The organism is Streptomyces sp. NPDC001732 (assembly GCF_053596315.1).
Map to the genome: position 1 here is coordinate 1 of NZ_JBSFFY010000018.1, position 114,791 is coordinate 114,791.

The 114,791-nt window shown below is 71.2% G+C and carries 96 protein-coding genes and 7 pseudogenes (1 of these 103 running past the window's edge); 45 read left to right on the plus strand and 58 right to left on the minus strand.

Features of this window, described 5'->3' with window-relative positions; all coding sequences use genetic code 11:
- Positions 1-141, plus strand: a pseudogene (locus ACWCXX_RS19175) (transglycosylase SLT domain-containing protein); the annotation flags it as partial.
- A 73-nt stretch (positions 142-214) separates the two neighbouring features.
- On the opposite strand, the gene ACWCXX_RS19180 reads toward ACWCXX_RS19175, so the two are convergent.
- Positions 215-1,117, minus strand: coding sequence for a serine hydrolase (locus ACWCXX_RS19180; protein WP_451128678.1), 903 nt, complete (start codon positions 1,115-1,117; stop codon positions 215-217).
- A complete protein-coding gene (locus tag ACWCXX_RS19185) occupies positions 1,114-2,016 on the minus strand; it encodes a LysR family transcriptional regulator (protein WP_451128680.1) in 903 nt (300 codons plus the stop codon). Before ACWCXX_RS19185 ends, ACWCXX_RS19180 begins: the two co-directional genes overlap by 4 nt.
- A gap of 172 nt (positions 2,017-2,188) precedes the next feature.
- Here ACWCXX_RS19185 and bla point away from each other — a divergent pair, with 172 nt between their 5' ends.
- Positions 2,189-3,139, plus strand: coding sequence for a class A beta-lactamase (gene bla, locus ACWCXX_RS19190; RefSeq protein WP_451128682.1), 951 nt, complete (start codon positions 2,189-2,191; stop codon positions 3,137-3,139).
- A gap of 11 nt (positions 3,140-3,150) precedes the next feature.
- On the opposite strand, the gene ACWCXX_RS19195 is transcribed toward bla, so the two are convergent.
- The 11 genes from ACWCXX_RS19195 to ACWCXX_RS19245 all read right to left on the minus strand — a co-directional run bounded on the left by ACWCXX_RS19195 (position 3,151) and on the right by ACWCXX_RS19245 (position 13,791).
- Entirely contained in the window at positions 3,151-3,918 is a 768-nt protein-coding gene (locus ACWCXX_RS19195) for an N-acetyltransferase (RefSeq protein ID WP_451128684.1), read from the minus strand.
- 102 nt (positions 3,919-4,020) lie between these two features.
- Positions 4,021-5,613: a hypothetical protein gene (locus tag ACWCXX_RS19200; RefSeq protein WP_451128686.1), complete on the minus strand. Its 1,593-nt coding sequence runs from the start codon at positions 5,611-5,613 to the stop codon at positions 4,021-4,023.
- A gap of 340 nt (positions 5,614-5,953) precedes the next feature.
- Positions 5,954-7,132, minus strand: a complete 1,179-nt coding sequence (locus ACWCXX_RS19205; RefSeq protein WP_451128688.1) for an NADase-type glycan-binding domain-containing protein — start codon at positions 7,130-7,132, stop codon at positions 5,954-5,956.
- Positions 7,133-7,136: 4 nt separating this feature from the next.
- Positions 7,137-7,700: a phage tail protein gene (locus ACWCXX_RS19210; protein ID WP_451128690.1), complete on the minus strand. Its 564-nt coding sequence runs from the start codon at positions 7,698-7,700 to the stop codon at positions 7,137-7,139.
- Positions 7,697-9,658: a putative baseplate assembly protein gene (locus tag ACWCXX_RS19215; protein WP_451128692.1), complete on the minus strand. Its 1,962-nt coding sequence runs from the start codon at positions 9,656-9,658 to the stop codon at positions 7,697-7,699. Before ACWCXX_RS19215 ends, ACWCXX_RS19210 begins: the two co-directional genes overlap by 4 nt.
- A complete protein-coding gene (locus ACWCXX_RS19220; protein WP_389003299.1) occupies positions 9,658-10,077 on the minus strand; it encodes a GPW/gp25 family protein in 420 nt (139 codons plus the stop codon). Before ACWCXX_RS19220 ends, ACWCXX_RS19215 begins: the two co-directional genes overlap by 1 nt.
- Positions 10,074-10,391, minus strand: a complete 318-nt coding sequence (locus ACWCXX_RS19225) for a PAAR domain-containing protein (protein ID WP_451128694.1) — start codon at positions 10,389-10,391, stop codon at positions 10,074-10,076. The genes ACWCXX_RS19220 and ACWCXX_RS19225 overlap by 4 nt, the downstream gene beginning before the upstream one ends.
- Before the next feature lie 60 nt (positions 10,392-10,451).
- Entirely contained in the window at positions 10,452-12,218 is a 1,767-nt protein-coding gene (locus ACWCXX_RS19230; protein ID WP_451128696.1) for a VgrG-related protein, read from the minus strand.
- Positions 12,215-12,937, minus strand: coding sequence for a CIS tube protein (locus tag ACWCXX_RS19235; RefSeq protein WP_451128698.1), 723 nt, complete (start codon positions 12,935-12,937; stop codon positions 12,215-12,217). The genes ACWCXX_RS19230 and ACWCXX_RS19235 overlap by 4 nt, the downstream gene beginning before the upstream one ends.
- A 67-nt stretch (positions 12,938-13,004) precedes the next feature.
- Positions 13,005-13,430: a phage tail protein gene (locus tag ACWCXX_RS19240; protein WP_451128700.1), complete on the minus strand. Its 426-nt coding sequence runs from the start codon at positions 13,428-13,430 to the stop codon at positions 13,005-13,007.
- A gap of 49 nt (positions 13,431-13,479) precedes the next feature.
- Positions 13,480-13,791 carry a hypothetical protein gene (locus ACWCXX_RS19245; protein ID WP_451128702.1) on the minus strand — a complete coding sequence of 104 codons (312 nt, stop codon included), beginning with the start codon at positions 13,789-13,791 and terminating at the stop codon, positions 13,480-13,482.
- Positions 13,792-13,909: 118 nt separating this feature from the next.
- Here ACWCXX_RS19245 and ACWCXX_RS19250 point away from each other — a divergent pair, with 118 nt between their 5' ends.
- Together ACWCXX_RS19250 and ACWCXX_RS19255 are read left to right on the plus strand one after the other, a co-directional pair.
- On the plus strand, positions 13,910-14,371 hold the full coding sequence (locus tag ACWCXX_RS19250) for a hypothetical protein (protein ID WP_451128704.1): 462 nt from the start codon (positions 13,910-13,912) through the stop codon (positions 14,369-14,371).
- A 201-nt stretch (positions 14,372-14,572) separates the two neighbouring features.
- Positions 14,573-15,055 carry a hypothetical protein gene (locus ACWCXX_RS19255; RefSeq protein WP_451128706.1) on the plus strand — a complete coding sequence of 161 codons (483 nt, stop codon included), beginning with the start codon at positions 14,573-14,575 and terminating at the stop codon, positions 15,053-15,055.
- 1,365 nt (positions 15,056-16,420) lie between these two features.
- Here ACWCXX_RS19255 and ACWCXX_RS19260 read toward each other — a convergent pair.
- The 5 genes from ACWCXX_RS19260 to ACWCXX_RS19280 all read right to left on the minus strand — a co-directional run bounded on the left by ACWCXX_RS19260 (position 16,421) and on the right by ACWCXX_RS19280 (position 21,215).
- Positions 16,421-16,579 (minus strand): DUF6760 family protein, encoded by a 159-nt coding sequence (locus ACWCXX_RS19260; protein ID WP_003966147.1) that lies wholly within the window; start codon positions 16,577-16,579, stop codon positions 16,421-16,423.
- The gene (locus ACWCXX_RS19265) at positions 16,576-17,082 is read right to left on the minus strand and encodes a hypothetical protein (protein WP_451128708.1); all 507 of its coding nucleotides are present in this window, start codon (positions 17,080-17,082) and stop codon (positions 16,576-16,578) included. Before ACWCXX_RS19265 ends, ACWCXX_RS19260 begins: the two co-directional genes overlap by 4 nt.
- A complete protein-coding gene (locus tag ACWCXX_RS19270; RefSeq protein WP_451128710.1) occupies positions 17,079-17,519 on the minus strand; it encodes a phage tail protein in 441 nt (146 codons plus the stop codon). Before ACWCXX_RS19270 ends, ACWCXX_RS19265 begins: the two co-directional genes overlap by 4 nt.
- 39 nt (positions 17,520-17,558) lie before the next feature.
- Entirely contained in the window at positions 17,559-19,085 is a 1,527-nt protein-coding gene (locus ACWCXX_RS19275) for a phage tail sheath family protein (protein ID WP_451128712.1), read from the minus strand.
- Between the two features lie 837 nt (positions 19,086-19,922).
- Positions 19,923-21,215, minus strand: coding sequence for a COG1470 family protein (locus ACWCXX_RS19280; protein ID WP_451128885.1), 1,293 nt, complete (start codon positions 21,213-21,215; stop codon positions 19,923-19,925).
- 225 nt (positions 21,216-21,440) lie between these two features.
- Here ACWCXX_RS19280 and ACWCXX_RS19285 point away from each other — a divergent pair, with 225 nt between their 5' ends.
- The 4 genes from ACWCXX_RS19285 to ACWCXX_RS19300 all read left to right on the plus strand — a co-directional run bounded on the left by ACWCXX_RS19285 (position 21,441) and on the right by ACWCXX_RS19300 (position 28,357).
- The gene (locus tag ACWCXX_RS19285; RefSeq protein WP_451128714.1) at positions 21,441-22,166 is read left to right on the plus strand and encodes a response regulator transcription factor; all 726 of its coding nucleotides are present in this window, start codon (positions 21,441-21,443) and stop codon (positions 22,164-22,166) included.
- 214 nt (positions 22,167-22,380) lie between these two features.
- On the plus strand, positions 22,381-25,524 hold the full coding sequence (locus ACWCXX_RS19290; RefSeq protein WP_451128716.1) for a hypothetical protein: 3,144 nt from the start codon (positions 22,381-22,383) through the stop codon (positions 25,522-25,524).
- Positions 25,521-26,225, plus strand: a complete 705-nt coding sequence (locus ACWCXX_RS19295) for a DUF4255 domain-containing protein (RefSeq protein WP_451128718.1) — start codon at positions 25,521-25,523, stop codon at positions 26,223-26,225. The genes ACWCXX_RS19290 and ACWCXX_RS19295 overlap by 4 nt, the downstream gene beginning before the upstream one ends.
- The gene (locus ACWCXX_RS19300; RefSeq protein ID WP_451128720.1) at positions 26,222-28,357 is read left to right on the plus strand and encodes an AAA family ATPase; all 2,136 of its coding nucleotides are present in this window, start codon (positions 26,222-26,224) and stop codon (positions 28,355-28,357) included. The genes ACWCXX_RS19295 and ACWCXX_RS19300 overlap by 4 nt, the downstream gene beginning before the upstream one ends.
- A 128-nt stretch (positions 28,358-28,485) precedes the next feature.
- Here ACWCXX_RS19300 and ACWCXX_RS19305 read toward each other — a convergent pair whose 3' ends face one another.
- Positions 28,486-28,809, minus strand: coding sequence for a hypothetical protein (locus ACWCXX_RS19305; protein ID WP_451128722.1), 324 nt, complete (start codon positions 28,807-28,809; stop codon positions 28,486-28,488).
- On the opposite strand from ACWCXX_RS19305, the gene ACWCXX_RS19310 reads away from it, so the two are divergent.
- From ACWCXX_RS19310 to ACWCXX_RS19325, 4 genes are all read left to right on the plus strand, one after another.
- Positions 28,802-28,972, plus strand: coding sequence for a hypothetical protein (locus tag ACWCXX_RS19310; protein WP_451128724.1), 171 nt, complete (start codon positions 28,802-28,804; stop codon positions 28,970-28,972). The two genes, ACWCXX_RS19305 and ACWCXX_RS19310, sit on opposite strands and share 8 nt — an antisense overlap.
- 11 nt (positions 28,973-28,983) lie before the next feature.
- The gene (locus ACWCXX_RS19315) at positions 28,984-29,598 is read left to right on the plus strand and encodes a cell wall protein (RefSeq protein ID WP_451128726.1); all 615 of its coding nucleotides are present in this window, start codon (positions 28,984-28,986) and stop codon (positions 29,596-29,598) included.
- 31 nt (positions 29,599-29,629) lie between these two features.
- Entirely contained in the window at positions 29,630-30,532 is a 903-nt protein-coding gene (locus ACWCXX_RS19320; RefSeq protein WP_451128728.1) for a MauE/DoxX family redox-associated membrane protein, read from the plus strand.
- Between the two features lie 558 nt (positions 30,533-31,090).
- Positions 31,091-31,882, plus strand: coding sequence for a GH25 family lysozyme (locus tag ACWCXX_RS19325; protein WP_451128887.1), 792 nt, complete (start codon positions 31,091-31,093; stop codon positions 31,880-31,882).
- Positions 31,883-32,055: 173 nt separating this feature from the next.
- Here the strand turns inward: ACWCXX_RS19325 and ACWCXX_RS19330 are convergent, their stop codons facing one another.
- From ACWCXX_RS19330 to ACWCXX_RS19340, 3 genes are all read right to left on the minus strand, one after another.
- On the minus strand, positions 32,056-33,426 hold the full coding sequence (locus ACWCXX_RS19330; protein WP_451128889.1) for an MFS transporter: 1,371 nt from the start codon (positions 33,424-33,426) through the stop codon (positions 32,056-32,058).
- A gap of 263 nt (positions 33,427-33,689) precedes the next feature.
- Entirely contained in the window at positions 33,690-34,568 is an 879-nt protein-coding gene (locus tag ACWCXX_RS19335) for an SCO0930 family lipoprotein (protein ID WP_451128730.1), read from the minus strand.
- A gap of 339 nt (positions 34,569-34,907) precedes the next feature.
- A complete protein-coding gene (locus tag ACWCXX_RS19340) occupies positions 34,908-36,512 on the minus strand; it encodes a hypothetical protein (RefSeq protein ID WP_451128732.1) in 1,605 nt (534 codons plus the stop codon).
- A gap of 158 nt (positions 36,513-36,670) precedes the next feature.
- Here ACWCXX_RS19340 and ACWCXX_RS19345 point away from each other — a divergent pair, with 158 nt between their 5' ends.
- From ACWCXX_RS19345 to ACWCXX_RS19355, 3 genes are all read left to right on the plus strand, one after another.
- Positions 36,671-42,757 (plus strand): beta strand repeat-containing protein, encoded by a 6,087-nt coding sequence (locus ACWCXX_RS19345; RefSeq protein ID WP_451128734.1) that lies wholly within the window; start codon positions 36,671-36,673, stop codon positions 42,755-42,757.
- A 112-nt stretch (positions 42,758-42,869) separates the two neighbouring features.
- On the plus strand, positions 42,870-43,166 hold the full coding sequence (locus tag ACWCXX_RS19350; protein WP_451128736.1) for a hypothetical protein: 297 nt from the start codon (positions 42,870-42,872) through the stop codon (positions 43,164-43,166).
- A 127-nt stretch (positions 43,167-43,293) separates the two neighbouring features.
- Complete coding sequence (locus ACWCXX_RS19355) at positions 43,294-47,679, plus strand: FtsK/SpoIIIE domain-containing protein (protein WP_451128738.1); 4,386 nt, start codon at positions 43,294-43,296, stop codon at positions 47,677-47,679.
- A 208-nt stretch (positions 47,680-47,887) separates the two neighbouring features.
- Here the strand turns inward: ACWCXX_RS19355 and ACWCXX_RS19360 are convergent, their stop codons facing one another.
- The 3 genes from ACWCXX_RS19360 to ACWCXX_RS19370 form a co-directional block, all read right to left on the minus strand.
- Positions 47,888-48,511, minus strand: a complete 624-nt coding sequence (locus ACWCXX_RS19360; protein ID WP_451128740.1) for a hypothetical protein — start codon at positions 48,509-48,511, stop codon at positions 47,888-47,890.
- Positions 48,512-48,534: 23 nt separating this feature from the next.
- Complete coding sequence (locus ACWCXX_RS19365) at positions 48,535-48,900, minus strand: hypothetical protein (protein ID WP_451128742.1); 366 nt, start codon at positions 48,898-48,900, stop codon at positions 48,535-48,537.
- Positions 48,901-49,011: 111 nt separating this feature from the next.
- Complete coding sequence (locus tag ACWCXX_RS19370; protein ID WP_451128744.1) at positions 49,012-49,485, minus strand: COG4315 family predicted lipoprotein; 474 nt, start codon at positions 49,483-49,485, stop codon at positions 49,012-49,014.
- A 180-nt stretch (positions 49,486-49,665) separates the two neighbouring features.
- Here ACWCXX_RS19370 and ACWCXX_RS19375 point away from each other — a divergent pair, with 180 nt between their 5' ends.
- From ACWCXX_RS19375 to ACWCXX_RS19405, 7 genes and pseudogenes are all read left to right on the plus strand, one after another.
- Entirely contained in the window at positions 49,666-50,610 is a 945-nt protein-coding gene (locus ACWCXX_RS19375; RefSeq protein ID WP_451128746.1) for a CHRD domain-containing protein, read from the plus strand.
- Between the two features lie 88 nt (positions 50,611-50,698).
- On the plus strand, positions 50,699-51,700 hold the full coding sequence (locus ACWCXX_RS19380) for a DUF1996 domain-containing protein (protein WP_451128748.1): 1,002 nt from the start codon (positions 50,699-50,701) through the stop codon (positions 51,698-51,700).
- Between the two features lie 113 nt (positions 51,701-51,813).
- On the plus strand, positions 51,814-52,386 hold the full coding sequence (locus ACWCXX_RS19385) for a sigma-70 family RNA polymerase sigma factor (protein ID WP_451128750.1): 573 nt from the start codon (positions 51,814-51,816) through the stop codon (positions 52,384-52,386).
- Positions 52,383-53,102, plus strand: a complete 720-nt coding sequence (locus tag ACWCXX_RS19390) for an anti-sigma factor family protein (RefSeq protein ID WP_451128752.1) — start codon at positions 52,383-52,385, stop codon at positions 53,100-53,102. The genes ACWCXX_RS19385 and ACWCXX_RS19390 overlap by 4 nt, the downstream gene beginning before the upstream one ends.
- Positions 53,103-53,716: 614 nt before the next feature.
- Positions 53,717-54,100, plus strand: a pseudogene (locus ACWCXX_RS19395) (transposase); the annotation flags it as partial.
- Positions 54,101-54,392: 292 nt separating this feature from the next.
- Positions 54,393-55,384 (plus strand): annotated as a pseudogene (locus tag ACWCXX_RS19400) (IS3 family transposase); the annotation flags it as partial.
- A gap of 268 nt (positions 55,385-55,652) precedes the next feature.
- Positions 55,653-56,422 (plus strand): annotated as a pseudogene (locus tag ACWCXX_RS19405) (integrase core domain-containing protein); the annotation flags it as partial.
- Positions 56,423-56,596: 174 nt separating this feature from the next.
- Here ACWCXX_RS19405 and ACWCXX_RS19410 read toward each other — a convergent pair.
- Together ACWCXX_RS19410 and ACWCXX_RS19415 are read right to left on the minus strand one after the other, a co-directional pair.
- Complete coding sequence (locus ACWCXX_RS19410; RefSeq protein WP_451128754.1) at positions 56,597-56,857, minus strand: hypothetical protein; 261 nt, start codon at positions 56,855-56,857, stop codon at positions 56,597-56,599.
- Between the two features lie 315 nt (positions 56,858-57,172).
- Complete coding sequence (locus ACWCXX_RS19415) at positions 57,173-57,571, minus strand: helix-turn-helix domain-containing protein (RefSeq protein WP_451128756.1); 399 nt, start codon at positions 57,569-57,571, stop codon at positions 57,173-57,175.
- 265 nt (positions 57,572-57,836) lie between these two features.
- Here ACWCXX_RS19415 and ACWCXX_RS19420 point away from each other — a divergent pair, with 265 nt between their 5' ends.
- Positions 57,837-58,073: a 2-hydroxymuconate tautomerase gene (locus ACWCXX_RS19420; RefSeq protein WP_397803655.1), complete on the plus strand. Its 237-nt coding sequence runs from the start codon at positions 57,837-57,839 to the stop codon at positions 58,071-58,073.
- Positions 58,000-58,545, plus strand: coding sequence for a carboxymuconolactone decarboxylase family protein (locus tag ACWCXX_RS19425; protein ID WP_451128758.1), 546 nt, complete (start codon positions 58,000-58,002; stop codon positions 58,543-58,545). The genes ACWCXX_RS19420 and ACWCXX_RS19425 overlap by 74 nt, the downstream gene beginning before the upstream one ends.
- A gap of 72 nt (positions 58,546-58,617) precedes the next feature.
- Here the strand turns inward: ACWCXX_RS19425 and ACWCXX_RS19430 are convergent, their stop codons facing one another.
- The 6 genes from ACWCXX_RS19430 to ACWCXX_RS19455 all read right to left on the minus strand — a co-directional run bounded on the left by ACWCXX_RS19430 (position 58,618) and on the right by ACWCXX_RS19455 (position 65,363).
- On the minus strand, positions 58,618-60,588 hold the full coding sequence (locus ACWCXX_RS19430) for an FAD/NAD(P)-binding protein (RefSeq protein WP_451128760.1): 1,971 nt from the start codon (positions 60,586-60,588) through the stop codon (positions 58,618-58,620).
- 67 nt (positions 60,589-60,655) lie between these two features.
- Positions 60,656-62,083: a methylaspartate mutase gene (locus tag ACWCXX_RS19435; protein WP_451128762.1), complete on the minus strand. Its 1,428-nt coding sequence runs from the start codon at positions 62,081-62,083 to the stop codon at positions 60,656-60,658.
- The gene (locus ACWCXX_RS19440) at positions 62,080-62,526 is read right to left on the minus strand and encodes a cobalamin-dependent protein (protein WP_397803647.1); all 447 of its coding nucleotides are present in this window, start codon (positions 62,524-62,526) and stop codon (positions 62,080-62,082) included. The genes ACWCXX_RS19435 and ACWCXX_RS19440 overlap by 4 nt, the downstream gene beginning before the upstream one ends.
- A 114-nt stretch (positions 62,527-62,640) precedes the next feature.
- On the minus strand, positions 62,641-63,786 hold the full coding sequence (locus tag ACWCXX_RS19445) for a stearoyl-CoA 9-desaturase (protein WP_451128764.1): 1,146 nt from the start codon (positions 63,784-63,786) through the stop codon (positions 62,641-62,643).
- Between the two features lie 251 nt (positions 63,787-64,037).
- Positions 64,038-64,331, minus strand: coding sequence for a response regulator transcription factor (locus ACWCXX_RS19450; protein ID WP_451128766.1), 294 nt, complete (start codon positions 64,329-64,331; stop codon positions 64,038-64,040).
- Positions 64,332-64,955: 624 nt separating this feature from the next.
- Positions 64,956-65,363, minus strand: coding sequence for an ArsR/SmtB family transcription factor (locus ACWCXX_RS19455; protein ID WP_451128768.1), 408 nt, complete (start codon positions 65,361-65,363; stop codon positions 64,956-64,958).
- A 100-nt stretch (positions 65,364-65,463) separates the two neighbouring features.
- On the opposite strand from ACWCXX_RS19455, the gene ACWCXX_RS19460 reads away from it, so the two are divergent.
- The 5 genes and pseudogenes from ACWCXX_RS19460 (at position 65,464) to ACWCXX_RS19480 (ending at position 70,263) form a co-directional block, all read left to right on the plus strand.
- Complete coding sequence (locus tag ACWCXX_RS19460) at positions 65,464-66,852, plus strand: MFS transporter (RefSeq protein WP_451128770.1); 1,389 nt, start codon at positions 65,464-65,466, stop codon at positions 66,850-66,852.
- A gap of 57 nt (positions 66,853-66,909) precedes the next feature.
- On the plus strand, positions 66,910-67,890 hold the full coding sequence (locus ACWCXX_RS19465; RefSeq protein WP_397803637.1) for a quinone oxidoreductase family protein: 981 nt from the start codon (positions 66,910-66,912) through the stop codon (positions 67,888-67,890).
- A 125-nt stretch (positions 67,891-68,015) separates the two neighbouring features.
- Positions 68,016-68,282 carry a JmjC domain-containing protein gene (locus ACWCXX_RS19470; protein ID WP_372458604.1) on the plus strand — a complete coding sequence of 89 codons (267 nt, stop codon included), beginning with the start codon at positions 68,016-68,018 and terminating at the stop codon, positions 68,280-68,282.
- A gap of 471 nt (positions 68,283-68,753) precedes the next feature.
- Positions 68,754-69,611, plus strand: a pseudogene (locus ACWCXX_RS19475) (IS4 family transposase); the annotation flags it as partial.
- A gap of 178 nt (positions 69,612-69,789) precedes the next feature.
- Positions 69,790-70,263, plus strand: coding sequence for a hypothetical protein (locus ACWCXX_RS19480; protein ID WP_451128773.1), 474 nt, complete (start codon positions 69,790-69,792; stop codon positions 70,261-70,263).
- Positions 70,264-70,302: 39 nt separating this feature from the next.
- On the opposite strand, the gene exaC is transcribed toward ACWCXX_RS19480, so the two are convergent.
- The 9 genes and pseudogenes from exaC to ACWCXX_RS19525 all read right to left on the minus strand — a co-directional run bounded on the left by exaC (position 70,303) and on the right by ACWCXX_RS19525 (position 82,496).
- Positions 70,303-71,826, minus strand: coding sequence for an acetaldehyde dehydrogenase ExaC (exaC, locus tag ACWCXX_RS19485; RefSeq protein ID WP_451128775.1), 1,524 nt, complete (start codon positions 71,824-71,826; stop codon positions 70,303-70,305).
- Positions 71,827-71,892: 66 nt separating this feature from the next.
- Positions 71,893-73,182, minus strand: coding sequence for a GAF domain-containing protein (locus ACWCXX_RS19490; protein ID WP_451128777.1), 1,290 nt, complete (start codon positions 73,180-73,182; stop codon positions 71,893-71,895).
- A 106-nt stretch (positions 73,183-73,288) separates the two neighbouring features.
- Positions 73,289-73,882 (minus strand): N-acetylmuramoyl-L-alanine amidase, encoded by a 594-nt coding sequence (locus ACWCXX_RS19495; RefSeq protein WP_451128779.1) that lies wholly within the window; start codon positions 73,880-73,882, stop codon positions 73,289-73,291.
- A 37-nt stretch (positions 73,883-73,919) separates the two neighbouring features.
- Complete coding sequence (locus ACWCXX_RS19500; RefSeq protein ID WP_451128781.1) at positions 73,920-74,936, minus strand: acetamidase/formamidase family protein; 1,017 nt, start codon at positions 74,934-74,936, stop codon at positions 73,920-73,922.
- A complete protein-coding gene (locus tag ACWCXX_RS19505) occupies positions 74,929-75,708 on the minus strand; it encodes an APC family permease (RefSeq protein WP_451128783.1) in 780 nt (259 codons plus the stop codon). The genes ACWCXX_RS19500 and ACWCXX_RS19505 overlap by 8 nt, the downstream gene beginning before the upstream one ends.
- Positions 75,709-75,803: 95 nt before the next feature.
- Positions 75,804-76,340: pseudogene (locus ACWCXX_RS19510) on the minus strand (amino acid permease); the annotation flags it as partial.
- 407 nt (positions 76,341-76,747) lie between these two features.
- Entirely contained in the window at positions 76,748-78,097 is a 1,350-nt protein-coding gene (locus ACWCXX_RS19515) for an esterase-like activity of phytase family protein (RefSeq protein WP_451128785.1), read from the minus strand.
- A 167-nt stretch (positions 78,098-78,264) separates the two neighbouring features.
- Positions 78,265-79,608, minus strand: a complete 1,344-nt coding sequence (locus ACWCXX_RS19520; protein WP_451128787.1) for an SWIM zinc finger family protein — start codon at positions 79,606-79,608, stop codon at positions 78,265-78,267.
- On the minus strand, positions 79,605-82,496 hold the full coding sequence (locus ACWCXX_RS19525) for a DEAD/DEAH box helicase (protein ID WP_451128789.1): 2,892 nt from the start codon (positions 82,494-82,496) through the stop codon (positions 79,605-79,607). Before ACWCXX_RS19525 ends, ACWCXX_RS19520 begins: the two co-directional genes overlap by 4 nt.
- Positions 82,497-82,809: 313 nt before the next feature.
- Here ACWCXX_RS19525 and ACWCXX_RS19530 point away from each other — a divergent pair, with 313 nt between their 5' ends.
- The 3 genes from ACWCXX_RS19530 (at position 82,810) to ACWCXX_RS19540 (ending at position 84,782) form a co-directional block, all read left to right on the plus strand.
- A complete protein-coding gene (locus ACWCXX_RS19530) occupies positions 82,810-83,892 on the plus strand; it encodes a fatty acid desaturase family protein (protein ID WP_451128791.1) in 1,083 nt (360 codons plus the stop codon).
- Positions 83,893-84,040: 148 nt separating this feature from the next.
- The gene (locus ACWCXX_RS19535; protein WP_451128793.1) at positions 84,041-84,223 is read left to right on the plus strand and encodes a hypothetical protein; all 183 of its coding nucleotides are present in this window, start codon (positions 84,041-84,043) and stop codon (positions 84,221-84,223) included.
- A 16-nt stretch (positions 84,224-84,239) separates the two neighbouring features.
- Complete coding sequence (locus ACWCXX_RS19540) at positions 84,240-84,782, plus strand: MOSC domain-containing protein (RefSeq protein WP_451128795.1); 543 nt, start codon at positions 84,240-84,242, stop codon at positions 84,780-84,782.
- A gap of 83 nt (positions 84,783-84,865) precedes the next feature.
- Here ACWCXX_RS19540 and ACWCXX_RS19545 read toward each other — a convergent pair whose 3' ends face one another.
- Positions 84,866-85,924 (minus strand): hypothetical protein, encoded by a 1,059-nt coding sequence (locus ACWCXX_RS19545; RefSeq protein ID WP_451128797.1) that lies wholly within the window; start codon positions 85,922-85,924, stop codon positions 84,866-84,868.
- Positions 85,925-86,029: 105 nt separating this feature from the next.
- On the minus strand, positions 86,030-86,338 hold the full coding sequence (locus ACWCXX_RS19550) for a hypothetical protein (RefSeq protein WP_451128799.1): 309 nt from the start codon (positions 86,336-86,338) through the stop codon (positions 86,030-86,032).
- Between the two features lie 111 nt (positions 86,339-86,449).
- Between ACWCXX_RS19550 and ACWCXX_RS19555 the strand changes: the two genes are divergently transcribed.
- A complete protein-coding gene (locus tag ACWCXX_RS19555; RefSeq protein ID WP_451128801.1) occupies positions 86,450-87,352 on the plus strand; it encodes an oxygenase MpaB family protein in 903 nt (300 codons plus the stop codon).
- A gap of 30 nt (positions 87,353-87,382) precedes the next feature.
- Here ACWCXX_RS19555 and ACWCXX_RS19560 read toward each other — a convergent pair whose 3' ends face one another.
- The 3 genes from ACWCXX_RS19560 to tatA all read right to left on the minus strand — a co-directional run bounded on the left by ACWCXX_RS19560 (position 87,383) and on the right by tatA (position 89,046).
- Complete coding sequence (locus ACWCXX_RS19560; RefSeq protein ID WP_451128803.1) at positions 87,383-87,982, minus strand: class I SAM-dependent methyltransferase; 600 nt, start codon at positions 87,980-87,982, stop codon at positions 87,383-87,385.
- Positions 87,983-88,115: 133 nt separating this feature from the next.
- Entirely contained in the window at positions 88,116-88,691 is a 576-nt protein-coding gene (locus ACWCXX_RS19565) for a TerD family protein (RefSeq protein ID WP_451128805.1), read from the minus strand.
- A gap of 154 nt (positions 88,692-88,845) precedes the next feature.
- Positions 88,846-89,046 carry a Sec-independent protein translocase subunit TatA gene (tatA, locus tag ACWCXX_RS19570; protein ID WP_451128807.1) on the minus strand — a complete coding sequence of 67 codons (201 nt, stop codon included), beginning with the start codon at positions 89,044-89,046 and terminating at the stop codon, positions 88,846-88,848.
- A 180-nt stretch (positions 89,047-89,226) separates the two neighbouring features.
- Here tatA and ACWCXX_RS19575 point away from each other — a divergent pair, with 180 nt between their 5' ends.
- Positions 89,227-90,723 carry an LCP family protein gene (locus tag ACWCXX_RS19575; protein WP_451128891.1) on the plus strand — a complete coding sequence of 499 codons (1,497 nt, stop codon included), beginning with the start codon at positions 89,227-89,229 and terminating at the stop codon, positions 90,721-90,723.
- Positions 90,724-90,830: 107 nt separating this feature from the next.
- Here ACWCXX_RS19575 and ACWCXX_RS19580 read toward each other — a convergent pair whose 3' ends face one another.
- On the minus strand, positions 90,831-91,196 hold the full coding sequence (locus ACWCXX_RS19580) for an ArsR/SmtB family transcription factor (RefSeq protein ID WP_451128809.1): 366 nt from the start codon (positions 91,194-91,196) through the stop codon (positions 90,831-90,833).
- Between the two features lie 540 nt (positions 91,197-91,736).
- Here ACWCXX_RS19580 and ACWCXX_RS19585 point away from each other — a divergent pair.
- The 4 genes from ACWCXX_RS19585 (at position 91,737) to ACWCXX_RS19600 (ending at position 95,096) form a co-directional block, all read left to right on the plus strand.
- Complete coding sequence (locus ACWCXX_RS19585; protein ID WP_451128811.1) at positions 91,737-92,150, plus strand: roadblock/LC7 domain-containing protein; 414 nt, start codon at positions 91,737-91,739, stop codon at positions 92,148-92,150.
- Between the two features lie 95 nt (positions 92,151-92,245).
- Positions 92,246-93,661: a DUF6397 family protein gene (locus ACWCXX_RS19590; RefSeq protein WP_451128813.1), complete on the plus strand. Its 1,416-nt coding sequence runs from the start codon at positions 92,246-92,248 to the stop codon at positions 93,659-93,661.
- A 102-nt stretch (positions 93,662-93,763) separates the two neighbouring features.
- A complete protein-coding gene (locus ACWCXX_RS19595; protein WP_451128815.1) occupies positions 93,764-94,249 on the plus strand; it encodes an N-acetyltransferase family protein in 486 nt (161 codons plus the stop codon).
- A gap of 232 nt (positions 94,250-94,481) precedes the next feature.
- Positions 94,482-95,096, plus strand: a complete 615-nt coding sequence (locus tag ACWCXX_RS19600) for an LAETG motif-containing sortase-dependent surface protein (RefSeq protein ID WP_451128817.1) — start codon at positions 94,482-94,484, stop codon at positions 95,094-95,096.
- 153 nt (positions 95,097-95,249) lie between these two features.
- Here the strand turns inward: ACWCXX_RS19600 and ACWCXX_RS19605 are convergent, their stop codons facing one another.
- Complete coding sequence (locus ACWCXX_RS19605) at positions 95,250-97,382, minus strand: SpoIIE family protein phosphatase (protein ID WP_451128819.1); 2,133 nt, start codon at positions 97,380-97,382, stop codon at positions 95,250-95,252.
- Between the two features lie 243 nt (positions 97,383-97,625).
- Between ACWCXX_RS19605 and ACWCXX_RS19610 the strand changes: the two genes are divergently transcribed.
- Complete coding sequence (locus ACWCXX_RS19610) at positions 97,626-98,687, plus strand: enoyl-CoA hydratase/isomerase family protein (protein WP_451128821.1); 1,062 nt, start codon at positions 97,626-97,628, stop codon at positions 98,685-98,687.
- 128 nt (positions 98,688-98,815) lie between these two features.
- Here the strand turns inward: ACWCXX_RS19610 and ACWCXX_RS19615 are convergent, their stop codons facing one another.
- The 6 genes from ACWCXX_RS19615 to ACWCXX_RS19640 form a co-directional block, all read right to left on the minus strand.
- The gene (locus tag ACWCXX_RS19615) at positions 98,816-100,279 is read right to left on the minus strand and encodes an arabinose isomerase (RefSeq protein ID WP_451128823.1); all 1,464 of its coding nucleotides are present in this window, start codon (positions 100,277-100,279) and stop codon (positions 98,816-98,818) included.
- A gap of 85 nt (positions 100,280-100,364) precedes the next feature.
- Entirely contained in the window at positions 100,365-101,909 is a 1,545-nt protein-coding gene (locus ACWCXX_RS19620; RefSeq protein ID WP_451128825.1) for a rhamnulokinase, read from the minus strand.
- On the minus strand, positions 101,878-103,923 hold the full coding sequence (locus ACWCXX_RS19625; RefSeq protein ID WP_451128827.1) for a bifunctional aldolase/short-chain dehydrogenase: 2,046 nt from the start codon (positions 103,921-103,923) through the stop codon (positions 101,878-101,880). Before ACWCXX_RS19625 ends, ACWCXX_RS19620 begins: the two co-directional genes overlap by 32 nt.
- Positions 103,924-104,052: 129 nt before the next feature.
- Entirely contained in the window at positions 104,053-105,219 is a 1,167-nt protein-coding gene (gene rhaI / locus ACWCXX_RS19630; RefSeq protein ID WP_451128829.1) for an L-rhamnose isomerase, read from the minus strand.
- A 504-nt stretch (positions 105,220-105,723) separates the two neighbouring features.
- Positions 105,724-105,948: a hypothetical protein gene (locus ACWCXX_RS19635; protein ID WP_451128831.1), complete on the minus strand. Its 225-nt coding sequence runs from the start codon at positions 105,946-105,948 to the stop codon at positions 105,724-105,726.
- Positions 105,949-106,095: 147 nt separating this feature from the next.
- Positions 106,096-106,587 carry a hypothetical protein gene (locus ACWCXX_RS19640; RefSeq protein ID WP_451128833.1) on the minus strand — a complete coding sequence of 164 codons (492 nt, stop codon included), beginning with the start codon at positions 106,585-106,587 and terminating at the stop codon, positions 106,096-106,098.
- A gap of 255 nt (positions 106,588-106,842) precedes the next feature.
- On the opposite strand from ACWCXX_RS19640, the gene ACWCXX_RS19645 reads away from it, so the two are divergent.
- The 3 genes from ACWCXX_RS19645 (at position 106,843) to ACWCXX_RS19655 (ending at position 109,947) form a co-directional block, all read left to right on the plus strand.
- The gene (locus tag ACWCXX_RS19645) at positions 106,843-107,688 is read left to right on the plus strand and encodes a pentapeptide repeat-containing protein (RefSeq protein WP_451128835.1); all 846 of its coding nucleotides are present in this window, start codon (positions 106,843-106,845) and stop codon (positions 107,686-107,688) included.
- A gap of 180 nt (positions 107,689-107,868) precedes the next feature.
- Positions 107,869-109,230: a radical SAM protein gene (locus tag ACWCXX_RS19650; protein WP_451128837.1), complete on the plus strand. Its 1,362-nt coding sequence runs from the start codon at positions 107,869-107,871 to the stop codon at positions 109,228-109,230.
- Between the two features lie 165 nt (positions 109,231-109,395).
- Positions 109,396-109,947 (plus strand): glycoside hydrolase family 25 protein, encoded by a 552-nt coding sequence (locus ACWCXX_RS19655; protein WP_451128839.1) that lies wholly within the window; start codon positions 109,396-109,398, stop codon positions 109,945-109,947.
- 39 nt (positions 109,948-109,986) lie between these two features.
- Here the strand turns inward: ACWCXX_RS19655 and ACWCXX_RS19660 are convergent, their stop codons facing one another.
- Entirely contained in the window at positions 109,987-110,217 is a 231-nt protein-coding gene (locus ACWCXX_RS19660) for a hypothetical protein (RefSeq protein ID WP_451128841.1), read from the minus strand.
- Positions 110,218-110,467: 250 nt separating this feature from the next.
- On the opposite strand from ACWCXX_RS19660, the gene ACWCXX_RS19665 reads away from it, so the two are divergent.
- Positions 110,468-110,905, plus strand: coding sequence for a MarR family winged helix-turn-helix transcriptional regulator (locus ACWCXX_RS19665; protein WP_451128843.1), 438 nt, complete (start codon positions 110,468-110,470; stop codon positions 110,903-110,905).
- 213 nt (positions 110,906-111,118) lie between these two features.
- Positions 111,119-112,297, plus strand: a complete 1,179-nt coding sequence (locus ACWCXX_RS19670) for a S1 family peptidase (RefSeq protein WP_451128845.1) — start codon at positions 111,119-111,121, stop codon at positions 112,295-112,297.
- Between the two features lie 252 nt (positions 112,298-112,549).
- Here ACWCXX_RS19670 and ACWCXX_RS19675 read toward each other — a convergent pair whose 3' ends face one another.
- Positions 112,550-113,038 (minus strand): hypothetical protein, encoded by a 489-nt coding sequence (locus ACWCXX_RS19675; protein ID WP_451128847.1) that lies wholly within the window; start codon positions 113,036-113,038, stop codon positions 112,550-112,552.
- 589 nt (positions 113,039-113,627) lie between these two features.
- On the opposite strand from ACWCXX_RS19675, the gene ACWCXX_RS19680 reads away from it, so the two are divergent.
- Positions 113,628-114,344 (plus strand): hypothetical protein, encoded by a 717-nt coding sequence (locus ACWCXX_RS19680; RefSeq protein ID WP_451128849.1) that lies wholly within the window; start codon positions 113,628-113,630, stop codon positions 114,342-114,344.
- Positions 114,345-114,553: 209 nt separating this feature from the next.
- Here ACWCXX_RS19680 and ACWCXX_RS19685 read toward each other — a convergent pair.
- Positions 114,554-114,791: pseudogene (locus ACWCXX_RS19685) on the minus strand (NUDIX hydrolase) (its annotated part continues 254 nt past the right edge of the window); the annotation flags it as partial.

Consider the following 114,791-nt stretch of genomic DNA (forward strand, 5'->3'; position numbering starts at 1 on the left):
GTGATCCAGCCGACCTTCGACGCCTACCACGTCGCCGGCACCGCCAACAGCCTCACCGACCCCGTCGCCAACATCACCGCGGCCGCCAACTACGCGGCCGACCGCTACGGCTCCATCGACAACGTCAACTCCGCCTACTGATCCGGGCGTTACGGTTCCCCCCGGACGGGGCGGACGGAGACGCGGCCCCGCGCGAAGCCGCGCGGGACAGCCCTCAGAGCTGCCGCAGGTGGTCACGCAACGTACGGGCCACCTGCGCCATGAGGGCGTCGGCGCCGGGCTGGACACTGGCCGGGACGAGCGACTCGGTCAGGACTGCGATGGCGAAGGCCTGGCCGTCGGAGTGCTCGACGACACCGATCTCGTGCCGGAGATTGAGAAGCGTGCCGGTCTTGGAGGACCAGGTGGTGGCATCGGAGCTGAAGTCGGGCGCGAGCCGGTGCCGGAGGAGGTTGTGGGCCATCAGGCCACGCACGTGCGCGGCCGCCTCGGGATGGATCTTCGACGGCGTCCACAGGGCCTGCAGCAGTTCGACGTAGGCGCGTGCACTGCCGGTACTGGCGCGAGTGGTGTCGAGCTGGGACACCCGATGCCCGCGGCCACTGGTACCGGCGTCGATGGCGAGCGAGAGCGCGAGATGGGCCTGAGAGGCGTCGAAACGCTCCAGAGGAGTGTCGATGAGCTCGTCGAGGCCGTGCCGGATCGTGATGCCGTGCAGACCGAACTCGCGCAGCATGCCGGTGACCTGGGCGGGCGGGGTGAGGTCGAACAGTACGTCGGCGGCCGTGCCGTCGCTCACACAGGTGCTCATGTAGAGCAGGTCGTCGATCGCGATCCGGGCGGGGTGGCGGAACTGGCTCAGCCCGGTGGGACCGGGCACGGCCGTACGCCCCGGGAGCACGTCGACCATCGTCGCTCCGTCGAGTTCGCCCCGCCGGATGCGCTCCACCGTCGCCAGCGCGAGCGGGACCTTGGCCAGGGACGCGGCGGGCAACTGGGTGTCCGGAGCGATCCCCACTTCCTCGCCCGTGTGGAGATCCCGCACGAGCAGACAGCCGCGCAGCCCGCCGTCGTGCAATTGCCGGCGCATGTCGCCCAGAAGCGCTTCGGTGCTCACGCCACCGGCCCTTCCGTGCCGCCCGCCGCGGCGTCCGCGCCCAGGCAGCGGCCGATGGCATCGCCCAGCCGTGCCTCGACGTGTTGTGGATTGCCGCCCGCCGCGGCGGCGAGGGCGAACCCCCGGACGAGCGCGATCTCACCGATGGGCCGCCAGGCCAGGGAGAGGTCCTCGGCCTGCGCGGGGGAGCACAACAACAGGTCGCGCGTGCAGAGCACTTCCGCCGCGGCGCTCGTCAGATCGGGTGCCGTGACGAGCTGGGCGGGGCGCAGGCCGACCGCGTCCCGCAGCCGGGTCAGCGGGTCACGGATGTGCGGCACGTCGTCCTCCGGCTGGATCCAGATGCGGCGGGCCGGGCCCGGCGACACCCGCCCGATCCGCAACGTCTCGATGTAGATGCGCCGCACGCCGGTATCCCGGACCCCGGCGAGCCCGAGCGGCACGGACCACGTCGCCTCGTCGGCGGGCACCGCGAGCAGGGCGGCACGCACCAGTTGCGAGTGGATGAGCTCGCTGCGCTGCGCGGGCCCGGCGATGCGGAGGTCGAGCACGATGCCGTGCTCCCGGGCCTCGGCGACCAGCCGGGCGAGACCGACCGTCGAGCAGAGGCCGGGCATCGCGAGCCGCCAGGGCTTGCACTTCGCGGCATCGGCCTCGTGCAGCAGCACATCGGCCGCCTGCACGAGCTGTCTGGCCGCCGGCAGCATGTCCCGGCCGAAGGGCGTGAGCACGGCCCGTCGCGACATGCGCTCGAACAGCTGCTCGCCGAAGAGTTCCTCCAGGGCGGCGACCCGACGACTGGCCACCGGCTGGGACATCCGGGTCGCGGCTGCTCCGACGGTGAAGCTGCTGTGCTCGCTGACGCCGACGAATGCTCGACACGCTCCGACCAGATCCACGCCCCGCACCCTATGCCAGATCCGCATGGAACGGCACGCGAGCGTATTGGACCGCATGACCGCCGAACGGTGAGGGTGGTACCGGCACTCATGACCACGTTCCGGGACGGGGCCGTGCCGCCCCGTCCCCCATGCGCCCTGCCCGAAGGGCGCCCTGTGGAGGTTCGGACCCATGCAGCAGCACAGCCGTGTCCGGCGCACCCTTCTCGCCGCGCTGACCGCCCTCGCCCTCGTACCGCTCGCGGCCTGCGGGAGCGAGGAGTCCCGCTCCTCGTCCGCCGTCTCCCCGGCGGCGTACTCCTCATCCGTCGGGGCCGTGCGGCCGGGCGGGGAACCCAAGCCGTTCACCCGTCAATTCAAGCAGCTGGAGCGCGAGTTCGACGCACGATTGGGCGTGTACGCCATCGACACCGGCACCGGCCGCGAAGTCACCCACAACGCCGACGAGCGCTTCGCCCACGCCTCCACGTTCAAGGCGCTGGCCGCCGCTGCCGTGCTGCGCAAGTACTTCCTGGACGGGCTGGACGAGGTGGTCGAGTACTCCCGGGACGACCTGGTCAGCGACTCCCCGGTGACCGAGAAGCACGTCGACACCGGGATGACCCTGAAGGCCCTGTGCGACGCCACCGTCCGCTTCAGCGACAACACCGCGGGCAACCTGCTCCTCGACCGGCTGGGCGGCCCCCGGGGACTGCAGGCCGTGCTCGCCGGGCTCGGTGACGACGTGACCCGGATGGAACGCTACGAACCGCAGCTCAACGAGTGGTCCCCGGGCGCCACGGCCGACACCAGCACGCCCCGGGCGCTCGCGAAGGACCTGCGCGCGTTCGTCCTCGGAGACGTCCTCGGCAAGGACGAACGCGCGCAGCTGGCGCAGTGGCTGCGGACCAACACCACCGGGGACGAGCTCATCAGGGCCGGGGTGCCCGGGAACTGGGTGGTCGGCGACAAGACCGGAGCCGGTGGTTTCTACGGCACCCGCAACGACATCGCCGTGGTGTGGCGTCCCGGCGCCGCCCCGATCGTCATGGCGATCCTGTCGAACCGGGGCGAGCCGGACGCCGAGTACGACAACGAGCTCGTCGCGCGGGCGGCCTCCGTGGTCGCCGGCACGCTGTCGTAACGGCCCCGCCCTCAGGCGGTACGGGGCCGGATGCCGTGCCGGATCCAGACGTTGGGCTCGACGTAGACGGCGTGGTCGCGCGCGGTGTCGCAGTGCACCGGTGCCAGGGCGCCGGGTACCTCGACGTCGCCGTCCCGGTCGAAGGGCAGCCCGGTCCACTCCCGCCACTGGGCCGACGAGGCACTGACCGTCATCGAGGCGGGGGCGACCTTCTCGATGGTTCCGCCGGCCCTGACGTGCACCCGCACCCACGGGTCGGCGGGCAGCCCGTCGTCCCGCAGCCGACGGAGGTATTCGGCCATGGGGACGCGGGGTTCCAGGTGCTTGGCCGTCGGGCGGACCGGTGCCAGCAGGGCGTCGTGCCCCTGCCGGCCGGCCGCCTGCCGCATCGCCGTCAGCATGCGCGGGGACAGACCGCGGCCCAGGTAATCGACGTCCACCGAGATCTCGAGCGCGCTGACCGCCGTCGGGGCGTTCCCGTACTGCCGGTCCTGGAACGCCCACACCAGCACCCGGTCCCAGCCCTGGTCGGGCATCTCCTCGCGCCCGTCGAGCTCGGCGTCGAACGGCACGGCGAACCCCCGCGCGACGACCCGGTCGCCGTCCGTCGCCACCACGCAGTACTGCGGGAACTCCTCGGGAACCCGGCTCAACAAGGCGTTGGCGACCGGCTCGTGGGAGATGAAGGCGGGCCATGCGTCGTCGATCTCGTAGACACGGGCGATCAACGACGGATTCTCGTGGAGCGGGACGATCCGGATGCTGTCTTTCTCTGTCACGACGGAGCACCCTGCCACAGGCCCATGCCGGAACCAAGGCAATTGTCCCGCGGGCGTCCCCGCCCCTTCGAAGCCGTCGGGGACACCCGGTCCGGGACGTCCTCACCGCTTGGCGAAGGTCACTTCCTTTTCGCCCTCCTCGTAGTCGTAGTTGCCGGTGAAGCCCCAGTTCTTCCATCCGCCGTCGCCCTTGTTGGTGATGGTTCCCTCGTCGACGGCGAACACGTCGACACCGTTCACCACCGCGAGGTGCTCAAGACCGGACACCTTGGTGAAGGAGAGGTCGTTGAACGACTTCGCCGTGATGATGTTCTTGCCGGGGAAGGCGCGGCCGTACTCGTCGATCAGTGAACGGGTCAGCTCGGAGGCGTCGCCCGGAATCTTGCCGGAGTAGTCGGTGCCGGGGTAGGGGCCGCCGTCCGTGTACTTCGGCGTCTCGTCATTGAAGTTCACCGTGCCCGAGCCGACGGGGTAGGGGTCGGCGTCCAGGTCGGCGGGGTCCGGGGTGTCGAAGCGGACCTTCGAGCCGTCGCGGTCGAAGTCGCCGTACCACGCCCAGTTGGTGTAGCCGCCGTCGCCGTCGTTGCTGAACTCGCCCTTGTCGAAGACGTAGATGTCGAAGACGGCCCGGCCGGAGGCGATGTCGTCCCCCTGCTCCTGGTCGTGGTACTCGTTGGAGTTCAGCCGGTACCTGCCCTCGTGGACGAACGCGTCCGGTTTCTCGGTCCAGTGCGACTTCTGTTCCGAGTGCATCGCGACCACGTTGTAGTCGGGGTAGCAGCGGCGCATGTCGTTCACCAGCATCCGTACCGCCTGGGTGGATGCCTCGGGGTGCAGCGGGGAGTACGTGTTGTAGTACCGGTTCCGGTCGGGCGGTTCCTGCCCCTCGACCTGGCAGCCCTCGTCGCCGGGCTTCCAGCCCTCCTTGCGCCCGGGCTTCGGCGGCTCCTCGAACGTGACGGTGCGGCGGTCCTCGCTGACGTCGTACACGCCGCGGAATCCCCGGTTCTTCCAGCCGAGTTCTGCGTCGTCCGCCCAGGTGAACCTGCCGGTCTTGAACGCGTAGACGCGGTAGGTCGTACCGCTGATCGAGACGGTCTCGACCATCGCCGTGCCGTCCATCTCCTGCAGATTGCCCTCATGGGGCTGCGCGATGACGATGTTGTAGCCGGGGAGGCACCAGGCGAGGTCGTCGAGCGCCTGCTTGACCCGCTTTTCCTTGTTCTTCTCGTTGTTGACCTTGTCGATGACGAAGTTGGCCAGCCAGGAGTATCCCCAGGCGGCCGTCTTGCCGAGCACGCCGTTGCCCGGGACGGACACCGCGGACTGCGATTCCCGTGCCTCGAAGCACATGTCGGGGAGGGCGTTCACGGTCTTGTCGGGGGACGTGTCGGCGGACTTGCTGACGGGCTCGCCGGCTTTGCTTCGCAGAAGGGTGCCGGATTTGACTGGGTCGTGGGGATCTGTCCGGTGCTCGCTCTCCATGACATCGTTGTCTTCCGGGCAGGAGATGCCCAGGGACACACCGATGCGGCACACCTGGCGGTGCGCGGAACGGGAGATGTCGTCCCCGACGCTGGTGGCGGCGATCGCGCCGACCACGACGGCCACGACCCCCAGCAGGGCCAGGTACTCGATCGTCGTCTGTCCCGCACCCGAGTGCATGCCGGCGCGTATCCGGTCGCTTCGTCTCATGTGGCACCTCGTCATGGGTTCCTCGCGTCACCGGGGCGTCCGCCTGCCGGGCTCGGACTGTACCGACGGCCCCCGGGCCCACGGACAGGGTCCGGGGGCCCGTCATCAGGCCCCAAGGAGTCCCACGACGGGGCGACGACGGGCGGGCGCGGGCCCGCGCCCGGCGGGTCCCGCGGGGAGGGTCCGGCGGACCGTTGCCGGGCCGGACTCCACCCGGTCCCGCCCGTCCTCCGGTTTCGCGCGCCCGGAGCGGCTGCCGCGCACGATCTCCTCCCGGGCCGACGACGGGGCACGCCCGTAGGAGGGCAGGACCTCGGGCGGTCGGGGCCGTCGATGCCGCTCAGGTGCGCTTGTAGAACTCGACCTCCCCGACCGCGACGGGACGCCCCTCGCCCTGGCCCGACGCGTCCCGCAGCACGATCCGGACGGAGACGACGTCGCTGATGCCGGTCCGTACCGTCTGCGGGCCCGGCTTGTCGGCGAGCGGCATCGCCTTCCTGCGGACCTCGCCGTCCGCCGTGGTGATGAACAGATCGGCCCGCGTGGGCCTGGCCCCCCGCCGGAACTCCCGGGGATCCTTCGACACCCCGGTGTGCACCGTGACGCCGACCAGCCGGAACGGCTTGTCGAAGGCACAGGTCAAGGACGAGTCGAGCGCGGGCGCCCCCCAGTAGGTGTTGGTCACCCCGTCGACGGCGTCGGCCGCCGGATGGCCGGGGACCCGGGCGCTCGCGGTGGCCCTCGACGGCTCGATCTCCGCCGTTCCGCCGAGCTTGTCCCGCACGTCCTCGAAGAGGTAGCGCCCGACGGGCAGGAAGAGGAAGCCCGTGAACAGCAGCCCGACGACCACCAGTACCAACACGATCCGCCGCAGCATCCGGCCCGACCCGCCCCGCGTACGACGGCGCAGCGGCCACACCGTGCGCCACCACGGCAGCGGCTTGGACTGCTCCCGGGTCCGCAGCGGTGCGGCGCAGCGTCGGCAGAACCGGCGTTCCGGAAGGTTCGGGGTGCCGCACGCCGGGCACGGCGGCCCGTCCGGGGTCTCCTCCGCAGCCACCGGCCGGACGACGGGGCGCCGGGCGATCGGCTCGGCCGGCTGCACCGCGACCACGGGCGTCCCCTCCTCCGCCGGTGGTTCCGGCCGGGCGGGGGCGGGCCGCACCGGCTGCGGGGGCGGTTCCGGGGCCGCGGCGGGCGGCGTCGCCGGGGGCGGCCCGGCGGACTCCTGCTCGCGCGACCGCGCGGGTGCCACCGGCGGCTCGGGGCGCGGGGCGGGCGGGGGCCCGGCCGCGGGCCCTGCGGCCTGCGGGGCGGCACCGGCCGCGGGAGCGTCCGGAGCCCGGCCCGTCGGCCCGGCGGCCGGTTCCGACGGCCCGGCGGGCTCCTCGGGGCCGACCGGTTCCGCGCCGGGAGGGGACTGCGGCGGCCGGGAGGACCAGCCCAGATAGGAACCGCAGTTCCCGCAGAACTCGTCGTCATCGCGGTTGCCCGCACCGCACGCCGGACATGGGCGCATCGCGTCAGCCTCCTGTCTCCGCCGGCGGACCCGGCAGGATCTCCACCCGGCACGTGAGGTGCACGGGGCACGACGCCGCGACGACCTCCAGGACGCGGTCCGCGTCCACCGGACCCCCGTGCGGCGCCCAGACCCGCACCAGCAGTTCGCCGGTCGGAGCCGGGGGCAGCGCGGTTCCCGGCTCCGGCGACCACACGACGCCCCCGCCGTCACGGATGTCGGCGTGGACACCGAAGCAGAGCCGCAGCTGCTCGACCAGCCCCCGGCGGGTGCCCCGCCACCGGTGCAGCTCGACGGCGTGGGCGACGACGGCCCGGCACAGCTCCGGCGGCAGCCCCGGATCGAGGTCGGCACCCACCCAGGACGCCAGCCAGGGCAGGAAGTCGGCCGGGGCGAGCGCCGGATCGAAGTAGGCCGGAAGGTTGTCCAGGGTGGACAGGACGGGGGCCAGCACGGTGTCCAGCCCCGCGGTGAACCGCTGGGCCAGGTCGTCGTCGGCGTACAGCGCGGGCAGCAGCCCGCCGATCGGGTAGCGGCTGGGGAGCCCCGGCACCGCGGCTCTGGTCATGAACCCTCACCCCGCCCGCCCGCGGTGACCACGACCTGGTGCTGGTGCGAGAAGACCAGGGCGCCCGCGGCGACGTCGATCCGCTCCTGCGCCGCCCCGCGCCGGCCGGTGATCGGGTCCGCCGGGAACAGCCGCACCTCCTCCACCAGCCCCACCCCCGGCACGTTCTGGAGCACCGCGAAGACCTCGCCGTACTGCACCGGTCGGCCGAACGGCCAGCCCGTCCCCTCCGCCCCGCCCCGCAGGGGGTCGATGTGCCGGAACAGCGCCGCGAGCGCCTCCGTACGGACCCGGTCCACGTCCCCGCCGGACGCCACCAGCCTGGCGACCACGGTGACGCCCTGGTACGCGGGCGGTTCCACCACCAGCCGGGTTCCGACCAGCCGCCGCTCGTCGAGCCGGGCCGCGACCGCCGAGAGCACCGAATCCGACGGGATCAGCTGCTCGAACCGCAGGTTCCCGCCCTCGTCCGGGACCGCGTCGGGAACCACCAGGACCCGCACCGCCCCGCCCTCGCCCGCGACGGCGGGCAGGCACCGGACCCTGCGCAGGGAGGGCGCCGCCTCGCGGGCGATGACCTCGTGGTCCGCGGCCGTGACGGCCCGCTCCTGGACCCGGAGGATGTTGGGCGCCCGGACCTTCGCGTTCTCCACCGTCTCGCCGTCGACCCCGCCCCGGGCCGCCTCACGGTTGTGCACGCTCGCCACGTACGGCACCGAGCTGCGCAGCACGTTGATGGCGCCCCGGGCGACGTTCCCGGCCGCGCCGCCGCCCGTCCGGCAGCGGGGGATCCGCAGCTGTGCGCCCTTCTCGGGCACGGCGCCGCAGGAACGCATCGTCCCGTCGGGCTCGCGCACCTCGGGCGGAAACGCGAACTCGCCGGTGACGGCGTCGATCCGCACATGGCGGTCGTCCGGCAGGGAGGCACCGAAGTGCTCCACGGCGGTCCACACCTGCCAGCCCTCCGCGGACGACACCTGCACCACCGGCGGCTCCCCGTCCAGCAGCAGCGGCGCCCGGTCCACGAGGAACCGCTGACCTGCGACCCCCTCCGAGACGCCCAGCGGAACGTCCAGGACGGTCTCCGCGTGCTCCACGTCCGCGGTGCCGCCGACGGTGAACACCTCGGCCTCCCGGATCGTCGGCGACTCGGAGTAGAACGGCTGGCCCGGCTCCGGCGCGGTGACCCGGCAGCGCAGCCACCCCGCCCGGGTCCCCGCCGCCACCGACGTGGTGTGCCCGGCGGGGACGAACACGGTGATCTCGCCCGGCCGGTTCAGCCCGCCGGTGCTGTCGGTGCCGGTCCGGCACATCACCCAGCGGGCACCGTCCCACGCCTCCCACACCAGCGGCGGCTGCCGCGGGTCCACGCCCACGCCCTCCACCCGGCTGTCCAGGCGCACGGCGACGATGCACCGGGGAACGGCGGTCGGCAGCCCGAACAGCACCGCGTCGCCCGGCTCCGGCCTGGCCTGGAAGCACGGAACGTCCTGGCCCGCACCGAGCGGCGCGGTCCGGTCGGTCTGCTCGCCCGACACCGGCGCGGTGACCAGCCGGGCCAGCGAACTCGGCACGATCGAGAGGTCGTCGGAGGTGGAGAACACCACCTCCTCCTCGGCCTCGCCGCGCGAGGTGGCGACCTCCGTCCCCGCCGGGAGCAGCACGGTCTCCGGCTGCGGGGCCGACAGCCAGAAGTCGACCTCCGCCCGCGCCGCCGTCGGCGGGAACAACGTGACGCCCAGCAGGTCGAGGAAGGCCGAGTAGTTCTTGTCCGGCACCCGGTTCAACCGGTACAGCAACTGGTCGACCATGTACGCGAACGTCTCGATGAGCGTGACGCCGGGGTCCGACACGTTGTGGTCGGTCCACTCCGGGGTGCGCTGCTGGACGTACCGCTTGGCCTCGTCGACGAGTTGCTGGAAGCGCCGGTCGTCCAGGTTGGGGGAGGGCAGGGCCATCAGCGCACCCCCGCTTCCGCGGAGCCCTCGGAGGAGGGGATGGTGTAGAAGGGGAAGACGAGGTTGCGCAGGTCGTTCGTGGCGCGCACGGCATAGTGCACGTCGATGTACAAGGTGCCCTCCTCGACGGCGTCGAACGCGATCACCACGTCGGTGACCTCGATGCGCGGCTCCCAGCGCTCCAGCGACGTGCGGACCTCGTGCGCGATGCGGCCCGCGGTGGCGCCGTCGCCGGGGGCGAAGACGTGGTCGTGGATGCCGCAGCCGAACTCAGGCCGCATCGGCCGCTCGCCCGGCGCCGTGCCGAGGATCAGCCCGATCGCCTCCTCGATCTCCTGGTCCCGCTCGACCATGCCGATGCCGCCCGTGGGACCGACCCGCAACGGGAAGCCCCAGCCGCGCCCGATGAAGCCGCTCACACCGGACCCCCGATCAGGACGTTCATCGCGCCGGTGACGATCTGCGCGCCGCAGCTGGTGGTGTCCCGCATCCGGGCGGCGGGCAGCCCGCCGATCAGCACCTGACCGCCGACCGCGGCGGCGGGGTTGGGCAGGACGACGTTCCCGGGCCCGAGCGCGGCGTGCGGGGGGACCACGCACACGTGCAGGCTGCCGGTGACGGCCGCGGGCCTGCCGCCGATCAGCACGGTGGCCACGGCCACGGCACCCGGTGGCGGGGTCCCGATGAGACCGCCGTGAACGGTGGAGTCGCCCGTCCGGGCTGCAGGGGGCATGGTCGTTGTTCTCCTTGCTGCGAAAAGGAATTCGGCCGTCGTACGGGCCGTGTCGGGGCGTCAGTTGATCCGGATGAGCTTGGCCTTGAGGACGGCGAGCAGTCCGCCGTCGACGGTGACCCCCGTTCTGCCGTTGACGTTCACCGAACGCCCCTTCACGTTCACCTCACCCGTACCGGCGTCGATCGTGATGCCGGACTTGGAGAGGGTCACGGAGCTCAGCACCCGGCTGCCGCCGGGCGCGAACACCTTCAGCGCGATCTCGTTCCGCCGCTCGTCCAGCGTGACGTCGAGCCGCTTGTCACCACTGGCCAGCCGGACGCCGGACGGCCCGCGCGGACTGTCCAGCAGTTCCAGCCGGTGCCCCGAACGGGAAACCAGCGAGCGGCGGTTGACCTTTCCGCTGGTCGGGTCGACCAGCGGCACGTCGTGCGGCGACGGCTTGTCGACCCCGTTGTAGAGGCCGCCCAGCACATAGGGGCTGTCCAGCAGGCCCTGCTCGAACCCGACCAGCACCTCGTCGTTGACCTCGGGACTGAACACACCGCCGCCGCCCCGGCCGCCCCACTGCACCGTACGGACCCAGTCGGACACATAGGTGTCGTCGAGCCAGGGGAACTTCAGCCGCACCCAGCCCCGTTCGTCCCTGCCCTCGCGGATGTCGGTGACCACACCGATCGCGAGACCCGGCATGCGCGGACCGCGCGCGGGCGCGTTCGCACCACCGGCCAGCCCCGCCAGGGAACGGTCGGGCGCGGCGCTCACCAGCACCGTCGTGCGGTAGCCGCCGTTCGGCTCCAGGACGTGGTGCGCGGCGGTCGCCGTGTAGCGGCCGGAGAACGCGGGCCCGACGTTGCCGAGCGCCACCGGCTCACCGGCCCGCAACTGGGGATTGCCCTCGGCGACCGCCTCGATCTCCCCGAAACCGGAGCTCACCGAGGCGGCCAGGGAACCGGCGACAGCCGTGGCCTCGGCCTGGGTCCGGTACGGGGTGTCGGCGACCGTCAGCCGGGTGCCCGCCCCGAACGCCCCGGCCGCCCGCGACGGACTCATCCCGGGCGACACCGTGTCGCTGCGCACGGACTGCTCACGGGCCACCAGCCGCCGCTTGGTCTCGACGTCCCAGCCGCGCACCTCCACGTCGTCCGCCCCGTCCGCCCCGGTCAGCACGGCCCGCAGGGCCAGCAGGTTGCGCCCGTACTCGAGCACCATCGGGTTCCGGGCGGCGGAGGTGTCGGGCGAGGGCGCCGACGCGGCGGGCTTCGGCTTCACGAACTGCAACAGGCCCTTGTCGTCCACCCGTACCTGAGCGCCGCTCTCGCCCGCGAGGTACTGGAGGAACTCCCAGTCGGAGACGTTGGGCTGGGTCAGCTGCTTGTACATGACGGGGGCGGCCTCGACCCTTCCGCAGGCGAGCCCGGCACCCGCGGCGACCTTGCGGACGATGTCCGCGGCCCGCATGTTGCGGTAGGCCACCACCTTCCGGCCGCGCTGCAGCCGGTGGGCCCTGGAGAAGGCCCGGACGACGGTGAACGAACCGGTGGTGTCGCTGTCCAGTTCGAGCGCCGTGACCTCGCCGGTGAACAGCCGCTCGCGCGCCCGTTCCTGCACGGTGACCACGGAGATCTTCAGCGGGGTGCCGATGGTGAGCCCGGTGGCGGTGAGCAGCTTGTGGTCGGGGTCCCGGTACGTCAGCACGGCGGTGTCCGGCAGGCCGACGTTCTCGTCGACCACACAGCTCACCAGCTGGGCCGCCCAGACGGGGGGCAGCTCGCTGGGGGCCTCGACGATCGGATCGGCGGCGAAGGAACGGCCCGGGGCGGTCATCGGCCGCCCTCCACCGCGGGGGCCTCCAGGCCGGGCACGACCAGCTCCCTGCCCGGGACCAACTGCATCGGGTCGTCGATGTCGTTGGCGTGGGCGATGGTGCGCCACGCGGTGGCGTCGCCGTACTCCCGCCACGCGAGCAGCGGCAGACTGTCGCCGACGACGACCCGATGGGTGCGCCGCGCCTCCCGCGAACCCGACGTCGGGTTCTGCCCCAGCCGCTCGCCGCTCGCCTCCTCGATCGAGAGGGAGCAGGTGGCGCGCAGCGGCTTCCCGTCGACGTCGAAGAGGGTGTACGAGACGGACAGGCTGGACATCACACCGTCGAACGAGGTCGTCCGGGACGTGCCCCAGTCGAAGCGCACCCAGGGACTGGCCGGTGTCTTGCGGGCCAGGCTGTTCGGGGTGGGCGCGCACGCCAGCATCAGCTGTTCCACCGCCTTCTCCACCGAGTTGTCATGGGTGGCCGTGGCGTCGAGGAAGACCTCCATGGACAGGGTCCGGGGCCCACTGCCCACGAACTCGGGCAGCGCGGACTGCTCCGCCATCCGGGACGGGGTGCGCCGCCACTCGGTGCTCTTGTTCAACGACAGCTGCGACGGGTTGAACTGCAACGTGAGCTGGGCGATCCTCCCGCCCGGCTTGGCGCCGACCTCCGCGGGCGGCTCCATGATGGTCAGCTGGGCGCGAGCACGGCTCGTGCGGGCAACGGGTGACATCGCGTTCCTCCTTCCGGTACTTCACGTGCGACGAACTGCTGGGGTGCGCAATGAATTCGATGCCTGATCAGGAGGGCTCCAGGCCCTCGTGCGCGATCTCCAGCGTCTCGATCGCCGGCTGGGAACTGGCGGGATCGAAGGAGGGGCCCTGCCAGCGCACCGGCACGATGCCCTGCACCTGCCAGCCGATGATGCGGCTGAGGTCGGGGCGGAGCGCGACGATCTCGCCGTCCTTGCGCTCGACCCGCTGGATCGTGTCGTTCAGCCACCGCGTGATCCTGAGCGTGTCGGCGGTCACCGGGCGGGTCAGGGTGATGTTGGTCCAGGTGATCCGCCCCGGCAACTGCCAGGTGAAGCCGTTGTTCCCGCCCTCGGCGTACTGCTCCAGCTCCACCTCGGCACCCAGACCCGAACAGGTGTGGAAGGCGCCCAGGTCGTTGCCCCCGATCACCAGCTTGAAGAACACGCTCGTCGCGAAGATGTTGTCCGTCATTGCTCTTCTTCTCTGCCGTTTCCCAGTGCCCCGCCGGGCGGAGCCGTCGTCAGCGACGGTTGTCGTACAGCCGGCCGGTGCGTTCCCGGCCCCGGCGCAGATCCGCGCGGATCAGCCGGCTCACCGGATCGATCAGGCGGCGTGCCAGTTCCTCGATCTCCGCGCCGGTCACCCGGTGCGCGGCCGGAGCCGTCGCATCGGGCGGGGCGGCCGGTCCGTTCCTCGCCGGTGGACCGGCGGGCTTCACCGGGGCAGCTCTGACCGGGACGCCGGTGATCCCGGCCGCGGCCGCCGCGCGCTGCACGGCCGGGGCCACGGCTCCCGGACCGCTCGCCCCGACGGCCGGACCGGAGGAGGGCACGGCCCCCGGACCGGCTCCCGGCCCGGGGGAGGGACGCGGCGGCACCCGCACCGAGAGGGGCGGTGCTCCACCCGGCACGACGCCGTCCCCTGGCGCCGTGCCGGTGTACAGGGGCCCGATGGACTCGGGCACCACCGGCAGCGCCGTCCGCTGCACGGCCGGGGCGGCCGGGCCGGTGCCGGTCGTTCCGGGCGGATGCGGGCGCACCACCGGGACCGGCCGGGCGGCGGCCGGCGCGGACCCCCCGGAGGGGGACGCCGACGCGTACGGGAGCGTCGGTGCCGGGTGCGGCGCCGGGGACGGCGGAGCGGGGACGCGGCCCGGACGGGGCTCCCCGTGGTCCCGCGCCGACGGGGTGACGTCGGGCCCGGACGGTACGACCGGCCCACCACGCGCCGAACGCTGCACGAGCCGCAGGAGGGAGCCGCCGATCGACGCCCCGCGCCCCACCCGGCCGGTACCGGTCGCGGCCCGCCCCCTGCCGCCGTCCGGCGCGGGACGGGCGGAGCCGGTGGAACCACCGGACGGTGCCCGGCCCGACGGCGCCCCGCCCGGAGTACTCCCGGGCGCCGAGCGCTGAACGGTCCCGCCGGGGCCCGGCCCTTCGGCGTCCCGCCCCGTGCGCACCGGCCGCTCCGAGGGGGCGGGCCCGGCGGGCGGGGGAGGAGCGGTTGTCGGCCGGGGAGACGCACCGGAGGGCGGCCGGTGCGGTCCGGGGGACGTGCTCCCGTGCCCCGACGCCGGTACGACGGCCTCCGGTTGAGGTACGTCACGACGCCAGGTGGCCGTCACGACCGGCCGGGCCGAACCGCCGCCCGCCGCCGCGACCGGGGCCGAGAACCCCTCGGCCGCGCCGGTGCTGGTCTCCAGTGCCCTGCTCGGGAGCAGGGCCCGCGAACGCCGGACGACGGGGGCGGGCCCGTGCATGGCTGCCGGAGCCCGTTCCGGGGCGATCCGCCGGACCCGTACCGGAGCGGCGGGAGAAGGGGAGCCGGTGGCGGGCGTGCTCGTGGACGGAGGGGCGCCCGCCGCGCGCTGGACGGCTGCGGGCCCCGGTACGGCCGGGGCGGGGGAACCGGACGCGGGGGACGAGAGCACGGGCATCGCGGAGGGCCCGTCCGGGCGCGCCGGGGTCCCCACGGGCCCGGACGGTACGGACGACGGGGAGGACGAGGGCGCACGTCCCGACGCCGCATCCTGCCCGGAGCCCATGGCTCCCGGACGCGGCCGACGACGGTCACCGAGCAGGGGAGCGCCGTCCTGACGCCTGGCGGTCGGGGGGAGCGAGGACAGCGGGGCACCGATCCCGCCACGGGCGGGCTTCGCCCGGTCGGCCGGTGGCGGCGCCGACGGGGGGCTCGACGGCCCGTGCCCGGGGGTCCCTTGAGCCCGGTGCCGCTCCGGAGCCGACGGGGACGAGAGCGGGGACGGAGCCGGCCCGGAGGGCTCCGTGGCACCGGTACGCGCGGACGGCTGCGCGCGAGTGGGTGACTGCGGCTGCGGATGCGCGGGTGACTGCGGGCGCGCGGGCGGTGCCGTCGCCTCCGGCGGTCGCGCGGTCGCCGGGGCCGGTGTCTCCGCTTCCTGCCGCTGGAGTACGGGCATGCCGGGGCCGGGCTGCCCCGTGGGGCCGGACGGTACGACCGCCCCGCGCCGGCCCGCCGGGTCGGCGGGCACGGCCCCGGAGGGCAGTTCCCGCAGCGGCCTGCCCAGAGCGGGCCGTACGGCCGTGACCTCGGGAGGCCCGGCGGAGCCGGTCGGCTCGGGCGCGGCTTCGGGAGCCGGGGCGGATGCGGACGCGGGGGCGGCCGGCCGCTCGGACGCGATCCGCCGTGCGGCGCCTCCGTCGGTGACGGGCGCGGGTACGGCCGGTGCGGCTGTCGCGGCCGGTACGACGCCGGTGATGTGCCGCAGCGGCATCGCCGGGCGCCGGGCGACGATCAGCGGCGGCGCGGTCCGCCGGGGACGCACCGGGGTGGGACGGGCGGTCGGTACCGGCATGTCGTCCCGGGGAGACGGTGCCGCCGCTGCCGTGCTTCCGGCCGGAGACGTCCCCGACGGGGCCGGTGCGGTTCCCGGCACGGTCGTACCGCTGTCGCGAGCGGCCCGCCGCGGTGTCTCCCGGAGCGAAGCCCAGGGCCGCCCCGGAGCGCTCGACCGCTGGACGACCGCGGGACCCCGCCCCGCGCCCCCCGCCGCGGGCGACGGGTCGGCGACGGGTTCGGTGCCCCCGTCCGCGTCGGATCGGGCGGCCCGCAGCAGCAGCGGCCCGCCGGCGGACACCTCACGCGCCCCCGCGGGACGGGTGACCCCGCGGATGAGGCCCACCGGCGCGGACGGCATCACGGCATGGCCGAGTTCGCCGCCGAACGCGACGTTCTGCCACGAGGCGAGGCCGGACCGGAACCGCAGCCCGTCGCTCACCCCGATCGAGGACCGGGCGACGGTCACCGCGGGCGGCGCGACCTGCCGCCAACCGCCGTCCCAGTCACCGTCTGACCGGTCGGTCCGGCCGGTGTCCGGGGCGGCAGCGGCCGTCGGCCCGGCACCGGACCCGTCCCCGCCCCCGGAGGAGGCGTCGGACGGCGTCCGGTCCGTCCGGCGGAACCAGTCGCCGAACCCCATACGATCACCCGCCTTCGTTGACGCGGGTGTTGATCCGCGCTATCTCCCGGACCCACTGCTGACGCTCGCCGTGGGTGAGGTCGAGAATGTCCTCACGCTGCCAATGGAAGTGGTAGGCGACGTACGCGATCTCCTCCCGCAGGCGGGGAAGCGCGTACGTCACGATTCCCCCAGGCGCCCACCCGAGAGGTCCACCTCGAACGAGCCGTGGCACAACGGACACGTCACCGCGGCGTGCGTGTGGCCCTCGCTGTTGATCCGCCGGTAGAAGTCCTGCAGAAACGCCACGTCGGTGGCGTACATCCGCTCGACCACCCCGGCGTGCACATCGGTGACGGTGCCGAGCCGGGTGATCACCTGGCTCAGCAGCACCACGCTCAGGTACGCCGGGTTCTCCTTCACCCGCAGGTCGATCTGCGGGCGCAGCTCGTCCCGCGCCGTCGCGAGCCGCATCGAGCCCTGCCGGTGCACCTGGCCCTCGTCGTCGACGTAACCGCGTGGCAGCTCGAACTCGAACTCCGTGCGCAGATCCTGGCGTTCCCGTTCCCGTTCCCGTTCCCGCGCCGCGGGCGGTGCGGGGGTTTCCTCGCGGGCGGCGGACCGGGCGGACGCCAGGGTGTCGAGAACTTCGTCGAGCCCGCCCGACGTAACGGTCCTGCGCCTCATTCGACCACGATCTCCTCGAAGGTGATGGTGACCGTCTCGGTGGCCGGGCTGGACTCGCCGGCCTTCAGCGACGGCCCCTCCCACTTGCTGGCCCAGCCCTGCATCAACTGGATGCGCCGGACCGTCTCGCCCTTCGAGTCCTTGATCTCGATGGTCAGGTTCTGGCGCGCGGTGTCGACGGCCCCGTTGTTGAGCGTCTCCTTGATCCACTTGGTGAACTCGCTGCTCTTGTCGAGTCCACGGGTGATCGTCACCTCGCCCGCTTGGCGCGCGCCGGGCTGCTTGCGGATGATCTGCTTGCCCTCGGCGGTCACCTGACGGACCTCGACGACTTCTTCCTCGACGGTCAGACCGCTGACCTCCTGGATCGACTCGACGAGATAGCCGCCGAGCTGCACGCCGAAGACGTGGGTGGAAAGAGCGTCGCCCTCTGCCATGGCTCTGTGTCACCTGTTCCGTTTGCGGACCCTGCCGGGTCACTCGTTGACGAGGCTGGTGCTGTCGGAGAACTGCGAGAGGCGGAAGACCACGAACTCCGCGGGCTTCACCGGCGCCACGCCGATCTCGCACACGACCTGGCCGAGGTCGATCGACTCCTGCGGATTGTTGTCGCGGTCGCACTTGACGTAGAACGCCTCCTCGGCCGTGCGGCCGAAGAGAGCGCCCCGGCGCCACTCCTCGGTGAGGAAGGCGGTCACGTTGCGCCGGATGCTCGACCACAGGCGGTCGTCGTTCGGCTCGAACACCACCCACTGGGTGCCCAGGAGGATCGACTCCTCCAGGTAGTTGAAGAGACGGCGCACATTGAGGTAGCGCCAGGCGGGGTCCGACGAGAGCGTGCGGGCGCCCCAGATCCGGATGCCGCGGCCGGGGAAGGCGCGCACGCAGTTGACACCGATCGGGTTCAGCAGGTCCTGCTCGCCCTTGCTGAGCCGGATCTCCAGGTCCAGCGCACCGCGGACGACCTCGTTGGCGGGGGCCTTGTGCACGCCGCGCTCGCCGTCGCTGCGCGCCCACACACCGGCGACGTGACCGCTCGGCGGCATCAGGGAGTTGCGTCCGGCCGTCGGGTCGAAGACGTTGATCCACGGGTAGTACACGGTCGCGTAGCGCGAATCGAATCCGGCGTCGTCGTTGCGCCAGGTACGGACCCGCTGCGCGTTCATGCCCGGCGGGGTGTCCAGCACGGCGACCCGGTCGCCCATCTGCTCGCAGTGCGAGATCAGCGCGAGCTGGACGGTCTTGACGCCCTCGGCGTCGATGTCCCCGCGCTGGTGGGCGCTCATCAGGTCCGGAACGGCGACCATGGTGATCTCGTCGATCGCTTCGAGCCCCGCGAGTCCCGTGCGCTCCGAGGAGTCCCCGACGAACTCGGCCGGGCCGACGCGCGCGGCGTCGGCTCCAGGGCCGGCAGCGGCGGGCGAGAGGGGGAGGACCTGGTTCCCGGGGCGGCTCTGGGCCGTGCCGGGCTGCTCGACGACCTGGATCAGCTTGGACTGGCGGGTCTGGGTGACCAGATAGCCCTTGACGCTCTTGCGGGTGGAGACGTCGAAGGTCTCCACCACCTTGCCGGCCTGCCGCACCAGCAGCCGGAACCGGTCCTCCGGAGGGTTCTCCCCCTCCGCGTCGGCGACCTCCACCGAGAGGTCGCCACTCGTACCGGGCCGTGCGGACACCAGGAAGCCCCCGAGCGCGACGGACGGGGCCGCCGCGGCGGATCCGCCCGCCGAGTCCTGCGCGGGGCCGCCCACACGCACGACGTAGGCCGAGCCGCCGCCATTGGCGAAGTATCCGTGGACCGCGCGCGTCAGGTACGTGCCGGGCGCATGGGTGCCGAAGGTCTGGACGTACTGGTCCCAGCTGGTCACCAGCGTCGGCCGGTGGAAGGGGCCGGTCTCCGCGAAACCGACGAAGGCTGCGATCGCCGTGCCGACTCCTTCGATGGGCCGTGCTCCGGACTGCACCTCCTCCACGTATACACCGGGGGTGAGGTACGACGGCATGCTCGCTCCTTCGGGTGGTCGTCCGGTCGCCGCCCAGTCTTGCCGGGCCGTCCCGGCAGGCAGTAGGCCCCGGAGTCCCGGGCACGGGGCAGGGACACTGCCTTTCCAGGCACCCGGAAGACGGGGAATTCTTCCCCGCGCGGACATTCTCGGAAGGCTTGCCGGGCCCGGCCCGGAGCAATTCTTTCGGCTCATTCGATGAACGCGGGATGAACTCGGGCACGGTGGAAGGCCGTACGACGGTTCGCCGGCGCGCCGAGCGCCGGAAATACGGGTACCGGGACCAGGGGAATGACGGGGAACGAAGGCATGCGGAACCACCCCGCCGGGGCTCCCGGAGCCGCTCGCGAATGCCCGTGCCGAAGGCGGTCCTTCACCTTTGGCGGGCCCACGGGCCGCAGTACGACGCGGGGGTCGTCGACGGCCCCGTACCGCCGCTGCGGACGCCCCGCCGACGTGCCGCGCACCGTCCGGCGACGTCCGTGCCCTCCACGACCAGTAGGACAAGCCGTGGTCAAGGACCGTTCCAGAAGTGATCACTATCAGCCAGAATGAGCCGCGAAACCGGCCGATCGGCCAGTTTCGCGGCCGAAGTGGCCCGGCGGGCTGCGCCGGCGCCCGTACGACGCCCCGCCCGGAAGGCGGCGGCAGGGACAGCGGGCGGAGAACACCCGGTGCCCGTTCGTCCGCCGCCGGTTTCGCGGGCCGCCGCGGGTGCGTTTCACCGGGGCGCACGGGGAAAGAGTTTCGCCAATGACCGGCAAGCCGGGTTTCCCCGGGTCGGGATTTCTGCTGTTCTCTTCCCGCCCGGGGAAATTCGGGGCCCGACGCTTTGTTCTACGGTGCGAGGTCGCTCAGTATGCCGCTGACATTGAGTACCTGGTGGCATCCGGACGCCTGGGTGCCGGTGGCCGGAGTGCCCGGTTTGTTGCACGTCACGGAAGCGGTGACCGTGGCGTTCTCCGGAATCTCGATGGGGGTGACCCAGTGATAGTCCTGGTTGCGGAAGGTCTCCAGGGCGATGGTGGTGATCTTCCGGTTCCCGAACGTGATGGTCAGCACCCCCTCGTCGCCCTGGAAGTTCGCCACCACGAGGTCCGTGACGCCGAACACCTTCCCCTCGGGCACCTGATACGTCTTCTTCTTCCTGCCCCCGGCCCCGGTCTGCACGTCGATCGTCTCCGACATCTGCTGGTGGCCGTCGCCGCCCGTGCCCGTCGTCGAGCCGGAACCGCCCGAGCCGCCGGGAGACCGGCCGGGGCGGGGCTTTTGGTCTCCGTCCTGCCCCTGACCGCCGGAGGCATCGTCCGAGCCGCCGGACGAGGCCCCGCCCTGCTGACCGTTGTTCGGCCGTTCCTTCTCCGCGGCTTTGGTCGCCGCCTGCTCCGCGGTGCTCCGCACCGCGGGCCTGACCAGTGCGAACCACGCGAGCAGCAGGGCGAGCAGCGCGGCCAGCACGATCAGCAACCACCGGGGGAGTATCGGCAGTTGGGCGAACTCGCCGGACAGCGTCTCCGGTTGACGGGGCTGCTCGTCCTCGGTCTCCCGGTCGGTCTTCTCTGCCGCTTCGACCTCGAACGGCCAGGTGGCCGGCCTGCCGAACCAGATCGGCTTGCGGGCCCGCACCCGCAGACCCACCTCGGCGGACTCGCCCGGTTCCAGGCGCCGGTGACCGGGGGAGAAGGCCAGACGGAGTTCCTCCCCGTCCTGCGTTCCGGTGAGCGCGACCCCGACCGGGGTGTTCCCCCGGTTCTGCACCGAGGTCTGGAACCGGGCGCCCAGCCAGCCGCGGCGCCGACGGGGATCGAGCCGGCCCCGGATCTCGTGGAAGGGCTCGACGACCACCGTCGCCTCGGGGACCGCCACCGACTCGGGGCGCTCCGCGGGCAGGACACGTACCCCCAGGGGCGTCTCACCGGCCCGGACCTCGGAGGAACGGGGCGGCGCGAGCCGCACGGTCACCACCTCGGAAGTGCCCGGATACAGCGAGACCCGCGCCGGCTCCACGGTGCTCCACGCGGCGCAGTCGCCGACCACTTCGAGCGTGTAGGCCTCGACGATGTCGCCGTCGTTGCGCACGGTCAGGGCCGTCGTCGCCTCGGCGCCGGGCGACACCGTCACCGTGGACATTTCGAATTCGGCAGTTGTGGTCACGATGCGACGTTAAGCCGCGGACCCGGCGGCACAGCAGAGACGGGAGGGCAACACACGGGCAGGGCCGGTGCCCCCGGAGCACAACGGCACGGCCTCCCCGAGCCCCTCTCCCGGGCCAGGTCCCCCTGACGGAACCCGGCGCGAACGGGCAAGGCAACCGGCATATCGAGCGACAGCACCGAGAAAGACGAGCACGGAACGATGACGACGACAGACGTGAAGAACGAAACGGCGGCGCGCGGACAGTTCCGCAGGCCCACCGCCTCGGAACGCTCCGCCCGGCGCAGCCCCGGGAGGGCCCCGTCGGGCCGGGTCTCCGTGGCGGTGTACGCGGAGGACCTGATCCTCCAGACCGGCGTGATCCAGCAGCTGCGACCGCGTCCCGAGGTAGAACTGACGACGGATGCCGAGGCCGACCGGGCCCAGGTCTCCTTAGTGGTGGTGGACATGGTGGACGAACCCGCCGTCCGGCTCCTGTCCCGCCTCCAGCGCAACACCGCGACCCGCACCGGCCTCGTTGTCGGTTTCTTCGAATCGGGCGCGCTCCAGACCCTGATCGAGTGCGGCGTGGCCGCCGTGCTCAGGCGCGGAGAGGCCGACCAGGACCGTCTCGTCCATCTGGTGACGGCGATAGCCAACGGGGAGGGCGTACTCCCGGGCGACCTGCTCGGAAAGCTCCTCGACCACGTCAGCAGCCTCCAGCGCACGGTCCTCGACCCCCGGGGACTCTCGCTCTCCACCCTCACGGCACGGGAGGCGGAGATGATCCGGCTGGTTTCGGAGGGCTTCGGCACGGCGGAGATCGCGCAGAAGACCTCGTACTCCGAACGCACCGTCAAGAACGTGCTGCACGAGATGGCGACACGGCTCGAACTGCGCAACCGGGCACACGCCGTCGGCTACGCCATGCGGCACGGACTCATCTGAGTCCCGCCCCGTGCTCCCGCGCTCCCGTGCGGCGGCGTGCCGACGCCGCCGCACGGGAGCGCTCCGGCGTGCCCGGGGAGGAGAGTCCCGGGGAGAGGGGACGCAAAGGGCAGCGGCTCCTTCCCCCGGTCCGGGTACTCGGGGCCTGTTCCCGGCCCGGGGCGGGCGGGATGCTGGCGAGGGGAGCGTCATCAACCAGACTGTGAGGTGGGCCGTGACCGGCACTGCTGGCCCGGCGAGGCGAAACCGGCTGCACCGACTGGCGGGTGTGGTGGTGCTGTTGGCACCGCTCCTGGTGGCGGGCTCCGCATCCGCACCGCAGGGAGCGCCACGGACGGCCGCGGCGGACGAGACCCCGGTCGACGCCGGACGCATCACCTACGCCGGGACCGAGCACCGCAGCCTCGGCCGGGCCGTCAGTACGACCGGCTCCGACCCGCTGTTCGGGCCCGGACCGGCCCACTACGACCAGGACCCGTTCGTACGCGGCGACGTGATGGTCTTCACCAGCCTGCGCGACAGTGTGCGGCCGCAGGTGTACGTGCGCGGGGCGAACGGAGCGGTACGCAGGCTCACCGGCGACCGGGACGCCGCGCACCCCGAACTCTCCCCGGACGGACGGACCGTGGTGTTCGACTCCGCGGAGCGGGGTGCGGACGGCCTGGTCCAGCGCGACCTGTGGATCGTCGGCGTCGACGGCACCGGTCTGCGGCGGCTGACGGACACCCGCAACAACGAGACCTCCCCGACCTTCTCCCCGGACGGCACCCGCGTCGCGTTCTCCTGCGACTCCGGCGACGGGGGCGCCGGGATCATCTACGAGCAGGCCGTGTCCGGCGGAGCGGCGAGGGTCGTCAGCCATGCGACCGGCAGCGCGACCGAACCGGCGTGGAACCCCGTGGACGACGACGCCCACCGCGACCAGATCGCGTACACCCTCACCCCCACCGTGGAGGAGGACGATCCGAGGCTGTGGGTGACCGAGGGGCGCCCCGGCACCGACCGCAAACTGCTCGACGGCGGACAGGCGAGCTGGCGGACCCGCTCGGCCGCCTGGCTGGCGGACGGAACGGGCCTGGTCTTCCTCGGCCGCGACTGCACGTGCGAGTACGAACGTGTCTACCGGGCAACCGCCTTCGACACGGCCGCGCCGACGACCGTACTGGACGAGAGCCGCAAGCTCGATTCGCCCACCTGGACCGGCCCGCTGGACACCGGGACCGTCGTCGTCTCCCGCCAGACGTCGCGCAGGCCGGACAACGACAACGAAGACACAACGGTGGTCGCGACGCTCCAGGACGTCCGGCAGGACGGCTCGGACCCGCGCGACCTCGGGGTCCCCGTCCTGTGGGAGGACCCGGGCGCCGTCGACGACGCGGACCTGCTGTTCAACCCGGGGAAGGACTACGACCCGTGGACCGAGCGGCAGAGCTACACCCCGGACGGCCGGCGCATCGTCGTGACCCGCTTCGAGGGCGCCAGGGGCTCGCGCACCCAACGGATCTGGCTGGCCGACGCCGACGGCGGCAACGCCGCGGTGCTGCCGCTCGCCGGACGCAACCCCGGTGACCGGGACACCGACCCCGCGTTCTCCCCGGACGGCACCAAGCTGGCGTTCACCAGGACCTCGCCCGGCGGGGCCGGCGAGAACGCGGGGCCCAGCAGCGTCCTCGTCGCGGACGTCGCGACGGGCGCGATCATCGGCAAGGTCGTGCCGCCGGCCGGGCAGTCGACGGGGCAGGACGCGCAGCCCGCCTGGTCGCCCGACGGCACCACCCTCGCCTTCACCCGCAACCACGTGATCCGGGGCCTGGGCGGAATCAAGCACATCTGGACCGCGCCGGTGAACGCGCTCGACCGGCAGCGCGACCTCAGCGCCACGATCTGCCCCGGCGAGTGCAAGAAGATCGACGACAGCCCCGCCTTCTCCCCCGACGGCACCCGCATCGCCTTCAACCGCAAGGACGGCGGCAACGACCAGAACAGCGGGCGCGGCGGCATCGTGATCACCTCGCCGAACGGTGACGTGTGCCGGGTGGTGCTCCCGTCCGTCCGGCGGGACGACCCCGAGGCCTGCCGCCAGGACCTCCCGGACACCCCGCCGGACGGCCCCTTCCAGCCCCGTGACGTGGCCTGGTCGCCGGACGGCGGACGGCTCGTGATGAGTTCGCGCCGGGCGGCCGGCCCCGCCTCCCAGGAGCAGCTGTCCGTGCTGGACCTCTCCTCCGGCACCCTGACGTCGTTCGGCGAGCGGCTGGCCGGGCGGCAGAAGGAGCCCGCCTTCCAGCAGTCGGTCGACCTGGCGCTGACCGCGCCGCCCACCGGCCCCGAGGTGGAGACCGGCTCCTCCGGCTCGGTGACGGTCACCGTCACCAACCGGGGCCCCGCGCACTCGCCCGGCACCACGTTCACCGCCGACCCGCCGCCCGGCGTGCGGCTGGAGGACATCACCACTCCGGCCGGGTCCTGCTCCACCGGGGTGCCGCAGTGCGACCTGGGCGTGCTCCGGCCCGGGGAGAGCGTGGCCGTCACCGTCCGGCTGACCGGGGTGAGCACGGGGGACCAGCGGATCGGCTGGTCGGTGGCCGGGGCGGTGGTGGACCCGAACCCCACGGACAACGCCACCGGAACCGTCGTCCCGGTCCGGGACGCGCCGGCACCCAGCCCGACCCCGACCCCCACCCCGACCCCCACCCCCACGCCGCCCGAGCCCGAGGCGGGCCCCGGCGTGGCCGTGCGGGCCCAGCCCGCCCCCGGCTTCGTCGGCGGCCGGGTGGTGGTGACGTACACCGTGCGCAACGGACGCAACGCCCTCGCCACCGGCCTGCGGCTGAGGCTCGGCCTGCCCGCGCGCATCCCGGCGGGCCCGCTTCCGGCGGGCTGCGCGGCCGGGGTGTGCACCCTGCCCGACCTGGCTCCGGGAGCCTCCACGGTGGTCCGGATCGTGCTCGCGCCCGACCGGGCCCTGAGGACGACCGTCACCGGCACACTGACCACGACCGGCACCGACGCCGACCCGCGCGACAACGTCGCCAGGACCCCGCTGCGCATCCTGCAGCCCCGCATCGTCGCGGTGCCCGCCGTCGGCAAACCGGGGTTCGTCACCTCCGTACGGGGCAAGGACTTCCCGCCGGGGGCCCCGGTGCGGCTCACCTGGAAACCGGGGATCACGGCGGCCGCACCGCCCACCGTCCCGCGCGCGGACCGCACGTTCATCGCGCAGTTGCTGATCCTGGTGAAGGACCGGACGGGGCGGCGCACCATCACCGCCACGGGACCCGGGTTCGGTCCGGTCACCACCCCCTTCCTGGTGGTCGACGGCACCATGGTCCCGCCGAACGAGGTGGGGCGCCGGTGATCCACGAAGTCGACGAGGGGCTGCGGCTGTTGCTGGTCGAGGCGGGCCTCCAGGAGAGCGGCGTCGACCTGGTCTTCGACGCGCCGACGAAGGAATGGTCGGCCCGGCGCAACGCACCCACGGTCAGCGTCTTCCTGCACGGCATCCGCGAGGACGCGACCCGGCGCCGCACCGGCACCGCCGAGGAGCACGACGACCGGGGCATGGTGGTCGGCCGGCGCACCCCGCCGCGCTGGTTCGAGCTGACCTATCTGGTGACCGCCTGGACCAACCGTCCGCAGGACGAACACCGGCTGCTCTCCGAGGTGTTGCGCTGCCTCGTGCGGGCGGACGCGCTGCCCGGCCGGATGCTCACCGGCAGTCTCGCCGAACTGGGACTGACCGTGGACGTCGAGGCGGCGGGCCCGAACATCGACCGGCAGTCCACCGCCGAGGTGTGGTCCGCGCTCGGTGGCGAGCTCAAGGCCGCGATCGACCTGCGGGTGTGGGCACCGCTGGCCGGCGAACCGGAGCCCGCCGGACCGCCGGTCACCGAAGGGCTGGTGGTGCGGGCCGCGCCCGCACGGGACGGCGAGGGGGTGGGTCCCGGGCGCCGGCTGCGCTACGACGGGGCATCCGACCCCGGCGAGCGGGGCTTCGCCGCGGAACGCGCCCGGCAACTGCCGCCCGGCCGCCGCAGGCGCGGAGGCGCGGCCCGGTGACCACCGCACAGGACACCCCCCGGACCGCCGATGAACCGCCCGGTGCGCCGACGGCCGTCGAGGAACTCTGGGAGCGGCTGAGCCACGTCGAGCGGCGGGTCAGGAACGCGGTCGCGGCCCGGCGGGCCGTCGACCCGCAACCGGACGACCCCTACCGGGGGCAATACCTCACCCCCGAGGGGGCCGAACGGATCCTGGCGGCCCGCGACGCGTTCGGACCCGTGCCGGAGTACGCGTCCGGCCCCCCGCCGCGTCCGCGGTCCGGGAGCAGGCTCGGCCGGCTCGCCGAGGACTTCGCTCTGACACCGCTCGACGTCGACCTGCTGATGGTCGCGATGGCGCCGGACGTCGACGCCCGGTTCGAGCGGCTCTACGGCTACCTCAACGACGACCTCAACCGGCGCAGGCCGACCATCGGCCTGGCCCTCGAACTCTGCGGGCTGCCCGCCGCGAGCTCCGGCCGCTTCCGGTTCTCGCCGTCCGCACCCCTGGTCGCGGGCGGACTGCTGACGGTCCTGGAGGCCGACCGCCCACTGCTCTCCCGGGTGCTGCGGGCACCGGACCGGATCACCGCCCACCTGCTCGGCGACGACGAACCCGACGGGAGGCTGCGCGGACTGGTCCGGGTGGCCGGAGCCGAGGACGGGCCGGACCCGGAGCCCGGGACACTGCGGGTGGCGGCGGCCCTGGGCACGGGCAGCGGCCTGGTGCATCTGCTCGACCGGGGCGGCGATCCCGGCAGACTGGCGGTCGAGGCGCTCCTCGCCGCGGGGCGTCGGCCGCTGGTGGTCGACATCGCGGCGTTCGCCGCCGCTCCCGAACCGGCGGACCTCGTACGGACCCTGGCGGCCGAGGCCCGGCTGAGCCGCGGCGGTGTCGTCCTCGGGCCGCTCGAAGCCCTGGCCCCCGAGCGGCCGGAGGGGGCCCGGCTGCTCGGTGACCTGTGCGCGGCGGTCGGCGGCGTTCCCCTGATCGCGTACGGGAGGAAGAACTGGGACCCCCTGTGGGCCGGGGACAGCCCGGTTCCGGTCCACGTCCCGCCCCCCGGCCCCGCGGGCGTGGCACGGCAGTGGCGGCGGGCGTTCGACCGGGTCGGCGCGTCCGTCGGGACGCCCGCGGGGAACGTGCGGGTCGACGCGGGAGTCGTGGAGGCCACCACCGCCTACCGGCTCGACTCCGAGCAGGTGCGCAAGGCCGCTGCCGTCGCCTCCCGGCTGGCCGTGCTGGAGGAACGTCCGGTGGGCGTGCGGGACCTGCGCGCGGCGGTCCGGGCACAGAACGGCGCGGGGCTCGAACGCCTCGCCCGGCGCATCGAGCCCGCGGTCGGCTGGGACGACCTCGTGCTGCCTTCCGGAACCCGCCGCCAGCTGTCCGAACTCGCCCTGCGCGCACGCCACCGGGGGCAGGTGCTCGGCGAGTGGCGGATGCGGCCGGGCGGCGGCCGGGGCCGGGGGGTCGTGGCGTTGTTCGCCGGTGAGTCCGGCACCGGAAAGACCATGTCCGCCGAGGTGGTGGCGTCGGAACTCGGCATGGAACTCTACGTCGTGGACCTGTCCATCGTGGTGGACAAGTACATCGGCGAGACCGAGAAGAACCTCGAAAGGATCTTCGTCGAGGCGTCCGACGTCAACGGCATCCTGCTGTTCGACGAGGCGGACGCCATCTTCGGGAAGCGTTCCCAGGTAAAGGACGCCCACGACCGTCACGCCAATGTGGAGTCGGCCTATCTGCTGCAACGCATCGAGTCCTTCGACGGGATCGCGGTGCTCACCACCAACCTGCGGGCGAATCTCGACGAGGCGTTCACCCGCCGCCTCGACGTGATCGCGGAGTTCCCCATGCCGGACGCCCGGCAGCGACTGGCCCTGTGGGACCGCTGCCTGGGGACGGAGATCCCGCGCGCCGTGGACCTCGACCTGGAATTCTGCGCGCAGCGCTTCGAGCTGGCGGGAGGATCGATCCGGTCCTGTGCGGTGACCGCCGCCTACCGGGCGGCGGAAGCGGGAGGACCGCTCGGCATGGAGCAGATCGTCTCGGCCGTGCTCCAGGAGTACCGCAAACTCGGCCGGCTGGTCATGGAGAGCGAGTTCGGTCCGTGGCTGGGCCGTGCGCAGGGGCGCGGCAGGGGATAGGGCCTTTCGTTCGGATCGTGCCGGGCGGAACGCAGCCGTCTATACAACGGGCTTGTCTACGCGCATCATTGAGGTGCTTCGCACGAACGAACCATCCTCGGCCGGAACGCGGGCGCCACCTCCTTGGCTCAGGGGGTGACGCCCGGTTTCGGAATTGTCATGTACGTGTCAATCTCCGAGAAAGGGAACACCATGGCTTGCGGATCGACCAGCCTGTGGGCGGGCGAGACCAGCTGGTTCTGTTGCGGCAACTCCTGGGGCCCGTGCTCCAGTGCCGGCGGCGGCGCCTGCGGCAACTGCCAGTCCGGCGCGCGCCACGGCGCGTGGCCCAATGCCTCCCAGGCCTGCTGGGACATCACCCGGCCCGACCTCTGCGGCGAGAACATACCCAGACGCGGCTGCGGCGCGGTGATGAACGTCAGGCACCAGTGCTCGGGCGCGACGGTGTGCATCACGATCACCGACTGCGGCCCGCGCACCAAGGAGTGGTGCGGCGAGGCGACCTGCTGCAACGGCACCTGCCGCACCAACCGCGTCCTCGACCTGACCCCGGCCGCCTTCTCGGCGATCGGGAACCTGAGCTCGGGCAAGCTGCCGGTCTACATCTACGAGTGAGGAGCATCGGCATGACCGTACGACACGACCGGGCCGACGGGATGCGCCGTCGGCGCTTCCTCACCAACGCCGCCCTCGGCGGCGCGACCATCATCGGCGCGTCCGCGCTCGGCGGCTTCGACGCCGATGCCGCGTTCGCCGCGGAACCCTCGCTCGACCCCGCGATAGCCGAGTCCGCCTTCGTGGAGGGCCGCATCACGGGCATCACCGGCAGCATCCTGGAGGTGGCCGGATCCAACGGGGGCCACTCCCGGGTGCAGATGACCAATGTGACCAGCGTGTGGAAGGTGCGCGCCACCACGGCCGAGGTGATCGAGGTCGGCGACGGGCTCTACGCGCGCGGCGTCGAGATGCCCGACGGCACCGTGGCCGCCGACGCGGTCTGGGTGAACATCGTGAACCTGGACACGCAGATCCGGGGCATCGCGAAGAACCGGCTGCACCTCGCCCACGGACAGCACGAACTGGTCGGCCATGTCGCCCCGGACACCAGCGCCTCCTACGCGGGCCGCGCACTGACGTCCGACCTGTCCCGGCTGCGCATCGGGCAGAGCGCCCAAGTGCTCGGCGCCTGGCGGCCGTCCGACAACTCCGTGGACGTCGTCCGCATCTCCGTCGGCCACTGACACGGCCCCAAGGGCACAGAGAGAGGAAGAGATGCTGTCACTGACAACGAGCCTCGCCCCGCTGGTCCTCGCGGGCCTGCTCGGGTGGACCGGGGCGGTCAAGGCGTTCAGCCGGGGCACCGCACGACAGGCGCCGAAGACGGCGCTGGCCCGCATGCTGCGCAGCAGCGAACGGGCCACGACGGTGCTGCGCGTGACCGGTGCGGTCGAACTCCTGATCGCCGCGGGCCTGCTGGCGGTTCCCGCGAACCCGGCACCGGGGATCGCCACCGCGCTCCTCGGAGCGGGCTTCCTCGGATACCTCGGCTACGGCCGGACCGTGGCACCGGAATCCTCCTGCGGCTGCTCGGCCAGTGACGACACCCCCATCACCTGGCGGGCGTTCGCACGGGCGGCCGTGGTGCTGATCGGCGGTGCGACCGTCGCGGCGGCACGGGACACCTGGTGGCCGACGCTCCTCGACCGGCCCGCCGGCGCCCTCGTCTTCCTGGCCGGGGCGGCGGCGGTCCTGGTCGCGCTCTCGGCCGACCTGGACCGGTGGTGGCTGCTGCCGCTGCGCCGGACGAGGCTGCGCGTCTTCGGCCACCCGCTCCTCGGCACCGCCGGGAGGGACCGGGTGCCGGTCGCGGCGAGCGTCGAACTCCTGGAGAACTCCCTCGCCTGGCAGGCCGCCGCGCCAGTGGTCCGGTCCGCCCTGCTGGACCACTGGGAGGACGGCGGCTGGCGCATTCTCCAGTACTCGGGGGTGTACGGGGACCGCGCGGACGCGCGCCCGGTGGCGGTGCTGTTCGCGCTCGACGCCACGGCCGGGCGCGACACCGGTGACGACCCGGTCGTCCGTGTCAGCTATGTCGACGCGGAGAGCGGGGAGGCGGTGGCGGTGGACGAACTCAACGCGGTGCCGTCGCGCAGGAGTCTGCCGATGGCGGGCTGACACCGCCGCCCGGCCGCCTTCCGGGCGGCCGGGCGCCTCTTTCCGCCCTCTGGAAGAAGCCGAGCTTCTCCGGCGAGTACGACACGGGGGGACTTCCCCGCGTCGTCGAGACGGTCGTCCCGGCAGCGCTCTTCGCGGCGCGTGCGGCCGGTACGGAGGGGCGCGCCGTCCGGCAGGCGCGTCCGAGGTCATTTGTGGAGCAACTCCCGGCAGATGAAAGCCACTTGTAAAAGTTCTGTCGGCGCCGATCCGTTTCCGCAGTTCACCGGGGCGTGGATGGGTCTAGACCGTTAACGGGCCGGAAAGTCATTTACCGCATGCGTGCTTCTGTGGCTCACTATGTCATGTCCGCGCCAAGTAGACGCGCGTAGAACGCTCCGCGGGAAGCGGCGAGCCGAGATCCACCGCACCGAAACGCCATTCGGTACCACCGCATCCCATCCCTCGATCGAGCAGGAGGAAACCTTGTTCTCCCGGATCCTTTCCGCGAAGTCCGTACAGGGAAGACTCACCGTGGCCGGGGCCGTCGGCGCGAGCGTCGCACTGACCCTGGGCCTGATGTCGGGCACCGCCTCCTCGGCACCGCTGCCGTCCGGCGGCGCCGTGCCGCCGGGCAAGGGCTACATGGGCGTGGGCTACGTCCAGGACAGCAAGGACTTCAAGCCGGACACCAGGAAGCTGCACCTCGGGGCCAAGGCGGACATCGGCCCCATGGCGAACCCCGTGGGCGTGGACGTCTCCAGCTGGCAGGGGGGCATCAACTGGGCCTCGGTCCGCAGTGCGGGCATCGAGTTCGCCTGGATGAAGGCGACCGAGGGCCTGTCGTACAAGGACCCGACGTTCAGCGCCAACTACCTGGGCGCCTACAACGCCCGTGTGATCCGGGGCGCGTACCACTTCGCGCGGCCCGACGTGTCCGGCGGGGCGGCGCAGGCGGACTTCTTCGCCAGCAACGGTGGCGCCTGGTCCCGCGACAACCTGACGCTGCCGGGCGTGTTGGACATCGAGGGCAGTTGCTACGGCAAGTCGGCCGCGGCGATGCAGTCGTGGATCCTCGACTTCTACAACAGGTACAAGGCCCGCACCGGCCGCGATGTCGTGATCTACACCAGCGCGAGCTGGTGGAACTCCTGCACCGGCGGCTGGACCGGCATGTCCGCCAGGAGCCCCCTGTGGGCGGCCCACTGGACCACCGCGGGCAGCCCGACCATCCCGAAGGGCTTCCCGTACTGGACCGTCTGGCAGTACACCTCCACCGGCTCGGTGAGCGGCATCTCCGGAAACGTCGACCGCGACCGCTTCAGCGGCGACCGCTCCCGCCTGCTGGCCCTGGCCAACAACACTCCGTGACCAGGGGGCCGAGCCCACGGTGACCGTTTCCGGGAGTCCCGCAAGGGGGGAAGGCCCGCCGGCCTGCCCCCGCTGCTCTCCCGCGTGGACGGCCCGACGGGGCCGCTCGTGGCCGCCCGTCCAGGAGGCGGGCGGCCCCGACCCGTGGCCGGAAGCCGCCGGGGCCGGTGGGCTCAGGTGAGGTCCTTGCCCCTGGTCCCGGGCAGGTACCGCACGACGAGCGCGGTGACCGGCAGGAGCACCACCGCGTAGAGATTGAACAACCGGGGCTGCTTCACGACCTCCGTGAACAGCGTCTGCAAATACTCGGCGCTGCCGCCGAAGAGTGCGACGCAGACCGCATACGGCACGGCGACGCCGACGGTGCGGATCCGGGCGGGGAACAGCTCGGCGTGCGTGGCCGGGGCGACCGCCGCCAGTGCGCCGATGCAGGAGAGCATGACGGCCATCGAAACGGCGAGCTGCCAGGCCGAGTCGCGCAGGAGCCAGGTCATGGGGAAGTGGAGGGCGGCCGCGCCCAGGGAGCCGATGACCATGACGGGCTTGCGGCCGATGCGGTCGCTGAGCTTTCCCCCCAGCGGGAGGGACACGACGAACACGACGTGCGCGAGCGTCCCCGCCCACAGGGCCCGGCCGGTTCCGATCTTGAGGCTCGTCGCCGCGTAGGCCGGAGCGGCCACGGCCCACACGTAGTAGATGACGGTGAAGCCGACCGTCATGCCCACGACTTGGAACGCCTGCTTGCGGTGTTCGGCGATGGACTTCACGAGCGAACGGGCGGCTGCCGTCCGCGCTTCCTCGCGGATGCCTTCGAACGCCTCGGTTTCGGGCATGCGGGCCCGCATGACGAGTCCGTACACACCGAGCAGCCCGCCGATGAGGAACGGGATGCGCCGTCCGAAGGCGTTCATCTGCTCCTCGGTGAGTGCCGCGGCGAGGACCGCGCCCAGGAGCGTGCCGGAAATGACCCCCGTGGTGGCGGAGACGTAGATCATCGAGGACCAGAAACCGCGCCTTTCGCGCGGGGCGATCTCGGAGAGGTAGGTCTGGGCCGAGGGAAGTTCCCCGCCGTGGGCGAGGCCCTGGACGAGCCGGGCGACGAGCAGGAACAGCGAGGCGAACGCGCCGACCGAGGCGAAGGCCGGGGCGAGGCTGATCATGAGACTGCCGACCGCCGCGAGCCCGATGGAGAGGGTCATCGACGTCTTCCGGCCGATCCTGTCACCGATCCAGCCGAAGACGAACCCGCCGAGGGGGCGGGTGACGAAACCGACGGCGAAGATCGCGAGTGTCTGGAGGACGGCCGAGGTCTGGTCGGCGGGGTTGAACAGTTGCTTCGCGAAGAACGGTGCGAAGGTCGCGTAGATGGCCCAGTCGTACGACTCGACGGCGTTGCCGGCACCGGTGCTGATGACGGCACGGCGTGGGGACTGGTGCGAGGGCCGTACGGCCTCGGCGGGGACGGCCAGGGACGGCGTTGCTCCGCCACTCCGTGAGGGCCTCGGCGTCGCGGGAGTACCCGGCGGTGATGCCCAGCCCGCCAGGAGTCTGCGCGTGGTCCGTCCCCGGGAACCCGGGGACGTCCTTCACCAGGTCTTCCACGCGTGCGTCGGTCTCGCTGCAGCCGCTCTGGTACCGGGTTCGCACCGTAGTGAAGACAGCCACGCAGCAAGGGGGTTCATAGGCCTCGACGGGGACGACAAACGCTTCCGAGTGATCGCTCATGGCCGCCACCCCAAGGCGGGATGCGCCCCGTGGTCCGGCCCTGCACGGTGAGGTAGACGGTCGGCGTCTGCTGAAGGTCAGCTCACTCGGCGAGCTTGCCGTCCGCCCGCACGGTGAACCAAGTACCGTTCACACCCTGGCCGTTGGTGTCACCGGGCTGCTCGTCGCCGGTGTACCAGTAGAGCGGCCAGCAGTCGATGGTGAGCTGCTTGGTGCCGTCGGGGCGGGTGTACTTGATGAGGAGCTCGGGGTCGATGCCCTTGATGTTCTTCTTGTCGACGAGCTTGGCCGGCTTCCACTGCTTGAGGCAGTCGCCCTGGCAGTTGGACTTCATCGGCCAGGCGGTGTCCTTGGTGAAGCGGTAGAGCGTGCGGCCCTTGCCGTCACGGACGATCTCGCCGAGTTCCTCGTCCTCGACCGTCGACAGCGCGGGCAGGTCCTTCGGGGCGCTCACGGTCCGCTTCGCCTTCGACCCGTCGGGTGCGGCCGCGAACCACGTGCCGCCGATGCCCTGGCCGCGGGTCTGCCGGGGCTCCGTGTCCTGCACGTAGCGGTAGAGCGGCCGGCCGGCGAGCGTGAGCTGCTCGGTGCCGTCGGCGCGCTCGACCGAGCCCAGCAGCGCCGGGTCGAGGCCGCGGCCCGCCTTCGCGCCGTCGGCGAGCACCGGAGGCCAGGTGGCGGCGCAGTCGCCCGCGCAGTTGGACACGGGGGGCTCGGTCGTGTCCTTGTCGAAGCGGTACAGGGTGAAGCCCGCGCCGTCCGTCACGACCGGGCCCAGACTCTCGCTCTTCCACACGCTCAGGCGGCCCGCCTCCTTGGGCTGCGTCCCGCCGGCTCCCGAGGCGGAACGCTCGGGGGAGTCGGCGGTGGCTGCCGCCGTGCTCCGAGAGCTGCCGCAGGCCGCTGTGGTCAGGACCGCGGCGAGGGTGAACACGACCGGGACGTAGGCGAATTTGCGCATGGGGATCCCTCTTTCGGAATTATCGATGAATGCGTGAAGTGAATTGCTGAGCTCATTGCCCAGGTGGTTGTGCGGCCTTCTCGGCATCTTGGATTTGTTCGATGTGTGCCTGAAAGGCCCGCCCCGGCAGCCGGGGAGGAGGTCGGCCGACTGCCGGAGCGGAGTTTCTGGACCCGGAATCCGTCCTGGCCGGTCACTGTGAGCACGGCTTCGGCGGCAGGAGGGTTCAATGCCGGGGAATTTCTTTCCTCAAGTCGCCCTTATCGGCGTGGGCCCGCGGGCCGCCACCACGTGCCCGACCGTATGCGCGCTGCCGCACGCCCCGTCGTACGGGATACGTCACACACGACCCGTGCCCGCCCCCGCCAACGTCTGTGTCGGGACGACCGCCTGGATGCCGAGCACGCCCAGGTCCACGCTGCCGTCGCTCTCCGCGTACCACCGCCAGTGCGCGCCGGGGATGTCGCCGACGGTGAGGACGGTCCAGCCGCCGCCCACCGGTGTGGAGAGGTCCGCGAGGGCCCGTGCCTCCTCGGCGGTCGGCGCCTCCTGGAGGACGACGAAGCCTGTGACCTCGCCGGTACGGGCCGCGCCACGCACCAGGCCGATGCCCAGTTCCTCCGCCGAGTTGAGGATCTCGTCCGGTGCCTTGCCCTGCACGTCGGTGACCGAGCGGACCCGGACCAGACCGTTGAGGCCGGGCAGGGCGCCGGCGCTCGGGTCCACCGATACCACCACCGTGCTCTGCCGGGGAAGTTCGAGAAGGCCGCGGACCAGGGCCGCCACGGTGTCCTGGGCCACGGCGAGGTCACCGGTGATGCTGAGCGCGCCGTTGATCTGTCCGAGGTCCACCATGACCTGCGCGCCCCGCTCGCCCACTCCGATCCGGGCCAGGTGCGGCAGCGCCAGGGCCGGATCGGCACTCGGGTCGCCCTCGATGACCGAGGGCAGCCCGGTGCGCTCCCAGCAGTTGGGTTCGAGGGCGGTCCACGGTGCGGGGGCGGTGTGCGCGCCCGACACCGAGGCGAGCAGTTTGGTGGGTTCGGCAAGGACGCTGTAGACGCGCACCGGACGCTCCGCCTTCGCCGGGTCGGCGGGGACGAGCTCGCGCAGCGCCTGCCGGACCACCACGGGCGTACGGGTGTCCGCCGCGAGACGCTTCGCCAGGGCGCCGCGCCGACGCCGCCGCAACGCGAGTGCCAGGCGGTGCGGCAGCCTCGGCCGCAGCACGCGGGCGGCCCGCGCGACACCGGAGCCGGTGGCGCGCGCGGCCCGGCCGAGCGGGCGCCGCGCGACGATCAGTACGGTCAGCGCGGCGACACCGGCGATCCCGCCGAGCAGCCAGGGCTGCTTCAGCCGGTCCCCGACCCCGGCGAACGGGCCCGACGCCCGGCTGGGCGCGGTGCGGGGCGCGGGGGACGCGCTCTGCCGCGAGCTCTCCTTCGTCACGTCCGCGCCGGTCTCGGGCAGTACCCCGAACTGCACTCCGGGGCCGTCGGCGTCCTCCGGCAGGATCAGCGCCAAGTCGGGCACCAGCTGGTCGGGGCTGACGAACGCCGAGCCGTCCGGGAGCGGGCGCCCGCTGTTGAGGACCAGGATCTCCTCGAACCGGTCGCCGTCGCCGAGGGTGCGCCGCGCGATCTCGAAGAGGGTCTCCTGCCTGCCGCCGTTGTCCTGTGCGGACTTGACCACGTAGTACTTCGTCAGCTCCTCGTCCGCCCGCAGCGCCTGGGGGGCCCGTGCCTGGACCGATCCCCGTACCTGGACGGAGAGCCCTTCCCGTACGGAGGCGGTGCGGACCGTTGTCCCTTCGTATGCCTGTGCCGGGCCGAGCAGCGCCAGCCACGCGACGGCCGTCAGGCCGCACACCGTGGTCAACCGGGCCGTGGTGTGCCACGGGGCTGTCCGCCGTACGTCGTTCGTCTTCCTCGGGGCGTCGCGCATCTTTCTCGTCCTCCTCCGTACGGGGCCTGGTGACGCGAACTGCTGGGGCGTCGGCGGTCACACGCGCCCGATCGCGGATCGGTTCAACGCGCTGAACCGAATCGGGGACCGGCCCGTTATGGGGTGCTGAACGAGCCCAGAACCAGGAGGAGTTGGAAATGGCGCGTCGGCACAGCACGGGTTGGGAGGTGCTCGGGTTCGGCGAGGACCCCACACCGGGAGACCCCGAGGCGATCAGAACGTTGGCCAGGACCTACCAGGAACTCGGGGACGGGGCGGGAGAGGCTGTCGATCTGCTCCGCGACGACGGGGCGATCCGGCGCGGCAAGGGGCAGGCGATGGACGCCCTGAAGACGCGCATCAACAAGGACCTGCCGGGCCTGCTCTCGAAGACCAGGGACTCGTTCCGTACCGCTGCGGGCGCGTACGACCAGTACGCGAACACCCTGACCGACGCCCAGGACATGCTGGACCGGGCGATCGACCAGGGGCAGGAGGTGGCCGGCACGGCGAACACCGAGGTCCCTGCGCTCGCGCCGGACGCGTCGCCGGAGCAGGCGGCGGACCACCAGTCCCGGCAGGGCGAGGTGAACGCGGCGAAGGAGCAGCTGTCGGCGGCCGTGCTGTTGGGCCAAGAGGCGCAGAAGCTGCGGGAGGAGGGCTCCACCAGGGCTTCGATCGTGCTCGATGACGCAGCCGAACAGGCCATCCCCGCACGGGACTTCGTGAAGGCATTCGGTGACTTTCTCGCGGACAACCCGTTCGTGGAGATCATCACGGGCATCCTCGTCGCGATCGTCGCGGTGTTCCTGCCGGTCGTGGGCCTCATCCTGGGCGCGATCCTGTTCGCCGTGTCGGTGATCCGCATGGTGTCGCAGGGGAAGATCGACGCAGGTGAGATCATCGTCGGCCTCCTCACCCTGGTGCCCGGCGGTGTGTTGCTCGGCGGCCTCGGCAAGGTGGTCGCGGCGGCGGGCAAACTGGCCAAGTTCGCTCCGTTCCTCGCCAAGGTCGGCAAGGGGATCGGGACGACCTCGGCGGCCGTCGGGGCCGCCCTGAAGAGCTCGACGTTCGTCCGAAAGGTCATCGATCCGCTGGCCAAGGGCCTCGTGGGACTGAAGACCTCACCGGCCCTGGCGCTCGCCGGCAAGTTCGGGATCGACGTGAGCACCGAATTCTCCCTGGGCTTCCTGGCCAGCGGTCTCACGGCGTTGTTCGACGGCAAGAAGTTCGACGCCGCCTCGGCGGCCAAGGGTGCGGCGATCGGCGCCGCCACGGCCGGCGCCCTCACCGTGTTCGGCGGGACGAAGTTCGCCAACAACATCAAGGACGCCTTCGTCACCAAGGGCAAGTTCAAGAGCAACATCGGCAAGGCGTTCTCCCTGGAGAGCGTCGGCGTCGTCAACGGCCAGTTCAAACCGGGCGGCGTCCTGTTCGTCGACACCAAGGGCATGGGTCAGAAGACCGGGTTCCACGGCATCAACGGCACCACCAAGACGGACGCCTCCACGGGCGAGGTGAAGACGAAGGTCACGACTCCGGACGGCACGAAGACCGAGGCGAAGACCACTCCGCCGGGACCGAAGGCCGATCAGCTCCAGCCCGTGGACGACCTGCCGTTCGCGCCGCTGCCCGCTGCGGAGACGTCGACCAAGACGACGACGCCGGACGGCTTCGCCTCGAAGACCGAAGGCGGCGTGAACACCATCACCAGCCCGGCCGGGGACACCATCACCTCGAACGGGACCACGACGACGATCAACACCCCGATCGAGGGCCCGACCACGAAGGAGACGGTCTTCGGCGCGCTCGGCGGCGAGTTCGCCCCGGCGCAGTCGGAGAAGCCCGTGCTCTCCACGGAGCTGGGGCCGAACGGATTCACGACGTCCGGACCGTTCGGCGGTGTCAGCAAGGACGGGACGGGCACGACCACGTTCAGCTCGCCCGGCGACGGCGCCGGCCTCACGCCGGAGTTCACCGTGAACAACAACACGATCTCCACGCCCGGCGGCCTCACCGTGACCGACGGCGGGGGCTTCACGACGGTGGCGGGCGGCGGCCTCACCGTCGACAACCAGAACGGCATCACCTCGGTCTTCAACGGTCCCGGAGACGGCGGCCAGCCGGTGGCGTCCCACAACCCGGCGGACGGCTCCGTCGACGTCAACTTCGGCAACACCACGATCAACGGCAACGCGGGCAACTTCGGCGGCGGTGTGACGCTGCCGGACGGCACACAGGTCTCCGTCGGCAACGCCGGTGGCGTCAACGTCACCAACGGCGACGGCGGTGGCCAGACCGTCAGCCTGCCCCCGGCGAACGCTGGCGGCCCGATCACCGTCGCCGACGGCAACGTCACCACCAGCATTCCGCAGGGCGGCGGCGCCACCATCACCACACCGGGCGGCCCCACCACCACGCTCGACAACACCGGGTTCACGGTGAACACCGGCGGCCCCAACCCGGAAACGGTGCAGTTCAATGGCGCCAAAAACACCCTCGACGTGACTCCGCCGGGTGGCCAGCCGCAGGTCTCGGTCGGCGCGGACGGTGGCATCTCGACCGGCGGCATCAAGACCGACGGGGGCGGCGGCGGTGCCGTCACCGGGGGCGGTGGGGCGGTGGAGTTCTCGCCCTTCGACGTCAAGTTCAGCACCCCGGACGGCACGTCGCTGACCGTCGGCCCACAGGGCCGGATCGACCTCGCCCCGGCAGGCACCCAGCCGCCCCTCACGGTAGGCCCGAACGGTGACATCGCCGTCGGCGCACCCGGCGCGGCCGGGGTCACGTTCACCACCCCCGACGGGGGCTCGGTCGCCACCAAGCCCGGAGGCGGCCTCGATGTGACGCCCGCGGGCGGTCAGCCGCAGGTCTCGGTCGGCGCGGACGGTGGCATCTCGACGGGCGGCATCAAGACCGACGGCACCGGCGGCGGTACGGTCACGGGCGACGCAGGCAAGATCGAATTCTCCCCGTTCGACATCAAGATCAGTGCTCCGGACGGCAGTACGTTCTCTCTCAACCCCAACGGCAAATTCAACGTCGACGGGATCAGCCATGGCGCGGACGGCGTCACCATCGCGGGCTCGACCTCGGTCGACAGCGACGGCTCGGCGAGCATCGCGCACGGCGGCCAGGAGATCCATGTCGACGCCGCCGGCACCATCACGGCCACCGACGCGCAGGGCAACCAGGCCGTGCCGGGCGTTCCGCAGCCGACCCCCGGCAATCCGGTGAACGTGGGCAACACCACCATCTCCGTGAACAGCGGCGGCGGCCACTCCGTCACCGTCCATGGCACCAATGGCACCACGGTCACGGTCAGCAACGGCTCCACGACCGTCAACTCCGGCCCCATCCAGGCGAGTCACGGCCCCAACGGCGTCACCGGCACCCTGGGGGGCCCGAACCCCATCCAGGTCGGCCAAGGCCCGAACGGTGTCACGACGGTCAGCCAGAACGGTACGTCGGTCAGTACGGGCCCGGACGCGCCCACCACGGTCGGGCCGCAGGGGCAGGCCCCCGCAGTCACCGTCAACCCGCCCACCGGTGAAAACCCCGCGCAGGTCACCACCGCCGACGGCAGCACCGCCGGCGTCCACGCCGACGGCACCGTCACCAAGTCGGCCCCCGACGGGCCCGGCAGCCAGACCGTCACGGTCGGCGGCGGGGGCGCCACCACCGTCACCACCGGCAACGGCTCAACGACCGTCAACTCAGGGCCCTTCCAGGCGAGTCACGGCCCGAACGGCGTGAGCGGCACCCTCGGCGGACTGAACCCGGTCCAGGTCGACCTGGGCCCCAACGGCGTGACGACGGTCAGCCAGGGCGGTACGTCGGTCAGTACGGGCCCGGACGCGCCCACCACGGTCGGGCCGCAGGGGCAGGCCCCCGCGGTCACCGTCAACCCGGCCACCGACGGCGCCCCGACCCAGGTCACCACGGTCGGCGGCAGCAACTCCACCCTGACGGGCAACGGCGCCCAGACGAACGCGAACGGCGCCACCAGCACGATCAACAACGACGGCACCGTCACCACCCAGGCCCAGGCAGGTCCCAACACCACCGTCACCAACGGCCCGAACGGCACGACGGCTTTCGACAACGGCGGCGGCTTCGGCGTGGACAACACCGGTACCGTCACCAACGGCCCGGTCACCGTCACCGCCCAGACGGATGCCGGCAACAACCCCGTGGCCACCTTCACCGACACCGGAGGGGCCGGGGCCCAGGCCACCGTCGGCCCGAACGGGATCGACGCCCAGGGCGTCACCACCACGGTGAACGCGAACGGCGATGTCGCCTTCACCCACCAGCCGGCGCCCGGCGCCACCACCACCGTCACTTCCGGCCAGGACGGGACGATCACCACGCAGACCCCCGACGGTTCCGGCGCGCAGGTGCCGCCACGCGCCGGCCCCGCGGCCGGCGGCGGTGGTCAGGCGGCCGCACCGGCCCCCACCACCGTCACCAACGGCAACGGCGGTGTCCTGTCCTCGGACGGTCAGACCATCACGTACGACACGGATGGTTTCACGACCACCATCGGCAACGACGGGACCGGCCCGGCGACCACCACGGTCCACCATGACTCCGGTGTCGTCCACACCGTCGACAACAACGGGCAGGCAACCGTCACCAACTCGCCGAGCGGCGCCACCGTCACCGGCACCAACACGCAGGTCACGGTGAACACGCCGCAGCAGGAAGGCTGGGGCCTGTTCGGCTCACCGGACATGACAGGCGGGCAGAACACCCTGTCCAACGGCCCGAACGGCCCCACGATCACCACTCACGGCGTCGACCCGGTCTCCGAGCCGGGCAGCACCGTCGTGCACGGCCCGAACGCGGGCGGTCCGGAAGGGGAGTTCTCGGTCACCTACGGCCCGGCCTCCGGCACCTTCGCGCCCGGCGGTGTCACGGCCCTCGGCCCTTCCGGCACCCACGTCGACCCCACCACGGGCACCCCCATCGACACGGCGGGCAACCCCATCGGCAACGGGCCCGGACAGACCTCCATCAGCACCGTCAACGGCGACGGCCACAGCGGCATCACCGTGCCCACGCCGGGCGGCGGACCCACCGTGCACCACGACGGGTTCTTCGGCGGCGCCACCACCGTGGACACCGCCAACAGCACCCTGGGCAAGAGTCCCGGCGACGTGGAGAACGCCGGAACCGCGGGCCAGAAGGCGGGCGTCGTCGACGGCCCGCACAACCCGCTCGACCCGGCCCCCGCGCCGGGACCCGAGACGTTCACCGCGGGCGGCAACGGTGGGCCCACCCTGGACGCCCCGGTCGGCGGCAAGGGCGGCAGCACCGCCCACGGCGGCACCTTCGACGTGAAGGCGAACGGCGACGGCTCCTTCGAGGTGTCCGTGCCCGGCGGCGGAAACGGCCCCGGCGACACGGTCACCATCGGACCGGACGGCACCCTCAACGGGCCCGGCGTGACCGTGCCGGGGGCCCTCGCCCCCGGACAGGAAGGACCCGCCGGGCCTCCGCAGGTGACGTTCAGCAACAACACCACCGTCACGGGCGCGCCGGGCACCCCGCCCGTCGTCACGGCGGGTGACGGCGGCGGAACCACCACCACCATCAACAACGGCACCGCCACCACCACCGACGCGGCCGGCAACGTCACCATCACGCAGAACCCGGACGGCACCGCCACCTTCAGCAACAACGCGGGGAACGAGAACACCACGTTCACCTTCACCAAGGACGGCGTGGAAGGCACCGTCACCACCACCGACGCGGGCGGCAACCAGACCACGTTCCACGTCGACCTCAACAACAACGGGTCCGTTCAGGTGAAGGACGGCAACGGCAACACGCTCACCGAACTGGACGCGGCGGGCTCGTACAACGAACAGCACACGCCGATCCACGACTACCACGCCCACACGGGCGGCCCCACCTCGGTCACCGAACTCCACGAGTACGGGTACGAGGCCCTCACCAGCATCCTCAAGGGCGCCGTGTCCCAGGCCGTCGGCTTCGGCTACGAGGTGGGCGCCAACGGCGCCGACCCGCAGACCACTCTGGAGAACGCGGGTATCAAACTCGGTTACGGCGTGGGCAATTCCCTGGCCGGCAAGAAGGTCGAGAACGACCACGGCTTCAAGACCAAGGGCCCTGAAGTCCCGCTCACCTCCATTCCCACGAAGACCATCGGCGGCCTCAACGCCAACCAGGACACCCAACTCGCGAATCCACCCGAAGAAGCCCCCATCAAGGTGTGAACCGACTCCGCACCCCCCGCGTGTGTAGGGCGCGGTTCCGTACAGGGGCCCGGGAAAGGGCCCCACGAAATACCCACCCGCACAACCGACTCGGAAAACGGAGACATTCCACATGGCCGACTACATCGTCAACGACGAGAAGACCAGCGCCAGCGCCGCGCAGACCATGAACGAGTACGACATCGCGGTCGCCCAGCTCAACAAGATCAAGACGGACCTGGACGCCCTCACCGCGGACGGCTACAACACCCCTTCCGCGCAGCGGGACTTCAAGCCGTTCGTGCAGGAGTACACGGACAACTACGCCAAGGTCACCGAGGGCCTGACGGGCATCTCCGAGTACGTCAAGAAGTACGGCGAGGGCATCACCCAGTTCGACTCCGACATGGGGTCCAGCCTCAGGGGCTGACCTCACCCCGGCGCCGGTCGGGCCGGGCCGGGACCCCTCCGCGGTCCGGCCCGACCGGCATTCCCGCACCTGACGGCACGCACGCGTGCGTACCGTCTTCCCCCGCGTGCCACGAGGAGCACCGACGATGCGTCTGACCGTCACCGCCGTCGACCCGGAGCAGGGCCGGACCGCGGACATCATGATCGAGGCCGACCCCGAAGTCCCGGCGGGCGAACTCGCCGAACAACTGCACCGGCGGCTGCGCGGCAGCGAGCCGAAGGACCGACCGGTCCTCTACCACGGCGCCACCCCGCTCCTCGCCGACCAGCCGATGGCTGCCGCCGCCCTGCGCTCCGGCAGCCTGCTGTCCCTGGACGCACCCGCCCCCGAGGCCGGACCCGAACCGGACGGAGTCGTGGAGCTGCGGGGCGTCGGCGGTGCCGACGCCGGAGTGGTGTTCCGGCTCCCGCCCGGCGACTACGAGATCGGCTCCGCCGCGTCCTGCCGCATCCAGCTCCGCGCCGACGGGCTCGCGAAGACCGCTGCACGCCTGAAGGTCCTCGCCGACGGCACCGCGACCGTGCGGCCCGTCGATCAGGACGGCATCAAGCGGGACGACACCGAGGTGCGGGACTGGACGCCGTGGCAGGTCGGCGGCGTCCTCGCGCTCGGCCCCGCCCTGCTCGAACTGGCCGCACCCTCCGTTCCCGACGCCGCGCTGCAGCCCTCCGACGACGGCGTCGGAGTCGACTACAACCGGCCGCCCCGACTGCTCCCGCCGCCCGTCAACAACCGCTTCCAGCTCCCGGTTCCGCCGGGTAAACCTGCCCGGGGAAAGCTTCAACTCGCCCTGATTTTCTCGCCGTTGCTGTTGGCCGGCGTCTCTTTCCTGATCTTCAACAACCCCCGGTTCCTGGTCTTCGGCCTGCTGTCCCCGGTCGTCGCCCTCGTGTCGCAGCTCTCCAACAAGCGCCGGGGCAAGGAGAGTTACGAGGATCAGCTCAAGGAGTACGAGGAGAAGAAGGCCACGCTGGAGGACGACGTGGCAGAGGCCGTCCTGGCCGAACAGCGTGTCCGCCGCCTCGCCTGTCCCGATCCGGCGTCCGCCCTCCTGATCGCCACCGGCCCGCGGCAGCGGCTGTGGGAGCGCCGCTGGCGCGACGGCGACTTCCTCCTGATGCGGCTCGGCATCGCCGACCGCCCCGCCCTGGTGGAACTGGAGGACCCCTCCGAGCCGGAACACCGTCGCAGGATCAACCGCACCACGCACGCCGTTCCGGTGGCCGTGCCACTGCGCGAGGCCGGCGTCATGGGTATCGCGGGCGGCGCGGACAGCGAGCCGCTGGTGCGCTGGCTGATCGCCCAGTCCGCCGTCCTGCACAGCCCCTCCGACCTGCGGATCTGCGTACTGTCCGGCACGGGCGGCGCGGAGCGCTGGTCCTGGGTCCACTGGCTGCCGCACTGCGCGCCCCTCGGCGAGGACACCGTCACCCTGGTCGGCGCGAACGCCGAGTCCGTGGGCCGTCGCATCGCCGAACTGACCGCGGTGATCGCCGCCCGGCAGGCGGCCGGGGACCGGGCGCCGCGCGGCGGCGCCGTGGGCGAGCCCGACATCCTGGTCGTTCTCGACGGCGCCCGCAGACTGCGTTCCCTGCCCGGCGTCATCCAGATCCTCCGCGAAGGGCCCGCCGTCGGCGTGTACGCGCTGTGCGTGGACGACGAGGCACGGCTGCTGCCCGAGGAGTGCCGCGCCGTGGCCGTGGCCGGCCCGCGGTGGCTGCGCGTCGAGCAGGACGGCACCGACCCGGTCGACGAGGTCCGCATGGACGCGCCGGGGCGCTCCTGGTGCGTGGGCGTGGCCCGCGCGCTCGCACCGATCCGCGACGTGGGCGACGACGCCGACGAGAACCTGCTGCCCGCCTCCGCCCGCCTCCTCGACGTACTCGGCCTGGAGCCGCCCGCCCCGGACGCCGTCGCCGCGCGCTGGGTGATCTCCGGACGCAGCACGCGCGCCGTGATCGGCGAGGGCGTGGACGGCCCGTTCGCCGTCGACCTCGCCGCCGACGGCCCGCACGCCCTGATCGCCGGCACCACCGGCTCCGGCAAGTCCGAACTGCTCCAGTCCCTGGTGGCGAGCCTCGCGGTCGCCAACCGGCCGGACGAGCTGAACTTCGTCCTCATCGACTACAAGGGCGGCAGCGCCTTCGCCGAGTGCGAGGACCTGCCGCACACCGTCGGCATGGTCACCGACCTGGACACCCACCTCGTGGAGCGCGCCCTGGTGTCCTTGGGCGCCGAACTGAAGCGGCGCGAGCACGTCCTCGCCGAGGCGGGCGCCAAGGACATCGACGACTACACCGACAAGCGCACCCGACGCCCCGAACTCGCCCCGCTGGCCCGACTCGTCCTGGTCATCGACGAGTTCGCCTCGATGGTGAGGGAGCTGCCGGACTTCGTCTCCGGCCTCGTCAACATCGCCCAGCGGGGCCGCTCCCTGGGCATCCACCTGATCCTCGCCACCCAGCGGCCCTCCGGCGCCGTCACCGCCGACATCCGCGCCAACACGAACCTGCGGATCGCGCTGCGCACCACCGACACCGGTGAGAGCCGCGACATCATCGACGCCCCCGACTCCGGGCAGCTCTCGCCCCGTACCCCCGGCCGTGCCCATGCCCGGCTGGGGCATGCGGCGCTGCTGCCGTTCCAGACCGGCCGGATCGGCGGACGGCGACTCGACCCGGAGACCGAGAACATGAACCACCCGGCGCCGGTGCTCGCCGAGCTCCACTGGGAGGACCTCGGCGACCCGATGCCCCGGCCCCCGGCCCAGGAGGACGCCTTCCAGCCGGTCACGGACCTGTCGGTCCTGGTCGAGGCCCTGCGCGGCGCGGCCGCACAGCTCTCCGTGCCGCCCGCCCGCCGCCCCTGGCTGCCGCCGCTTCCCGGCACCCTCACCCTCGCCGACCTGCCCCCGGCCTCGGACAACGAGGCGGCCGGGACCGGGCGGCTCGCACCCGTGGCATACGGCCTCGTGGACGTGCCCACCGAGCAGGCACAGCGCCACCTCACCTTCGACCTCGACGAGACGGGCCATCTGTACGTCATCGGCTCGCCGCGCAGCGGCCGCTCCCAGACCCTGCGCACCCTCGCCGCGGCGCTGGCCGGCGCGCACAGCTGCGCCGACCTCCACCTCTACGGCCTGGACTGCGGCAACGGCGCCCTCCAGGCACTCACGGCCCTGCCGCACTGCGGCGCCGTCGTGGACCGCGGCCAGGTCGAGCGCGTGGCACGGCTGCTGAGCCGTCTGGTCGCGGAGGTCGGACGGCGCCGCGAACTCCTCGGCCGGCAGGGCGTCGCCGACCTCACCGAGCTGCGCCGCACCCTGCCCGAGGAGGACCGCCCCGCGCACATCGTGGTCCTCGTCGACCGGTTCGAGGCGTTCGAGCGTGACTTCTCCGGTTACGACCAGGGTTCGGTGATGGACGCGATGACGCTCCTGATGCGCGAGGGAGCCGGCGTCGGCGTGCACCTGGTGCCGAGCGGTGACCGCATCCTCGGCCAGGGCCGGTTCGCCTCCGCCACGGAGGACAAGCTGGTGCTGCGCCTCAACGACCGTACCGACTACTCGATGGTCGGCCTCAGCACCCGCAGCGTCCCCGAGGACCTGCCGGCGGGACGCGGCATCCTGGTCAAGAGCACCGACAGCGCCCAGATCGCGCTCGTCTCCGGCACCGACACCAGCGGCGCGGGACAGGCACGGGCGCTCGGCGTGCTCGCCCAGCGGGTTTGCGAGCGGGACGCCGACGTGCCCGCCGTGCGCAGACCGTTCCGCGTGGACGTGCTGCCCGACCGACTCGACTTCGCGGACGCGATGGAGCGCAGGCCGAAGGGCGGCTCCCCGCTGTGGGCGATGGTCGGCGTCGGCGGCGACGAGCTGGCCGCGATCGGCACGGACCTGTCGCAGGTTCCGTCGTTCGTGGTGGCCGGTCCGCCGCGGTCCGGCCGGAGCACGGTCCTGCTCACCATGGCCAGGTCGCTGACCGCGCTCGGCACGAAGATCGTGGTGATCGCGCCGCGCAACTCGCCGCTGCGCCGCCTGGCCGGACAACCGGGTGTCGTCGAGGTGTTCACCGACGCGGACGTGGCGGTCGCCGACTTCCGGGCCGCGCTGGGCAAGGTGGACACCCCCGCCGGAGCCATCCTCGTCGATGACGCCGAGATGATGATCAACTCCGAGCTGGACACCGACTTCGTCGCACTCGCCCGCGGCAGCGCCGGGGACGGCTGGGGCCTCGTCGTGGCCGGCAACAACGAGGCCCTCCTCGGCGGCATCGGCGGCTGGCAGGCCGTCGTACGCCGCAATCGCTGCGGCGCCCTGCTCGCGCCCCGTCTGATGAGCGACGGCGAACTGGTGGGCGCCCGCCTGCCGCGCGGCCTGATGGGCCGCGACAGCGAGCCGGGCCGGGCCCATCTCCAGCTCGGCGACGGCCGGTTCACCACGGTCCGCGTACCGGAGACGAGGGTGGACTGAGGCTCACCACTCCGCCCGGCGCCGTCCTCCGCCCCGCTCCCCGCCACGGGGCCGGGGCGGAGGCGGCGTCGGGCTGTCCGGCGTATGCCAAGGGGGAGCCCGGTGCCGACGCACACGACAGGCACCGGGGCCGCCACCGAAGTCCCCGCACGCCCAAGGGCCCGGCCGCTCCGACGGAACGGCCGGGCCCCGCTGCGGGCGGCGCCCGTCAGGTCGCCGCACCCACCGCCACCGGCGCCTCCTCGCCGAAGGCGAATGTCGACGTGATGGCGTCGAAAAGGTCGTACAGCTGATCGGCCAGCGGGATGTTCGGGCTGAAGCAGGTGATGATCAGGACCCGCTCGCCGCCGGGCACCGGCACGAACGTGTGCGTCACGACCAGCTTGTACGAGACGCCGTCGGCGATCTCGGCCTCCTCGATCCCCACGATCCGGACGGCCGGGCCGACACCGGGCAGCGTCTCCGTCGTGAGGGTCCGGGTGGTGCCCTCGCCGCGGCGGCCCCCGGCGGCGGAGAACTGCTTGGCCAGGCTCTGCGCGGAGAAGTCCGCACCCGGCGGAGGCTTCACGCTGAAGACCATGAGCCCGGCCATCAGCAGACCGTCCTCGTACATGGTCGTGGTGCCCGCGGCATAGACGGCACCGCGCCTGCGGGCGCCGTCCATGATGCGCCGCGCGCTGCGGAAAGCCTGGTTGATGGCGTCGCGGGTCTCCTTCTCCGGGGCCTGCCGCAGCATCTCGGCCCGGCGTTCGGCGAGCGTGTCGCCGCTGAGGTCGTACTCCGTCCAGGACTCCGGGATGCCGATCCCGAAGCTGTGCGAACCGTTGGTCATGGGACTGTGCTCCTCGATCTCGTTCAGGCCAGGCCGGTGGGGGGAAGCAGTACGTCGTCGTTCTTGGACTCGGGGGCGCCACCGGCCGGCTGCTGGGCGCCACCGCCCTCACCGCCGCCGTCCTTCAGCGACGCGCCCATCTGGCGGTCGAAGTCGTCGAACGCCTTCACGATGGCCTCGCAGGCGTCCTTGAGGTCCTTGCTGTTCCGCTTGACCTGCACCCGCCCGTCCTTCCACTCGTCGTCGAAGTCGGTGCCGGAGCGCACCAGCGGCGGGCCGACGTCCTGGGCGTTGAAACCCGTCGGCCCGGTGTCGATGAGGTCCATCACCCGTCGCAGGAGCTCGCCGAGGCGTTCCACCTCGTCTCCCGGCATCTCGATCTCGGCCAAGACCCCTCCTTCGTACGCGTCGTCCGGCGGGGTGCGCCCCGTCCCGCTCCAGGAACGACCGCAGGCACCGGACAGTTCAACGACCTTGTTCTCGTACGGACTTGTGGGCCGTCACGGGCTCTTGCGGACGAGCTTTCCGTCGGGCGCGACGGCGAACCACTCGCCGTCCAGGCCCTGCCCGTTGACGTCACCGGGCGCTGTGTCGCCGACGTAGTAGTACAGCGGCCAGTCCCCGTACGTGACGTGCACGGCGCCGCCGTTCCGCTCGGTCTCGTGCAGCAGCGACGACTTCACGTTCCGGCCGGCGGAGGCGGGGGAGGGGCTGGTCAGCGCGGGCCACACGGCGATGCACTCCGCGTCGCAGTCGCCGGCCGCGTCCTTGTCCCTGGTGAAGGCGTACAGGGTGCGGCCCTTGCCGTCGACCAGGATGGATCCGAGTTCGGACCGGGCCACGGTGACGGTGGTGCCGCGGATCGTCCTGCCCGCGGTCCCGCTGTCCTCCCTGCCGCCGCCGTCGCTCCCGGCGCCGCAGGCGACCAGCCCCACGGCCAGCGGAACCGCGAACAGAGTCCTGTGCACGCGCATGGTGATGACCTCTCTCGCTCTCGTACGTGGTGGATACGGCGGGGTGAACCCGCACCGTGGCCCACACGTGCCGTCCGGCGTCCGGGTTCAGCGGCCTCGATCGCGGATTGCATTGAACCGGTGCCGCCCGCGATCCGTTTCCCGACCCGAAGGACCCGACTCCCGGAAGGACGAAAAGACATGCGCAGGCTCACTGTCGTGGTGGCCGCCACCGTGCTCGCCACCGGTCTCGCCACAACGACCCCGGTGCTGGCCGACGACGGCCCCGAAGGCGTCCGCACCACGGGCAACGGGGTCTCGTCGGCCGCCGCCGAGGCGGCGCAGGCCCCGACCGTCTCCCTGGTCGCGCGGCTCTCCGGCGACCAGGAGGTGCCCGAGAAGGGCGGGGCCGCCACGGGTGACGACGACGGCAAGGCCGTCGCCCTCATCAAGGTCAAGGGCAACCGGGTCACCTTCGCCCTCACGTGGAACGGCATCGGCCGGCCGACGCGCGGCCACCTCCACCAGGGCTCGGCAGGCTCCAACGGCGACGTGCGGGCCCACCTCTTCGGCGCGCCGATGCCCGCCACCGTGCAGTCCGCAGCAGGGCAGACCACGGTGTCCTCGGCCGAGCTCGCCGAGCGGCTCCGTTCCGACCCCGACAGCTTCTACGTCGACCTGCACACCGACGCCCTCCCCGGCGGCGCCGTGCGCGGCCAACTCCGCGTCCTGGGAAGGCCGGTGAACCCGTTGAGCATCATCCGGGGCGGCAAGCTGCGCGCGCTCGCGGACGGCGGCCAGGAGATACCGGCGAGCGACCCGGACAAGGCCGGCGACCCGGACGGGCACAGCACCACGTTCCTGCACCCGAGAGCGGAACGCGTGGACTACTCCCTGGCGTGGGTGAACATCGGGCCGCCGCTGGCCGGACACATCCACGAGGGAGCGCTGGGGGAGAACGGCGACGTACGGCTGCCGCTGTTCGTCTCGCCCGTACCGAAGAACATCTTCGCCGTCTCCGGCAGCGTCAGCGCCCCGGACGCCTCGGTGATCGCACAGCTCGGGAAGAACCCGACGGGCTTCTACTCGAACCTGCACACCGAGAAGTTCCCCGACGGCGCGGTGCGAGGGCAGCTGTTCCGCTGATGTCCACCGGCACGCGTATGGACGGCCGGTCCGGCAGTGGTCTGCGGGCAGTCTTGATTGTCCTGGTCACTGGTGGAATTCTGCCTCCGTGCGGATCAAACCCCTCGGCCCCAAGTCCCTTCTGCTGTTGGCCATTTTGCCTGCGGCTCTCGGGCTGACGCTGCTCCTGGGCGTCGTAACCTCCGGAGCCGACGGGGTCACTCCGGCACAAGGCGTGCCTGCCGATGAGCAGTACGTGGACATCGCCGGTGTCCCGCGAGCCCCGGTTCCCGTCGCCGGACCGGACGCGGCCACAGGGACCGTCACCGTCGACTGCGGCCGCAACGAGTCGGGGCATTACAACGCGGACAACGTCGTCATCTCACCGGGCGTCGTCAACGGCGCCCATCACACGCACGACTACGTCGGCAACCTCTCCACCAATGCCTTTTCGACCAACGGGAGTCTGGCCGTCGCCGACACCACCTGTGCGGGCGGCGACCGGTCCACGTACTACTGGCCGGTCCTGCGCCGTCTCGACCGCACCGGAACGGACGTCGATCGTGCGGGAGGCGGTCTCCACGGCAACACCGGGGAGATCGTGAAGCCGTCGTCGGTGCGGGTGGAGTTCCGCGGCAACCCGGTGAGTTCGGTCGTCGCCATGCCGCGGTTCCTCAGAAGCGTCATGGGCGACCCGGTGGCGGCCACCACGAGCAGCGTCAACGTCCGTGCCCAGTGGGGCTGTTCCGGATATCCGGAGCGGTTCACCACCAAGTACGTGCTCTGTCCGGAGGGCAGCGGACCGACCCGGACCCTGGACTTCCCGAGCTGCTGGAACGGCCTGGCCACCGACAGCCCCGACCACCGCGCACACATACAGTTCCCCGCCCCCGACGGCACCTGCCCGCGGGCCACCTTCCCCGTTCCGCAACTGCGCGTCACCCTCGCCTACGACCTCCCGGACGGCACGCCGTTCGCCGTCGACTCCTTCCCGGAGCAGCTGCGCGACCCGAGCACGGACCACGCCATGTTCGTGAACGTGATGACCGAGGACCGCATGGCGGAGCTGGTGCGCTGCATCAACGAGGACCGGCAGTGCAACTCCGTGTGACCCCGCCCCGAACCTCGATCGACTATGACGCAGCTCACATGCGGCAGGGTTGAACCGGTGACGCCCGCCCTCCGTGTTGAGCGCATCGGCCCAGGAGAGGACGGAGAAAGTGGATGGTGGCATTGTGGTCCCGCAGTCGGCAGAGGCAGGACGTCGGTGACGAGGCACTGATCCGGTCCCTCTACGAGGAACACGGCAGAGCCCTCCTCGGCTACGCGCAACGCCTGACCGGCGACCGCAGCGCGGCGGAGGACGTGGTCCAGGAGACCTTGATCCGGGCCTGGAAACACCCCGACGCCCTGGTCAACGGCAAGGGCTCGGTGCGCGGTTGGCTGCTCACCGTGGCCCGCAACATCATCACGGACCGGTACCGGGCCAAGGCGGCACGCCCCACGGAGGTCGCCGAGTCGACGACCACCCAGCCCATCGAACAGGACCACGCGGACGCCGTGGTGAACTCGATGGTGGTCATGGAGGCGCTCGACCGGCTCTCACCGGACCACCGGGACGTCCTGCTGGAGATCTATTTCCGGGGCAGGAGCGTCGCCGAGGCGGCGACCAGCCTCGGGATACCACCGGGAACGGTCAAGTCCCGGTCACACTATGCGTTGAAGGCGCTGCGGGACATGTACGAAGACAAGCCGAAGGCAGTGAGCCTCGTGGCGTTGAAGGGGGTGGCGGTGTGAGCATCAGGGAACATGACAGCGAACTGCTCGGTGCCTATGTCCTCGGCGCGCTCGATGAGCAGGAGGTGAGGGCCGTCGACGAACACCTGGCGTCCTGCCAGATGTGCAGCGACGAGATGGGCGGGTTGCGGGACATGGAGTCCGCGCTCGGTGAAGTCCCCCCGGAAGCCTTTCTCGACGGCCCTCCGGACGGCGGTGACCTGCTGCTTCAGCGCACGCTGAGGCAGGTGCGCACGGAACGCGCCGGTCAGAGGGCGCGCAGAGGCCTGGCCCTGGCCGCCGTCGCGGTGGTCGCGGCGGGCGCCGTGCTCGGTGGCGGCGTACTGATCGGGCAGAACACCGGCGACGGCCGCTCCCCGGAGGCCAACCCGCCGGCCCCCTCGGTCACGGCCACCGCGCCGGCCACTCCTCCGGGGAGCGTGAAGGTCGTCGAGGCCCGCAGCACCAGGACCGGCAGCGAGATGCGCCTGAAGGTGACCCCGGCAGTCGACTGGGTCCGCCTCAACGCCTCGGTCACCGGTATCCCGGCGGGGGAGCGCTGCCGCATCGTGGTCGTGGCGAAGGACGGCAAGCGCGAGATCGCCGGCAGTTGGCTGGTCGCCGACAAGGACAAGGGAGCGAACCTCGACGGCTCGGCGGCCGTCCCCATGGCCGACGTCGAGAAGGTCTTGGTCGAGAACGACAAGGGCAAGGAGTACGTGCAGGTCAAGGTCTGAGCGCGCGCCACTCGCTCGCAGCACACGCCTCTGCCGCACCGCGGACGTACCGGAAGAGTGAGGCCGCTCCATCACCGCGTACGTCCGCGGTCCGTGGCCACCGCGACCGATCGGCACGCCCCGCGAGCGACAGGTGGTGAGCATGGGCGCGGCCCCGTCAAGGTCGGACTCGACGTCGGAGCCGGGCAGCTTTTGGCCGGCGGTTTGAGCCCGGCCCCGGATCCGGGCGAGTTCGCTGTGAGCGCGCATTGCTGCACCCGGGCTGTTTTGCAGCAGTGAGTGGAGTGAAACCGGAATGCTGCGTCCTCCCCGAGCATCCCACCGGATCTGCTCGGCGCAGGGGATCCGACCACTCGGATCACCAGTGGTGACCAGAAGACATCCCCGAGACCGAGGATCATGGCTGTCGGCGGTAAAGCAGATGGTGCGTCACGACCGAAGCCATGGCCGCCCTCGACCGCCGACAGCCCTGGATACCGGGACCGCAGCAGACACCTGGTCATTGTTGTAGCGCCGCCCGTCGCACCAGCCGCGTCCCACCCGAGCAGGCGCAGCCCTTGCCGCCGCCAACCTCCGGGCTCGTCGGAAGGCGGCAACAGGGCTCTTCGCACACCGGGCTGCCCCTGTCTCTGGGCATCTCCGGCACCAACATGCACGGCAGCCAGGGACTGGAACCGCTCGTGCGTGGCATCCCGCCCATCCGGTCCTGGCGAGGACCGCGCCGCCGACGCCCGGCCAGGCTTCACACCGACAAGGGATACGAATGCGACCACCCGTGTCGATGGCTGAGCAAGAGGGGCATCCGCCACCGCATCACCCGTAAGGGCATCGAGTCCTCGCAACGGCTGGGTCGCCACCGCTGGGTCGTGGAGAGGACGGTCTCCTGGCCGGCCGGCTGCCGCCGTCTGCGTCGCCGCCACGAGCGTAAGGCGGAGCACTTCCTCGCCTTCGTCGGCATAGTCGCCGCCCTCATCGGCTACTGCCGGCTCAGCAACTGAGCCGGCCCAAGCCTGCTGGGTCGGTGGCAACCCATAAGGTGCGCGCAACGTATCCAAGAAGGAGGTCCCGGGGGATTTTCGGGTCACCTGGTCTTTGCTCGTAGCCGGCGTCCGCTGCTGGAAGCCCCCGTTTTCAACAGCATCAATCAGGAGCTGAAGGACACCATGCATGCGTGGTGGCCGCGACCGGGCGGTTGGCAGACCGGGACTGCTGCACGGATAGGTGACACCTGGCCCGGCTTGCTGTGAGGTGGCCTGGAAGGATGTTGCAGGGCCCAAGCCGTATCCGAAGGAGTTCCGCGAGGCCCGCAAGCGCATCCGGCTGCCGGAGCAGGAGAACGAGGTTCTGCGCGGGGCTGCGGCATATCTGTCGCAGGCGAACCTGCCGTCAAGATGATGTACCCGCTCGTCCGCGAGCCGGCCGCCGCCGCTGCCCCTCACCGGGTGCCGGTGGCAGTGACGTGCCGGGTGCTCGGGCCGGCCCGCCGGCCCTGCTACCGGTGGCTGGTCTCACCGGTCACCATTTCCGAGCTCGCCGGGGCATACCGGGCCAACGCCCTGCTCGACGCGCATCGCGACGATCCCGAGTTCGGTCACCGCTTCCTTGTCGACGAGGCCCGGCCCGCCGGTGAGCCGATGGCCGAGCGGACCGCCTGGCGGATCTGCAGGGGCAACGGCTGGTGGAGTGCCTTCGGCCAGCGCAGGGGCCGTGGGAAGAACGCCAAGGCCGGACCGCCTGTCCATGATGATCTGGTGCGGCGGGACTTCACCGCGGCCGGACCGAACCGGTTGTGGCTGACGGACCTCACCGAGCACGCAACCGGCGAGGGCAAGGTGTATCTGTGTGCCGTCAAGGACGTGTACTCCAGCCGCATCGTGGGCTGTTCCATCGACGCCCGGATGCGGTCCAGCCTCGCGGTGAGAGCCCTTGAATCCGCGGTGGCCCGTCGCGGCCGGGTCGCGGGATGCACTGTTCGTTCCGATCGCGGGTCGCAGTTCCGCTCACGGAAGTTCGTGTCCGTTCTCGCACGTCACCACCTGGTCGGCTCCATGGGCCGGGTCGGTGCGGCCGGCGACAACGCGGCAATGGAGAGCTTCTTCGCGCTGCTGCAGAAGAACGTCCTCGACCGCCGTACCTGGGCCACCCGCCAGGAGCTGCGGATCGCGATCGTCACCTGGATCGAGCGCACCTGCCATCGACGCCGGCGTCAGAGACGCCTGGCCCGATTGACCCCCGTCGAGTACGAGACCATCATGACCCCAGCCGCAGCCCTGGCTGCATGAACCCCGCTGTCACCCAACCCTGCAACAGTCCCTAACGCCATCGCGTGTACCTGGTGACAGCAGTCTTACCAACACCCCCAGTGACACGGGAGGTCATCAGGCTATTGGAGGAGGGAGCCGAGCTGCTCGAGGACGACCGGCAGTGTCTGGGGTAGATGGTTCAGCGGGTCGGCGAAGCGATGGGAACGGCGAGCAGTGGGCGCCGGACTTCGGCGCCTTACTGATGCGTCAGATGGTCGCCCGGTGTATTGAGCGGGAGGACGACCCGGCGGGATCGGTCGCACGCAGGATGCGCTTGCGGCTGGCGCGGGAGAACCCGCGCTGGGGGTGCCGCAGGATCCAGGGGGAGCTCGCCCGGCTGGGGCACAGGATCGGTGCCTCCACGGTCTGGAAGATCTTGACCGCCGCCGGTGTCGACCCGGCTCCCCGCCGCGGCGGGCCGACATGGCGCGAGTTCCTGAGATCCCAAGCCGAAGCCATCATCGCCTGCCACTTCCTGCACCTCGACCTGGTGGATCTTCGCCGGGTCTACGCGCTGGTCTTCCTCGAGCACGGCACACGCACCCTCCACATCGCCGGCGTAACCGCGCATCCGACCGCACCGTGGACGGTCCAGCAGGCCCGCAACCTCCCTTTTGAGGCGGGCGTGCGCTTCAAGTCGTTGCGTTTCTTGATCCGCGACCGGGATGGCAAATAGCCCGAGTCCTTCGACGCCGTCTTCGAAGCTGAGGGAATCGAAACCGTCAAGATCGCCCCGCAGCCCCCGCGGATGAACGCACACTGCGCGAGGGTCATCGGGACACTACGGCGCGAGGCCCTCGACCACCTGTTGCTTTGGAGCGAGCGCCACGCTCTCCGTGTTCTCAGCACCTACGCCGGACACCACAACGGACATCGACCGCATCAGGCCCGAGAGCAACTACCTCCCCTCGCCGACCACCACACTGCGCCGCTGACCGACCTGAATACCCCACGACGGCTGCTCCGGACCCGTGTCCTTGGCGGCGCCTGATCAATGAGTACAGGCACGCAGCATGACCAGCAGTGACACGTTTCTGAACGGCACATGCTCGACAGTGGCATCGGGAGATCATCCCAGACGCCGTACAGGCCGCCGCTCAGAGCGGAGAAGCTGCAGGCCAGAGACAGAATCGTAGTTCCGAGGGGGACAGGCCGATTGATCTTCCTGCCTCGAGCGCAACGCGGGCGACGTCAGCCGTACCAGGTGATACTGCAGACGTAGACGCAGTGGTGGCGCGCCACTGCGAGGAAGCTGATAAAGCCGCGTCCGCCGAGAATGTCGGATTCCCCGATTCCGCCTTCCCGGTCCAAGGGTCGGCCCACCTTTGCCGCGTCAACTCCGAGGGCCGCGAGCTCGGTTGCCAGCCGCTCAACCTCTGCCACTACGCCCGGCGCACGTCCGCCAGCGACGTGCTCCTCGCTGGGGTTGTACTCCCAGATCCAGTCGGTCACAGCCCGGCCTCGGCCTCCGCTGTCTTGCGGATCTGCTGAATTTCATCGATGACCGTTCCAGGGTCCGGTCGGGTCTCGGGTGATGCCTGCGATGTGCACCCGCCGGGTGCCGTGGTCGATGAAGAACAGCACGAACCACCGCCGCAGGAAGACCGTATCGATGTCGAACAGGTCGGTGGCTACGATCGCGGAGGCCTGGGCTTTGCGGAAGTTGGCCCAGGAGCGGTCTGTACGCTTCGGCGACGGGTCGATCCCGGCCTCCTTCAGGATCGACCAGACGGTCGAGGCGGCGACGTTGTGCCCCAGGCCGCGGAGCTACCCGTGGACGCGGCGGTATCCCCATCCAGGGTTCTCCCGCGCCAGACGCAGGACCAGTTGGCGCAGGGCCTCTGGTTTGGGTGGTCGGCCCGGACGACGGGATGGGTAGGTCCACTTCCAGGCGATGAGTCGTGCGTGCCAGCGCAGGCCCGACCGCGGAGAGATCAGCAAGGCCACTTGTGAACGCCGCTGCTTGCTGACGATCATCCGGAGCAGTGTCGCCATGACGGCCCGGTCACTCCAGGAGAAGCACGGCCGTGGCTGGGCACGGCGTGCGATGGCGAGTTGATGCCGGAGCATCAAAATCTCTGTGTCCTTCGAGGCATCCGAGCGGGCGAGCAGAGCAAGCCATCGGAAGGTCTGGCAGGCGAGCAGGTAGATCAGCCGTATCACCACGACCGGCATGGTGCCTCAGAACGGCTGGCTGCTCCTGAGGTCTGGCAGAACCGAACCAACAGGTCAGCCCCGGTGACATAATTCCCGGCACCCACACGGTCCTGCCCAGTCGCCGAATACCGCTGCGCGTACCGCGCCGCGGGCGCCGGGACACATGGTTCCGCTGCCGATTTCTTGCACCAAAGTCGGATACCCGGCTGCCCTGCTTCGAAGGTAGAAATGGAGGTGATTGCCTTTGTCGGAACCTTCCTGGGAAGGGATTTGCATGCCTGTCATCTCTGTCGACATATTGCGCGGCCGGACCGAAGCACAAAAGGCCGCCCTGGCGCGTGAGCTCACCGACGCCTTCCAGCGCACCTGCGGGAGCTCGCGCGAACGCATCTACGTCATCATCCGCGACGTTCCGACGGAGAACTGGGCGATCGGCGGTGAGATGTGCACGAACCTTCCCGCCCCCGCCCCCGCCCTTGCCCCCGAGCCCGCGTCTTCCGCAGCGCATTGACCGGACCGTCCATGCACGCCGAATCGTCAACGTCCGAGCCGTCCGTGCCCGAACCGACCCTTCCCGAGCCGTCCATGGCCGAACGGTACGCGGAAGGCGACCGTATCCGCAGGTAGGTGCTGGGCGACGAGCACATCAACTCCCTGCGCTGAGCCACTGGCCCCCGGCGAAATCCCTGCTCGACCTGATCACGACGTACCCCTTGGGTTCGGTCTGGGCACGCGAGGGTCTGGACCGCCGGACACGCGGCCTCCTCAACCTCGCCCTCCTCACCGCCTTGAACCGGCTCGAAGAGCTGCGCCTCAACATCCACGGTGCCCTGCGCAACGGGTGTTCCGACGAAGAAATGGCCGAAGTGACCCTGCAATGCGCCGCTTACGCCGGTGCTCCGGCCGGCATCGCGCTGATGAAGGCGATCCATGAGGTCCACAACGTCCACGAGGTCCGTGACGCCCTTGAGGCCCACGACTGAGGCCCACGGCAGCGGGCCGGAGCAAAGCTGACCGGCCCCCATGCCTCTTGTCCCGCCTGTCCGGCGGCCTCGTCAACGTACGGGCGCCGCCAGCTCCGCGTCCCGCCCGGCAGAGCCCGCGGTCCCGGCGAGCCGGCTCATGCCCTGCTTGAGGCAGGACCGGGCGATCGAGTCGCCCTGGAGCAGCGTGCGGGAGTTGACGTGCGGCCGGGCGCCGATCGCGGTGACCCACTGCACCGACTCCACCGGAGGACCGTAGGAGAATCGGGCCGGGTGGGGAACGCCCCGGCCGTCGATGACCTGGAAGGTCACATCCGTGACGTCCAGACCGCCCGTCTCGTAGCCGGCGCCTGCCGCGTCGGGGATGAAGTGGGCCCGGCATCCGCCCGCGGTGCGCAGCGACGCCAGCAGCGGGTCGGTGGCCCGGCGCACGTCGGTCGTCGGCAGGTGAGCCTCGACGAGCGCCGTCACACGACGCGGCGCGCCCGGCACCTGGGGCGAGCCGACTAAGAAGGCGCCGGACTCCTCGTCCGCCGTCATCCTCATACGCGGGCCGAGCACCTGGACGACCCCCGCCTCGACCAGGGCGCGGAGCTCCCGGACGCGCGTGGCCGGCGGCCCGCTGGCGGCGTAGTTGTTCAAGCTGCTGAACCAGTGGTCGATGTGGTCCCGGTAGGAAGCACCGCTCAGGCCCTGGTGGGAGATGACCTGCCGCACCTCGTCGCGCAGGTCTCGCATGACCGCGGCGGCAGCCTTGATGGCGCTGACGGCCGGGCCCAGATCGGAGTGCCGCAGATCCTCATCGAGGATGTCAAGGATCCACGCGCGGTAATCGGCGGAGTCGGTGAACTCCCTCCGGTCCGCTGGACGGTCGAGCGCCTCCCAGTTCCAGCGTAGCTCCGGATCGGGCACCAGGTTGCTCAGGAGCGCCTCCATCTCGGGGGATCCCCAGGCGTGCCGCGGATACTCAGCCAGCAGCCGGGCGTGCCCGGTCGGGTCATCGGCCTGCAACAGCACCTTGTAGTAGTTCCAGGCGACCTCCTTCGCCACGAGGGGGAACAGGTCGCGCATGAAGTCGGTGCGACCGGTGCCCGCCGGGCCCCTCAGCCGGGCGATCTCGTCTGCGGACAGGAACGTCGCCCGGTAGCGGGGCACGATCTCCTGACGGATCTCCGCCCGCGCGCGATACGGCACACCGCGCCCCGAACCGGCGTGGATTACCGGCTCGTTGCCGCTCGGCAGATAGGTCAGCCGGCCGTCGGAACCGGGGATGAAACGCCCGCCCCTGCCCTCGGTGAGCAAGATCATGTAGTCATAGAAATTCAGCCCGAGTCCCCGCAGAGCGACGGGCTGACCCGCACCGATCGGCGCCAGGTCCGCCTCCCCCGGGCTGCTCGGCGGCACGTAGTGCAGACCGTGGCGGGAGGCGAAACCGGCGAGATCACGCTGCCTGTCCGTGGGCTCGACGTCGTAGTGGCCTTGCGCGAGGATCACCGCATCGACCGCCAGCGGCAGGTCCTGTCCTTCCAGCGACACCTGCTGCATGCCGTCTGCGGACTCGGTGAGCGAGGTAGCCCGCGTCCGGTGCACCTGGATCCTGACTCCGGACGGCGCGTTGTGCATGATGTGGGCGAAGGCCCAGCCGAGGTATTCCCCCTGAAAGGCCCGTGAGGCGTAGGACCACGGTTCCATCACCGCGGCCTCGGCCTTCGCCTGATCGGTCACATCGGTGACCTCGCCCGCGGCGACCATGCGCGCCCACTGGTACTGCGTGGGCCCGAACGTCAGCGGGCCCTCGCAGGTAACGGTATCGTCCGTGAACACGGTCACGTCCCCGGCGACGGTGTTCATCAGCAGTCGGCGCGACTGGCCGAGCTGCCACACCCGCCCGCCTCCCGCTGGGTAGGGATCGACGACATGCACTTCCACCCGTTTGTCCCCCGTGATTTCAGGGGCATTGGCGCAGATGCGCTCCAGCGCCACGGTCCCTCTCGGCCCGGCACCGACAATGCAGATGCGTACGCTTTCCGCTTCCGTTGACATATCAGTTCTCCTAGCTGAAGCGAATCGTGAAAAGCTGGCGCGGCTCAGCCGATGAGGGCGGCGGTGGTCACTCGACGTCCTCTTGTTGTGTTTCTTTCTGCATTTCCCGGAAGAGGGCGGGGAAGTAGTTGATGTCGTCGGTGAGGCCGGTCAGTAGCGAACCGATGACGGGGCCCGTACCACTGGCACCTTTGCGGTCGGCGCCTTTGAGGAGGTCGCTGTTGTGCCGCCGGGTGCGGTCGCCGAACGGGAGGGAGCCTGTGGACAGATAGCGGATGGCGCCCTCGGCGTCACGCTTGGGGATGATCTCGGACTTGGCGTAGCGACTGGCGCTGAAGGGGATGTCCAGGCAGCCTGCCGCGAAGGCGTCGACCACGGCGGTCCTGGTGTCGGGTGCGGCGAGGACGGGTTCGACGATGTCGGCGACCTCGTCGACTATCCAGGAGAGCTCGTCGGCGACGCGTTCCTCGTCGGCTTTGACGAAGTCCAGGAGCGGCGAGTTGGCACGGTCAGCGAGCCGGAGCCCCTCGACGTTCGCGTGGGTGTCGGGGATGCCGAACGCTTCCTGGTAGGTCTTGGTGATGAGTTTGGAGGCCCCGCCGAGCCGGGCGACGAGAGCCCCGTAGAAGATCAGGTCCTCCGCGTTGCCGCGCTTCTTGGGGAAGACGCCCATGAATTCGTGGAGGACGGGGTGCACGTCCACCTCGGGGGGCAGGTAGGTGCGGGCGAGGACGGGGATCGCCCGCAGTGCGGCGACATCCTGGACGAGGTGGCCGCTCTGCGGGTACGAGACGGAGATGCAGCGCACTCCGGCGCGGGCGGCGAGCACCGCTTCGAGGACGCTGATCGCGAGGCTGATCGAGGGCGGGACGAGCACGGCGGTCAAGGTGCCGAAGAGCTCACGGTCGATGATCAGGCCGAGGCCGGCGAGTTCCCCGCACACCGCATCGACAGCGTTCCACGCGGCGATGGACTCCGCGAGCGGGACCGCCTTGGAGTACGGCAGGTTGTAGGAGATGCCGCCGCCCTCGAAGGAGGTGATGCCGGAAGCGACGGCGACGTCGAAGAGGATGCGGGCGTCGGGCGAGCCGTGGCGTATCTCCAGCGGGGCGGCGACGGACTCGTTGACTTCCCGGCCGCGGAGGTAGCCGTGGCTGACCAGGGGGTAGCCGTTGAGGTCGGCGGGCGCCCGGTTGAGGGAGCGCAGGGACTGCTCGAAGCGTTTGAGGCGGGTGTGCGAGTCGATGGTGAGGGTGAGGATGTCGGGGGCCGCTTGGTCCTCAAGTTCACGCAGGAGGGCCTTCATCTCCTCATGGCCGCCGACGCCGCAGCGCGGCTGTATGGCCACCCGGCCCGCGTCGCGGGCGTCCATGAGGACGCGGGCGGCCGTGGGTTTGCCGAGGGAGGCGATGTAGTCGACTGACTCCGCGAGGGGCGGCAGGGCGTCCGTGCCGGGACTCCCGGAGTGCCCGGGCAGATAGCCGATCTTCGTCATGAGGTCACGGGCAGGCGCTGCCGGTCCGCCGTCCGGCTCGCCCGCAGCTCGTCGAGTGCGGGAAGGAGCTGGGCCGGGTCCTGGAGGATACGATCGACGCCGAGGGCTTGGAGGCGCTCCAGGTCCCTGGGGTCCTTCTTGCTGCCTACGGAGAGGTTGCCCCCGACGATGACGGGGCAGGTGATGCGGCCGGCTTCGCGCGCGGCGGGAAGGTCGCGCAGGTCCTCGTGGACGTGGCCGTTGAGGCTGCCGATGATGACGGCTTCCGCGTCGGGGTGCTGCTCGCAGGCCTGGGCGAATTCTTCGACGGGTGTGCAGGTGCCGAGGTTCTCGACCTCGAAGCCGAGGCCCCGTAAGGCATGGGCGATGAGGTGATTGGCGACGGCGTGGCTATCGCTGGCGGCGACTCCGAGGATGACGAGGCGGCGTTCGCTGTGCGACATGGGAATGCTGTTCCTTCGGGTGGGTGACGATGCCGGGCGGGTGATGGCGTCGCGGGCTGATCGGATGTCGGCGCCGTGGCCCGGGCGGGTGATGGCGCGTGGGCCGGGCGGGGATCAGTCGTCGAAGGCGGCGAAGAGCTCACGCTTGCTGACCGAGCGCAGCCGGGCGACGTCGTACTCCTCGGCGTCGGCGGCCGCGAGGGAGTCGAAGACGTAGTTGATGGCCGGGACCAGGCCCCACACCTCGTGGTAGGGGGGCCAGCCGGGGTGCCCCGCGTCGATGTCCTGCTGCCGCGCGAAGAGGTAGTCGGACCAGGTGCGGCTCGAAGGCGCGCGGTGGTGGTAGTCGTGGACGACGGTGTCGCCGGTGAGAACCAGGTAGCGGGAAGGGGCGTGGACGAACAGCATGCGCAGGGTCCAGCGGGCCCAGGCCAGCGTGCGCCGTCCGGTGGGGAGGGTCCGGTCGGGCGCCGGCTCGCCGATGAATATGGCGTTGGTCAGGGAGGCGAAGTACTCGCGGCCGCGCCGGACTTCAGTGCTGACCGGGGGGAAGGTGTGCTTGACGCACAGGCGTAAAGTGTTGCTGACCTGGAACAGCGGGATCAGCGGGACGAACCAGACGACGAGCAGGGCGTCCCACGTGCCCGTCGCGATCGTGGCGGCGGCCGCGGCACCGTAGAGCACCAGGGAGGTGGCCTTCTCGCTCGTGGCCGACTTGTTCCAGAAGGAGCGGGTTCGGGCGAAGGCGAACGCGAGGTGGAAGTGCGGTGAGCCGAGCTTCGCCAGCACACGGCGCCACATCTGGCGTCGTGTCATGCCAGGGTGCAGGTCGAGGCTGACGAGGAACGCCTGCACGGTGGGGTCCCGAAGGGTCATGTGGTGAGCGGCGTGGTGGTCGCTGACGTGCTCGCGGCTGTACCGCTCGAAGTTCTGGATGATCAGGAGGCTGGAGGTCGCCCGGCCGATGACGGCGTCGAGCTTGCGCTTGCGGTACATGTTCTTGTGGGAGCACTGGTGGTAGACCATCATGCGCAGGTTGCGCATGCCGTGCAGGGTGACGGCCCAGCCGGGCAGCAGCAGGAACAGGAACCAGGACCCCAGCGCCCATCCGGTCGCACCGATGACGGCTCCCACGATCATCGCGGCGGCCGCGGCGGCCAGGTGGTAGGTGGGTGACCAGCCGAACGGGGCCTGTCCGGCCAGGGGTTTGCCCGTGAAGACGGTGAGTAGGGACTGGAGGGGCCCTGGCAGACTCCTCATGGTCTCTCTCGGGTCGGGGGCCGCGCCGGCGGTCGGCCCCGCCTGCCGCGGATGGGCATCGGTAACGGACACGTGCTCTCCTAGATCGATCCGGGTCTGTCATTCCTGGACTTTCCTGGAACGGTCCTCCTGCGCCTTCCGGAGGGCGAACAGGGGCGACGGCCGCGGGAATTGAGGTCGCGGGGGCTGATCCCGGTCCCCGATCCCGATGGGAGCCGGGATGGAGCGTCCGGCCGTCGCCCTGGAGATTTCTATCGGACCTCGCGGTCGGCAACCATTGGACCTTTGTTGAAGAGTTGGTGCGTGAGGGAGACCAGACCTGCCTGGAGCCGGGACTCGACACGGAGCTTGCTGAGAATCTGCGCCATGTGCGCCTTGACTGTTCCTTCGGTCACCTGAAGTCGTGCGGAAATTCTGCGGTTCGAATACCCGGCCCCCAGAAGAAGGAATACCTGGCATTCCCGCTCGGTTAACAGGCCGATGCGCCGGCGTTGTTCGTGCCATATTTCTTGCTCAGCAGTTTCAGTACCGATGATGTCCGTCATCGCAATAACACCACCATTAAGTGCAGTATCACGGAATATGTATGGACCAGTAGAACAAGCTTGCGCTTCGGTCGCTCGGTGCCGCTATCAAGACTCCGTAAAATATATGCACCCGGCATGGATATTTCATTCGATTAGTGGATATAGGGGATGTAACGACTTTAAAGGGCATAAATTTCCCCAGCCTTGGAAGATTTAAACTAATCCTTGGTTCCCCTTGGTTTCATTTTTTAGGCCGGGTCGACAATCGACTCACAATCGGTCCGGAGGCCGGTTTTGCGGCCGATCGCAGCAGCTCGACGGATGTGTGCAAGGGCAACCGCGAAAAGGGGGAGCCAGGTTGTGGCGCGGCGCCGGTGCGGGGTCGGTGCCACGCCATCAGGATGAATTTCAGCGCCCGTCGGAGCAGGCGGTCGGCGGTGCCTTTACCCATGCTTTCAGGGCGCTCTGCGACGATGGCGTGGAGGTCATTCGCCAGGTTCACCGGAGCGCTTCGGTGGTGAGGTTCCTATGAACCCGAACTGCGTTTACGGCCGGAGCGCATCCGGTTGTGAAAGGATCCGGTCATGGAAGGATCGTCTTCCATCTTTTCCCGCCGCCGTACCCGTCTTCGGAACTCATCGCTCAGGACTCGCCGGGGCTCGCTCGGCGCTCGTGCAGAACCAGATCCAGCAGGCCGGGAAAGGCCGCGTCGAACTCCGGCCTGCGTAGCCTGTTCAGGCGGCGCGAACCCACGTCCCGCTGCTCGATCACGCCGGCCTGGCGCAACACCGCGAAGTGGTGGCTGCGCGTCGCCTTGGTGACCGGCAGATCGAACGTGCCGCAGGCCCGGGTCCAGTCGGGCCCGCCCGCCAGCTCCTTCACGATGGTGCGCCGTACGGGATCGGCGAGGGCCGTGAGCGCATCGCTCAGCGTCACGTCGGCGGGATGGACGTGCGAGAGGTTCCGGGCCCGCTGTGACTGGGCCCGCCCTTCATCCGGCGCGCGAGGCGGGGGGGTTGACGAAGTGTTCGACTCTGGTCTTACATCCATGGTGATCGACCTCCGTCGAATACCTTAGACGTCCCAGGAAGCACGGTGGTGTGTCATGCCCGGCCGCCCGCCATCCCGCCAGGACGCGGCCGGCGGGAGCATGCCCCCGGGCGCAGCGGATGCAGCCTCCCGGCCCACCGGTCCGCTCGCCCTCTTCGCCGTCTGTCTCGGCTTCTTCATGGTCCTCATGGACAGCAGCGCCCTCAACGTCGCGCTGCCCGCCGTCCGGGGGGACCTCGCCGGAAGCCTGGCCGGCCTGGAGTGGCTCATCAACGGTTACACCATCACCCTGGCCGCCTTCCTGCTCAGTGGTGGGGCCGTCAGCGACCGCTGGGGCGCGCGGCGGGTGTTCGAAGTCTCCTTGCTGGGGTTCGTCGTGACCTCGGCGGCATGCGCGGCGAGCCCCGGCCTGGGCTTCCTGGTCACCGCCCGGGTGCTTCAGGGCGTCACCGCCGGCGGCCTGCTGCCCGCCTCACTGGCAGTGATCGCCCGCATGTACCCGGACCTCGCCCTGCGGGCCAGGGCACTCACCGTCTGGGGCGGGGTCAGCTCCCTCGCCCTTGTGTTCGGCCCCGTGCTCGGCGGAGTGCTGACCACGGCCGTCGGATGGCGCTCGGTCTTCCTGATCAACGTGCCCGTCGGACTGCTGGCCTGGTGGCTGACCAGGCTGCAGGTGCCGCCTTCCGCCACCCGCGAAGCTGCCCTCGACCCCGCCGGGCAGACACTGGCCGTCATGGTCGTCGGCTGCGGCATCGGCGCGCTCATCGAGGGCGGGGTTCAAGGCTGGACCGACATCGTGACGTGGGCGCTGCTGGCGGTCACCCTCGCCTCGGCCGCGGTGTTCGTCGCTGTCGAGCGCCGTGCGGCGGCACCCGTGCTGCCCCTCGGCCTGCTCGCCCGGCCGCGGTTCGCCTGCGGCCTGGTCATCGGCGCGCTGTTCCAGTTCGGTGCCTACGGTGCACAGTTCGCCCTCTCCCTGCGGCTGCAGAGCACCTGGGGCCTCGATGCGCTCGGGGCGGGACTGTCCTTCGTGCCCTTCGCCGCACTGTGGGCCTTGGCCTCCTTCGTCCTGGCCCGGGCGGTCACCCGTACCGGCCCGCGCCCGCTGCTGATCGGCGGTGCGCTGGCCGCCGCGGCCGGCGCCTGCGCGCTCCTGCCGCTCGGCGGACACCCCGGCTGGTGGATCTTCTTCTGCGGCAGTGCCCTGCTCGGGCTCGGCGCGGGGCTGATGGGGCCGAGCCTGCCCGCCGTGGTCCTGAGCGCAGTGCCCGCCGACCGGTCGGGCCTGGCTTCCGGCGCGCTCAACGCCCTGCGCCAGATCGGCGGGGCAGTGGCGATCGCCCTCTTCGGCGCCTTGCTCGACGGTTCCCCCGGGCCGGCGGGGCTACGGATCTGCCTCGCCCTCGTCGCCCTCGCGTTCCTGGTCGTCGTCATGGCCGTACCCGCGGCTCTGCTGCCCTCCCGCGCCCCGCACACCACCCGTCCCTGACCTCCGCGTCCCCCGTCCCTGACCTCCACACCCCCGCACACCGCCCCGGAAGGAACCATGCGCGCCATCGTCGTCACCCAGTACGGAGGCCCCGAGGTCCTCACCGTCGCCGAACTGCCCACCCCCACGCCTGGGCCCGGAGAGGTGCTGGCTCGTCCCTCGGCCATCGGCGTCAACTTCAAGGACATCTACGAGCGTGAAGGCCGCGGGAAGCCGTCACCTCCCTTCACTCCCGGCTCCGAGGGCGCGGGCACGGTGACGGCCGTGGGCGAGGGAGTGACCTCCCTCGTGCCGGGCGACCGCATAGCCTGGTGCACGGCCCCTGCCGGCTACGCCGAGAAGGTCGTGGTGCCCGTGCGGGCCGCCGTCCCCCTGTCGGCGGACATCACGGACCGGGACGCGGCGGCCCTGCTGCTCCAGGGCCTGACCGCCCACTACCTCACGACCTCCACCCGCCCTGCGCGCGAAGGCGGGACGGCCCTGGTCCACGCGGCCGCCGGAGGCGTCGGCCGCCTCCTGACCCAGCTGCTCACCCGCAACGGCGTCAAGGTCATCGCCACCGTCTCCACGCCGGCGAAGGCCGCGGCCGTCCGGGCGCTGGGCGCCTGGCAGACCCTGGTGACCGCCGGCGGTACCGACCTCGCCGGGCAGGTACGCGACCTGACCGGGGGACGCGGTGTCGACGTCGTCTACGACGGCGTGGGCCGCGACACCTTCGAGGCGGGGCTGAAAGCGCTCCGCCCGCGGGGCACGTTCGTCCTCTTCGGCGAAGCCTCGGGCCCCGTGTCCGCATTCGACCCGCGCTTGCTCGCCTCCCACGGCTCGCTCTTCCTCACCCGTCCGACACTCAACAACCACGCGACCGACCCGGCCGAACTCCTGGAGCGCTCGGCGGAGCTGTTCGGCTGGCTACGCGACGGTGAGATCGACGCCTCCGTCGGCGGGACCTACCGGCTGGAGGAGGCGGCCCGCGCCCACCGCGATCTCCAGCAGCGCCGCTCCACGGGCAAGCTCCTCCTCAGCCCCGAGGGCTCTTGAAGCCCCTGAACGCGCCCGGGAGCGTCGCGCCGCGGCCCTTCGAGACGCCCCTCACGGGCGATGGTCGGGAGCTTCGCCATGGGGACCAGCCCCGCGCTTTTGGTGGCACGGTGGTCCTGGACCACGTGGACTCCTTCGACCCGACGCTGGAAGTCGCCTACCGGGCCCTGAGCTGGTGGTCGGGCGAACTCACCTCCGCGAACGCATACCTCGCGGTCGGTGAAACCAACGGCTTCCATCTGCACTGGGACGATCACGAGGTCATCGCTGTGCAGCTTTCGGGCGAGAAATCGTGGGAGGTGCGCGGCCCGAACATGAAAGCCGCGAGGTGGGCAATGGTCGTTTTCTCGCCATGGCGGGCGCCTCCCGTACGTCCGGCTGACTCGATATGACGGTCAGCCAACGGCAAGAATTCGGCAAGCGTTACGACAGTCATCGGCAAGGACCCGGCTAAGGGCTTTCCCGTAATCCCGGGCGGGCGCGCGACGACAGCCACGGCACCTCGCCGCGTTGTCGGAACGCCCGAATACGTCCAGTATTCGGGCGTCCCTCCGCCTTGCGATGCACCGCGTCTGACGCCGCACGCTGATCCACCAGGGATTACGGGACAGCCCTTAGACAAGCCTCATCGTCCCAGTTCAGATCAATGCCGGTGACTTACCGCGTTTCCGTAGTTCAGGTGCTTGTCGATGGTGGATTCCGGGCGAAATATCCTCTGGCGGTGTTGCGGGGTTCGTCACTTCTGGTGATGTACCCGCGAAGGCCGGGACGCGGCAACGGAGCTCCCGGTAGGACAGAGGATCGACCAAGATCCGACTGTCCGTGAGGGAACTCCGTTGGGTGCTCAGTGTGCCATCGTCCGTATGCCGTCCGCTGTCGATAGAGACATTTCTGCCCCGATAGCCGGGCTGGTGGCTCCGCCCGACCGGCGCTTCGGCGAGCATGTCCGGCTCGGTGTTCTGACTGAGGAGATCGGTCCTGAACTGGTCGATGAGGTCGTGGAGTTGACTGGTCGGATCGAGCGTCGTCGACGGCTGTTGCCGGCCCGGGCGGTGGTCTACTTCGTCCTGGGGTTGTGCCTGTTCAGCAGCTCGGACAGCACCGGACCGCCAGGATACCGTTCGGTCTTGCGCATGCTGACCGAGAAGCTGCGACATCTGCCGGGCCTGTGCGTCCAGCGGCTGCCCACGAGTTCGGCCCTGACCCGCGCCCGGCAGCGGCTGGGCGACAAACCGCTGCAGGCGCTGTTCGAGCGGCGGTGCGGCACGCTGGCCACCACCGTCACGGCGGGCGCGTTCGCCTTCGGACTGCGGCTGGTGGCCTGGGACGGCACTGCGCTGGACGTTCCCGACACCCCGGCAAACGCTGCCCGGTTCGGGTTCACCGGCAAGGGAAGCGTCAACCAGAGCGGGCACCCGCAGGTCCGTCTGATGGCGCTGACCGAGTGCGGCACGCATGCCCTGATCGATGCGGCCTTCGACTCCGTGGCGTCCTTCAGCGAGCACAAGCTCGCCCGCCGACTGCTGGCCTCCTTGCGGCCGGGCATGCTGCTGCTGGCCGACCGCAACTTCTCCGGCTACGAGCTGTGGGGCCTGGGCCGGGCCACCGGCGCCCACCTGGCCTGGCGGATCAAGAAGAATCTGGTCTTCGTCCCACTGCGTGTCCTGCCTGACGGCTCCTACCTGTCGGTCATGCCGACCCCCAAGGAGACCGTCCGGCACGGGCAGGCCAGGGCGGCCGGCCGCACACTGGCCGAGCCGCCCAAGGGTCCCACCGTCCGGATCATCCAGTACGCCGTGACCATCCGCCCGCAGGCCGGCCCGCCCGCCCCGCACCGAGACCTTCCGGCTGGTCACCAGCCTGTTGGACCACCAACTCGCCCCAGCCCACCAGTTGGCCATGGCTTACCACCAGCGGTGGGAGATCGAAAACGGATTCGCCGAGTTGAAGAACCGCCTGCGCGGCGCCGGATTCATCCTGCGCTCCAAGGCACCAGAACTGATCTACCAGGAGGTCTACGCCCTCCTCACCGTCTACCAGGCGTTGTGTGCACTGCAGATGCGCGCGGCGGAACACGGCGGGATCGATCCGGACCGGATCTCTTTCACCGTCACCCTGCAGCTCGCCCGGCTGAAGGTCACCGGCCAGGCCGCGGCCGATGGGATCACGCTCGGCACCGCCCGCCGCGAGGTCGTGACGGAGATCCTGGCCGCCCTCCTACCGGCCCGCCGCAACCGGCAGTGCCAGCGCATCAAGAAACCGATCAAGAACACCTTCGACGTCAGGAAACGGGACCAGCCCCGCACTCCGAGTAACGTCCACTACACACTCAGAGTCACCAGATACCCCACCCCACCTGCGGAAACGCGGTAAGTCACCGGCATTGCAGCTCAGGCGCCTTTTTCCGTGCGTCTAGAAGAAGCCCAGCTTCTTCGGCGAGTACGACACGAGAAGGTTCTTCGTCTGCTGGTAGTGCTCCAGCATCATCTTGTGGTTCTCACGGCCGATCCCGGACTGCTTGTAGCCGCCGAAGGCCGCGTGCGCCGGGTACGCGTGATAGCAGTTCGTCCAGACCCGGCCCGCCTGGATGGCGCGGCCCGCCCGGTACGCGGTGTTGATGTCGCGCGTCCACACGCCGGCCCCGAGGCCGTACAGGGTGTCGTTCGCGGTTTCGATCGCGTCGTCGAAGTCGGAGAAGGGCGCGACCGCCACGACCGGGCCGAAGATCTCCTCCTGGAAGACCCGCATCCGGTTGTTGCCCTCGAAGACGGTGGGCTGGACGTAGTAACCGCCTGCCAACTCTCCGTCGTATTCGATGCGCTGGCCACCCGTCAGGACCTTCGCGCCCTCCTGTCGGCCGATCTCCAGATACGAAAGGATCTTCTGCAGCTGGTCGTCGGATGCCTGGGCACCGATCATCGTGTCCGTGTCCAGCGGGTGCCCGGCCACGATCCGCTCGGTGCGGACGATGCCCGCCTCCAGGAATTCGTCGTACAGCCCGCGCTGGATCAGCGCGCGCGACGGGCAGGTGCAGACCTCGCCCTGATTGAGGGCGAACATGGTGAAGCCCTCAAGGGCCTTGTCACGGAAGTCGTCGTCCTCGTTCCACACGTCGTCGAAGAAGATGTTGGGCGACTTGCCGCCGAGCTCCAGGGTCACCGGCCTGAGATTCTCGGAGGCGTACTGCATGATCAGCCGGCCCGTCGTCGTCTCGCCGGTGAAGGCGATCTTCGCGACGCGCGGGCTGGAGGCGAGGGGCTTGCCGGCCTCCGCCCCGAAACCGTTCACGATGTTGACGACGCCCGGCGGCAACAGGTCGGCGACCAGCTTCAGCCATACGTGGATGGAGGCCGGGGTCTGTTCGGCCGGCTTGAGGACCACCGCGTTGCCCGCCGCGAGCGCCGGGGCCAGCTTCCACGTCGCCATCAGGATCGGGAAGTTCCACGGGATGATCTGCGCGACGACGCCGAGCGGCTCGTGGAAGTGGTACGCGACCGTGTCGTCGTCGATCTCGCCGAGCGAGCCCTCCTGGGCGCGCAACGCACCGGCGAAGTAACGGAAGTGGTCGATGGCCAGCGGGATGTCGGCCGCCAGGGTCTCCCGCACCGGCTTGCCGTTGTCCCAGCTCTCGGCGACCGCGAGCTCCTCCAGATGGGCCTCCATCCGGTCGGCGATCCTGTTGAGGACGAGCGCGCGTTCGCCGGCCGCCGTGGCCCCCCATGCGGGCGCCGCGGCGTGCGCCGCGTCCAGGGCGAGTTCGACGTCCTCGGCCGTACCGCGGGCGATCTCGGTGAAGGGGCGGCCGTTGACGGGGCTGGGGTTCTCGAAGTACTGACCGCGGGCGGGCGGCACGTACGCGCCGCCGATCCAGTGGTCGTAGCGGGACTCGTACGAGACGATGGCGCCCTCGGCACCCGGCGCGGCGTAACGGGTCATCTCTGTGGCCTCCCGGATCCGGTGCCGTCCGCCGTTGGACGGCCCTCGGCGCGAGGGTAGGCGGCGCTACGTTGCAACCCCGTTGCACGAGTCGCGGGGGAGCGGCCACCGCTGCTCGGCGTCCAGCGCCCGGACCCTGGCGTCCAGCGCCGGGCGCTGCCCGGCGGGAACGGCCTCGGCGAGTGCCCGCCAGGCCGGGAGGTCGTCCTCGCCCCAGGGGCTGTACACCCAGTCGGCCAGCAACGCCGGGTCGCCGCGCGCGATGAGCGCCGCCCGCAGCTGTTCCTCGATCCGGCGCCGCAGACGGACGACGGACGGGGCCCGCGAGGCCGGCAGCAGCGGCCCCGGGTAGGCGCCGAGCGCCGCCGCCACCGCGCCCGACGCCAGTCTGCGCGCCACCGCGTCGAAATCCGCGTCGACCGGGGCGGAGAGCCGGTAGGGGCGGGAGAGCAGGAGCTCCGGACCGAGCAGCCGCCGCAGCCTGGAGAGTTCGGCCCGCAACGTCACCGGGGTCACCGACTCGTCCTCGTACAGTTCGACGAGGAGTTCGTCGCCGCCGAGCCCCTCGGGGCGGCGGGCCAGCGCCACCAGGATCTCGCTGTGCCGTCTGCCGAGCCGGATCCTGCGGCCTTCCGTCACCAGCAGTGCCTCGTCCCGGCCGAGCGCGCTGAGCCGCACGCTCCCGCCGGCCGGTGCGGGGGCGAGCAGCGCGAGGTGCGACTCGGCGGCGCGCGCCACCGCCTGCACGAACGCCAGGCTGTGCGGATGGGCGAGCCGGTCCCCGCCGGTGATGTCCACCGCACCCAGGACCCGGCCCGTGTGCGGGTCGTGCAGCGGCGCCGCCGCACAGGTCCACTGCTGGACCGGCCGCAGGAAGTGCTCGGCGGCGAAGACCTGCACCGGGCGGTCCACGGCGATGGCCGTCCCCGGCGCGTTGGTCCCGGCCACCGCCTCGGCCCAGCGGGCACCCTCCACGAAGTTCATCCGGCCGGCGGCCCGCCGGGTCACCGCGGGCCCCTCGACCCACAGCAGTCTGCCGTGTGCGTCGCACACCGCGAGCAGATGCTCCCCGTCCGTCGCGTAGGCGCCCATCAGCTCACGGATCACCGGCATGGCGGAGGCCAGGGGATGCCCGTCCCGGTACGGTCCGAGGTCGTCCGGGCCCAGCTCGACCAGGGCGGCGCCGTCCGGGCTGACCCTGGCCCGCGCCGAGCGCCGCCACGACTCGCCGACGACCGGTCGCACCGGCCGCTCCAGCCGGCCCGCCGTGGTGAACACCTCGTGTGCGCGACGCAGTTGGCCGATCCGCTCGCCGGGGTCCGTATCGGCTGCCAGCGCCACCCAGGGGTCCGTCAACTCACCCTCCCGTCCAGGGGCGTCGTGAACACCCCATCGTCGTCGCAGTCGGCCGCTACGACAACTCCGGTGCACGGGACGGTCGGCCCGGGTGGCGCGGGGCGCGTCAGCCGGCCGAGTACAGATTGACGAGACGGATGTAGCGCACCCAGTCCCACTTCGGCCCGGGGTCGGTGTGGTCGCTGCCGGGGACCTGGGCGTGGGCGAGGATGTGCGCCCGGTCCTTCGGGATCCTGTAGCGGTCGCACACCGAGGCGGTCAGCAGGGCCGATTTCTCGTACATCGCGTCGGTGAAGTACGACGGCTGGTCCACCCAGCCCTCGTGCTCGATGCCGATGCTGCGCGTGTTGTAGTCCCAATTGCCCGCGTGCCAGGCGATGTTCTTCTCCCTGACGCACTGTGCGACATAGCCGTCCGACGAGCGCACCACATAGTGCGCGGAGACCTGCTTCGCCGGGTTCTGGAAGATCCCGATCGTGTCCGGGTACGTCTCCTGGGTGACATGGATGATCACGTACTGGATCGGATAGGCCGAAGGACGGCTCGACACCGTGTAGTTGGAGGTGGAGGCCGGGGTCCAGTGGGCGAGCGGGTAGTCCGTGTCACCCGCGGCCGGGGCGGCCGCGGCGCGGGCGGAGGCCGGGAGCAGGACGGCGGCGGCCGTCGCGGCGGCGCCCTGGAGAATCCTTCTGCGATGCATGAACACTCCTGTGGTGTGGGGGGAGGGAGAGATGCGGTCAGGGAGGGGACAGCAGTGTCGCGGTCTCCCGCAGATGGCGGTGGAGTCCGCGATGGGGATCACCCGTGGGCAGCCATTCCTTGCGGATCTTCGCCACACAGGTGTAGTTGGTGTCGCACACATTGGCCAGCGGTGCCTCACCGGCCTGGCTGACCAGTTGGTAGGCGTCGAGTTCGGACAGCCCGTAGTCCCGCGCCAGCCACTGCACGAGATCCAGCTGCGAAATGCGGAAGGCGTCCTCGAGCGGGCGCGCCGAACCGGTCGACATCAGATGGGTGTCGGACTCGATGCGTGGCCACGGCGTCGTGACGCCCTTCAGCAGCTCGACCAGCACCACCGTGTTCATGGCGCACTCCACGGCGACGCCACAGGTCTCGCCCTCGCCCTGGCGGGCGTGACCGTCCCCCAGGCTCAGCAGCGCCCCCTCGACGTTGACGCCCAGATAGCAGGTGACGCCCGCCCTCATCTCCGGCGTGTCCATGTTCCCGCCGTGCGCGTCGGGCACCAGCGCGGACCGCACCTCCAGATTGGCCGGGGCCACCCCGACGGTGCCGTGCATCGGATCCATCGGCAGCTCCACCTGGACGTCGCTGTCCCGGGCGCTGAACAGACAGGTGCGACGCGCCCGGTCCAGCTGCCACATCCACACCACCTCGGGCAGCGGGGGCTGCAGCGACGCGGTGGTGTGGGTGGAGGTGAGCGCCCCGAAGAGGGGAACGGTCGTCGACGCGGCCCAGTCCCGGGCCGGTTCGATGGACACGAAGTGCACCGCGACGGTGTCGCCGGGCTCCGCCCCCACCACGTGGAACGGGCCGGTCTGCGGGTTGAGGAAGGGGAACTCGCAGACCTCGGAGACCAGGTCCTTCTCGGAGCGGACCCGGCCGGCGAAACAGTCCTCCGTGTACAGGTCGAGGAAGGTCCCCGGTTCGATGCGGGCGACCGGCGCCGCCCCGCCGAAGGTCCAGGCGTACTCGCCGGCCTCGGGGCGGACGGTCAGGCCACGGGGGTCACTCATGGCTGTGCTGCTCCTGTCCAAGATGCCCGGCGGGCGTCGGGGCGTCGTCGAGGTGGATCCGTCCGGTCTGTGCCACCCGCTCCGGATGCCTGCGCAGCAGCACAGCCAGCACGACGATCCCGATCAGCATCCAGACGCCGACGACCGGACCGGCGTACGAGACCGGCGCGCTGAGTTCGGAGACGAAGTCGAAGACCGGGATGCCGGCGGCCGTCAGCAGCGCGGGCACGAACGCCGCGATGCCCAGCACCGGGAACACGAGGTGGAGCACGGGACTGAACGCGTCGCGCCGCCGCAGGAAGTATCCGGCACAGGCCAGGTTCACGACGATGTACACACCGATGATCACCGTGACGATCACGGTGGCCAGCAGCACGAACGCCGTCACCGGGTCGTAGCCGAAGCCCAGCCCGAGCGCCGCACCGACCGCGATCACGAACTGCACGGCCACTCCGACGATGGGGGAGCGGCGGCGCGGGTGGAGCCTCGCGAAGGCCCGGGGGAACACCCCGATGCGGCCGAGGGCGAACGCCGTCCTGGTCGACACGTTGGCGGACGCGTTGGCGTTGGCCACCGTCGAGTTGACCACGGCGAGGAAGAGCAGCACCCAGAACAGCCCGAACGAGGCACGGGCCACCCCTTCCCAGGAGGCCGCCCCCGAGCCGCCGAATCCGGCGAACCTGTCGGGCCCGAAGTACACGGACATCGCATACGTGGTGAGGACGTACACCAGGCCGATGGAGATTGCCGCGCCGAGCACCGCGCGCCGCATGGTGCGCCGGGGGTTCTTCGTCTCCTCGGCGAGGGGGGGGCGGCGGCCTCGAACCCGGCGAAGGCCAGCACCGTGTAGACCGAGCCGGCGAAGATTCCGCTGATGCCGTCGAAGCCGTCCGCCGTGTGCGAAGCGCCGAACACCGAAAGGGTGTTGTCCGCACCGGCCTGCCCGATCAGCAGTACGGCGAAGACGACGAAGACGAGCACCTCGAAGACGCCGAGCGCGGTGCCGAACCGGGCGGAGGCCCGCACGCCGAAGTATCCGGCGAGCGCGATGACCACGGCACCCAGCAGCGACCACGGCCACCACAGGGCCGCCGGGTAGGAGGGCCACTCCTGGTGCAGGGTGCCCGCCGTCGTGAAGCCGAGCTGGAGCAGCAGCAGCGCGGGCACCAGGGCCTCGACGAAGACGTAGCCCCAGCCGACGAGGAAGCCGGCGGCCGGGTGCAGTCCCTGGGCGGAGTAGGTGGCGACGGATCCGGCGGCCGGCAGGTGGCGGGCCAGTTCCGCGACGCAGGAAGCGGTGAACAGGCACGCCACCAGGGCCACCACCACGGACAGCGGCAGACTGCCGCCCGCGAACGCCGCCCCGGCCGGAATCGACGCGGCGACGGCGGCGGCGGGTGCCATCGCCGTGATGCTCTGGAAGAGGACCTCGCGCAGCCCGATGGCGTCGCGCAACAGCCCGCTGCCCGAATCCCCCGACACCTTGTGGGCTCCCTCTGTCCGATGACCGGAAGGCGTTGTCCGAAGTACGGCCGAGCGTCTTGCGCGCCCTACCGTACGGGCGCGGCGCGGGCGGGGGGAAGACGGCAGGGGAGCGAAATCGGTTCCGCGGAAGGGGAGGACACCGGAATGTACGACGATGTCATCCCGGCAACGGCAACGGCAACGGCAACGCGGCCCGGCCCTCGGGGCGAGTGCGTACCGAGGGCCGGGCCGGACGGACTTCCCCCGCAGGTAGGGAGGTTGCGGAAGAGAGCGGCCTTGCCAGACCCCAAGATCCGAACTTAGGTCTCGAACAAGGGATTTGTCGGTCAGTCGCGCAGCGGACGCGGCAGCTTCAGCAGCGTCACCGACGTCCTGATGCCGCTGTCGACCAGTCGGCCGTTCTCGTCGAACGCCTCGGCGCCGTCGGTCATCCCGAAGTCGTTGTCGTTGATGAGCGCGAGCGTGTCCCGGCCCGTCACGGCCACGCCCTCGATCTTCCCGGGAACGCCCGCGACCTTGCCCAGGTCGACCACCAGACGCTTGCGGAGCACCGGTACGCCCGACGCCGACGGGTCGGTGAGCTCCTCGTACGACGGGGACGTCGTCGGGTCGTCCCAGGCGGAGCCCAGGATGCCGGAGCCGTGCGGGAGCGACACGCGGTGCAGCCTGGCCGCCTTGTCCGTGCGCTCCTCCACCAGCAGCTCGTCACGGCCGATCGCCACGACCGAGGAGATCTTCAGCTCCGAGGTGTCGTCCTCGCCCGGGTCCACGACGTCCACCGGGTCGAACCGGTAGGCGTACTCGGCGGTGACCGCGCGCTTCCCCGTCGAGAAGCGCAGCAGCCGCACATTGCGCGAGGACTCGCCCGCGTCCTGGTCGGGCAGCGACAGCGGGCTCTGCACCGCGAGCACCAGGTCGCCGCCCGGGAGCAGCGCCAGCCCCTCGAAACCACGGTTGACCTTGCGGTGCAGCAGCACGCCCGGCAGCGCCTCCACCACCGGGTAGTCGGCGCCCGTCAGCCCGAGCCCCTGCGGGACGTACCGGGTCAGCACCCGGCCCCGGGCGGAGACGTGCACCAGGGAGGGCCCGTACTCGTCCACGAGCCAGAAGGTGCCGTCGGCCGCTCGGACGATCCCTTCGGTGTCCAGGCCGTTCGGGTCGTACGCGAGGGGCGTCCTCGCGTCGTAGGTGTACGGGGCCTCGTCGCGGGAGCCCTGGTTCGACAGGCCGGTGACCGCGTTGCCGGAGCGGGTGGTGAGGGGAATGGCCCGCACCACCCGGAGGTGCTTCCCGCTGACGCGCACCTTGACGATCGCCGGATCGAAACCGGGCACGGGGAAGGTGCGCCGCTTCTTCCCGTCGATCTTGATCTGCCCGTTGGGACCGCGGTCGGTCACCGTCCAGAACTCGCCCTTGCGGCCCGCGGGGTAGATGTCGCTGCCGATTCCACCGAGCTTCACCCCGCGGTCGTCGGCGACCGTCCCCGGCAGCAGCCCGTTGCTGAACCCGGCCAGCGGAATGTCGCCGAGCACCGCGCTCCTGGTGACCCGCGCCGTGTGCTCCGGACGCCCGGCCCGGTCCTGCGCCCCGGTGGCGGTCCCGGCGACGCACACCGTGCCGAGCAGGGCGAGCGGCAGCCCGACGGCGAGGGAACGACGGACAACACGCGCGGACATGGGGCCTCCTGTGACGGGGAACGGCTTGACGGCCGTCAGGCTCCGCCCTCCCCGCCAACGCACGGTGACGTCCGGCTGAACGGGAGGGCAGGGCGTGGCGGCGGGCAGGAGCGGGAGCGCGGCCCCGCCCCCCGCCGGGCACCGAACCGGCCGTCCGGGCGGGCGGGTCAGCCGCCCGAGGAGGCCGAGCCGCCGAGCGCGGCCGCCGGATCGTCGTCCGCCGGACCCGCAGGCATCCAGCGCCCGCCCTCCTTGCGGTACGGCCACCAGCGCCCGTCCCGCCCGTAACGGAGCTGAACGCCCTCGTCCACCGCGGTCCAGCGGTTGCCCGCCGCCCGCAGCCGGGGCCGCTCGCCCTCCTCCCACGCCCCGGCGAGCCGGGCCCGCGCCCGCGCCAGGGACTCCGGATCGGGGGTCCACTCCTCCTCCAGCACGGCGAGCCCGGCCGGCCCGCCGTGGCGCCAGGCCCGCACCGCCGCGTCGAGTTCGGCCCGCCGCCGCCCCGACCCGGTGGCCAGCCGCACCATGATCCAGGGCTCCGGCCCGGCCTCCGCGGCCAGTCGCACGGCGTCCTGCTCCGGCGTCAGCCCTGCGGCCGGCTGCTGTTCCCCGTGCCCGGCGCGGAGCGCGTCGGCCAGCATCCGGTGGGCCCGCGCCGCACCGTCCGTCGCCAGCATCTCCAGGGCCGCCGGGTCGATGCCGGGCCGCGGTTCGGTCTCCGTGTCCAGCGACGGCGCCGCACCGGGCTCCGCCGGCAGGGGCGGGGGAGCGGGCAACGGGGGCAGGATGTCCCGCGCCGCGAACGCCTCGTCCGCCCGCACGCCCCGGACACCGGCCCCGTCGGCCCCGGCCGGGCCGGGCTCCCCGTGTCCCTCGGCGCGGGCCGCGATGCGGACCTGGAGCTCGTCCAAGAGCCGCCGTTCACCGCGCCCCCGCATGAGCAGCAGCACGAACGGGTCCTGGTCCAGCAGCCGTGCCACCTGGTAGCACAGGGCCGCGGTGTGCGGGCAGTGGTCCCATGCCTCGCACGTGCACTCCGGGTCCAGGTCGCCGATCCCCGGCAGCAGTTCGATCCCGGCCGCCGCCGCGTCCTCCACCAGGTGCGGCGGCATCTCCCGGTCCAGGAGCGCCGCGATGTGTCCGGACCGCTCGACGGCCATCCCGAGGAACCGTTCCCAGTCCGCCTCGTCGAGCTCCTGGAGCAGCACGTCGCTGCGGTACGTGGACGAGTCCCGGTCCCGGACCACCGCCGTGATCCGGCCGGGCCGCACGGTGACCGCGCCCACCCGGCCCTCGCGGGCGAATCTGCGGCCCTTCTTGAGCTGTTCGCCGTCGAGCGCGGTGTCCTCCAGGGCCTTCAGCCACGCCCGGCCCCACCAGGACCCGGCGAAACCGCGGCCGTGCGCGGGCGGCAGCGCGGCGAAGGTGCGTTCCTGTCCCGGCGCACCGCCCGTGTCGTCCTCGTGGTACGTGCCCTCGTCGTACCGGTCGCCGTCGTAACCGTCGTTCATCGCGCGCCCCCTCGCAGCTCCACCAGATCGGCCAGTTCCGCATCGGTCAGTTCGGTCAGTGCGGCCTCGCCGGAACCGAGCACCGCGTCCGCCAACCCCTGTTTGCGGGCCAGCATGTCGGCGATCCGGTCCTCGATCGTGCCCTCGGCGATCAGTCGGTGCACCTGCACCGGCTGGGTCTGGCCGATCCGGTACGCACGGTCGGTGGCCTGCGCCTCGACCGCCGGGTTCCACCAGCGGTCGAAGTGCACGACATGGCCCGCCCGGGTGAGGTTGAGGCCGGTGCCGGCCGCCTTCAGCGACAGCAGGAAGACCGGCGCCTCGCCCGCCTGGAAGCGGTTCACCATCGCCTCGCGCTCCGCGACCGGGGTGCCGCCGTGCAGGAACTGCGTGCGCACCCCGCGCTCCGCCAGATGCCGTTCGAGCAGCCGGGCCATCCCCACGTACTGGGTGAACACCAGCACGCTCGCCCCCTCCGCCAGGATCGTGTCGAGCAGCTCGTCCAGCAGCTCCACCTTTCCCGAACGGTCCGCGATCCGGGGGGCCTCCTCCTTCAGGTACTGCGCCGGGTGGTTGCAGATCTGCTTCAGGGCCGTCAGCAGCTTGACGACGAGACCGCGCCGGGCGAAACCGTCGGCACCGGAGATCGCGTCCAGCGTCTCGCGCACGACCGCCTCGTACAGACCCGTCTGTTCCGCCGTCAGCGAGACCGTGCGGTCCGTCTCGGTCTTCGGCGGCAGTTCCGGAGCGATTCCCGGATCGGACTTGCGCCGCCGCAGCAGGAACGGCCGCACCAGCGAGGCGAGCCGCTCCGCGGCCGCCGGGTCGCCCCCCTCCGCGGTGCGCGCGTAGCGGGTGCGGAAGGTCCCCAGCCGTCCCAGCAGACCGGGCGTGGTCCAGTCGAGGATCGCCCACAGCTCGGAGAGGTTGTTCTCCACCGGGGTACCGGTGAGCGCCACCCGGGCCCGCGCGCCGATCGTCCGCAACTGCTTGGCCGTCGCCGAGTACGGGTTCTTCACGTGCTGCGCCTCGTCGGCGACCACCATGCCCCACCGGACCTCCGCGAGCCGTGCCGCGTCCAGCCGCATCGTGCCGTACGTGGTGAGGACGAACCCGTCCTCCTCCAGGCCGGCGAGGCTGCGCGCCCCGCCGTGGAAGCGCCGCACCGGCGTGCCCGGCGCGAACTTCTCGATCTCCCGCTGCCAGTTCCCCATGAGAGAGGTCGGACAGATCACGAGGGTCGGCCCGGTGGCCGCTTCGATGCCCTGGCGGTGCAGATGCAGGGCGATCAGCGTGATGGTCTTGCCGAGCCCCATGTCGTCGGCGAGACAGCCGCCGAGACCGAGCGAGGTCATGGTGTGCAGCCAGTTCAGGCCGCGCAGTTGGTAGTCGCGCAACGTCGCGGCGAGCGCGGCGGGCTGACCGACCGTCTGCACCCCGTCCTGCCGCCCGGCCGCCTCCGGGTCCGCCACCAGGCGGCGCAACCGCTCCAGCCAACCGGTGGCCCGGACCTCCACCCGGCGGCCGTCGACCTCGGTGGAACCGGTCAGCACGGCCCCGAGCGCGTCGATCGGAGCGATCTTGCGGTCCCGGGTCTCGCGGGCGCGCCGCGCCTCCTCGGGATCGATCAGCACCCACTGGTCCCGCAGCCGCACCACCGGCCTGTTGGCCTCGGCCAGACGGTCCAGTTCGGCGCGGCTGAGCTTCTGGTCGCCCAGCGCGAACCACCAGTCGAACGTCAGCAGCGCGTCGGGCGACAGGAGCGCCGGAGCGTCGGAACCGGTGGGCGTGAACCCCTCGCGCTCCTCGTCGTCCCCGCCGCCGGCCGGACCGATCACCGCGCGTGCGGTGAGCTTGTGGGCCAGCTGCCTGGGCCAGTGCACCTGGACCCCGGTCGCCGCGAGCGCCCGCCCGGCGGGGCCGAGGAGATCGGCGAGCTCGTCGTCCGCCGGCTCGACGGAATCGGGTACGGCGGCGGACAGCAGCGGGGCCAGGGGCGGCCAGGCGCGGACGGCCCGGCGCAGCGCCAGCAGGGTGTCCATCCGGGCCCGGGGGCCGAGCGCCGCGGCGCCCGCCCCGCCCGACCAGACCTCGGCGGCATCGGCGACCAGCGCCGGATCGCTGACGCTGTGGACCTGGAGGACGACCCGGAAGGCGGGCCCGGCGGACTCCTCGTCGTCCTCGTCCGGTGCAGTCAGTCCGGACGCCTCGACCCGGAGCGACAACCGGACCCCCGCGTCGTGTCCGGCCGCGACATCGCTCACCCAGGCGCGCCGGTCGGGAAGAAGCTGCGGCTCGTCGGCGGTGAACGCCGGGCCGCCGCCCGCGAGCACCGCCCCCGCAGAGCGCGGCAGGCCGTCCGCCACGGCATCGAGGAACGCCCGCAGCAGCCCTTCGGGTTCGGGCAGCAGAACGGGCACGGCGGCCCCGTCGAGCGGCACCGCGTGGGCCGAGGGAGGCATCGAGGCAGCGAGAGTACGGATCCGTGACTGGTCGTCGGCGGTCAGCGGCCCGAGTCGCCAGGCATCGTGATCCGTGGCGCTGAGCCCCGGCAACAGCAGCCCCCGGGCCGCGATGTGGAGAGCGAGGAGAGTCGCCGCGCCCCAGAACACCGCCGCGTCGGAGGCATGCACCGAAAGCCGCGCCCGCGTCAGCACGGGCAGCGCGTCGCGGACCGGAACCATCCGGGCGGGTACGGAGTGCACCCGGGCGTCGGCGCCGACGACGTCCAGCTCCTCGACGGAACCGGGGGCGTCCGGCGGAGTGCTGCCGTCCGGACACCAGAAGGCGAGACGGCCGGAGCGGGAGGGGTCGCCCGGCAGGAAGACCACGGAGCAGACGGAGAGAGCGGAGATCTCGGGAAGTGTTGCCGCAGGAAGTCTGTGCACGGTGATGCCGAATTCCTCAAATTTGACTAGTGGGCAGTCGAGTTGCCGAGGGTACTCCACCGAGGTCCGGCCCGGGGGGCGGATCACCGTGATCCACATCACTTGCAAGGTGCCCGGTGCTCGCCCCCGGGAGGACAGGACGCCCGGACACACGCCGTCCAGGGGGCGCAACCACCTCCTGGGGGTGGGGCAGGCCCCCCTGCGGGGCCGGGGGTTGTCCCCGGACGGTCCGGGTGCTGGCGCCATGGCCACCGCACCGTGCCCACCCTACGTTTCTACAGGTCAACCCAGCTTTTCAGAGACCGGAGATCCCATGCCCCAGGCCGTAGCCGCCGTCGTGGAAGGCACCCGTGACGGTAGAGGAAGTACCGCAGGCGCCGCTGACGGCGGGGCCGCCGCGCCGGCCCAGGGAAGCGACTTCGCGCCCCTGCTGCGGGCGGTGAAGGGACAGGGCCTCCTGGAACGGCGCCCCGGCTGGTACACGGCGCGCATCGCCACCGACCTGATCGCACTGGGCGCCGTCGTCACCGGGATGTTCCTCCTCGGTGACACCTGGTGGACCCTGCCGCTCGCGCTGCCGCTGGCGCTCTTCTGGTCGCGTGTCGCGTTCGTCGGACACGACGCCGGGCACGCCCAGATAACCGGCGCCCGCAGGGCGGGCCGCGCCATCGGCCTCTTTCACGCCAACCTGCTGCTCGGCATGAACGAGGCGTGGTGGAACGACAAGCACGTACGCCACCACGCCAACCCCAACCACATCGAAAAGGACCCGGACGTCGGCGTCGGCGCCCTTGTCTGGACCCAGAAGCAGGCGGCCCAGCGCGAGGGCTTCGCCCGCTGGCTCACCCGTAACCAGGCCCGCCTCTTCTTCCCGATGCTGCTCCTCGAAGGCATCGCGCTGAAGATCTCCGGCTTCCAGTACCTGCGCCGGCAGCCCACCCGGGAACGGGCTCTCTCCGCACTGCTCCTGATCGCCCACCTCGGCCTCTACGCGGCACTGCTGCTCACCGTCATGTCCCCGGGAAAGGCCGTCGTCTTCGCACTCGTGCACCATGCGCTGTTCGGGCTCCACCTGGGCCTGGCCTTCGCGCCGAACCACAAAGGCATGGAGATGCCCGACCCCGACGGCGAACGCTGGGGCCACCTCCGACGCCAGGTCCTCACCTCGCGCAACGTGCGCGGCGGCCTCCTCACCGACTGGTTCCTCGGCGGGCTCAACTATCAGATCGAACACCACCTCTTCCCGAGCATGCCCCGCCCGCACCTGCGCCTGGCACAGCCCATGGTGCGCGCCCACTGCGAGGCGCTCGGCATGCCGTACACGGAGACCGGACTGATCGAGTCCTACCGGCAAGCACTGCGCCACATGCACGAGGTGGGCGAACCCCTGCGATGAGACCTCGGGCCCTTCCCCCGGAACGAGCCGGTCCCGAGGGGGGCCGGCACGAGCCGGCGGAAAGGCCCTCGGGAGGGCCGGAACCGATCGGCCCGCACGGGCGTTCTCACAGCAGGAGCGGCTCCGGGCCGCGAAGGAGGCATGGACGATGTCGAACAGCGCGAAGATCGTCATCGGGGGAGTCGTCGTAGCGGTGGTCCTGATGCCGTTCATCGGTTTCTGGCTGTCGTTGCTGGTCCTGATCGGCGTTCCGGCCGTCGCGTATCTGCTGCTGGACCCCGGACAGCGACGCAGGCTCCGTAGGATCACCCGCAAGGAAATAGGACGCTGACGGGAAGGACTCCCCAGTGAGCGGGACAGTGACCACGGTGAGCAGGAACGAGACGTACTCGTTCACCAAACCGAACCGGGAGAGCGTCAGACTCCTCGCCGGACTCGGCGTGGAGGGAGACGTGCACGCGGGGGTCACGGTCAAGCACCGCTCCCGGGTCGCGCAGGACCCCACCCAGCCGAATCTGCGCCAGGTCCACCTCATCCACGAGGAACTCTTCGGCGAACTGCGGGAAGCCGGATTCGACGTCTCCCCGGGCGATCTCGGGGAGAACGTCACCACCAGGGGGATCGACCTCCTCGCCCTCCCCGTCGGGGCCCTGCTGCGCCTCGGCGACGAGGCGGTCGTCGAGATCACCGGGCTGCGCAACCCCTGCCTGCAGATCGACAACTTCCGCGACGGGCTCCTCAAGCACGTCGTGGGCCGCGACGAATCGGGCCTGATCGTGCGCAAGGCAGGGATCATGGGCGTCGTCACGGCCGGCGGAGTGGTCCGGCCGGGCGACCCGATCGAGGTCGAACTGCCCGCCGGACCCCACCGGCCGCTGGAGCGCGTGTAGGAGGCGAAGGACGAGGCGGCCCGGGACGTTTTCCCCGGACGGACGCCCGAAGCCGTGCTCGGGCCGGATGTCCGCGGCCGTGTTCAGGCCGGACGCACCGCGAGCGCGTCGAGGGCCTGCAGCAGGCGGGGCAGTCCCGTGCCGCGCCCGACCGGCAGGACCTCGCCCGGTTCCTCGTCCAGCAGGATGAACGCGATGTCGTCGGTCCGGGCGACCAGGGACCAGCCGGGACCGTCGGCCCGCAGCATTCGGGCATCGCCCGGGGCGAAGGCGGACCGGACACGGCCGGGCGGCGGTGGGGCGTCGATGTAGCCACGAGCCTCCGCGAGCGCCCGCCGTACACCGGGGTGCGCCCCCGAAGGGGTTCCACCGGCCGGACCCTCGGCGGCGTCGGACGGGCCGCCCGGATCGGCTCCGGGCTCGGGCCCGGCACCGGCCCGGGGCTCGGAGCCGGTCTTCGGAGCGACCCCGGCTCCGGCCCCACCCGTCCGTTCGGCATCGGCGTCGGCATCGGCATCGGTTCCGGCGTCGGTGGCGGGCCGGGAAGCGGAACCTGCTCCCGCTCCGGTGCCGTTTCCGCCCCGGCCCTCGCTCCCGGTCCCGGAGCCGTCCGCTCCGGACCGGGTACCGAAGGCCGGGTCGTCGTCGAGCTGTTCGCGCCAGGCGGCCCACTGGTGCGCTATCTCGTCCGCGCCCATGCGTCGCTGGGCGGGCCCCCACGACTCCGTGTCGGGCGGCGCCAGCGGCGTGCGATCGGTGCCCTCGGCCTCCGGATCCGGCAACGGATCGTGCGGGGCGGCCACACCCGGGGCGGAGACCGCCACCGGGAGGGGCCAGCCGGGCAGCGCGCAGACCACCGACCGGTCGTCGGGGGAGAGGTCGTACTCCATGCCGCAGTCCCAGGCCGCGATGGCGACGGCGACCAGGGACACGTCCTCGACGACGACGGTCCACCGCGCCCCACTGCCGTCCTGGCCGAGGACGAGGCCATAGCCCTCGACGTACGGTTCGAGGGCGAGCGCGGCACACACGGCCGGGTAGTCGTCGCCGAGAACGCTCGGGAACTGTGCCGGTGTCAGCAGCGCCGCGGTCAGCACATACAGTGCGTCGTCATCGACGACTGCGTCGTTCGTCCCGGCCACGGCACCTCCTGGTCCGTCATCCCTGTCCGTCGGCGCACCTTAACGAGTCGGCAACCCACTCGTCGAGGCCCTGACAAGTGAGGAGGCGGCCCGCGGACGGACTCCTCAGTCGGCGGGAAGGCCGAGCAGCGTGCGGGTCACCGCCCGTGGCGACTCGCCGCGCTCACGGGCCAGCACGATGACGGCCCGGCAGGCCAGCTCGTTGACCCCGAAGGAGAGTGCCTCGGGGGAGACCCAGCCGCTCGCCTCGTCGATCCGCGTCTGGTCCTCCTCCACGGACGCCGAGACGTAGGCGGCGGCCGCCTCGAACAGATTGTGCCGCTTGCGCCGGCCGTCCTTGGGAGGCGGCGCGGACCGTGCTCCCCTGCGATCGGAGGACACGGCCTTCCGCAGGTTGCCGATTATGTCGATCATGTGGACCGCCTTCCGGTGGAACCGTGAGCGCGTGACTTGCCGGAACGTACTTGTGGTGTTCCCCGCCGACGTTAAGTTGGACCTTCGGACCGATTTCGAGGGGGCAGCGCAGTGAAGCGGTACGACCGGCTGAAGGAGATTCAGCGTCTCGATCCGGAACGGGACTTCCTCCGGATCTATCGGATCACCGTGACATACGAATTCCCCTGGGACGTCGCCCGCGCTCTCGAACTCGCTCTGTACCGCACGTATGCCGTACCCGGCATCGGCCGGCTTCTTGCGCAGACCGCCGAGATGACGGACCGTACGCAGAAGCGTTACGACGACACCGCGCTGCTCCTCGACGCCGTCGTGGAGCACGGCTTCGACAGCGACCCCGGACGTACGGCTCTCCGCCGGATCAATCAGATGCACCGCAGCTACGACATCAGCAACGACGACATGCGGTACGTCCTGTGCACCTTCGTCGTCACCCCGAAACGGTGGCTCGACAACTACGGCTGGCGTCGGCTGTCCGACCACGAACTGCGGGCGTGCGCCGCCTACTACCGGACCCTGGGCGCCCACATGGGCATCAAGGACCTGCCGCAGTCGTACCAGGACTTCGAGCACACCCTCGACACCTATGAGGCCGAGCACTTCGGCTGGGACGAGGGAGGGCGCCGGGTCTCCGACGCCACGCTCGACCTGATGGCCTCCTGGTATCCGCGCCCCTTCGCCCCCGCCGCACGAAAAGCCGCCCTGGCGCTCCTCGACGATTCGCTGCTGAGGGCATTCCGGTACGACCGCCCGGGGCCCGCGACCTGTGGCCTCGTCCACGGAGCCCTGCGCCTGCGGGCGCGGGCGGTGCGACTCCTGCCGCCGCGCTCCACACCGCACTACGCCCGGCAGAACCCGGAGATCAAGGGGTACCCGAACGGCTACGAGGTCTCCGCGCTCGGCACGTTCCCCCGTCCGGGAATCGGCGGCTGTCCGGTCCCGCACGACCGGCGTCCCGCTGCCTCGGCGGAGTGAGTACGGCGGGGCGGGGCCGGGGCACGCCGGTCAGGGCAGTCGCACGGCCAGGGCGAGAAAGCGCTCGTCCTCGTCGGCGTAGGCATCGAGCCGCCAGCCCGCACGCGCCAGCAAGGGGCGGAGGTTGCGCTCCGCGCGCAGATCGTCGTCCGTGAGCCGACGGCCGTGCCGGGCCGCGAGAGCGGCCCGCCCGATGGGGTGGAAAAGCGCCAGCCGCCCGCCGGGCCGCACCACCCGGGCCAGTTCCGCCAGATCCGGGCCGGGGCGCGAGAGATGGGAGACCAGCCCGGCCGCCAGCACCGCGTCGAAGGCCTGTGCCCCGAAAGGCAGGCGTGCAACATCGGCGAGGACCAGCACCCCCTCCCGGTCGCGGCCCGCCCGCACCGCCGACTCCAGCATGGCCGCTGTCAGGTCCACGCCCACGACGGTGCCACGAGACCCGACAACCGTGCGGAGGGCGGGAAGGGCCCGCCCCGTACCGCATCCGGCGTCGAGCACCGTTCCCCCGGGCTCCAGCCCCAGGGAACGGACGGCCTCGTCGAAGGCGGGCCCGTCGTCGGGGAACCGGGAGTCCCAGTCCGCCGCGCGGGCCGTGAAGAATTCCTGGGCGCGTGTGTGGTCGTCGGCCATGAGGACATGATCGCGCAGTTGCCGGAGCATGCCCCGGAAGTGCGAGGAAACCGGGGACCATGCACACCGGCCCTCCCGACTCCCCGGTACCGGGGCGGGAGGGCCCGCACCCGTCGGCCTCGCCGTTTCCGGATCAGACGTTGACGCCGTAGTCGGAGGCGATGCCGGCCAGGCCCGAGGCGTATCCCTGACCGACCGCCCGGAACTTCCACTCCGTGCCGTGCCGGTACAGCTCGCCGAAGACCATGGCGGTCTCGGTCGAGGCGTCCTCGCTGAGGTCGTAACGGGCCAGCTCGATGCCGTTCGCCCGGTTCACCACGCGGATGAACGCATTGCGCACCTGGCCGAAGCTCTGCCCACGGCTCTGCGCGTCGTGGATCGAGACCGGAAAGACGATCTTGGCCACATCCGCCGGGACCGCCGACAGGTCCACATTGATGGACTCGTCGTCGCCCTCGCCCTCACCGGTCAGGTTGTCACCGGTGTGCTGGACCGAACCGTCCGGGCTGGTGAGGTTGTTGTAGAAGACGAAGTGCAGGTCGGAGAGGACCTTGCCAGTGTTCGAGCACAGCAGCGCGCTCGCGTCCAGGTCGTGGTCGGCGCCCGTCGTCGTCCGCACGTCCCAGCCCAGGCCGACCGTCACTGCGGTCAGGCCGGGTGCCTCCTTCGACAAGGAGACGTTGCCGCCCTTGGCCAGGGTCACACCCATGAACATCCTCCAACGATCAATTGGTCCAGCGATTCGGTGATGTGGTGAACAGCGCTTCCTTCGGCCGTCACCGGGGGAACGACGGCGCGACGGCCATGGTTCCCTGATTGCGCAAGCCGTGAAGTGAACGGCGGGGCGAGGTGACGTACGTTGGTCAGCCGGTGCCCTGAACACGTGTGTCGGTACGGGGTTCCTGCGTATCGGTTTCCTTCATGGCCTTCGCCTCACTCTTCAGGATCCGCATGGATTTGCCCAGGGCCCTGGCCGTATCCGGCAGCTTCTTCGAGCCGAACAGTGCGATCGTCACGATCGCCACGATCAACAGGTGCCAGGGTTCGAGGCCATTGCGCAACATGTGCGTGTCACCCTCCCTTTCGGTGCTTTGGCCGGTGTTTCCGTTCGGCGTCCGCGGACAGTGCTTCAGGGTGGCCGTGGGCAGGTGCGATGATCCGCCCGGACATAAACGCTTGCTACATTGCGCAACTGTACAACCATGGGATGGCGGAACACGTCCTACCCCGTGGAAGCCGGACGGATGGGGTGGCCGATGACGGGAAGTCGCACAGCGGGAACGCGCGGGGGAAGGGGCAGCCGCCTGCGGCGGACAGCCATGTTCGGGCTGTCGTTCCTCGTGCTGCTCGTCGCCGGTGTCGGGTGGGGCTACCTCAAACTCGGCGGCAGCATCACCACCTTCAGTGCGGACGGGATCTCCGGCGACCGGCCGCCCGGTTCGTCGAGCGGGCAGAACGTCCTGGTCATCGGATCGGACTCACGTTCGGGTGACAACGGCAAACTGGGCGGCGGCACGGGGACGGTGGGGCGCTCCGACACCGCCTTCCTGCTCCATGTGTACGGCGACCGCAAGCACGCGGTCGCCGTGTCCATCCCGCGTGACGCCCTCGTGGACATCCCGGCCTGCAAGATGCCGGGTGGCGAGTGGACCGCACCGCAGCACGGCGTGATGTTCAACGGGGCGTTCTCGGTGGGGGAGACGCCCGAGGGGAACCCCGCCTGTACGCAGAACACGGTCGAACAGCTCACCGGCCTGCGCGTCGACCACACCGTGGTCATCGACTTCGAGGGATTCTCGGCACTGACCTCCGCCGTCGGCGGAGTGCCGGTGTGTCTGCCCAAGGACATCTACCAGCGAGACCTCAGCCCGAAGCTGCCCACCCGGGGCGCCCTGATCTTCACGAAGGGGCCGCAGTCCGTCTCCGGGCAGCGGGCGCTCGACTATGTCCGGCTCCGGCACGGCATCGGTGACGGCTCGGACATAGGGCGTATCAAACGCCAGCAGGCATTCGTCGCCTCCCTCGTCAAGAAGGTCAGGTCCCAGGGGCTGAACCCCACGACCCTGCTGCCCCTGGCCAAGGCGGCCACCGACGCGATGACCGTCGACCCGGGACTCGGCTCGGCCGACCAGCTCCTGGAATTCGCCATGTCGATGAAGAACGTCGACCTGCACAACACCAAGTTCGTCACGGTTCCCTGGCGCTACGAGGGCGCGCGTGTCGCGATCGTCGAACCGGACGCCGACGCGCTCTGGGCCGCGCTGAAGACCGACCGGACGGTCGACGGCAAGGACGCCAGCGGCAGGGGATCGGGCAAGGGCGAAAAGACGGACAAGGAATCGACCTCGCCCACGGTCCCGGTCTCCGGCAAGGGCATCGACGTCGCCGTCTACAACGGCACCACGGTCACCGGGCTCGCGGCCCGCGCCGCCGACCTCCTGCGCTCCCGGGACTTCACCGTCACCACCACGGCCACGGCGGGCAGACAGGACCATGCCACGACCGTCGTCGAGTACGGGCCGGGGCTGCGTGACGAGGCGGAGACCACGGCGCGGCTCTTCGCCGGAGCCAGGGCGACGGCATCCGACATCCCCGGAATCCAGGTGATCCTCGGCAGTTCCTACGCGGCCAACCCCTCGGCCGCACCGGAGAAACCGGCGTCCTCCGGTGTTCCGTCCACCGTCGCCGACGGGGCGCGGTCGGCCGACGACGACCCGTGCGCGGACCTCTCGTACGGCTGACCTCCCGCCGGATGCGGGAACACGGCACCGGGTGGCGGGTGACCGGCGAGGAAGCGCGACGGCGGGGGCGCGACGGCAGGTGCGCCGTGTTTCCGCCGATGCCGTTCTCAGGCGCCCAGTTCGCGGAGGCGCACGGGCAGTGCCGACGGGTGACCGGCGCGTTCGGTGAGCTGGCCCACCATCAGCCGGACGACGGTCACCACATCGGGATCGTCGACGAGATACACCTGACGGCGGCCTTCGCGCCGGGAGCGGACCAGGCCCGCCAGTTTCAGTTTCGTCAGATGCTGGCTCACCGAAGGAAGCGTGCCGCCCACCCGGTCGGCAAGGCCCGTCACATCGCTCTCGCCCTGGGACAGGGCCCATACGATGTGCAGCCGCGCGGGCGTCGCCAGCAGACCGAAGGCTGCCGCGGCCTCCAGCAGTACATCCGCGGGCGGATCCTCGAAACCGCCGTCGGCAGCTGTCGACACTCTTGTTCTCCCTGTCCGCGCGGCCGGTTCCTCGCACCCGAAGCGTCCAGTGTAGGTGCCGGACATCCGCCGCACGCGGGCCGCTCGCCCCCGCGAGGGCTCCTGCGCCGCACCGCCTTCACCGCGGTCGAAACACCCTCGTGTGCTCACGGCCGGGAACGGCGGACGCGGCCGACAGGCCGGAGATGTGTCGAGGCGAAGAAGAGCATGCCGAGAGGTACTGTTCGGCGAGATCCGGCCACCACGGACGGAGAAACTCCTCGGCGGGCCGGGGGAGTCGGCCGCTCGCACGGACGGGCCGACCGGGAGCCCGCGACTGCTGTGGCCAGGGGCTTCAGGCGCTTCACCAGGCGATCCGGCCCCTCGTTCCGTCCCTTCGGCGCACCGGGGCGGAACCGCTTCCAGCCCTTGTGGGACGAACTCTCCCAAGGGGGCCCGGACCCAGCCACATGGCGAAGGAGTGCTTGCCCCCGCGTGACCGGTGCGCAAGGCTTACGCGCACGGGGCACGGGGAACGCATGAGCGGGGAGGAACGGGGAAATGGCGCTTGACAGAGGACTCGACTGGCTCCTTGACGACCTCACGAGGCGGGTCGAGTACATACGGCATGCGCTGGTGCTGTCGAACGACGGACTGGTGACGGGGGCGAGCACGGACCTCGAGCGTGAGGACGCGGAACACCTTGCCGCGGTCGCATCGGGGCTCCAGAGCCTCGCCCGCGGATCGGGGCGCCACTTCCGGGCCGGAAAGCCCCGGCAGACGATGGTGGAGTTCGACGAGGCGATGCTGTTCGTGACGGCGGCGGGGGACGGCAGCTGTCTGTGCGTGCTGAGCGAGGCGGAGGCCGATGTCGGCCAGGTCGCGTACGAGATGACGCTGCTCGTGAACAGGGTCGGGGAGCATCTCGGCGTTGCCGCGAGGCAGACCGGAGGCGTGGGGGACGACACGATCTGATCCGGCCGCTGGGTTGTCCACAGGCCGGGCGGGCTACTCCTCTTCCGCGTTACGGTGGTCACAGAGAGTGATCGAGCCTCGTGGGGGAGAGCGTCATGACTGTTACCGAAGACATGTGCACGAAGACCGACGACGCGCGGGACGCGTGCACGGACACCGCGGTCACCGCGGACACGATGGCCACGGGTACAGCAGCTCGGGAACTCCGGCTGAAGCGTGGCGAGTTCGCCATCGCGGTACACCTGGGACTGATCCGCCTGGTGACGGGCCAGGACGGTGGAAGGCCCAGGGTCGACCATGCGGAGGTCCAGCGGCTCCGGTCCCAGGACGGGTTCCCGGAAACGCTCAGGGAGAAGGTGCGCGCGGTGGGGACCGCGGAGGGGGCCCAACTGCTGGGCATCAGCCCCGACCGCTTCACCCGGCTCGCCCGCGCCGGGTGCCTCACACCGATCACCTTCTACCTCAACCGGTACCGGGCGGTTGTCTGGCTCTACCTCGCGGAGGAACTCGCACGGTTCGCCGCCGGACAACCCGGCCTTCTGACGGGCAGGAGTCCGGCCTGGGTGCGGAGCCGTTTGGCGGAAGGCGCCGACCACCGCGCGCGGAACTGGCGTTCGCGCCGGGTCGAGCGATTGCTGTGCCTCACGGAGGACCCCTGGGCGCGTGCGGCCGTGGTCGCCGAAACGCTGGACCCGGTGCAGTTGGCGGAGGTGGTCGACGACCCGTACGAACGTGCCTACCTCGCCAGGATCCGGCCCGAACCGGCCTTCGTGCCGACGGCATCGCCGTCCGCCCGGGAAACCACGGCGCAGTTGCTGCGGGCCGACGAACCGGACGAGATGCTGTGGCGGCGGGTGGGCCTGATCATGGAACTGGACAGCGCCCGGGAGATCCGTCCGGCTCCGCGCCCGGACGGCGGATGGCGCCCCCACCCCTTTCCCGACCCGGAGCAAGAGGGCGGGCGTGAGCCCGAAGCCGGTACGGATCCCGAAACCGGGCCAGGATTCGGCGTGGAGGTCGGCTCGGGCCCCGAATCCGGCCTCGAATTCAGTGCCGGGACCACACCCGCAGCAGTTGCGCCCACCCAGGCATCGATGCCGGATCCCGTTCGGTCCCCTGACCCGGTGCCGACCACGGCCTCGGTGTTGACGCCGGCCCCAGCACTGACCCCGGCCTCGGCGCCGGACTTGACCACGGTGCCCGATCCGTCCGCGGCACCCCGCCCGGTCACGGGGGCAGATCGGAGCTCGGTTTCTGGCCCGCCCCCGGTTCCGGTGCCTGTCCCGGCTCCGGTCCCCGGTCCGGTCGCAGCGCCCGGCCCGCTCTCGACGCCCGGCCCGGCTCCGGCCCCGGCATCCGGGCATGCGGTGGTGTCCGCTTCAGGGGCGGCTCCTGTCGGCACGACGGAGCCCGCGCCCGGCCTGCTCGCCCGGTTCCGTCTGCGCAGGCGCACGTCCGGGACCGGGCGCCGTCGGCGATCCGGGCCGGGCCGTGCGCCGCACGGTGCGTGATGGAGTGAAAGGGGCCGAAAACGCTGCTCACGGCGGCAGGTGACGTGCGGTGAACGGGAAAACAGGTCGTGGACGAAGATCGGCACAGGCATCCTGGCTGCCATGCTGATCAGGGAAGCCACCACCGAGGACTGGCCCGCCATCTGGCCTTTCTTCCACGAAATCGTCGCCGCGGGCGAGACTTTCACCTACCCCTTGGACCTGGGTGAGGAGGAGGCCGAATCCTGGTGGCTCCTCAAGTCCCCCAACCGCACGGTCGTCGCAGTCGACGACGGGACGGTCCTCGGCACGGCCAAGATGAACAACAACCACATGGGCAACGGCTCGCACATCGCCAGCGCCAGCTACATGGTCGACCCCAAGCACTCGGGGAAGGGGGTGGGCCGGGCCCTGTGCGAGTACACCCTGGAATGGGCCCGCGCGGCTGGGTTCCGGGCCATGCAGTTCAACGCGGTCGTGGAGACGAACACCCACGCAGTCCGGCTCTACCGCTCACTGGGCTTCGAGGTCCTGGGCACCCTGCCCGAGGGGTTCAACCACCCGGAACGCGGGCTGGTCGGGCTGCACATCATGCACCGCCACCTCTGACGGCGCGGTTCCGCCCGGCCCGCCCGCTTCACCCAGGGGCGCACACTTCGCGCCACCGGTCCCCGCGGGCTGACCCTCCACGCCGCGCCCGACATGTCCGAACCAGGGCCGGTGTGGGGGCAGTTGGCGCGCGAGATGTCCCACGGGGCGGGTGCGTGCACCGTCGGTGGGAGAAGTACTCTGCGGCCCACCACCACCCGGGCGATGAGACATATACGCGGAGGAACAATTCATGACCATACCCAGGAGCTCGCTGCGTGCTGCGGGATCCCTCGCGGCCGCCGCGGTCGTCGGCCTGACCGGCACGGTGCTCTCCGCCGGTCCGGCCGCGGCCCACACCCCCACCTGGGCCGTGACCTGCAACGAGGTGAGCATCGACCTGACCGCCTACAACAGCGGTGTCACCAACCGGCTGACCGTCACTGTCGACGGCAAGGAGCTCCTGCCCACCGAGACCTTCGGCAAGGAGTTCCACAAGAAGCTCGAACTGCCCGAGCACGACAGGGAACTGGCGGTCCGCCTCGTCGTCAGTGCCGGTGACGGCGACGACTTCTCGCGCGACGAGACCAAGCAGGCCCCCGTATGTGAGGATGCCACCCCGTCCCCCGCGCCGTCCGAGGCCACGGCGCCCTCCGCGGAGGCCCTCACCGGGAGCGTCATACCCGGCGAGGCGCCGTCGACGTCCGCGCCCGCCGTGGCCGTCCCACTCCCCGGCTCGCCCGACCTGGCCGAGACGGGCGGCTCGTCCACCACTCCGGTCATCGCGGGAGCGGCCGTGATCGTCCTGCTTGCCGGCAGCGGCATCATGTGGTCCGTGCGCAAGCGCCGCACCGTACCGCAGCGCTGACCGACGCACCGGAGCCGGCCCGGTACAGGGGGCGGCGGCCACGGGGGAGCGCGGCCCACGACCGGCGTGCGGGACGACACTCCTTCCGCTTCCATGCAGTCGTCCCTCCGTCCCGGCGCCCCTTGCGTACCCGGCATCCCACCGGTTCCGGCGTCACACCGGTTCCGTCGCGGACCGGACGGTGGACGCGGGCGGTACCGGGGGGCCGATCTCGCACCAGACCGCCTTGCCCTCCCCGCGGGGTTCGATGCCCCAGCGGGTGGCGACGGCGTCCAGGAGCAGCAGACCCCGCCCCGACGTCGCGGTCTCGCCGGGGCTGCGCCGCCTCGGCCAGGCACTGGAGCGGTCCTGCACGGAGAGGCGGACCCGGCGTACGGGCTCCGGCAGCACCTCCAGGGTGAGCACCGCGCCGCCCTCCGTGTGCAGCAGGACGTTCACCAGCAACTCGCCGGTGACCAGCTCGGCGTCGTCCGCGAGCTCGGCCATGTCCCAGTCGGTCAGGGCCTGGCGCACGATGGTACGGGCGTCGGAGAGCCCTTCCGGGTCGGCCTGGTGAATGTACTGGTGCAGCCGCGGCGCCCGCGGCGACCCGGGATCCGGACTGCGCCGGAGCACAAGGAGGGCCACGTCGTCCCCCGAGCCCCAGCGTTCCCAGAGCCGCTCCGACAGATGGTCGGCCAGTGCCTGGGCGCTCGCCGGTCCCGCGCTCACCTCGTTGATCAACGTGCGGATGCCCGAATCGATGTCGGCCCCCGGCTCCTCCACCAGACCGTCGGTGTACAGGACAAGGGTCTCGCCCGGCACCAGGTCGAGCCGGGTCTCGGGATACTCCTCGTCCCCGAAGTCGGTCGAAATGCCCAACGGCAGGCCGCCCCGTACCTGAGGGCTGCCGACCCGGCCGTCCATGTGCCGGATCAGCGGCCCGAAATGCCCGGCACGGACCACCCGCACGGTCCCCGACGCCAGATCGACCTGGGCGTACGTACAGGTCGCGAAGCGGTCCGTGTCCAGCTCGGCGAGGAAACGCGAGGCCCGTGCCAGCACCGTCGACGGCGGGTGCCCCTCGGCGGCGTACGCGCGCAGGGCGATGCGCAGCTGCCCCATGGTGGCGGCGGCATGCGTGTCGTGGCCCTGCACGTCGCCGACCACGATCCCGAACCGGTTCTTGGGCAGCGCGATCACGTCGTACCAGTCGCCCCCGACCTGACGGCCGCTCCAGGCCGCGTGGTAGCGCACGGCGATCTCGCCGCCCTCGATCTCCTGGATCCTCCTCGGCAGCATCGCGGACTGGAGGCCGGTGGCGAATTCGCGCTCCTCGTCGAAGAGCTTCGCGCGCTGCAGGGACTGGGCGACGATGGCGGCCAGCCCCAGACACAGATTGCGCTCGTCCGCGTTGAAGGCCGTTCGTTCGCGGTAGAAGAGCGCCAGGGTGCCGAGGGAGCGGGCCTGGGCCACGAGCGGCAGATAGGCGGCGGCACGAAACTCCATCCGGTCGGCGTGAGGGGCCAGCACCGGGTAGCGGTGGACGAGCGCGGAGACCGAGGTCAGGAACCTGGGCCGCCCGCTCAGGATCGTGTCGGCCAGCGGAAAGTCACGGTTCAGGCCCGCGGACCGGACTTCGTCGATCGCCTCCACCGAATTGCCGCTCAGCGCGATGACGTTCATCGAGGTGTTCTCGACCAGCCCGAGCGAGAGCCCGTCCGCGCCGAGCCGGGCGAGCCCGCCCGGTCCGGTGAGCGACGCGGTCACATCGTCCACGGTCACCGCGCGCGACAGGGCGCTCGTTGTGCGTTCAACGATGCTGGTCTGGCGTTGTCGGCGTTTTTCCAGGTCCAGCACGAAGGCCGAATGGGTGACCTCGGCGGTGGCGTCCTGCACCACCCCGATGATCCGTTCCGTGCGCCCGTCCTCGGCGCGCAGGATTCGCGCCTGGATGTGGGTCCACTGGTCCTTGCCGTTGTCCAGCGGCACCCGGAAGTGCACGCTGTACGAACTGCGCCCGCTCTTGATCGCCTCGTCGATCGCCACTTCGAGACGGGTCCGCTCCGACTGTTCGAGCCGCTCCATCACGGTCTCGGGCCGTGAGTCGAAGGTCCGGGGATCCAGACCGAACACCAGCAGCCCGGCATCGTCGATGGCGAGCGTATCGGCTGCCACGTCCCACTCGAAGCTGCCCGTCCTGTTCATGGCAAGCCGCTGAGCCGTTGCGGTCTCGCCATTGTGCGTCCTGTCGATCAGCAGGCGGGGCGGGACGGATCTGCTCGGTTGCTGGTGGTGATCGGTCATTCCTGCTCCGAGGTCGCCGGGCTGGGCCGCCGGGCGGCGCGGCCCGTGCCGGGTGTCTCAATTGTCGAACCGGTTCCGGCGGGCTGCCACAGCGGACCCCCGGCGCAATCCGGCCCGGGCACGGGGCCCGGCACCCCCGGTACCCCTGCCGTCCCGGGCCGGAACCCGCCCCCGCAGAATGGCAGCGGAAGATCGTCCGCGATCTGCGGTCGATACGGCACAGGGGCTGACCGGAGCGCATTCATGAACCACGAAGATCCCGTTCTGCTGCACACCGAGGGACGCGTCCGGCACATCACGCTCAACCGTCCACGCGCCCTCAACGCGCTGAACCACGTCATGGTGACACGCGTCGCCGAAGCACTCGCCGAAGCCGAACACGACGACTCCGTCACCGCCGTCCTGATCACCGGGGCGGGTGAACGCGGCCTCTGCGCGGGCGGCGACATCCGGTCCATCTACGAGGACGCCCGCGCCGGGAACGACGCGTCGACGGACTTCTGGCGCGACGAGTACCGGCTCAACGCCCGCATCGCCCGCTTCCCCAAGCCGTACGTCGCGATCATGGACGGCATCGTGATGGGCGGCGGCGTCGGCGTCTCGGCCCATGGGGACGTCCGCGTCGTCACCGAACGCTCGCGCGTCGCCATGCCCGAGACCGGCATCGGGTTCGTCCCCGACGTGGGCGGAACGCACCTCCTCGCCGCGGCACCCGGCGAACTGGGCACCCACCTGGCCCTCACCGCGGAGGCGGCCGGGCCGGGGGACGCGCTGCTGTGCGGGCTCGCCGACCACTTCGTCCCGTCCCACCACCTCACCGCACTCGTCACGGACCTCGCCGGCTGCGGCACGGCCACGGAGATCGAGAAGACGGTACTGCGGTACGCCTCACCCGCACCCGCCGGTGAGCTGGCCGAACACCGCGAGTGGATCGACTCCTGCTACCGGGCCGACTCGGTCGAGGAGATCGTCGACCGGCTCGGCAGCAGTGGCGTCCCCGCCGCGGAACGGGCCGCCGGAACGATCCTGGCCAAGTCGCCCACTTCCCTCAAGGTGACCCTCGCCGCGCTGCGCAGGGCCCGCGGGCTCGGCAGCCTGGAAGAGGTGCTCGACCAGGAATACCGCACCTCGTGCACCGCCTTCACCAGGCCCGACCTGGTGGAGGGCGTGCGGGCCCAGATCATCGACAAGGACCGCGCCCCGCGGTGGAGCCCGGCGGCTCTCGCCGATGTCACCGACGCCGATGTGGCACTCTTCTTCGCCCCGCTGGGCGACCGGGAGCTCGGCCTGGCCGGAGGCCGGTGAACCGACCCGGCCACCGGTTCCCGACGGCGCACCGTGCCGGGGCGGTGCGCCCCTCCCCGGGGCGGGGCCACCGCGTCACGACGGACCCGCCCCGGAACCGACGGACCCGTCCTGGAACACGTACGGATTCAGAGTTCGCCGGGGCCGTCCACCAGGTGGAAGGGAACGCCGAGGAGCCCGGCCGCGGCCCCGAGGTCCTTGGCGCGGTGGCCGGTGCACAGGGTCCAGTGATGGCCGACCCCCGTCGCGGACCAGGCATCGGTCCATTCGCCGGGGTCGAAACCGAAGTCGACCCGGGACGTGGTGTTGCCGATCTCCAGCAGCGGCCCCGGCACGACCTCGCCCTCGGACGCGATGAAGGTGAAGGTGCCGTCGGCCTCCTGACCGATGCCGAACGTGGTGACCGGGCCGTGTTCCACGTCGAACTCCACACTGACGCCCCAGCCGCGCTTGCCGTGATAGACGCCGAGCCCGCGCAGCAGCGGATCCCCGGCGCTGATCGCGAGATGGGCGGGACCGTCGTGACCCATCTCGACCACCCGGTCCCGGAAATTGAGGGCCTGGAACTCGGTGAAGGAACCGCCCGCCCCCAGGGTGTCGGCGACCAGCATGGCCAGACTGGTGCGCAGCTCGTACTCCCCGGCCATCGGGATGCCGCGCGCGGTCAACAGCGACGCGCCCAGGATCATTCCGGCGCCGAGCCGCTCGTGGATCTCGCCCTCCAGACCGCGGTGGTAGTAGGCGAGGCTGTCCAGCCCGAAGTCCTCCACCAGCCGGTCCAGCCCGACCGAGACCCGGGCCGCCCATGCGAGATCGCCCTCGTCGACGGAACCGTCGAGGGCAAAGACCGTACGCGCCAGCGCGACGCGTTCGGCGGCAGCGGCGTCCGTCACGGCGGCGACCCGGACCCGCAGATCGTCGAACTCGAGAACCTCGACGTGCCCGCCGAACCGGCTGGAGACCAGCGTCATGTCGGTGGAGACGTCGAGCATCCCCGGGTAGAGGTGCCCCATCAGTCCGTGCCGCCCGTGACGCAGCACACCGCGCACCCGAGCGGCACGGATCCAGCGACCGATCCTGTCCCAGGCGTTCTCGTCGCGCAGATGGCCCGATACGGACCGGAAGGGGATTCCGCCGCGCCGGAACACATTGGCGATCTCCGGCAGCGGACACTGCCCGCAGTAGGCCAGCCACGCTCCCGTGTCCGTGTTCGCGTGGTCCATGGCCTCGGTCGGCTGGAGGTCGACGACCAGCACCGGGGCATGGGCGCGCTGGGCGACCGGCAGGACCATCGAGGCCGTGAGATACGTCGTCAGGAACGTCACGACGATGTCGCAGTCGGCCGCGCGCAGCTTCTCGGCCGCCCCGGCGGCCTCCTGCGGATCGGAGACGAAGCCGGCGTCGACGACCTGACAGCCCATCCCCTCGAACCGCCCGGCCACGAAGCGCGCGGACTCCCGCAATCGGTCGAGGAGGCCGGGGAACTGCGGCCAGTACGCGCCGAGTCCGCCGGAGACCAGACCGACACGAGTACGACGGCGTGTGACGCGGGTGAGTGCGGAGCCCGGCACAGCGGGCGGGACATCAGCCATGGGTTTCCTTCCTCCGTCTTCCGTACCGGGCCCGAACCACCTCCGAGGAGGCCCGGACCGCTGTCGAGGGCGGGACACCGGGCGCTCAGGCGGGCTCCAGCCGCGCGGCCGCCCGGTCCCACACCCGTTGATCGCCCCGCGGGGTGTAGTGGCGCAGTTCCTGGGTCCGGGCCACGAGCCGTCGCATGTCCCCGAGGTCCCCCACCAGCCCGCGGGCACGGGCCTGCAGCAGGATGTTCCCGAGCGCGGTCGCCTCGGCCGGCCCGGCCGTGACGGGGAGCCCGGTGGCGTCCGCGGTCCACTGGCACAGCAACGCGTTGCGCGAACCCCCGCCGACGAGATGGATCCGGACCGGCTCCCGCCCCGCGAGAGCGGCGGCCAGGCGCAACGTCCTGCGATGGGCCAGCGCCAGACTCTCCAGCACACAGCGCACATATCCCCCGGGACCGTCCGGCGGCACCTGCCCGGTACGCAGGAGATGGGCGTCGATGCGTGCCGGCATGTCGCCCGGCGCGAGGAACGCCTCGTCGTCCGGATCGATCACCGCGGCGAACGGCCGGGCACGGGCCGCCTCCGCGAGAAGCCGGTCCAGTCCCGAGGACATGCCCTGGCCGCTCCACGTCCGACGGCACTCCTCCAGCAGCCACAGCCCCATGATGTTGCGGAGATAGCGGACGGTGCCGTCCACCCCGCGCTCATTGGTGAAGTTCGCCGCCCGGGACTCCTCCGTCAGGACCGGGGCCGTCAGTTCGAGCCCCGCCAGCGACCACGTGCCGCAGGAGAGGTACGCGAACCCCGGCTCCGTCGCGGGCACCGCGGCGACCGCCGAAGCGGTGTCGTGCGAGGCGACGGCCGTCACCGGCGTCCCGGCGGGCAGACCGGTGTACTCGGAGACATGCGTCAGCAGCGTCCCCGCCGGATCACCCGGCTCGCGCAGCGGCGGGAACCACGAACGATCCAGCCCCAGCCGGCCGATCAGCGCATCGGACCAGACACCGGCGGACGCGTCGAACAGACCGGTCGTCGACGCGTTGGTGACCTCCGCACCTACCGAGCCCGTCAGCCAGTACGTCAGCAGATCGGGGATCAGCAACACCGTCCGCGCCGCACCCCACTGGGCACTCCTGCGGTGGGCGGCCAGCTGGAACACCGTGTTGAACGGCAACTGCTGCAACCCGCTGACGGCGTACAGCTCCCGCCCGCCGCACTCGGCCAGCAGCCGGCGGGCGGCCTCGGCGTTACGTCCGTCGCGGTAGTGGAACGGCAGCCCCAGCAGCGCTCCGTCGGCATCGAGGAGACCGTAGTCGACCGCCCAGGTGTCGATGCCGACCGAGGCGACCGGACCCGCGCGGGCAGCGGCCCGCAGCCCGTCCAGCACCCCCTGGTACAGGGCGAGGACGTCCCACCGCAGTCCGTCCGGCAGACGGACCGGCGTATTGGGGAAGCGGTGTGCCTCGACCGGTACGAGCTCTCCGGAACCCACCCGGCCGGTGATCACCCGGCCGCTGGTCGCACCGAGGTCCACGGCCGCGAAGACCGCCTCGCCCCCTGACGTCACGGACACAGCACCCTCCTCCCGGCCGGGGCGGGTACGCGGATCATCGCAGGAACGCCGCGGCCACACCGGCATCGACGGGAATGTGCAGCCCCGTCGTGTGCGTGAGGTCACCACCCGTCAGGGCGAAGACGGCATTGGCCACGTGCTCCGGGAGCACCTCGCGCTTGAGGAGCGTCCGCTGGGCGTAGAACTCCCCGAGTTTCTCCTCCTCGATGCCGTACGTGGCCGCGCGCTGGGCACCCCAGCCCGCCGCGAAGATCCCCGAACCGCGCACCACACCGTCGGGGTTGACCCCGTTGACCCGGATCCCGTGCTCGCCCAGCTCGGCCGCCAGCAGCCGCACCTGGTGGGCCTGGTCGGCCTTGGTGGCCGAATAGGCGATGTTGTTCGGGCCCGCGAACACCGCGTTCTTCGACGTGATGTAGACGATGTCGCCGCCGATGCCCTGGGCCCGCATCATCCGGGCGGCCTCCCGCGACACCAGGAACGAGCCGCGCGCCATGATGGCGTGCTGGACGTCCCAGTCCTGCGCGGTCGTGTCCAGCAGCGGCTTCGAGACGGAGATGCCGGCATTGTTCACGACGAGGTCCACACCGCCGAACGCGAGCGCCGCGGCCCCGAACGCGGCGACGATCTGCTTCTCGTCGGTCACGTCGGCCGTCACCGCGACGGCCGCGTCGGGCCCGCCGAGTTCCCGTGCCACCGAGGCGGCGCCCTCCGCGTCGCGGTCCACGACGACGACACACGCCCCCTCCGCGACCAGCCGGTGCGCGATGGCCCTGCCGATGCCGGATCCCGCACCCGTGACCAGCGCCACCCTGGCGGCCAGGGGTCCGGGCTCCGGCATCCGGCGCAGCTTGGCCTCCTCCAACTCCCAGTACTCGATCCGGAACTTCTCGGACTCCTCGATCGGGGCGTACGAGGAGACGGCCTCGGCACCACGCATGACCTGGACGGCATTGAGATAGAACTCCCCGGCGACCCGAGCCGTCTGCTTGTCCTTGCCGAAGGAGAACATGCCGACCCCGGGCACCAGCACGATCGCCGGGTCCGCACCGCGCATCGCCGGGGAGCCGGGCGAGGCATGACGCTCGTAGTAGGCGCGATACGCCTCCCGGTACTCCGCGTGCAGCTCCCTCAGCCGCGCCTCGACCTCGGCCTGCGGGGCGTCCGCGGGCAGGTCGAGAACCAGCGGAGCGACCTTCGTACGGAGGAAATGGTCCGGACACGAGGTGCCGAGCGCGGCGAGCCGCGGATGCCCGGTACGGGAGAGGAAGTCCAGCACCGGTTCCGCGTCCGTGAAGTGGCCCACCTGCGGCCGGTCGGTGGAGACCAGACCGCGGACCAACGGGGCGAGCACCGCCGCACGCTCCCGGCGCCGCTCCTCGGCCAGCGGCTCCCGGCCCGCCCACACGGGGCCGAACGGCTCGGCCCTGCCGCGCTCGTCCAGGAACGCCTCGGCGGTGCGGATCATCCAGAGGGCGTTGTGCTCGCACTCCTGGGACGTCTCGCCCCAGGCCGTGATGCCGTGACCACCCAGGATCACGCCGACGGCCCGCGGGTTCGCCTCCTTGACCGCGGCAATGTCCAGGCCGAGCCGGAAACCGGGCCTGCGCCAGCCCACCCAGGCCACCTTGTCGCCGAAGCACTCCGCCGTGAGCTTCTCGCCGTCGGCGGCGCACGCCAGCGCGATCCCCGAGTCCGGATGCAGATGGTCGACGTGCGCGGCCCCGACCAGAGCGTGCATCGCCGTGTCGATGGACGGAGCGGCGCCGCCCCTGCCGTGCAGGCAGTAGTCGAACGCCGCCACCATCTCGTCCTCGCGCTCCACCCCCGGATACACGCCCTCGAGCGCACGCACCCGGTCCAGGCGCAGCACGGCGAGACCCGCCTCGGTCAGGGTGCCGAGATCGCCCCCGGACCCCTTGACCCACAGCAGTTCGGTCTCGCGACCGGTGACCGGGTCGATCGCGGTGGCCTTGACCGAGGCATTGCCGCCCGCGTAGTTGGTGTTGCGGGGGTCGGAGCCGATGCGATGGGCGCGCTCCAGCAGCGCGGCGACTTCGGGGTGTGTCACGGAGGTCATGGAATTCCTTCGTGGTCCGGGGAGGGGTCGGAACAGGTCGGACGGGAGAGACCCGAACGGGGTGGTCGGACGGGCGTACGAGGAAGGAGGAACGGGCGGGGCGGACGGGCCCACGGGGGAGGGGCGGGGTCAGGCGCCCCAGCCGGCCTGCTCGCCGCCGACCCGGGTGGCGGCGAGCCGCTCCTGGTTGCCGGAAGCCAGATACGCGGCGAACGGGTCCCCGGCCAGGCCGAGTTCCTCGCGCACCTCGGCGAGCAGCGGACGCACATCGGTGTTGTAGGCGTCCATCAGGACACCGTTCGCCGCTAGCACGTCACCGGACCGCTGCGCCGCCTCCAGCGCTGCCGCGTCGACCAGCAACGCCTTGGCGGTCGCCTCCTGCACATTGGCGACCGACCGGATCACGGCCGGGATCTTCGCCTCGATGTTGTGGCACTGGTCGAGCATGAAGTTGACGTTCGTCTCGGATCTCAGCCCGCCGTTCCTGACCACCTCGTGCATGATCCGGAACAGCTGGAACGGGTCGGCGGCCCCGACCATCAGGTCGTCGTCGGCGTAGAACCGGGAGTTGAAGTCGAACGCGCCGAGCTTCCCGGCGCGCAGCAGGAACGCCACGATGAACTCGATGTTGGTGCCCGGCGCGTGATGCCCGGTGTCCACGACCACCTGGGCCTTCGGCCCGAGGCCCAGGCAGTGCGCGTACGCCGTGCCCCAGTCCGGCACGTCCATCGTGTAGAACGCGGGCTCGAAGAGCTTGTACTCCAGCAGCATCCGCTGGTCGTCGCCGAGGCGCTCGTAGACCTCGGTCAGCGCCTCGGCGAGCCGGTCCTGCCGGGCCACGATGTCGTCCTGCCCCGGATAGTTGGTGCCGTCGGAGAACCAGAGCTTGAGATCGGGCGACCCGGTCTCGTCCATGATGTCGACGCACTCCAACAGATGGCCGGTGGCCTTGCGGCGCACCGCGGGATCGGGGTGGGTGACCGAACCGAGCTTGAAGTCGTCGTCCTGGAAGACGTTGGAGTTGATCGCACCGATCCGCACGCCGAGGCCCTCGGCGTGCCGGTTCAGCGCGGCGTAGTCCTCGACCTTGTCCCACGGGATGTGCAACGACACCTTCGGCGCCACGCCCGTGAACGCGTGCACCTGCGCCGCGTCCTCCAGCTTCTCGAACGGATCGCGCGGAACTCCCGGCTGCGCGAACACCTTGAAACGAGTCCCCGAATTCCCGTAGCCCCATGAAGGAGTCTCGATCACCTGGGACTTCAGGACTTCCTTGACGGCCGACACATCGGACATGAGCACCTCGCAAGGGGGCATCCGGCGACCGGAAGACGGTCGGACTGAAGAGCGCATGAATCGTTTCAGTTCGGTCGAACGGTAGGTTCTCCTCCGGTGATGGTCAATCGCCCGGTCGAGTTGTTCTTCTGCCTTGAATCAATTCATCGCGTGCACGGAAGGTACGCGCGTCGGGGGAGGAGCCGATCGCTCCGACGGGCGGGCCCGGCGTGGCACGGCGGGCCGCGAATGCCCCGGAGCAGTGCCCGGGAGCGCATGGTCCGCCGACTCGTTTCACAGCATGGTGACGCATCGGGGCGGCCGGGTGAAGAGGGCCTTGCGGTCCGGTCGGCAACGGCGCTCGCCGGAGGCCTGCCGAGACACCCGTCGGCGAACGACGGCAGGAGCCGGCGAACACTGGGCGCGGCCTGCCGATCCGGTGTGCCGGGAGCGGCGCACCGCAGGTGAACCGCCGGTGACCCGGGCGTGATGCCGGTTGTCGGAGGGTCTGGCCGACGGGCCCGGTCAGTGACTGCCGGGCATGCTCGGCCGGAGCGAGCACACCAGGTCGAAGAACCGGGACTCGTTGCCGCACAGTCCCGCCCGTCGCAGCGCGCCGTCGGCCTCCGCGATCGGCGAGGCGAGCAACGGCACGTACAGAGGGCCGTCGTCCGGCTCCGCGAGCGCGGCCCGAGTGGCCTCCAGCAGTCGGACGTACGCCTGGGCCGCGGCGAGTTCGTCATCGCGCATCTCAGCATCTCCCGGTCAGAGGTGTCGGACGCACCAGCATCCCCCATCGGTCTGACAACGCCCGCCCGCGGCGACACGCGAACCCCCGCTGGGGCGCGCTTCGAAAGTCCCGCCCGCCGGGGGCGTCCGGCCCTTTCGGAACACGCCCTAACCGCCGTTCGGCCGCCGGACACCGGACGGCGGTTCCACCTCCAGGAATCTTCGACGGCGCGCTCCCCGGTACAGCAGTACCGTCCAGCCCAACTCCCGCAGCACCGCCGCGCACCGGTTCAGCCCGTCCGCCTCCGAGTGGGCCGCCCCGCTGCCGGGCGGACCGAGCCACTCGACACGGACACCGCCCGGCACCTCGCCCCGTTCCAGGCGGTACCCGGTCGCGGTACGGAGCCCCGATCCGTCGACGGCCGAGGCCGTCACTCCCGCCGCCTCCAGGGCAATGGCCACGGCCCGCACCGGCCGGTGCGTCTCCCAGGAGGCGGGCACGCTTTCCGGGTCGGCATGCCCGGTGTTCGCCAGCCGACGGATCTGCAGCATCCCCTCGAACGCCGTCCGCACCGACGCCGCGCGCCCCGGGTCCGGTGCGGGAGCCGCCGGACCGTCCCCGGTGGCCGGCTCGAACCCGGTTTCGTGCTCGGTGCCCATCAGCATCCCCCTTCGCCCGTGCGGTACTGCCGACAGTGTGCGCCACCCCACTGACAACGGCTCGGCCGCCGGGTTCCGGCAGTCGCGGGAACGGCCCGCCCGGGACCGGGACAGGGGCGCCGCGCGCACCATGTGACACAGCGTCGCGCGACCGGCCCGACGCCCACAGCCGATCATGAAATCGGTGTGCGCGGGTGACGCGGCCCGATAGGCTCGAACGTCCGACAGCTCCGTACCCCAGAGGATTCACGTACTGTGCCCGACAATGTCCAAGGCCCCAGCGCCGACCCCGCCGACCGTGCCGGGCTGCGCGCCGACTGCGCGAACTGTTTCGGACTGTGCTGCGTCGCGCTGACCCTGACCCGGTCCGCGGACTTCGCGATCGACAAGGAGGCGGGGGAGCCCTGCCGCAACCTCCAGAGGGACTTCCGCTGCGGCATCCACACCCAACTGCGGACGCGGGGCTTTCCCGGCTGCACCGTGTACGACTGCTTCGGGGCCGGTCAGAAGGTCTCCGGCGAGACCTTCGGCGGACAGGACTGGCGCTCCGCGCCGCAGACCGCCCAGCAGATGTTCCAGGTGTTCCCGGTGATGCGCCAGCTCCACGAGCTCCTCTGGTACCTCACGGAGGCGCTGACCCTGGAACCGGCGCGGTCCCTCCGCGGTGAACTCCGGCGCACCCTCGACGACACGGAACGCCTCACCCGCCTTCCGGCGGACGACCTCGCGGGCCTCGACGTCTCCGGCCACCGTGACGACGCGGCCCGACTCCTGCTCCGTACCAGCGAACTCGTACGGGCGACGGCGCCGCGCGGGAAGAAGCGCGACCGCCGCGGCGCCGACCTCATCGGGGCCAGGCTGCGCGGCGCCGATCTGCGCGGCGCCGATCTGCGGGGCGCGTACCTGATCGCGGCGGACCTCACCGGTGCCGACCTCCGCCTGGCCGACCTGATCGGCGCCGACCTCCGGGACGCCGACCTGTCCGGAGCGGACCTCACCGGGAGCCTCTTCCTCACCCAGGCCCAGCTCAACGCGGCCAGGGGCGACGCGGCGACGAAGCTCCCGCCGTCCCTCGACCGCCCCGCCCACTGGACCGGGTGAGCCCCGCAGCACGGGTCGCCGGCGGCGGACGGTCCGGACCGCGAGCCGGCGGCCGGGCACCGCGCCCGTGATACCGGAACGAATCCACCGGCACGGCGGGGCACTGTCGGCCCGTCTGATTCGTTGCACTGTGCGGCGTACCCGGAGCGCCGTCGCCGACCGGACCGAGGAGTCCCGCACATGCCCAGCAGTACCGACCGCAGCCGCACCGACAAGAGTCGCCAGGACGGGAGTCGCACCCGCCTGGTCGAGCGGCTCATGGAGCAGTTCCCGCACGTCCCCCGGGAAGCCGTCATCAAGGAGGACCTCCTGCGCGGCGGCGTGGCGTTCGACGAGTCCGCGCTCAGCGACAACGAGGACGGTGACGTCAAGCCGAAGTCGTACTTCATCTTCTCGTTCGACCACGGCACGCTCCCCGAGCTCGGCGCGGCAGCGCTCCGCCGTCCGCCGGAGGAGATCGTGCTCACCGGTGGCCCGTACGAACTGCGCAGGACCGTGGTGTCGGTACGGGTCAACCCCGCGTCCCCCTACCGGGTCGCGGCCGACGGGGACGGCGTGCTCGGGCTGTACCTCGACGGCCGGCGGATCTCCGACGTGGGCCTGCCGCCCATGCCGGACTACTACCGCCACACCCTGGAGAACGGTAAGTCCGTGATGGAGGTGGCGCCCACCATCCAGTGGGGTTATCTCGTCTATCTGACGGTCTTCCGGGTCTGCCAGTACTTCGGGGCGAAGGAGGAGTGCCAGTACTGCGACATCAACCACAACTGGCGCCAGCACAAGGCGGCGGGCCGCCCGTACACCGGGGTGAAGCCGGTCGAGGAGGTCCTGGAGGCGCTGGCCATCATCGACAAGTACGACACCGCGAAGACCTCCACGGCCTACACGCTCACCGGTGGCGCCATCACCTCCCACATCGGCGGCCGTGACGAGGCCGACTTCTACGGGCAGTACGCCAAGGCCATCGAGGAGCGCTTCCCCGGCCGGTGGATCGGCAAGGTCGTCGCCCAGGCCCTGCCCAAGGCCGATGTGCAGCGCTTCCACGACTACGGTGTGCAGATCTACCACCCCAACTACGAGGTGTGGGACCGCCGGCTGTTCGAGCTCTACTGCCCGGGCAAGGAGCGCTACGTGGGCCGCGACGAGTGGCACCGCCGCATCCTGGACTCCGCCGAGGTCTTCGGCGCCCGCAACGTCATCCCCAACTTCGTCGCCGGCGTGGAGATGGCCGCGCCCTTCGGCTTCACCACCGTGGACGAGGCCATCGACTCGACCACCGAGGGCCTGCGCTTCTTCATGTCGCACGGCATCACCCCGCGGTTCACCACCTGGTGCCCGGAACCCACCACCCCGCTCGGGAAGACCAACCCGGACGGAGCGCCGCTGGAGTACCACATCCGTCTGCTGGACGCCTACCGCGCGACGATGGAGGAGTACGGGCTCAGCTCGCCCCCCGGCTACGGCCCGCCCGGACCCGGCCGCGCGGTCTTCTCCGTCAGCTCCTTCATGGACAGCCTCCCGGCGGTACCGGACGGCGAGTGACACGGGCCGGACCGTCCGCCGTCGACCCCGGATCGACCGGGGCCCGGCAGCGGACGGCGGGATGGCAAAACGATTCGCCCGTTCACCCGGAGGATGGGAACGGGCGACTCCGGGCACCTACAGGGAGAGCAACGGAATCACTGAGCGCAGTGGAAGGCGGTGCCCATGCTGCACGGCATCGACGTCAGTTCCCATCAGTCGTCCTTCAACACGGACGGTCTGGACTTCGTCCTCATCAAGGCCACCGAGGGACGTTCGTACATCAATCCGCACCTCGCGGCGCAGGTGAAGCGTGCCCGGGACGCGGAATGCGTGGTCGGCTTCTATCACTTTCTCTGGCCGGGAAACATCAAGGCCCAGGCGGAGTACTTCGTGAGCAAGGCCCCGGAGAAGGCGGGCGATCTGCTCGCGGTGGACTGGGAGGAGAACGGCGAGGGCACGAGGGCGAGCAACGCGGAGAAGGACCGCTTCATCCGCGAGGTCAAGCGCCTGCGGCCCCACCACAAGGTCCTGTTGTACTGCAACCGTCAGTTCTGGCTGAACCACGACACCACCTCGTACGCGGGGGACGGTCTGTGGATCGCCGACTACGTGACCGCGGGGAAGCCCCGGATCAAGGCGTCCTGGCGCATCCACCAGTACACCGACCGGCCGCTCGACAAGGACGTCGCCGCCTTCGCCTCACGGACCGCCATGCGCGACTGGGCCCGGGGGTAGCCGCCGCACAGGAGACGCGGGCGTGGGGCCCGGGGCCGTTCAGTAGGGCTGCAACTCGATGAGACGGCCCTCGGGGTCACGTACATGTGCGGGGCGGAGCCCCGGGCCCCAGTCCGGCCGGTCGCACGCCCCGGCAACCAGCGCGGCCCCGTGCTCCAGACAAAACATCGGCCCGGCGTCGACATCGGCGACCCGGCAGACGAACATCGACCGGTCCTGGGCGGGCGGCGCCACGGCGGGCAGCCCGACGCCACCGGTGACGGCAGCCATCGCGCCGCGGTCGAAGAGAGCCGGCGCCCCCTGGCCGTCGACATCCCAGTGCGCGTACGGGCCGGCCTCGCCGCCACTGGACCGGATGGCCCCGATCAGGGCCGGCGGCAGCCCGCCGTAAGCAGACCGTCGCAGAAGCGGAAACAGGCGGTGAACCCGCTCACCAACAGACGAGGGTGCAGGGCATCCACGAAGCGCTCCTGATCAGTAGGTGAAAACCTATCATTGGTGGGTGCCTAAGATGATGTCGATGAGCGAGACTCCACCCAGCCTCCTGGGCCTCACGACGTACCTGATGTCCAAGACCGGAAAGGCCGCGCGCAGTCGACTGGCGGCGCGGCTGGCCGAGCGCGGACTGCGGCTCTGGCACATGGCCGTACTGTCGGCGCTGGTCGACTTCGGCCCCCATGTGCAGCGGGAGTTGGCGTCCCGGCTCGGGATCGACCGGAGCGACATCGTCAAGATCGTGGACGACCTCGCGGTGGCCGGATTCGTCGACCGGGCCCGGGATGTCGACGACCGCCGCCGGGTGACCGTCACGCCCACCCCGGCCGGTCGTGCGATGCTCTCCGAGCTCCAGGCCGAGGCGCTGGCCGTGCAGAAAGAGCTGCTCGCTCCTTTGGGCCGGGCCGAACAGGACCAGTTGGCGGCGTTGTTGATGCGGGTTCACGCGCACGCCTGCGCGTGACCCGACGGCCCGCGGCTGTGGCATCGCGCCAGGTTCCGCGTTGCCGCGGCCGGGTTCAAGGCGGTGGTTCCGGAACCCAGTCATTGGCATGGACCTGATAGACGAACTGCGTTACAGTCCGTTGCGACGTCTCCTGAGAGCGCTCTCAGGAAGGACCTCTCGAATGCCCCCTGTTCCTCCCCGCCGAGCCGGAACGACAGAAGGGCCACTCCCTTGAGACACACGACTGCGCTGCGCGCGAGCCTGGCCGCCACACTGGTCGTCGGAGCCTGGGCGACCGCAGGACTCGCCACGGCAACGGCCTCGCCCGTCGCCGTGGAACCGTCCTCAGCCGTCTCCCGCGCCGAGGCCGCGGACGAACCGGCCTCCGCCGGTCTGCTCTCCGCCATGCGGAGGGACCTCGGCCTGACGAAAAGCCAGGTCAAGGCGCGACTGGCCGCGGAGAAGACCGCGACCGCCCTCCAGGGCAAGGTGCAACGGGCCGCGGGACCTTCGTACGCTGGCTCCTGGTTCGATCCGGCCACGGGCAGGCTCGACGTGGCCCTCACCGACGGCCGCAGGACCGGGGCCGTCGAAGCGCTGGGCGCATCCGTCCGGCTGGTGCGCCACAGCGCACGGCAGCTCGACGCGACCAAGGCCCGGATCGACGCGATGCCCGCGCCGGCCGGTGTCAGCAGCTGGCACGTCGACCCGAAGGCCAACCGGGTCGTCGTCGACGTCGTCGCCTCGGCGCAGGGTGACAGCGATGTCCGCACGTTTGTCGCCAAGGCTCGCGAGGCCGGTCCCGTACGGGTGAAGCGGGTGCCCGAGACGCCCAGTACCTTCTCCGCCGGGACGGTGGGTGGCGACCCCTACTACACGGGCAACGTCCGGTGCTCCATCGGCTTCTCCGTGCACGGCGGCTTCGTCACGGCGGGACACTGCGGCCAGGCGGGCGCGGCGGTCAGCGGATGGGACCGGTCGGCCATCGGCAACTTCCAGGGCTCGTCCTTCCCCGACAACGACTACGCCTGGGTCGGTGTGGGCAACGGCTGGTGGACCGTCCCCGTCGTCCTGGGCTGGGGCACCGTTTCGGACCAGCTGGTCCGGGGCTCCGCGGAGGCCCCCGTCGGTGTCTCGATATGCCGCTCCGGTTCCACGACCCACTGGCACTGCGGCAACGTGCTGGCCAAGAACGAAACCGTGAACTACAGCCAGGGCGCCGTCCACCAGATGACCAGGACGAGCGTCTGCGCCGAGCCGGGCGACTCCGGCGGTTCCTTCATCAGCGGGGACCAGGCCCAGGGAGTCACCTCGGGCGGCTGGGGCAACTGCTCCGGCGGCGGGGAGACATGGCACCAGCCGATCAACGAGATCCTGAACCGGTACGGCCTGACACTGCATACGGCCTGACACTGCACACGGTCTGTCGACGGTACGCGGGGGCCTGCCACGACATGGGCGCCATCGCCCGCGCGGCAGGCCCCCGCCATCGGCGGACGGTACGCCCGCGAGACCGGGCGAAGGTGCCGGGCACCGGTCAGGAACCGATGAGTGCCGCCACGGGCGGAATCACCAGGTACCGTTCCGTGCAGGCACCGGCCCGGCTCCCGCACGGACGGAACCGCCGAATGCCGCCCCGCACGGGAACGGGCGGGCGTCGTCTCACGCCCGGTCGCCCGGCGTGACATCGCGGAAGTCGTTCAGCCAGTCGCCCGGGACCAGGTCGCGGATGCCGTCGAGGGCCTCCTCGGTCCGGCCCCGGGCGTACAGGGCGGCCCCGTCGTCGTCACGGAGCAGGACGCCGGAGCCGAGGAACCAGCGGGTGCCGGCCTCTTTCTCGCAGGCCGGGTAGGCGGGGAAGGGAAGCCGGACGCACTTCTGCTGCAGCAGCCCGGCGCCGTGTTCGTCGAAGTCGACCAGGAAGTCGCAGAGTTCGTCATCCGCCTGCACGGACTCCGAGAGAACCATCTCGACGAGAGCCAGGGAGAGCCGGTCCAGCCAGGCTTCCCACCGCCCGGCGCTTTTGTCGGCCAGATCCGCCCGGACGAACACGGCAGGGTCCTCCTCGTCCAGCGCTTCGAGGAGGATGCCCCAGGAAGCGGCCCCCTGGTTCTCGTGCCGGAAGACCAGAGCCTCCCGGCCGCCGTCCACGTACAGTTCGGACGGAGCGAGCAGGATGTCATGGTTGCCGGTGAGATCCGTACGGCGGCCGAACAGCAGATACGCCTCCCGCAGTGCCGGGGCAGCCGGAACCCCAATCCCTCCTCCGCCGCCACGAGATCGGCTTCGGTCAGGCCGTCCTCGTCACCGAGCGGCTCTGCCCAGTGTGCCGCGAAACCGCGGACGAACTCCCGGACGCTGCCCGCCCCGCCGTCGCGAACAACGGAAGCGAGCGACTGAACCATGTCGAACTCGTATGCCATGCGGCGACGATATATCGACCTGGTCAGGGCGTCCGCAGAGGACCGGACAGCATGCCGTCAGCAGCGCGCCCGCCACCACGGACAGCCCGGTGCCGACGTCCGACGGGGCCCATGGCGGCGGTGAGGAGGAATACGATCATGACGCGTCCGAGGATCCGTGGCGCCGCATTTGTGATCAGGGAGCGCGTCGTTCTCGAAGCGCTGGTGGAGCGGCCACATCGACGACCTCGGATTCCGTCTCGCCCGGACACACTGAGCCCGGGGCATCGAACACCCGGCCCGAGCGATTCGTGTCGCACCGTACGAAAGATGGAGACATGGCCAAACAGCGCATCACCGTCTGCATCCCGCCCTGCGCCCCCGAGGACCTCCATCGGGCCATCGGGCAGGCCATGGCCCCGTTCGACTGCAACCGCCCGGACTGCCCCGACCCGGACTGGGTGGGGGAGTGGGACTACTGGTTCGTGTCCGGTGCCGGATGCCTGTTCGCCGTGCTCCCCGGACACGAGCAGGACCCGAGGCTCGTCCGCCACGACGAGTGGAAGAAGTCGCAGGTTGATCCGCCGCCCTTCCGGTGCCACGGCGGGCCGCGCGGGCTGCTCGACCTCGACGTGGACCGCAACGAGACCGCCACGCGGTCCCGCGCCCTGTGGAGCGCGTACCAGAATTTCGCAGCCGCATACCCGTCGGCCCTGCCCTACGGGTTCTTCGCGACCAGGGCTCACATCGACCCGGTGACCCACCCGCGCGAGCGGGTCGTCGAGGAGTTCGTCGGGCAGCCGCTCATCCGGGCCCTCGCCGAGGACCCGGACCTCGAGGCCCGGTTCACCGGCGACCCGGTCGCGCATTTCGGCGACGACCCCGAGGCGTTCGTCGCCGGACGTGTCGCCGAGGTCCTGCCCACACCCACGCTGCTCACCCTGGACGGGCGCTGGATCGAGAGCGGCGGCACCGAGTACCTCCGGATTTTCAACGAGCACCTGGAATCCCTGCCGGCCGACACCATGGTCGTCCGGGTGCTCTACCACTCCTGAGGCCCTGTCCGACCCGGGACGGTACAGGGCCCCGCCGCGGGGATCGCGGTTCCGGACACGAAGCTCAACGGGTGCCCGGCCGACGCGCGGCGACCGCGGCGTACGGCGACCGCTGCCGCGCGGCCGGGAACTGTTGGGGCGTCCGCCGGGGCTCGGGCCTTCTCTGCGGCATCGGCCGGTGGCCCCTGCTCACGGGGCCAGGTCGTGCCCGGGTGATCCTGCAGAGCTTTTGCGACCAGGTCGTGGATGAGGTACTCGCCGGGGGCCCGGTTCTCCTTGAGACGGGGAAGGTCGCCCGGACCGAACCAGTCGTGGGCGGTGTGCTTGGACCACTCCGGGGAGGGGCGGTCCAGATCGCCGTCGACCTCGACGAGGTAATCGGCCTCGCGCCGCTTTCCGGCACCGTCGTCGCCGGTCCAGGTGGTGACCCCGAGCAGGCGCCGGACG

What these genes read in the sequence shown, in the direction of transcription:
- ACWCXX_RS19385 (WP_451128750.1), top strand. Translation starts at nt 51,814, where the DNA reads ATGGTGGCATTGTGGTCCCGCAGTCGGCAGAGGCAGGACGTCGGTGAC.
- ACWCXX_RS19460 (WP_451128770.1), top strand. Translation starts at nt 65,464, where the DNA reads ATGCCCCCGGGCGCAGCGGATGCAGCCTCCCGGCCCACCGGTCCGCTC.
- ACWCXX_RS19635 (WP_451128831.1), bottom strand. Translation starts at nt 105,948, where the DNA reads ATGCGCGATGACGAACTCGCCGCGGCCCAGGCGTACGTCCGACTGCTG.
- ACWCXX_RS19250 (WP_451128704.1), top strand. Translation starts at nt 13,910, where the DNA reads ATGGACTCGGGCACCACCGGCAGCGCCGTCCGCTGCACGGCCGGGGCG.
- ACWCXX_RS19265 (WP_451128708.1), bottom strand. Translation starts at nt 17,082, where the DNA reads ATGAGGCGCAGGACCGTTACGTCGGGCGGGCTCGACGAAGTTCTCGAC.
- ACWCXX_RS19345 (WP_451128734.1), top strand. Translation starts at nt 36,671, where the DNA reads ATGGCGCGTCGGCACAGCACGGGTTGGGAGGTGCTCGGGTTCGGCGAG.
- ACWCXX_RS19335 (WP_451128730.1), bottom strand. Translation starts at nt 34,568, where the DNA reads ATGCGCAAATTCGCCTACGTCCCGGTCGTGTTCACCCTCGCCGCGGTC.
- ACWCXX_RS19590 (WP_451128813.1), top strand. Translation starts at nt 92,246, where the DNA reads ATGACTGTTACCGAAGACATGTGCACGAAGACCGACGACGCGCGGGAC.
- ACWCXX_RS19280 (WP_451128885.1), bottom strand. Translation starts at nt 21,215, where the DNA reads ATGTCCACGGTGACGGTGTCGCCCGGCGCCGAGGCGACGACGGCCCTG.
- ACWCXX_RS19430 (WP_451128760.1), bottom strand. Translation starts at nt 60,588, where the DNA reads ATGTCAACGGAAGCGGAAAGCGTACGCATCTGCATTGTCGGTGCCGGG.
- ACWCXX_RS19315 (WP_451128726.1), top strand. Translation starts at nt 28,984, where the DNA reads ATGACCGTACGACACGACCGGGCCGACGGGATGCGCCGTCGGCGCTTC.
- ACWCXX_RS19305 (WP_451128722.1), bottom strand. Translation starts at nt 28,809, where the DNA reads ATGCACACCGTCGCGCCCGAGCACTGGTGCCTGACGTTCATCACCGCG.
- ACWCXX_RS19360 (WP_451128740.1), bottom strand. Translation starts at nt 48,511, where the DNA reads ATGACCAACGGTTCGCACAGCTTCGGGATCGGCATCCCGGAGTCCTGG.
- ACWCXX_RS19285 (WP_451128714.1), top strand. Translation starts at nt 21,441, where the DNA reads ATGACGACGACAGACGTGAAGAACGAAACGGCGGCGCGCGGACAGTTC.
- ACWCXX_RS19585 (WP_451128811.1), top strand. Translation starts at nt 91,737, where the DNA reads ATGGCGCTTGACAGAGGACTCGACTGGCTCCTTGACGACCTCACGAGG.
- ACWCXX_RS19355 (WP_451128738.1), top strand. Translation starts at nt 43,294, where the DNA reads ATGCGTCTGACCGTCACCGCCGTCGACCCGGAGCAGGGCCGGACCGCG.
- ACWCXX_RS19235 (WP_451128698.1), bottom strand. Translation starts at nt 12,937, where the DNA reads ATGTCACCCGTTGCCCGCACGAGCCGTGCTCGCGCCCAGCTGACCATC.
- ACWCXX_RS19610 (WP_451128821.1), top strand. Translation starts at nt 97,626, where the DNA reads ATGAACCACGAAGATCCCGTTCTGCTGCACACCGAGGGACGCGTCCGG.
- ACWCXX_RS19375 (WP_451128746.1), top strand. Translation starts at nt 49,666, where the DNA reads ATGCGCAGGCTCACTGTCGTGGTGGCCGCCACCGTGCTCGCCACCGGT.
- ACWCXX_RS19455 (WP_451128768.1), bottom strand. Translation starts at nt 65,363, where the DNA reads ATGGATGTAAGACCAGAGTCGAACACTTCGTCAACCCCCCCGCCTCGC.
- ACWCXX_RS19655 (WP_451128839.1), top strand. Translation starts at nt 109,396, where the DNA reads ATGCTGCACGGCATCGACGTCAGTTCCCATCAGTCGTCCTTCAACACG.
- ACWCXX_RS19340 (WP_451128732.1), bottom strand. Translation starts at nt 36,512, where the DNA reads ATGCGCGACGCCCCGAGGAAGACGAACGACGTACGGCGGACAGCCCCG.
- ACWCXX_RS19435 (WP_451128762.1), bottom strand. Translation starts at nt 62,083, where the DNA reads ATGACGAAGATCGGCTATCTGCCCGGGCACTCCGGGAGTCCCGGCACG.
- ACWCXX_RS19230 (WP_451128696.1), bottom strand. Translation starts at nt 12,218, where the DNA reads ATGACCGCCCCGGGCCGTTCCTTCGCCGCCGATCCGATCGTCGAGGCC.
- ACWCXX_RS19215 (WP_451128692.1), bottom strand. Translation starts at nt 9,658, where the DNA reads ATGGCCCTGCCCTCCCCCAACCTGGACGACCGGCGCTTCCAGCAACTC.
- ACWCXX_RS19565 (WP_451128805.1), bottom strand. Translation starts at nt 88,691, where the DNA reads ATGGGTGTGACCCTGGCCAAGGGCGGCAACGTCTCCTTGTCGAAGGAG.
- ACWCXX_RS19440 (WP_397803647.1), bottom strand. Translation starts at nt 62,526, where the DNA reads ATGTCGCACAGCGAACGCCGCCTCGTCATCCTCGGAGTCGCCGCCAGC.
- exaC (WP_451128775.1), bottom strand. Translation starts at nt 71,826, where the DNA reads ATGACCCGTTACGCCGCGCCGGGTGCCGAGGGCGCCATCGTCTCGTAC.
- ACWCXX_RS19620 (WP_451128825.1), bottom strand. Translation starts at nt 101,909, where the DNA reads ATGCCGGTGTGGCCGCGGCGTTCCTGCGATGATCCGCGTACCCGCCCC.
- ACWCXX_RS19370 (WP_451128744.1), bottom strand. Translation starts at nt 49,485, where the DNA reads ATGCGCGTGCACAGGACTCTGTTCGCGGTTCCGCTGGCCGTGGGGCTG.
- bla (WP_451128682.1), top strand. Translation starts at nt 2,189, where the DNA reads ATGCAGCAGCACAGCCGTGTCCGGCGCACCCTTCTCGCCGCGCTGACC.
- ACWCXX_RS19240 (WP_451128700.1), bottom strand. Translation starts at nt 13,430, where the DNA reads ATGACGGACAACATCTTCGCGACGAGCGTGTTCTTCAAGCTGGTGATC.
- ACWCXX_RS19550 (WP_451128799.1), bottom strand. Translation starts at nt 86,338, where the DNA reads ATGATCGACATAATCGGCAACCTGCGGAAGGCCGTGTCCTCCGATCGC.
- ACWCXX_RS19205 (WP_451128688.1), bottom strand. Translation starts at nt 7,132, where the DNA reads ATGCGCCCATGTCCGGCGTGCGGTGCGGGCAACCGCGATGACGACGAG.
- ACWCXX_RS19520 (WP_451128787.1), bottom strand. Translation starts at nt 79,608, where the DNA reads ATGAACGACGGTTACGACGGCGACCGGTACGACGAGGGCACGTACCAC.
- ACWCXX_RS19450 (WP_451128766.1), bottom strand. Translation starts at nt 64,331, where the DNA reads ATGACGGACATCATCGGTACTGAAACTGCTGAGCAAGAAATATGGCAC.
- ACWCXX_RS19615 (WP_451128823.1), bottom strand. Translation starts at nt 100,279, where the DNA reads ATGGCTGATGTCCCGCCCGCTGTGCCGGGCTCCGCACTCACCCGCGTC.
- ACWCXX_RS19495 (WP_451128779.1), bottom strand. Translation starts at nt 73,882, where the DNA reads ATGCATCGCAGAAGGATTCTCCAGGGCGCCGCCGCGACGGCCGCCGCC.
- ACWCXX_RS19515 (WP_451128785.1), bottom strand. Translation starts at nt 78,097, where the DNA reads ATGTCCGCGCGTGTTGTCCGTCGTTCCCTCGCCGTCGGGCTGCCGCTC.
- ACWCXX_RS19530 (WP_451128791.1), top strand. Translation starts at nt 82,810, where the DNA reads ATGCCCCAGGCCGTAGCCGCCGTCGTGGAAGGCACCCGTGACGGTAGA.
- tatA (WP_451128807.1), bottom strand. Translation starts at nt 89,046, where the DNA reads ATGTTGCGCAATGGCCTCGAACCCTGGCACCTGTTGATCGTGGCGATC.
- ACWCXX_RS19445 (WP_451128764.1), bottom strand. Translation starts at nt 63,786, where the DNA reads ATGAGGAGTCTGCCAGGGCCCCTCCAGTCCCTACTCACCGTCTTCACG.
- ACWCXX_RS19200 (WP_451128686.1), bottom strand. Translation starts at nt 5,613, where the DNA reads ATGAGACGAAGCGACCGGATACGCGCCGGCATGCACTCGGGTGCGGGA.
- ACWCXX_RS19605 (WP_451128819.1), bottom strand. Translation starts at nt 97,382, where the DNA reads ATGACCGATCACCACCAGCAACCGAGCAGATCCGTCCCGCCCCGCCTG.
- ACWCXX_RS19680 (WP_451128849.1), top strand. Translation starts at nt 113,628, where the DNA reads ATGGCCAAACAGCGCATCACCGTCTGCATCCCGCCCTGCGCCCCCGAG.
- ACWCXX_RS19660 (WP_451128841.1), bottom strand. Translation starts at nt 110,217, where the DNA reads ATGGCTGCCGTCACCGGTGGCGTCGGGCTGCCCGCCGTGGCGCCGCCC.
- ACWCXX_RS19320 (WP_451128728.1), top strand. Translation starts at nt 29,630, where the DNA reads ATGCTGTCACTGACAACGAGCCTCGCCCCGCTGGTCCTCGCGGGCCTG.
- ACWCXX_RS19275 (WP_451128712.1), bottom strand. Translation starts at nt 19,085, where the DNA reads ATGCCGTCGTACCTCACCCCCGGTGTATACGTGGAGGAGGTGCAGTCC.
- ACWCXX_RS19650 (WP_451128837.1), top strand. Translation starts at nt 107,869, where the DNA reads ATGCCCAGCAGTACCGACCGCAGCCGCACCGACAAGAGTCGCCAGGAC.
- ACWCXX_RS19560 (WP_451128803.1), bottom strand. Translation starts at nt 87,982, where the DNA reads ATGGCCGACGACCACACACGCGCCCAGGAATTCTTCACGGCCCGCGCG.
- ACWCXX_RS19350 (WP_451128736.1), top strand. Translation starts at nt 42,870, where the DNA reads ATGGCCGACTACATCGTCAACGACGAGAAGACCAGCGCCAGCGCCGCG.
- ACWCXX_RS19640 (WP_451128833.1), bottom strand. Translation starts at nt 106,587, where the DNA reads ATGGGCACCGAGCACGAAACCGGGTTCGAGCCGGCCACCGGGGACGGT.
- ACWCXX_RS19480 (WP_451128773.1), top strand. Translation starts at nt 69,790, where the DNA reads ATGGCTTACCACCAGCGGTGGGAGATCGAAAACGGATTCGCCGAGTTG.
- ACWCXX_RS19600 (WP_451128817.1), top strand. Translation starts at nt 94,482, where the DNA reads ATGACCATACCCAGGAGCTCGCTGCGTGCTGCGGGATCCCTCGCGGCC.
- rhaI (WP_451128829.1), bottom strand. Translation starts at nt 105,219, where the DNA reads ATGTCCGATGTGTCGGCCGTCAAGGAAGTCCTGAAGTCCCAGGTGATC.
- ACWCXX_RS19420 (WP_397803655.1), top strand. Translation starts at nt 57,837, where the DNA reads ATGCCTGTCATCTCTGTCGACATATTGCGCGGCCGGACCGAAGCACAA.
- ACWCXX_RS19535 (WP_451128793.1), top strand. Translation starts at nt 84,041, where the DNA reads ATGTCGAACAGCGCGAAGATCGTCATCGGGGGAGTCGTCGTAGCGGTG.
- ACWCXX_RS19500 (WP_451128781.1), bottom strand. Translation starts at nt 74,936, where the DNA reads ATGAGTGACCCCCGTGGCCTGACCGTCCGCCCCGAGGCCGGCGAGTAC.
- ACWCXX_RS19505 (WP_451128783.1), bottom strand. Translation starts at nt 75,708, where the DNA reads ATGCGGCGCGCGGTGCTCGGCGCGGCAATCTCCATCGGCCTGGTGTAC.
- ACWCXX_RS19270 (WP_451128710.1), bottom strand. Translation starts at nt 17,519, where the DNA reads ATGGCAGAGGGCGACGCTCTTTCCACCCACGTCTTCGGCGTGCAGCTC.
- ACWCXX_RS19665 (WP_451128843.1), top strand. Translation starts at nt 110,468, where the DNA reads ATGAGCGAGACTCCACCCAGCCTCCTGGGCCTCACGACGTACCTGATG.
- ACWCXX_RS19325 (WP_451128887.1), top strand. Translation starts at nt 31,091, where the DNA reads ATGTCGGGCACCGCCTCCTCGGCACCGCTGCCGTCCGGCGGCGCCGTG.
- ACWCXX_RS19625 (WP_451128827.1), bottom strand. Translation starts at nt 103,923, where the DNA reads ATGACCTCCGTGACACACCCCGAAGTCGCCGCGCTGCTGGAGCGCGCC.
- ACWCXX_RS19595 (WP_451128815.1), top strand. Translation starts at nt 93,764, where the DNA reads ATGCTGATCAGGGAAGCCACCACCGAGGACTGGCCCGCCATCTGGCCT.
- ACWCXX_RS19225 (WP_451128694.1), bottom strand. Translation starts at nt 10,391, where the DNA reads ATGCCCCCTGCAGCCCGGACGGGCGACTCCACCGTTCACGGCGGTCTC.
- ACWCXX_RS19465 (WP_397803637.1), top strand. Translation starts at nt 66,910, where the DNA reads ATGCGCGCCATCGTCGTCACCCAGTACGGAGGCCCCGAGGTCCTCACC.
- ACWCXX_RS19575 (WP_451128891.1), top strand. Translation starts at nt 89,227, where the DNA reads ATGGGGTGGCCGATGACGGGAAGTCGCACAGCGGGAACGCGCGGGGGA.
- ACWCXX_RS19210 (WP_451128690.1), bottom strand. Translation starts at nt 7,700, where the DNA reads ATGACCAGAGCCGCGGTGCCGGGGCTCCCCAGCCGCTACCCGATCGGC.